The following is a 115,343-nucleotide window of genomic DNA, read 5'->3' as shown; positions in this document are numbered from 1 at the left end:
CACTCAAAACAGGATCGACAGCCTTCGTCTGCAATGTGACGTTCTTCTCTATACCCAAATACAGATATCCTTGTCCATTGGTTGCCTTTTTCTCTTCATCACATGACACAAAGCCAATTAGTAATAAAGCGGATATTATTGATAATATATATTTTGTCATTGTCTTATTTTACTATGATAGTTAATGTTTTCGAACTGGATGTTCCATTCTTATCTTTCAAAGAAATATTAAACTTATGAGTTCCTTTAAAACTTGTCAGCAAGGACATAAAATTACTTACATCAAAACGAACAGACTTTTGGCCTTCTTGAACGGCATTCAAAAGTTGGGACTGCATTGAATTCAAGTTCAACATATCAAAAGGATTACCAATATCGGCTACTGCCGCCATAAAATCATCATGATTAGACGAAATTGTTACTTTCATTTCACTTACTCCGGTCGGCATCGTCATAGTCACAACTACTTTTGTAGAAGAAGCATTCTCTTCCGTCAATGTAATCGGTGAATCTAAATTTGTTCCTCCCCACTGGATTTTAGCAGTAGTGGAACCACCTCCATCACCGCCGGAATTACCACCTCCATTATCATCGCCGGAAATGAAATCAGAAGGGATTTTAATCGTATATTCACGTTCCACCAATTGGATATCCACTTTGATGATTGGACGTTTCAAAGAATCCGGGGTTTCTGTCGGCTCATCCGGGTCTACAGGTTCGTCCGGATCTACAGGCTTATCGGGATCTACCGGTTCATCCGGTTCGGCAACATCCAGCCAGACAACGATATTATTATACTCTTTCACGGTCGGATCGTTATACAGATCACAAAAATATTGTGTTTCCAGACCGGAACGAGTGGTAGCATGAAGAACAAAATCCAATTGGTCGGTAGTTTTGAAGAATGGCTTTTTCTCTTCATCGGATTTTAAAGTCAGGACACCATTGCCGTTCGTCATTACCACTTCATAATCTTCTTTAAAACGCTCTTGGAAGTTTTCGGTATAAGCGACCGTTATTTTCTTATTGCTCAGCACACAAGGGGTAATCAGCGAAGAGACCTCCTGTGAAGTAATCGTACAAGAATCTTTTCCTTCATAATAAGGAGTATCGTAGGCAGCATCTTTCAACTCGCCTTTTGTTGCAACCACCTGATATTTTCCGGTTGCCAGCAAAACCTCATCGATATCGGCATAAGATACATATTCTTCTACGACCTCACCATTCTCGTCAAGGATCTTCACCGAAAAATCGTTTACATCCAGACTTTCATCGGTTGCTTTCGTCGAATTTCCCGTAATCGTTTTTTCCATCTGCGGATCCAACTTCAAATCCAACAAACCGACTTCTTTAGGCAGATCCTCACGAGAAGGCTTTTTACCGAACAGATCATCTTTCATTTCACAAGACGTAAATCCTGCTATCAGAAACACCAATAAATAAAGGATATGTATATTTCTTTTCATAATCATTCTTCTTAAAGTGCTTTAGTTTCAGGGTTTTCACCCGTAAATTCAACTATATAATAATCGTTCGGAGCAGGAGCCAGACCTTTTTTCGTAAGCTCTTTTGTCCGGGTAGGATAAGCAGTAGATAGATCTTTCGCCTTGACTGTATATTCCAGTTTTAAGCCGCCATCCACATCATCAAAATAGATAACCTGACCGTTATTCTCTTTCGTAAACGTACATTCTTTGCCTTTCCCGTTAATCACTTTCATCAGATAGCTATCTTCAAAAAGCAGATTAAAACTGGTAGTCAGTTTAATATCTACTGCTACACTCTGGAATGTACAAGTAATAGCTGGGACCGTTGTGATCTTCTTTTCCAAAATCACAACATTATTGTTCTCACCGTAGAAATACGGACTATCAAAAACACCGCCTTCTACTTTATCACGCGAATAAGCTTTGACTGTATAAGTTCCTACCGGTAATACAATAAAATCTTTTTTTTGCATTTCTGCAAAAGAATCGAATACAATGGTCGTATCTAACGGATAATCATTTGTAGGATTACTTTTCAGTTCCACTTTGAAAGTACCGGCATCCATACTGAATGCTTTCGTTCCTATAACCTGTATCTCATCATCAATTCCAACCGACTGCAAAGAAAGCTGTCCATAGTTTTCAGGAACATCATTATTCCCAATCTCGTCCTTCTGACAAGAGACTGCCAGCATACTGAGTACGCTGAACAGTAAGATTGATATGTTGTTTAATATTTTCATCTTTTATTCGTAGATTAGTTCGACGTCGTCGATATAAAGATTACTACCTTCAAAATACTTATAGGAATTATTATAATGACTAAAATACTTATTCAAGTAATCATTTGCATTTCCTGTCAAACTTCCACCTAAATCATCATATTTAGAAGATGATGAAAATTCCAAATAAAAATGTGTTGCTTTAAGATTTAGATATTCAGAAGCATATTGTATTACAAAACTTTCATCTACATAGTTATCAGTTTCTTTAGAACCGATATACTCACTCTGACCAATACATATAACAGAATTGCCGTCACGATACTCTGCTACTGCCCGGACTTTAAATGAATTATCTTCTCCATACGGAATATATTTATATGAAAATTTCACCTTAGATGGCCTTGAAGTAAATGATATTCCATAATCATATACTTCCGTATCATTATTATGATCATAACTATAGTTACCTAAAAATAATTTACCAGCAGAAAAATGCTTAATCACCGTCACCCCAAAAACTTCAAAAGAATTACCAGATCCATCGTCCCAACCAACACTTCGAAGCAATACTCCACTATCTTTTTTCCCTAACGCTTTAACAGTGGAAGAACGCAAATTCCAAGTCGATTTAACATTAGGATTTCCTCCAAAAGTTTTATCATTTACAGTCGACCAACCTTGAGGATCATTTGCTATAACTGAATACTTTTTATCCCATAGCGCCACTTTAGCACCACTATATAAAGATTTTGTCCAATCTTCATTCCAGTTTTCCATTTCTCCATTAGTCAGCTGTATAGCATCCTCTGTTTTAAATGAAACGGTTTTCTTTCTATTACGACCATTATCATAAATAAGCTGAATAGTATATGACTCTTTAGGCGTTAAATCTTTCAAGGTATCTATGACAATCAAACCTTCTTTTACTCTTCCATTAACCAAAGTTCCCTTTGAATGCACATATTTAATCTTATCAACATTACCCAGAGAAACTCTCGCTCTTAAAATAGCTCGTTTAGCAAACACATCCCCTTCATTATCAGCCATAGCCCAATCAAAAACAGGCATTTTAATTGCCAAAGGCTGTGAAACCTCAACTGAAGTATTACCCTCCAAGCCAATTCCCGTTTCCACTTTTACAGAAATCATATAAGTTTGATCTCCATTAGCTAATGCATCCAACCCTTCCGTAAATGTTTTCGGGAATGTCAATGTTGCCTTTGTGTCATCATCAGCTTTTGATAATGTACACCCTAACAGTTCCCATTCGGAAGCAATAGAATAATGATATCCTTTCTTTTCTGTATCAGTCGAAATCGTTACAACAACATCCTTAATCTTACCTTCAGCTTCAATAGATGCTATAACATCGTGTTTCATTGCTTCGCCCTCTACAACAGAACCAAACTCACCTTCAAACTCAACAATCGGTGCAGCAGGATAGATTTCGGCAAATAATCGGACAGTATCCGTATAGTTAGTATTAGGCAAATTATCTTTTGCAAAAAATATAAACTCATACGGTTTGTCTGTTTCCGAGCATTCCAACTGATTCAACATCTTTTCCAAAAGCAATTGTCCGTTTCCACTATAATTCAACAATGATTTAGTCGGAACATTTATATCATAACCTTTCTTCTTTAATTCAGAAACATTTCCCTCAACAGTCAATTCATATTTAACGGTATCAGTCGAACCTTTCACAGTTTCATAAACACTAAAACCACCGATTCCGGCAGGAACACCAAATGCGATATACGCTTCTTTCACTCCACCTTTCGTTATCTGCATCGTCTGTCCGGAAGTAAATCCGTGCGCTTCTAATGTCGGTTTCTCAAATGGCTTCCACATAAAATCAGGAATAGAATCTACTAATTCTGTTTCAATCATCTCATCATCCAGTACAATGGATAAATCCAACCCGTCTCCCGTCTTCCCATCCGTAGCAAAATTCAATATGACGGATTCTTTCGGATTCAGTGTTATAGCCGGATCCGTTACGGTATAGACTTTGGGCTCTTTCCAGTTTTTACGCATTAAAGAGATAGCGACACTCAACGGAGTCCCTTCTTTTGCCACTTGCAGATAAGCGCCGCGAGACTCGCCTTTAGTGATCGTAAAGGAACCATCCATATAAGAAGTCTTCAATGAGACACTATAATCCGAATAAGCTTTCAGGAAATCTTCCGTATAATTGGCATAAACACGTGCATTTGCCATCTTGCAAGTCACCTCCAAGGGAGTCTTCATGTCTTTCTTGATGACAAAATCCACAGTTCCCTCAAAATAAGGATTATCAAAAGCAGCAGGTAAGTTTTCTCCTTTAGAGGCACGTAAAGTATAAGCCCCTTCTTTCATTTCCAGTTCGTCCGGAAAATCCTTATACAAAGCACTTTTAAGCGTGTCACTTTCCTGGAAGATTTGGACTGTATATTCGTCCGCATCTTCAAAGCCGTCTAAAATATTCCCGGCTTTTGTAGATAAAGTTCCTCCCTTAATGTTTGTCGTATCGGCGGCGAGATTTAAACTCAACATCCCTATACTTCCCCCACCGTTCAAGCGATCCGAATCGCAGGAAAAGAGCCCTGCAACCGAGACCCATGCACAAAAAGAAAATGAGATAGCCTTTCCCAGACTATGACGTAATTGATACTCTTTCATTTGTATACCTTTTTACCTTAGTACATACAATCTGAAACAGCACAATCAATCGTGATATTACCCTATAATAAATTAATACCCTACCCTTAAAATCGTTGCAAAATAACAACAACTCTAAAATCCTCACAAGGTCTATTTATCCGATTACATGTTCTTTCTTTCAGAAATCACATAATCTTTTCCAAACAATCAACACAACCGGACCTTACTTGCGATTACCGAATCCTGATTTTTACAGGTTCTCCCTCTCCCACTTTGACGATATACAGACCGGCAGGCAACGGATGTACAGAACAACCATCCGAAACGAAAGTCCTCTTTATCAACACCCCATCCATATTCCAGATAGATAGGCCGGACGCCTTCGTTTCCACATACAGTTTACCGGAACGGGCATATATACGTGTAACCGACAGAGCAATCTCCTCATTCGCCACCGCCATGTCGCTGCGCATAAACACTGCTTTCAAATTCATGTCGCCATCCACTGAGAGAGGATACGGGTTCAGCGTATTCCCATCGCTCCACTTGACGAACATGTTCCCGGCATCCGGCATAGCCGTGAATACCACCTGCTTGCCACATTCAATCCGTCCTAACGGACTGACAGACACCCGTCCTCCTTCCGACTGCTCCACGCCGACATTATAAGTATCGAGTTTCAAGCCGCCGATCTCGATTTTCACCTCTTTTTCCACATCGGCAAGCGAATAGACCAACGTACGGCTCTTGCCGGCGGCACGCATGGACAGTCCTTCCTCCAACAATTTGCCGTTGGCCGTGACCTTCACCTCGCTTTGGCTGTATCCGGGCAGAAGCACAACTTTGAACGGCATCTTGCCGCCTACCTCGATCGTGTGTATATCCACCTGCACGCCTACACCGGCACCGACAACGTTGGGAAGGTGGATCTTGGCGTATTCTCCCTCTCCGGAACTCGGTTGGAACAAAGGCAACAATCCGGAAGCCTCACGAACCGTCACGATACGCGGGTTGTCGCTATTCCCGTCATTCCATTTGTAAAAATATTGTCCATCCGGAGCCGTTGCCAATAAAGAAATCAGCGATTCCGGATAGAGCTTCGCTTTCATGGCATCCGTTGCAGTCGCAATGTCCACAGCGGAAACATGCTCCGCCAATTTCAATTTCACCCCATCCTGCACGATCCCTTCCACCGAGATGGAATAGTTCTTGACAATCCGATAAAGGCTATACACCCCTTCTTCATTCGCATCCAACACTACACCGTTTGCCTTGACAACCAGATTTTCGGCACGATACCCATCGGCAAAACGCAAATAGAAATGGAATTTTCCACCTTGCAACACTTCGGTCGAATAATTAGACAACGGTTTGACCGTCACTCCTTCCAACACAGGCAGCGTAATCGTAAAATATTTGTCATCCGGCACGAAAGTCGCCTCCAATGTCGTATCACTCGATACAGTAAATGTGTAGGGATTTTCTTGACTTCCGTTACTCCATTTCCCAAACCTATAATTCAAATCAGGTACAGCCGTCACTGAAATCCGTTTGTTACAAGGCAACGTAAGGATCCCATCGCTGCCATCTTCGGTATAATAAATATGACCTCCTTTGCTTTGTTTCAACGTGACTTCATAAGCAATGCTTTCCAATCCCTTTACTGTAACGGTCACATCTTTTGACGGACCGTCCACTCGGTAAATACCGTCGGCATTTGCCGTCAATATGGAATCATTTGCCAATACGGTCATCGAATCCAACGACTGAAAATAGTTTTTGTCCACTTGCAGGGAAAATTCGAAGGCAGTACCGGAGGCAATCGCCGAAACTACATCCCCACCCAATGGGTTGACAGCCGTAATGCCGTCAGGCAAATCAAAAGTAATCGATATTTTCTGCACCCCGAATCCCATATCTCGCACGCTTACTCCGTCTTTATATCCTTCTTTGACTGCATAAGCTTTTAAGGTAAGAAGTTTTGCCGTTTCACTACTCAACTCGAAAGGCTTTTCGTAAAGTCGTTTCGGCCCGTCACTGATCGAATAATAGAGTGTCGTGTTTTCATCCGTCTTTTTGAGGGTGACTCTCACGGTTGTTCCCATAAGCATATTGTCGGTGTTTTCCGGATCCGTGATGATCTCCGGCGCGGAAGCTACCGCACGCGCATCTTCAAAGATGGCGGAGATATACAAGTCGTTGGCTGGCATTTTGATGGTCTGGGGGCTGGTGGTGTATGTCTTTCCACCGATCGACAAAGCCTTCAAACCATACTTTGCATCCGCAGGCGTAGCCGTGATCGTGATCTCCACACCTTCCCCGACCTTGTCGCCCGACACCAACAGGTCTCCTCTCCGCTTTACCTCTATCTTTCCGTTCTCCGGTTGGGTAAAGCGAACCGAATAGCCCGGTTTCCAGGTGGCATAGAATGTCTTGTCGCCCGAACTCCCTTTTTCAATCTTCGTTACAGGCCCCTTTGTCAACATATCGTCTTCGTACCAACCGGCAAACGTAAATCCTGGACGGATAGCATTCGTGGGCAACAGCTTCGATTCTTCTGTCGTATAGGTATCATCGGGCAATTCTTCTCCGTGGAACATATCGTAATGGATCTTGTAGCGCTTCGGTCCCCATTTGGCGTATAGGGTGAGGTCGCCGCCATATTTGTTCTTTTCATCAAAAGGCGTTTTCAAAGTCTCTTCCATATACCAACCGGAAAAATCATAGTTCTTTTTATAAGTACGTTTACTGATTTTAATCGTTTCACCGTATGTATATGGAAAACTACCGGCAATAACCGTTCCGCCATTCGTTTCATAAGTTACGTGATAAACATTCGGTGTCCATCTGGCATAAACGGTCGTATCTCCTGTTGCCAAACTAATCTTATTGGCAATCAGCTTTTCGCCACCTTCTTTGCGAGTGTACCATCCGGCAAATGTGTAGTGTTCTTTCTTGGGAGTCGGCAACACAATGACGTCTTCCACTGTGTATGTGTTTATCGGTTTGTCCAACGTTCCACCATTGTTTTCATACGTAATATTATAATCTATCACTTCCCAATGCGCTACAAGAGTGATCCTTTCTGTTCCTCCTGCAGGAATAGATTCCACCTTATTTTTTCCTTCCGGATCATTCTTTTCATACCATCCTAAAAATTCATAACCCTTTCTTTTTGCGACAGGCATATCAGCTTCCGAAACTCCGTTTGCCAATTTATAAGCATCACAATCAATAGGTTCTCCTCCATTAGGCATAAACAAAATATCATATACTTTTTCTTCCCATTCCGCATAAAGCGTAAATGTCACTTCCAAGCCATCAGAAGAAGTAGTTGCCGGTTCCAAGTGTCTGTTTAAAGGGAACTGGCTAATTACCGTTCCTGTAGCAGAACCCAAATGCCAACCCTTAAACACAAATCCGGACTTCATCACATCTACCCCTGTTTTCCAACGCACATCCTTTGTGGTTTCTGCTGTATATCGGTCCACAGATTGCACTCCCGTACCGAAGGTCCCTCCATCAAGATCGTATTGAACAACAAAATTAACCAAATTCCAAGTAGCATATAGCTCAACAGATTCATGTCCTTTTTCTACATTCGTTAGGATAGAAGTATTTCCTTCTTCAATCCAACCTTTAAATATTCGGTCATCTTCGATAGGCACAGGTAATTCATCTATTCCTTTCTCTTCCGAGCGATTGAACGTACCAAATTTGGTATATTGCACAGCATCTTCACCTGTTCCATTATAAAAAGTCACCGGATATTCAATAGGGATCCATTTAGCATAGAGATAGAAAGGATTTTCATAGAATCGTCCTTCAAACCCTGGAAACCATTGAGTTAATCCCTGATCTTTATACCATCCGCCAAATTTATAATAATGACGTCCAGCTTCTCCTAATTCACCGGTTTTGGTTTCAACATTATATGTCTTTGGATTCTCATTATCTGGTTTCTCAAAACCACCATTTCGTTCATAAACAATTGGGTATTCAATGGGAGTAAAAAGAGCTGTAAACTTTAACGTATCAGTAGTTCCCTGTTCAATATACAAATCTTTCACAATTTTACCTCCACTTCCATATCGCCAACCAGCAAATGTATAATGCTTTTTAGCCAAGGTATCAATACGGAAAGTAGGAGTCTCAACATTATATTTTGAAGGATAATTTCCTCCTTGTATTTTACTGCCTCCGTTCAATTCTTGATATAAAATCGGATAGTCGATTGGTTTGATTTCGACAGTGCCTTCAATTGATTTTTTTAAATTATCCGCGACACTACCATTTATACCATAACCGGGTGCAAAGATTTTTGAGAATTCAACATGTGAATCTATAGCATCTTTATTATGATACTCTTTACCCCATATATGATGTGAAATACTTTTTGCTGTTATTATACAATTATGAATCTTAACCTCTCCTCCTGAAACTTTTAACCCTGTTGCATTATATGCACTTGTAGTTTTTGTCCCCGTATATGCTTCGATTGTACAATCATCAATAGAAACTTTACCACCAGAAATACTTAATGCATTAGCTGTATACTTCCACAAGCCCCCTGTTCTTGTAGATCCATTAATCGTTCCTTTCTTAATAATCACATTTCCACCTGTAACAGAGACAGTCACAACTGTTTTATCTTCACTCCATTTAATATAATGATTATTCAAATCTAATTCAACATCTTTTGATATTGTGACTGTACTTTCTACATTTATATCTTGCAACAACTTAATATACCCACCATTAGCAACAGCATTCTTTAACTCTTTTTCACTACTAACCTCTACCGCATGCCCCATAGCCGGATACATCAGTCCTATCAGCCACACCAAGCAAATAACAAAAAGATTCCGTCTTTCCATATCGTTTGTCCTTTCTACCCGAAGCCCGTTTCCAAATCTTCCACGTTTTCGGGTATATTTAATTTTTAAACTGAATTCAACCTATTTCCATCCTACCTGTCAGACAGTCCTTTATCCTGTCGGCAAGCAGTGCAAAAACTACTTACTAAGTAAACCCTCGTCTACTTAGTAAGCAGACATACCCACTACTTATCGAGTAGATTTGAGCTTACTCGATAAGCAGATTGTTTATTTAAAAATCTTGGATTTAAGAATAGGCAGGTAACTCCTTTTTCATGATTCGGATAGTGTCCAATAAAGGCTCCAGCTCCACATTCATCACATTAAAAATCTCTTCTTCATCAATACGATGATATCCATGAGCCATCAAACATACAACAAATCTTTTGAAATATTTTGACCAAAAGCGGTATCTGTTAATTGTTTACGAAGACGAACGATATCAACCTTACAACCAAACAACGCCTCTAATTCTTGTTTCATGCGGCTACGCAGTAAAATATCAGCATTACCCTCATAAGCAACATCTATATCACTGCCATCCGTTTGCTCACTACGAGCTACAGAACCGAACAACGCCATTCTGACCACTCCGTAATTCTTTGCTTTATCAAGGAAATAACTACGCAACAACTCTATATATCTTTCTTTCGACTGCATAAACTACATTTCAAAAAACATTTGTTTTGTATTCACAACAGGAGACAAATCATGCTACAGTTCCGATGTCATGTATTGCGCCTTTTCCCACAGATCGAGGATTTCAGATTGTCTTATCTTTACCAAAGAGCCACCTTGCCCAGTGAGCCTAAGTCGAGATTTGCCGATTTTACACCCATCGCCCGGAAAGCCCGGACAATCGTTGAGAAATTGACGCTTTTTCCACTTTCTATTTTGGATATTTGCGCTCTCTTGACCCCCATCAATTCACCCAATTGCTCTTGAGTGAGATTCTTGGATTCACGGGTTCGCTTAATGGCTTCACCGATTAGGAAATTGTTAATATCATCTTCATATTTTTCCCGTTCCGGAGTACCACGGACACCAATTACTCGATCCAGCATTTCCTCATGCGTATAAAGTTTCATCTGTTCCATATCATTACCATAGTCTCAAGTTTATGCGACAAAGATAACAAAAGTTCCTATTAAGGAAACATACTAAGCCATTTTTATTTCAGAATCTGCCTATATTCCAAATCCAATCATTTCAAAGAACTCACCTAATCGTCAATTAACCATTGCCAATTGCCAATTACTCAAACACCAACTCCAACTCATCCAACAGCAACACGCTGCTCGTGCTTCCCGTGAAGTAATCGCCATACTTGCTGGCGGAGGCTACGATCAGGATATATGTCGGTTTTGTTGTCAGGTCGCGATATTCCAAGTCGATACGGAACTGGGTATAATCCTTTACCGTTTCGCCCTGTATGAGTTGCCCGAAAGCGACAAGGTTTTCATTGTTCCAGGTCAGGTCGACAAACGTTCCCGTATTGGTATTGACCGGGAAAGGAGCCGTCCAGCCAGAAAACAACGCCATATAGATATGGCAGGAATCACGCCGACCCGCCAAATCCTGATAAGGTGCTTTCGCCTTGTCGATCACACCGGAGTTATACTTATAATATCCTCTCAATGCCGACGGACGGCCCGTATAAGGACGGCCGAAGTTCAAAGATGCACCGCTCAATCCCTCGACCTTGCCGAAAGTCCCCGTATAAAGGCTACCGGCAGCGAAAACGCCTGCTACCGTCTTACTTTCCAGACGTGCCGCCTTGCCACGGACCACATCGCTCGTTTCCGGCGAAGTCGGATTCGCCTCGCCTACTGCATTGGAACCTTTGTTACCGGAATCCCAGAAATAGTTGTCCGGCTCCAGATCCAGATTGGCATACCAGCTTTTCCCGTCTTTATACCAATCATCCAACGAAAGGTTCGGGATCAACTCGACAGGCTCCGTCTCGAATGTCTTCACCTCTTCTTTGACGCCGTCGACGGTCAATTCGTATTCATAGACTTTGCCCGGCTGCAGATGGGTGAACACCAACGTAAAGTTGCCAGCCTCGTCGATATCTATCTCGCTCGACAATACGTTCTGCCACTCACTGTCCACATCAGCTTTCGTCTCCGTTTCCGGCTTGACCCGATAGCGGGCGGAAACCATACCCGTACGGGTCACACCCGATACACAAGCACGTTTGGCAAAAGCGGAAACAGTCGTAAAAGACATTCCCGCAGGCGGATAAGCCACACTGACCGTCCACTCTTCCGTCTCGCCGAAAGCGGTAAAGAGGAAGGTACGGGGACGTGTGAAGTCGGTCACCGATTGCGGGTCGGGCATGACCGTTGCCGTCGAACCGCCCAAACTCAACGTTTCAATCTCAATATTGCGCAAAGAAGGTTGCAGAAGCGAGTCTACATATACAATTACATTGTGCGTATTCTTATCGATCAACGCACTGCCCAACTGGTTTTTCACCATTACCTGTTGTCGGATATCATGCTCTACCGTCACTTTCCACGGATAATCCTGATAAAGACGAAGGGTAAACGAGACAGGCTTCTTAAAGTTCATCCGCGTATCGGCAGTAGGCGGCAAGCTGTCCACATGAACAAAACCGGTATCCGGGAAATGCGCAAAGTCGAGACACGCCTCTTCGTCGGGGATAATCGTCATACCGTCTGTCACAATCATTTTCTCGATTTTAAGATTGGCCAGGTCCAGACTATCCGCTACCTTGACGGCAATCGTAGCCGCCCCTTTATCTATCTTCATCTGAGTCTGCCCCTGCAAGGCAAACTCATTGATTTCCCCCACGATCGTCGGATAAGGCAAATCGTTCTTCACGCATCCTGCCAAAAGAACAAGAACAACCGATAGTAGTATGAAATTCTTTCCTTTCTTCATAAATCAGTTACAGATAAAAGACTATGCCGAGATCTACCGACAGCAGGTTGATCTTGAAATTCGCCGAACTGGAAGTACGTTTGCCTTTATATACTTGGTCACGCGTCTGATCGTACCAGTTAAAATTAAGCCCTGCCACATTGATGGAGGCTTCCACGGCTGCAAAATCATTGACGAATACCGTGATACCGGGTGCGACACCGATATTCAGGTTATGTTTCAGCTGGTATAAGCCGGAGAGGTCGACTCCCGTTCCGGAACTTCCGTTACTTTCGGAATAGCCATACGAAACCCTTGCTTCGTTGAACAACCCGAACCGTTTGCTATCGCCCAAATTCAGATAAGTACGCAAAAAGACCGCAGTCGTAAACGTATTGGAAGTACTTTCGTAGTCGCTGACGTCAAAGCTCAAATCATCGCCCAACTCCAAAGACAGGTTATTCAGGTTCGTCACGGTACGCCCGTAAGCAAAACGTGCCCCCAAACTGATATTGTCGCGTATGAAATAGCTGACCAATGGCGTCACCTTGAATGTATATCCATCGCTCGTTATATCTTTTAGCACGGAAAGAAACTCGAAGTTTTCGTCCACATGCTCGGAGTATGAGAACGTTGTCCCTACCATCCACTGCCCTTTCGGGATAAAGGTCTTCATGACAATCCCACGGTCGTACTTGTTTTCCTTTGCCTGGACGGACAAAGAAAAACAAAGGACGGATAGGAACAGGAAAAAAAGATGTTTTTTCATTTATTCGTTATTAACTGGATTTACGGGAATATCTTTGTATTCCGTTTCTTTCAAACATTCTTGATTATAATCGTAAGACAAACTAAATTCGTCAACATACATGACACTGCTCGTCGAACCGGTAAACACATCGCCATCTTTACTTGAAGAAGCCATGATGATAATGTATATAGGGGTTTCGGGAGAAGGCATCTTCCCTTTATAATATGTCAATGGTATAGAAAATTCCGTATATGTATCTACATTTTCCGTTATCTCCATTTCACCATAGGCAAAAATACCTTCTGAGTTTTTCCTAAACTTATTCTTTTCACTATCAGCCTCTTTAGTCAAAGATTTCACACTTATCTTCTGAGTAGATAAAGCTATGCAAATTATACCTTTATCTAATTCTGAAGATGTTGTTTCTGCATTATTTTTCCAATTAATTGTACCTGGTTTATACTTATACCAACCGTTCAGCGAAACAGGAAAACCCTTGTAAGATTGTCCATACAAAAGCTCTGCACCATCTTGTCCGGCATACTCTACAATTCCTGAAAATATACTACCAGCTGAGAAAGCGCCTATTTTAGTTACTGTTAAATTCACCCCAGCCCAAGTAGAGACTAAGTAAGCTGCTTTTTTCGACGAATTAATGGAAGCTACTTCTTCCGTTTCATTTGTAAGAACTGTTTTCCCTGCTGTTGCTCCTAAATTACCAGATTCCCAATAAATATTTTTAGAATCATCATTCGGTGAAATATAAGTTTTATTTCCTCCATAGGAACCTGGTGCATCAACTTTTCCTACTCTTGTACCCCACTCCTCAAAACCCAAATTCGGAACCACCGAAGCCGCCTCAACCTTGAACTCCACAGCTCCACATACCATTGCCGGATCCTGTTCTGAAGCCAATTTATACGAATAAGAAACATCCGGCTTCAACCCTGTAACCAACGCCGATACATTCCCTTCATCCGTGCGTTCTACATCTTTAATATCAATATTTAAACCATCAGATGATGTCAATTGGAAATAAGCAGTCTTATCAACAGTAATCCCCCGCAACACGGCAAAAGTCGTCCAACAAATAGGATCCTCAACAGCAGCCGCTACATCCGGCATGATTTTAATCGTAAACGATGTTTCTTTTTCCTGATTACGATCATCTACGAAAAGGACCTTAAATAGATGCTCTGTCGGTTTATCGTTTACAGCCTTTAAATAAGATAACAATCCGGATAAATCCCAGGTACAATCTACGAAATCGGCACTTTCTCCTAAGTCCGGTGTCGGAGGATTACCAAGTCCTAATGCCTGTGCAGAAGTTGCACTTTGCGGATCCGTCAAATCAAACTTGCTCAAACCGGCTTCTACAAATACTGGCGAAGTCGTTTCAACCAACACTTTTTGAAACTGGGTTTTCGTACCGACTTTATAAGTAAGCCCTATTTGCGGCATTGTTTCTGCATTTTCCCGAAAAGAGAATACTCCATTTGTAAAATTATCACTCAAAGAAAAAGAGGTAATTCCCACACGAAACAAATCCTCTTTTCGTACAAAAATATCATACGTTATTTCGTCATGTTCCTCATCAATCGTTACATCAAAATCAGCACCGGCTTCCTGATCTCCTCCCCCCGGATTAGCTATAGCAATGTTAAATATATAATGATATTGAGGATTAATATCCGGATATATCTTTCTAATTACAAACTCATTACCATCCCGATTTACTAACTTTAACGACATTGTCAATTCTTCCGGCGTAAAATAGCCGGAACGATATTCATCACGAGTAAATGTCAAAGAACCGGAAGAGTTGCTTACAGTAGTACCGTAATGAGAAAAATAGTTTTTCATATTCTCGGAATACAATACCGACACTTTCGTATTGGTTATCTTACAAACCACTTGCGCACTGGTGATCTCCCCTTGTTTGACTTCAACCTCTTCTTCTCCTCGATACAAAGGAGTTTCCCAGCCCGCCTCACCGGTATGATTCGAACTGACAGCAACTATATATTTTCCCACGGGAAGCGTCATTCGCTGGTCTTTTACATCCGAAAGATAATCTTTATATGTATTGACCGTATCCCGATTCATATCCAACACATCTACCCGAAGCGACTCGAAAGTAACTCCCGTTTGCGCCTTGGTATGCAAGGTTGCATCTTCTTCTACATTCAGATAAAGGATACCGGTCGAGCACAAACTATTCTTATCCTCAGCACAAGATCCTAACAATCCAACCAACAGGCAAATTGCAATATATTTTATAGCATCAACTAATGACTTCATTTCTATCACTATTTTTTGTTCAAGATAATTTTTTCATTACATTCTTTTCCGTTTTTATCTTTTATCGTTATATTAAAAGAATTATTGCTCTCTAACAATTTCTTAAATGAAGAAATATCAAACTTCAATTTTCCTTTTTCTCCTCTATTTGGAACTTCCAGTTTCAAATCAGGATCTATATCAAACAAAAGCTGATTTATAGAAGCTAAAGCTGATGGATCTAACAAATTCATAGATTTCAGTTCTATCAAATCACCAATAACAACATCTACAGTTAAAGCATCCAATCCTGTAGGTAAATACAAATAAACTATAATATTCTTTGTGTTTCCTGTGATCGTCTGAGGCGAACCAACATCAAAGAGTTTTCCATCAATCTCACCTGTTATTTCAGGTTCAGTTTTAGCTGGAGTTTCCCCTTCTCCCGGCTCATTTCCCCCCGGCGTACTCGGTTTATCCGGCTTATCCACTTCCACGAAATCGGAAGGCACTTCTATTATATAGTTCTTTTCAACCAGCGACACATCCACCTTGATGGTCGGAGCGGAAGAAGGATATTCCGGTTTTTCAGGATCTGTCGGTCCTTCCGGTTCGTCCGGTTCCGAAGGTTCGCCCGGTCCCGGGTTGTCAGGATTGCCGGGATCCGACGGTTCGCCCGGTTCATCCGGCCGGGCATCGATGGCATCCAGTTTGATATACAAATTATTATGCTCCTTGATCTGTTCGTCTTTCGACAAGTCGCACGAATAGGTATAGGATTCCCCTTTATAGGTTGTCGTATAGATCGTAAAGCGCAACGTCCCGGTATTCCGGAAATAGGCGGAACGCAACTCGTCCGACGAGATCGTCAGCACCCCCGTCCCGTTGTCCACCACAATCGTATAATCACTTCTGAAACTGTCGAAGAATCGGTCGGAAAGGTCAAACTGAACTTTTTTATTCGACAAACGGCAATTCGTCTCGATCTTCACCACCTCCTTGGCAGAAACCACGCAAGTCGTATCCCCCTCATAGTAAGGAGCATCGAAACCGGCATCCGGATCGTCACCGCTAAAAGCCCGGACCGTATATTTGCCGGCAGGCAACAACAATTCGCCATCCGCCTTCAACGCCGCATACGAATCGTAGCTCTTCACCACCTGCCCCACGCTGTCGAGTATCGAGACACAGAAATCGTCCGTAGCCAGATAAAGATCCTCCTCCGGATCCCCTTTCGTCCCGGGCACGGCTGCTTCCCGTTCCGCCACTACGTGAAGATCCAGCAGGCCGACATTTTCCGGCACACCCTCTTCTTCATTTCCTTGCCCCTGTCCGAACAAATCCTTTTTCATCTCGCATGAGACGAAGAACAGCAGGCAACACAACGCCCAATATGTAATCGGTTTTACCATACTCATTCTCCTATTCCATTAATGCACTTCTTAAAGATACCGTCTCCGGCTGGTCGCCCGCATCCAGGCGGATGATATAATATTCGCCCGTCTTAGGCGCATTCCCTTGGTTCGTGATCCGCCAGACACGTTCCGGATAATCTCTACCGCCCATCTTCATGGTCACTCTCACGACCAATTCATCACAACCTTTCAAAAAATAAGCCGGATTCATTTCGTCTTTCGAGAACTCATACGAGGCTTCACCGTTCGACACGTTCACCTTATAGTCATAGTTTTCAGACTCTTTGTCCAACAACTCCTGAAACTGTTCGGACAAAACCAACTCTACACCCAAACTTTTATAGACACACTTCAAAGTCACCTGCGTAGTCCGCTTCTCCTCTATCACAAACGGATGGCTCCCGCCCTCCACTTCAAAATAGGGATTCGCAGAAGCCTCTACCCCATCAGGCTTGAACGAAGAGGCAAATGCCGTATAATTGCCAGTTGACAAGATGACCGGCAACCCTTCGTCGCGCATGGCTGTCAACGACTCGAACTCTTTGACCACCTCTCCTTTGTCATTCAATATCTTTATATAGAAATCATCCGCCGACAAACCGCTGAAATCGGCCGATCGCGTGATAACCGGTATCACTTGTTCTGTAGACATATTGGCTGCCACATTCAAGCCACCCGCATTATCCGGAAAAACAGGCGGGTTATCATCCTCGTTTTGGCTGCAACTTGCCGTACACAACAAAACAAACGACCATAAAATAGATACTATATTCTTTTTCATCTGCTATTACACTTTACTTAATCTTCTTTAGGCACAAATACCTTTACGTCAAAATTCACAGTATCCGTATATTTCGGTTTTTCATTCGCATTATGCCCATAAATGGAAAAATGATATAAATAAAACGAGACTCCCTCTTCCCGCTCCGGTGCCTTCAAATTATTAAGGGCATCCCATAAGAAGACCTGTCCGCTCTTTATGTTTTTCAGATTGATATTCTGCTTTTCACCGGATTGCCAAGAGAATTTTTGGGCTATTGCTTTGGCAACACCCTCATCTGTAGCAAGGTCTATGATCTCGGCCTCTTCTTCATACAAATCGTCTCTCCAATACTTGATGCACAAAGAACCGACACCGGCCAGCATCTTGAAACCAACCAACATGCCATCGCCGGACGTTCCATCCACGACGGGGACTTCAACCTTATCACCCGATTTAAAGTTAACGGGATGTAAATCAGGCTTAGTAAATTCTTCCCACATAAAATCCGGAATATCGATCGGGATATCCTTATCGGTCAATTTATCGTCCAACACGACATCCAAGCCGATTCCGTTGAAAGCACCGCCATCCGTCTTAAATATCAAATGGACATTTTGCCGACGTCCCAACCTAATCGTATTCGGGACTAAATAAGTTTTGGACCGTTCCTCTCCCATCTTTCGTACTCGGATCCAGACATTCATATCCGTTCCCTCCCTCGCAACCTGAAGATAGGCCGGGCGTGGTTCCTCTTTGGCAATCTCAAACTCGTTGGAGATGAAAGGAGTACTGAGCAGTACGGCATAATCTTCGTAAGCGTCTTGGAATACGGAGGTATATTCGACCGTCACCCGCGCATTGCCCAACGAGCAAACGACGTCCAAAGGGGTGTTCATACCGGATTTGACCGTAAAGTCGGCGCTTCCTTCAAAATAAGGGTTTTCGAAAGCAGCGGATAAGTTATCGCCTTTGGAGGCGACAAGAGTATAATAACCTTCCGGCAATTCGATTTCCGAAGGCATCCGGTCAAAGCGGTCGAAAAAACGGACCGTGTCGGTAGCTTGGAAGATGCAGATGCGGTAGTCATCTGTCATCAAGAAACGGTCGAACTCGTTCGAGCCAACCGATTTGGTGGCATTACTGACACCTTTGTTGACCGAAACCGTATCAGCCGCCAAGGAAAGCTGCAATTTTCCGGGACCTATCGTTCCGACACGTTCGGAATCACAAGAAAAAAATGTTAACAAACAAGTTAACATAAAAGCTGTTAAAGTCGTTATTTTCTTCACCCTATACTTACTTGTACTCTTTTTCATTGAAAAGAGACTGTTATCTGATAAAAATTCCTTGCAAAGGAACAGTTATTCTTCAAATCCAACAAGGTCTATTTATATTATTACCTGTCCTATTTTTTAGATCAAGAACTCCATCTATCCACATATAGAAGTATTTAGCCATGATAATATATCCATTTTATCATATTTACCATAATCTTTTTTTGCTGATCAAACATCATATTCAAGAAAAATCAATATCTTTGTCTCCAACCTTTCCAACCATACCATGCAAATAGAAAACAACATACCCAAAATAGACCTTCCCGAAAACTGGATCATCGGGCAGCTCTCGAAAAACGACATTGGATTGCTCAACTTATATGCGAACAATCCATGTCGGTTGAAAGCCGGAATTTTCGTCCTGTGCCTGCAGGGGGATCTGGAAGCCTCCATCAATCTGGCACGCTACCGAGTGATGCCGGGAAGTTTTATCACGCTTCCGCCGGGCACGATCTTGCAAATACACAAGGCAGAAGGAGACTTGGAAATCTATTTCATGGGGTTCTCGTCTTGTTTCATCGAACAAGCGAAAATCAATTATTCTGCCATGGACATCTATTATGCAGTCAAGGACAGCCCGGTCGTAGAATTGGAAAAACAACCTGCCGGGTTGTTGAAAGACTATTTCTCGTTGCTCCTCAATACATACGAATTTTGCAACGGCATACTGAACAACGCCAATCTCTTGAACCATCTTTTCTCTGGAATCCTCATGGGAGTAAGCGCCCTATATAAAGATAAAATCAAAGACAATTCCAATCTGTCCAAATCCGAACAGACCAGTAAAAACTTCAACCGACTGGTTATGCAGAACTATACCACGCAACGAAACGTTGCGTGGTATGCCAAAAAGCTTGGCATAACGCAGGCACATCTCAGCACAATCGTCAGGCAGACGACCGGCAAAACCTGCATTGACATCATTACCTCGATGGTAATCATGGATGCCAAGGCGCAACTGAAATCAACGAACCTCAGCATCCATGACATCGCCTATTCACTGAATTTCACCAATATGTCGTTCTTCGGGAAATACTTCAAACGCCACGTAGGCATGAGTCCGCTGGAATACCGGAACAGTTAAAAGGAAAAAGGGACAGACATAAGCCAGACCTACTATCGGCATGTTATCAAACATATAAAAAAATAAATAATAACCGCATAAAAGATTGGACAAGTGTTTTTTTATACCTTCCTTTGCCATGTCTTTCGATGGGGACATCAAGGAAAGGCTAACGACGGTTTATGGCTAGAGCAAACACTCTTGGCACGAAGCCTTTGAGCTGTAAACACGAACGCAAACCAAAACTTTAATTATGAATTGGTAGAAATGGGGAGTCTAGCCTGGGGCAGGGAGACTCCCCTTGCCATTTCTATACTATCATGATTCAAATGACGATGACAGCAAAATAGTTGTCGTCATATACTTGGCGATATCCATCAGCTACTTTCCCAACTCTTTTCCCATAGGAAATATAGGTATTATTTTGATATCTAATTAAATTCCTGCGGTTTATTCTTACGTCCCCCATGTTTCCCTGTCCAGGCTCCGGTATTGTATGGCTTCCGCCAGATGGCGTGCTTCGATATTCGGAGAGGCTTCCAGGTCGGCGATCGTACGGGAGACTTTCAGGATGCGGTCGTAGGCGCGGGCGGAAAGATTGAGGCGTTGCATGGCGACCTTCAGCAAAGAGAGGCCGGCGGCATCGGGCACGGCATATTCATGAAGCAGCCTGGAGTTCATCTGGGCATTGCTGTAAATGCCCTCATGCCCGGCAAAGCGTTTTTCCTGGATGGCGCGGGCTTTCATCACGCGCTCGCGTATCATTTCGCTGCATTCGGAAGGGCGACCGTCGGATATCTTCTCGAAAGGGACCGGCACGACTTCCACCTGTATATCGATCCGGTCCAGCAGAGGGCCGGAAACGCGGTTCATATATTTCTGGACGGCGCCCGGAGAACAGAGGCAAGGGCGATCGGGATGATTATAATATCCGCAAGGACAAGGATTCATGGAAGCGACCAGCATAAAGTTGGCCGGATAATCGACAGAGAAGCGGGCACGCGAGACCGTTATCGTCCGGTCTTCCAGAGGTTGGCGCATGACTTCGAGCACGCTCCGGTTAAATTCGGGCAATTCATCCAGAAACAAGATTCCGTTATGCGCCAGGCTGATCTCTCCCGGCTGCGGGAAAGCGCCTCCGCCGACCATCGCCACATTCGAGATCGTGTGATGGGGCGAGCGGAACGGGCGTTGCGTCATCAGGGAAGTGTCCAGCCCGATCTTACCGGCAACCGAATGTATCTTAGTTGTCTCCAATGACTCTTGCAAGGTGAAAGGAGGCAGAATGGAAGGGAGACGTTTGGCAAGCATTGATTTACCGCTTCCCGGAGGACCGATAAGGATCAGATTGTGACTGCCGGCCGCGGCTACTTCCATCGCACGCTTCACATTCTCCTGCCCGCGCACATCCGAGAAGTCCGCTTCAAACTGAAGCTGCCGGGCATAAAACTCTTCACGGGTATTGACAACCGTCGGTTCCAGGTCCCGCTTTCCCGCAATGAACTCGATCACCTCCTTGATGGTCGAAACACCGTACACTTCCAGATTGTTGACAACAGCGGCCTCGCGGGCATTCTGCTTGGGAACGATAAAACCTTTGAATCCCTCTTCACGCGCCTTGACCGCGATCGGCAGGATTCCCTTTACCGGCTTCAAGCTGCCGTCCAAAGAGAGTTCTCCCATCATCATGTAATGACTCAACCGGGAGGCATCCAGCTCTTCGGCCGCCGCCAGGATACCGATCGCAAGCGGCAAGTCATACGACGAACCTTCCTTCCGGATATCGGCAGGCGCCATATTGATCACAATGCGGTTACGGGGGAACTTGTAACCGCTTACCTGAAGAGCGGAAATAATGCGCTCATGGCTTTCACGGACAGCCACGTCGGGCAACCCTACCAAAAAGAACTGGATACCTTTCGTGCAATTCACTTCGATCGTAACGACCGTTGCCGATATACCCTGCACGGCGGCAGCATAAGATTTGACTAACATAGTTAAAGATTTATGATTTATAATTTATGAGTCCGGATAATTATGATGTATGGATAGCGACATTGCATAAATCATACATCTGAAATCATCATTCTATTAAGTTTTCCAACGTCTGCTTTATCTCGACCCCATTATCCGTTTTCAAGATGATCTTTCCTTCTTCATCGATCAGGAAACAACGGGGCAAGGCACTTACATTATACAGATCGACCAACATGGCTGCCTGTCCGGCGGAATCGGTAACCAGATTCCAGTCGATGCTATCCTTTGCAATCACTTTTCGTACTTCGGCTTGGTCGTCATCCAAGCTGATCAGCAACATGTCCACCTTCTCTTTCGGATATTTCATTGCCACTTCATCCAAATACAGGTCTTCCGTCTGGCACATATCGCACCAGGGAGCCGTGAATGCAAGCAGCAAATATTTCTTAGGAAAAGAATCCAAGCTGACAGGAGTCCCGTAAATGTTCTTCACATTGAAACCGGGCGCCTCGGCCCCCAAAGCAGTCCTTTTTGCCCGCGTGCTATATTCCTGTAGCTTTCGTACCAGATAGAAATCATTCAGTTTCGGACTCAGCACCGCCAGCAGTTCGTCCATTCGCCGGGTATCGTCGGGATGGTTAAAGTAGTGTTGTATCAATACGACAGAGGCTTCTTCATCCGGATATTTCTTAATGGCGGCGGCGGCCTCCTCGTTCAACAGATGGTTCACATTCGCCAGGCGCGAGGCCATATCCGTTTCCTCTATCGAGCCGTTGGCGTTTTCCTGGTTCTTCTTGTTCAGTTGGCGGATCAGGTCGGCCTGTTCCTTCAACAAAGGAGCCATTTCTTTTTTTATCGCGGAAAGACGGTCATTGATCCGCCCTCCTTTGACACGCAACAGAGCGGGATAATCAGCATCTCCGGTGATCGTCACCTTCTCTCCCTTTTCCAGATAGGCCGTAACCCAATGCATTTTATCGGCAAAGAAAAGCGTCACTTCCCGAAAATCGCCCTCTTTCTTTTCGATCAAGAATTCGCCCGGCTTCTCGCAAGTCACCGTATCTACGACTTTTATCTCATCATTCTCGAAAACGGCATATAAGGTCTGATCCTCCAGATTGGTAAGTTTGCCTTCTATCCGGTAAGCAATATCTCCGCCACACGATGACAAAGACACAATAATCCCTACGACCAGTAATAAACGTCTAATCATGTTATACCTCACATCCCACATTAACAGATAATTCGGGGTAAAGATAGGAATAGATTTTAAAACATCCTAACAATTATGCTAAAATTAATGTATATATACAAAAAAAGCGCAGAACCGAAGTCTGCGCTTTTTTATAATCGTCTTGTATGTTATTACAATTTCGGACCGGCGGCAACCAGCTTCTTACCGGCTTCGTTGCCTGTGAACTTAGCGAAGTTCTTGATGAAACGGCCAGCCAGATCTTTTGCTTTTTCGTCCCACTGTGCAGGATCAGCATAAGTATCGCGCGGATCCAGGATCTTCGGATCAACACCCGGCAATTCTGTCGGTACGACGAAATCGAAGTACGGGATAACTTTTGTCGGAGCTTTGTCGATAGAGCCGTCCAGGATAGCATCGATGATACCTCTTGTATCTTTGATAGAGATACGTTTGCCGGTACCGTTCCAACCCGTGTTGACCAAATAAGCCTTAGCACCGGTCATTTCCATCTTTTTAACCAATTCTTCACCGTATTTTGTCGGGTGCAGTGACAAGAAAGCAGCACCGAAGCAAGCGGAGAATGTCGGAGTCGGTTCAGTGATACCACGTTCCGTACCGGCCAATTTAGCTGTGAAACCAGACAGGAAGTAATACTGAGTCTGTTCCGGGTTCAGGATAGATACCGGAGGCAATACGCCGAATGCATCGGCAGACAGGAAGATAACCTGTTTTGCGTGCGGGCCTTTGGAAACCGGTTTAACGATGTTTTCGATATGATAGATCGGATAAGAAACACGGGTGTTTTCCGTTACGCTCTTATCAGCGAAGTCGATCGTACCGTCAGCAGCAACTGTAACGTTTTCAAGAAGAGCGTCGCGTTTGATAGCGTTGTAGATATCCGGTTCGCTTTCTTTGTCCAGGTTGATAACCTTAGCATAGCAACCGCCTTCGTAGTTGAATACGCCTTCGTTATCCCATCCGTGTTCGTCATCACCGATCAACAGACGTTTCGGGTCGGTAGACAAAGTAGTCTTACCTGTACCGGACAAACCGAAGAAGATAGCAGAGCTCTTGCCTTCTTTATCCGTGTTAGCGGAGCAGTGCATAGAAGCGATGCCACGCAACGGGTTCAGATAGTTCATGATAGAGAAGATACCTTTCTTCATTTCACCGCCGTACCAAGTGTTCAGGATCACCTGTTCTTTAGTCTTCAGGTTGAAAACAGTAGCAGTTTCAGAGTTCAGGCCTAATTCCTTGAAGTTTTCAACTTTAGCCTTGGCAGCGTTGAAAGAAACGAAATCAGGTTCTCCGTAGTTAGCCAGTTCTTCAGCTGTCGGGCGGATGAACATGTTAGTCACGAAGTGTGCCTGCCATGCTACTTCCATGATGAAACGTACTTTCAGGCGAGTGGCTTCGTTAGCGCCGCAGAAAGTATCGACAACGAACAGACGTTTGCCTGACAATTCTTTTACAGCTTTAGCTTTCAGATCAGCCCAAGCTTCTTCAGAACAAGGCTTGTTATCGTTTTTATATTCTTCAGAAGTCCACCATACTGAATCTTCGCTGGCTTCGTTCTTTACGAAAAATTTATCTTTAGGAGAGCGGCCTGTGTAAACACCGGTCATCACGTTTACAGCACCCAGTTCAGTTACCTGACCTTTTTCAAAGCCTTCCAAACCCGGTTTTGTTTCTTCTGCGAACAGAACATCGTAAGACGGATTGTGAATGATTTCTTTCACATCTTTAATTCCGTACTTGCTTAAATCTAATGTAGCCATCTTGAAATTAATTTAATTGATTGACTTTATATAACTTTTCTCTCTACTCGATGTTAATACACAAGGCAAATCATCTCTATTTTCACTTGCTGTTCCCCCGCCTTGTTAATCGCGGTACAAAAGTAATACAAATTTTCATAGAACATACTGAATTAAGGAAATTTTTCAGTAATAATTATACTTTTCCATGCTGTTAACACCAAACGCTACCATTTTGTAACATAGAGTTTGCAAATCAGGTACTTTTATCCAAAAACAGCATCATGTTTACCGGCATTCAAGTCCTCCATGATACGATGGAGCACGACAAGCAATGGAGGTAAATTATGTTTAATGATATCGGTTATAATCTCCGGGTCCACAGATAAATATTCATGAGATATAATATTCCGCATGGCAAAAACCTTACGCCAAGGAATTTCCGGATAATTGATCAACAATTTCTCCTTTGTTTCAGAGTCGATTTGTTTTAAGGTTTCACCTATAGTCTGTATTCTCATACAAGTGGCATCGTACAAATCGACACCATCCGGGGAACGGAGCAAATCGTCACAATCCGCTATGCCGGCTGTACGATCCAAAGCCAACTCAACCCGTTGTATAACAAAAAGAAACTTGTCTGTAATTTGATCTTTAAAGATAGATTGCATCCTGTTCTATTTTACGCCGAAACAAAGCACGCATTGTTTCATGCAAGGTTATTAAATCTACTTTTTGCCTGAAGAGTTGTTCCAGGTCATCTTTTATATCCATCAATGTGTAATAACTCGTTTTCCTTAATTTAATAAACACATCGATATCACTCTTCTCATTCTGTTCGCCACGAGCCACGCTGCCGAAAAGGCCCAATGTCTCGATTCCGTACTTTTCTGCGGAACGGGCCTTATAATCCTTCAGGATTTCTATAATTTCGGCAGTTGTCTTCATTGCTATACCCTTTTGTTTCACAAAGATAATAAGATTAAATAAGAAAAGCTGTAAACCCTTGCATCTTTTTTCAGGGTTTACAGCTTTCTTATTGCGGACCGGCTTATCGCCTTATTTTACTTCCCAGATTTCTCCGCTCATCAGATAATCCTGCAATTTGCGGATCGGGTTCTTGGCCTGGACTTCTTCGATCTGCTGGTGGACAGCTTCATCGTAGGTCGGAGCGTCCACATCACGGATCACACCGAGTGCGATCGGCATGTCTCCGCTCATCATGGCAAGCATCATGTGCAGGGTGTTATCCTTCTCATGTGCGTCGTGTACCAGGACATCATCCAACGTATAACCATCCTGTCCGATTGTTACAGCTTTCAGTTTCAAGCCTTCCAAGACGATACCCTTTTCGTTGTCCTTGCCGAACAGCATCTTTTCGCCGTGGCGCAGGAAGATTGTACGGTCGGCACGAAATTCCTTGTCGACAATCTTTTTATGGATACCGTCGTTGAAGATCACGCAGTTCACCAGCACCTCGGTCACGGAAGCGCCTTTGTGGCGAGCGGAAGCAGCCAGCACTTCGGTCGTGTTCTTCAGATCCACATCGATCACGCGGGCAAAGAAGTTGCCACGGGCGCCCAGAGCCAGTTCAGCCGGGATAAACGGATCTTCGACCGTCCCGTAAGGAGAACTCTTGGAGACGAAACCACGATCGGAAGTCGGGGAATACTGTCCCTTCGTCAGGCCATAGATCTTGTTGTTGAACAATACGATATTCAGATCCACGTTACGGCGGACAGCATGGATAAAGTGGTTACCGCCGATCGCCAGACAGTCGCCGTCGCCGGTAATCAACCAGACACTCAGGTCCGGACGGGCCGTCTTCACGCCGGTAGCGATAGCAGCACCGCGACCGTGGATCGTATGGAAACCGTATGTGTTCATATAATAAGGTAAACGGGAAGAACACCCGATACCCGAGATAACAGCCATCTTATGAGGAGCCACTCCTACTTCGGCCATTGCTTTGTGCAAGCAGTTCAACACGGCATGGTCTCCACAACCCGGACACCAGCGTACATACTGATCGCTCTTATAATCTTTCGGTTGAAATTTTACTTCTTCAGTTGCCATCTTTTAAGCCTCCAATATTTTCGTGAATTCCTCAACTAATCTCGCTACGACAAAAGGTTGTCCCTTTACACGGTTGAAACGGTACGGATTGAAACCGGCCACTTTACCACGCAGGTAGTTGGCGAACTGTCCGTTGTTCTGTTCGGCAACGACCACCTTCTTGTATTTGCCCAGCACTTCAGCCGTGTTCTTAGGCAACGGGCTGATGAACTTGAAGTGAGCCAGAGCGACCTTCTTCCCCTGCTCCTGCATGGTTTCCATTGCTTCGTAGAGGTGTCCGTAGGTTCCGCCCCATCCGACGATCAGCAGGTCGGCATCGGGATCTCCGATCACTTCCAGTTCGGGGATGTAATCGGCAATCTTGTCGATCTTGGCCTGACGCGTGGTAACCATCTTCTGGTGGTTGACCGGGTCGGTCGAGATAGCACTTGTCTCGTAGTCTTTTTCGAGACCTCCCAAACGATGGGCAAAACCTTCGGTTCCCGGAATAGACCAATAGCGGACCAGGCTTTCCTTGTCACGGCGGTAGGCTTTCCATACCTTTTCGCTCGCATCGTAGTTGGAGACATAATTAGGTTTGATTTCCGGATATTCAGCCAGGTTCGGCAGCTTCCATGCGGAAGAACCGTTGGCGATGAAGGCATCCGTCAACAGGATGACCGGAGTCATGTGTTCGAGCGCCAATTTTCCTGCCCAATAAGCAGCGTCGAAGCAGTCTGTCGGAGTCGAAGCGGCAATCACGACAGCCGGGCTTTCACCGTTACGTCCGTAAAGCGCCTGCATCAGGTCGGTTTGCTCGCTCTTGGTCGGCATACCCGTAGAAGGGCCGCCACGCTGCACGTCGATAACGACCAGCGGCAGTTCGGCAATCACAGCCAGGCCGATCGCTTCGCTCTTCAACGCCAGACCGGGTCCGGAAGTGGAAGTTGCCGCCAGGCAACCGGCGAAGCTGGCGCCGATGGAAGTACAAATACCGGCAATTTCATCTTCCGCCTGAACGGTGATGACGCCAAGTTCCTTGTGTTTCGACAGTTCATGCAAAATATCGGTAGCCGGAGTGATCGGGTAGCTTCCGAGGAACAGCTGCAAGCCGGCCTTTTCGGCAGCGGCGATCAACCCGTAGGAAGTAGCCTTGTTCCCGTTCACGTCGGTATAAAAACCAGGTGCGGCCTTCTTACTCTCGATACGGTAAGTGGAGACCGAAGCATGGATATTGTGCCCGTAGTTGTAACCGTCCGTCAGCGCCTTGATATTGGCCTGCGCGATAGCCGGTTTTTTGGCGAACTTGTTCTGCAACATGTGCATCGCTTCTTCCAGCGGACGTTCGAACAGCCAGCAGACCAACCCCAATGCGAACATATTCTTACAACGGAGAGCCGACTTGTTGTCCAGGCCGAATTCAGCCAGGCCGTCTTTCACCATTGTCGAGATAGGAGCCGCCACGACCTGCACGCCGCCGAGCCCGAGTTCCTGGAACGGATCGTCAGTCGTAAACTGCGCCTTCTCCAGATCGCTCTTCTGGAACGAATCCGTATCGATCAAGACGATTGCATTGGATTTCAGGTTTTTCACATTCACTTTCAAAGCAGCGGGGTTCATTGCGACCAACACGTCCGCCTTATCACCGGGAGTAAAGATTTTACGGGACCCCAGATGAACCTGGAAACCTGATACGCCACTAAGTGTTCCTTGAGGAGCACGCACTTCTGCCGGATAATCGGGGAATGTAGAGATCTCATTCCCAAAAATAGCCGACAGATTGGAAAAGATTGTCCCGGTCAGCTGCATACCGTCACCGGAGTCTCCCGAAAAACGGATGACAACCTTTTCCAGAGTTGTTACTTTTGTCTGTTCTGCCATAATATACTTATATTAGCTTAATCGCTTATTGATATTTAAGATCGTCGCAAAGTAAAGAATAAACTTCGCGAGTTCAAAACTTTTAAGGGTTAAAACGCAGAGAGGTATAGATCGATATTATTCGACGATAGACCGAATCTATTGGAAACGTAGTTGTTAACGGGCTTCCCGCAGTACATGTAGACTCCGTTCTTGAATCCCGGATCGCTCTTGATCATCCCCTGCACGGCACCGGCGTCGCCCAGCTGGAAAAGCATCGGGACGAAAATGTTGCTCAAGGCCATCGAAGTGGTACGCGCCACACGGTTGCTGATGTTCTGCCGGCAATAGTGCAACACGCCGTACTGTTCGAAAACAGCCGGATCGGACGGACAGAGGCAACAGGTCGTCTCGAAGCAACCTCCCTGGTTGATCCTGAGATCGATGACCAGTGCGCCGCGCTTCATGGTACGGATCATATCTTCGGCGATGATATACCGGTGACGCGTATTGATATAACGCATCGCCCCGATCACCACGTCGGCACTGCGAAAAGCGTTTTGCAGTACATTCGGATGGAAAGTGGAAGTGAACAAGCCTTGCCCCAACACCTGCTGGATGGTCCGGAGCTTGTTTATATCGTCGTCGAACACTTTCACGGAAGCGCCCAGCGCCATAGCGGCACGGGTGGCGACGGTTCCGGCATTACCGGCCCCGATGATCACGACCTCGGTCGGTGAAACGCCCGGAATACCTCCCAACAAGATGCCTTTCCCGCCTTGCGTATTGCTCAGCAGCTCGGAAGCGATCGTGATGGAAGCGGTTCCTTCGATCTCGGAGATCACGTTCAGCACCGGACAGCGTTGCCTTTCATCCGCCAGCAACTCGTATGCGACGGCCGTAATCCGTTTAGCCATCATCAACTCGAAGGCTTCATGCGAGAAGGTATTGAACTGGACGGTCGAAAACAGCGCAGTGCGCGGCTTCATCATCATCACCTCGGCGGTAAGCGGCGGTAGGATCTTCAGGATGATGTCCGCCTGATACACTTCGGCCGCCGTCGCCACGATCTCGGCTCCCGCTTCCGAATAATGGTTATCGGAGTAATTGATCCCCAGGCCCGCACCGGCTTCCACCAGGACGCGATGCCCGCGGTCGGTCAGCATGTCGACCGCTTCGGGAGTCAGAGCCAGACGGCGCTCTCCTTCCACCCGTTCACAGGGAATACCTATCAGCAGGCGATTGCTCACCTTGCTGAGTTCTTTCAATAACTCCTGGGGGATATAAGCTCCCTGCCCTTGTCTGTCCATAAACTTAATCGTGTTGCCAGTTCTTGTGATATTTCATGTACATCCTGATCGGTCATCATCTCTTCCGCCTTGAACACAATCGCCGCCTTCGAATAGAAAGGCTCCCTTTTCTCCAGGCTTTCGGCGACGAAGGCTTTCAGTTCGTCGCCTGTACGGCCTTTCAACACCGGGCGGGTGGATTTGCAGAGTTCCAAGCGCTTCGCCAGTTCGTCTACCGAAACCTTGAGGTAAACGGTCTGTCCGGCTTCGTTCATAAACTCCATGTTATCGAAAAAACAGGGAGCGCCGCCTCCGGTCGAGACCAGGACATCTTCAAAAGTAGCGACTTCGCGGAGCATCCTCCGTTCGATATCCCGGAACGCTTCTTCCCCTCTCTCGGCAAAAAGCTGGCCGACGGTCCTATGGTAACGGCCTTCTATATAATGGTCCAGATCGATAAACGAGAGTCCCAACTGCCGGGACAGCACCTTTCCCACAGTGGTTTTTCCGGCTCCCATATATCCAATCAGAAATATACGCTTCATATCTATATGATTGTTTCCTGCAAATGTAAACTTTTTCCGTTAAGAAGTCCTGTTTTGTGCCGGATAAATTTTTATCTTTGACCGCATGCTTCTTCGATTACGTGCCCAACGATTTGCCTGTCGACAATTGTCGGCAGGCCTGCCGATGATTGTCGACAAGTCTGCTGACAACTGTCGACAGGTTTGCTGACAATTGTCGACAAGCGATTAGATGCGGGGAAAAACGAACTTATCCGGCAAGCCGGAAGCATTTTCCCGAAGGAGAAGATCGATTTCCTACGGGGGAAGGAGAAGTCGGACAAAGACTTATTTAAACAGAGAGCAATGGCAAGAAACAAATATTATGTAGTATGGAAAGGCATCACTCCGGGCGTGTATGACAACTGGGGCGAATGCAAGGCGCAGGTGGACAAGCAGGACGGGGCGAAATACAGGTCGTTCGAAACCGAAGAGGAGGCGGCAAAAGCTTTCGAGAAAGGATACGAGCATTATCTGAAAACCGTTTCTTCCGCCAAAGCGGCTGCGAGCCTGGCACCGAAAGCTCCGGTCGGGAAACCGATCTGGGAAAGCCTTTGCGTAGACGCTGCTTGTAGCGGAAATCCGGGAGACATGGAATACCGGGGCGTTTATCCGCCCACCATGCAAGAGATCTTCCGGATCGGGCCGTTAAAGAAAGGGACGAACAACATCGGCGAATTCCTGGCTTTGGTGCACGGACTCGCCCTGCTGAAGCAGAAAGGAAGCAGCCTGCCGATCTACTCGGACAGCCGGAACGCCATCGGCTGGGTAAAAAAGAAGAAATGCAAGACACTCTTGGAGCGCGTGCCGGAGAACGAGCCGGTCTTCGACCTGATCGAACGGGCGGAGAAGTGGCTCAATACCAACACCTACACGACCCCTATCCTGAAATGGGAAACTTCGGAATGGGGAGAGATCCCGGCGGATTTCGGACGGAAATAAATTGGGCAGGAAAGTATTCTATCCCTTATAACCGGTCGTCTACCCAAGCCGGATCAAGGCAACCTTTCACATCATATACCACACTGTGCTCCTTCGCCAGCGCCGGAATGTCCAGTGACAGGAAATCGGCATGGGCGACCGCCAAGACGACAACGTCGAACTTCTTTTCCGGCAGGGCGGACAGGACTTCCAAGCCATATTCGCGCCGTACGTCTTCCGGACGCGCCCAGGGATCATAGATCGTCACGTTGATACCGTAATCACCGAGGTAACGGACGACATCGCCGACCTTGGAGTTGCGCACGTCGGGGCAGTTTTCCTTGAAGGTAAAGCCTAAAACCAACGCTTCGGCATTCCGTACCGGAACATCTTTCTTGATCATGCATTTCACGACGCGACCGGCGATGTATTCGCCCATCGTATCGTTGATACGACGTCCGTACAGGATCAGTCCCGGATGGAAACCGTAATCCTGCGCCTTGCGGATCAGGTAGTAAGGATCGACTCCTATGCAATGTCCTCCGACCAGGCCGGGCTTGAAAGGCAGAAAGTTCCATTTCGTCCCGGCCGCCGCCAGCACTTCGTTCGTATCGATACCGATCAGATGGAAGATCTTCGACAGTTCGTTCATAAAAGCGATGTTGATATCGCGCTGGGAGTTCTCGATCACCTTGGCAGCCTCCGCCACTTTGATACTGGAAACCGGGAAGGTTCCGGCCTGGATGACCGACCGGTACAGGGCATCCACCTTCTCAGCAGCTTCGGGCGTGGAGCCGGATGTCACTTTCATGATCTTCTCTACCGTATGCTCCTTGTCTCCCGGATTAATACGCTCCGGCGAATATCCGGCAAAGAAATCGCGGTTGAAAACCAACCCGGACGTTCTCTCTAAGATAGGAACGCATTCGTCTTCCGTTATGCCGGGGCAGACGGTCGATTCATAGATCACGATATCGCCTCTGCCCAAGACCTTTCCCACCGTCTCACTCGCCGAATACAAGGGCGTCAGGTCAGGACTGTGATGCAAGTCGACCGGCGTAGGAACCGCTACTATATAATAATTGCACCCGCGGAGCTGTTCCGCATCGGACGTACAAAACAACCCCGTCTCGCCTTCTTCCGGCAGCCGTGGCAGCAGCACGGACTTCAACAATTCGTCCGATACCTCCTGCGTCGCATCCCGCCCTTCCATCAAGGCAGCCACCCGCTCCCGCTTCACATCATACCCGACCACCGGATAACGCGTCGCAAACAACCGCGCCAACGGCAAACCGACGTACCCGAGGCCGATAATGGCAAGTTTGATATTTTCCATGATCACATTTTTATTCAATACAACTGAAAATCTCCTGTTATCGTTTAAACAACGTAAAACGGGTCAAAACAATAACATGCTTAATAAAGCGTTCTATCTTTCTCCCTAATTTATGTTTCCTCCAACTACCATACACTTGATGATGAGCGAAAGCCTCAGGAAATCTCATCTTCTTACACGGAGAAACATAATAACCTGGATAAATAACGATATTATCTTCCAAATGTTGTTCAGTATCTTCGGCCTTATATCCTTTCTTCTGAGCAATCTCAACCATTACCACAGGAGAAATTTTCATATCAAAAGAACCATCCGTCAAAAGAAAAGGACGTTGATTATAATAATCAAAAACATCTTTACAATATTGATTACCCTTTTCTCCTATCAGAAAAGCAGCTTGCAAACGAATCTCTTCTCCTGCATACTCATTGAAAGAGGCAAAACCTTTTTCCGGTATAAACGAATCAAAACGTTTCTCAACAAGTATATCGCTATCCATATAGACACCGCCTTCCTTATAAATTGCATAAAAGCGAATGACATCTGCCGCAAAAGCCCATTTTTTTGCAGCCAATGCTTCATCAATAAATCTACAGCCTATAGCTTGTGCGTCAGCATAAGTCCAATGTCTAACCTTATAGTCGGGTAATACGCGCTCCCAACTTTTTAAACATACCTTTATCTCCACCGGAAAAGGATCATCACTAAACCAACACAAATGAATAATTTTAGGTATCATACACGGATCTTTATTAATTAACATTGTTGTGGCTGTAAACTATATATTGTTTCATCAGGCGAAGACAAACCTCCGGATCAAAGCCGCGTGCCTCAGCATAGCTATTCGCAAGTGTCGACAGCATTTCATCCGTAACCGGCAAACGTTCGAAGTTCTTACAGCCTTTTTCCATATCGACTTTACCGAAAGACATGCGGTTCAGATCAATAATTTCCACCTCTATCTTTTTCCCGTCATCCCGGAATAGGATATTACCTGCCGAATAATCTTTATGCAAGCAACCCGCTTCATGTATCCGGGCTGTTATTCGGCCTATAGTTTCGAGAATCTCTGTACAACGGGGAAACTTACGCGTTTTAAAATCACGATACGTATAAGGACATTCAGACTTCAAACTCACATAATAGCTTTTACTGAATAGCAGGCCTTTTCTCTCCGTATAAAACCCGACAGGGATCGGAGTCCCGATTCCTGATTTTAAAAACAAATCCGCATTTTTATAAGAACGTTCAGCTTTGGAAGAACGGAATAAACCATATACAATCTGATTAATAATATGTGGCTTGCAAAAAGATTTCACCACCAATTCGACTTCATCTTTATTAAACTCACGCAATTCGTTACGCCCTTTATATATAACCGTTCCATTTCCATTTAGAAAATGAATCGGTAATACTTTTATAAAGTCCGCCAAATGCTGGTAATTAGGATTAACATACACACGACGGAAATGGAATATACGATATATTTTATTAGTCAGCTTCGACCACGTCCTCCTGTAACGCAAAGGTCCTCCTAACTCACGTTCGAAAAATTCCGGATACGATTTATTCAGATAGTCGATCACTTTCTTTTTCTGCGATCGATCGGTGACACGTTTCGATCCGCCCCGTACCCGATAATACATAGACAAACGGGATAAGGTTACGACTTTCCCTCCATCTTTCAAGACTGCGATCCAAAAAGCCCAGTCCTCACGTGCCGTAATTTCCCTTGCATAACCTCCTGCCTGCTTCCAGTCGCGTTTGTAATAAAGCGAGCAGATCGGTATCATATTCTTACGAGCCAGCAAGTTTAACGAGAAAGGAGCCAGATTCCAGCGTCCTTTACGTTCTCCGAAAAACTCTGCTTTAGGGCAGACCACCTTTACTTCGGCATCCGACACAATTGCTTTCACTGCATCGCTAATAAAATTAGGACACATCTTATCGTCCGCGTCAAAAGGAAGAATCAACTCCCCTTCCGCCAATGCTATTGCATGGTTGCGGGCTACACAAGCTCCGGCGTTCGGTTGAGTGTGGACTTTTACCCGTGGATCTTTCCGAGCATACTCTTTTACAATTTCCAACGAAGCATCTTTTGAGCCGTCGTCCATAACGACCACTTCAAAGGATGGATAGTCCGAAGCTAACACCGAGTCGAGCGTTTCACCCAGATATTGCTCCATGTTATACACGGGCACGATTACCGAAACCAATGGCAAATGTTTCATAAAACCAATCAGATTTTATCAAGTCCTTTTGTAAACTTCAACCAGTAATACTTCAAGGGATTCTTATATTTAAGTTGTTTCCACGGACGGCTGCCATGCGGGCGATGCCACACGGTCAACGTTGTAAACAGGTAGTTTGTGAAACCTTTTTCCAGAGAACGATGCGAGATCGTCACATCGTGCCAGTTCTTTTCAGGATCCAGTTGATGGAAATCAAAAGCTTTCAGGAAAGACACGGTCAACAGGGAACAACAAAAGCTCAAATGCTTTTTCTCGGGAAAGACTTTGCCCTCCTTACCTTTGGCATATAAATACGGATAATTGATATTCTCCTGTTCGTCGACCGTTACGGCGGCGGCAATACCACAATCCGGACGTGTCAAAGCGCCATCGAACAGCGACTGCAACGTATGCTTCTTTACGATCACGTCCGATTCGACGATCAAAAGCCCGGCATCGGCGGCAATCGCTTTTTGCTGTGCAGTCTGAAGGATCAGAAGATAGTTGGGAGAAGGATGATCGGTCAGGTCTGACAGGTTAATCAGTTCGAAGCCCATCTTCTCAGAGGCTTCACGAAGACGCGCCGTATTTTCATCCGTGCTGAAATCATTATATACATAATAATGATAAAGAATAGCAAAGTCGGATGAGAGGATCGACTCGATTGTCTGTAAAGTCAACTCTATCGAATCTTTCACCGGGGTAATGATATGTAATTGTTTCATTTTCCTTCTTTTTTAATTTCACTCTCTGAATCTATATTTACAGCCTGCATTGTTCTTCCAGGACGGCTTGCACACGGGACACGATCTTTTCTGCCGGTAACTGCGTCAAACAGGCCCAGTCTCCCCTGGAGCATTCTTTCTGTCCGAACTGCGAACAGGGACGACAAGGCAACGGCAACTCGATCACATCTTCCGGACGTTGCCGATAGCCATAGAAGCCGGTATAAATATGTGTCGCTCCCCAGACGGACAATACGCGAGTTCCAACTAACGAAGCGAAATGCATATTCGCCGAATCCATGCTAAGCAACAAGTCCAACTGACTAATTAACGCCAATTCATTATCAAGCGTATATTTACCCACCACATTCTTTACACGCGGATAGCGATAAGCCCAATCCTCCAGCACCGCCTCTTCATATCCTTTCGCTCCGAACAAGAATAAAGTCAGATCCTCCCTTTTAGAAAGAGTAGCCACGACCTGCTCCATTTCATCAATCGGATATACTTTGCCCTGATAACGGGCAAAAGGAGCAATGCCCAACCATTTCCCAGTCTTGACTCCGGCAATAGCTTCCATTTTCGACAAATCCGCCAGTCGTGATTCATATAAAGAAGCAAAAGATTCGGTATAGGCCAATCCTGCTGCACGGAACACGTCGGCATACCGTTCGATAACGGTAGGCAGCGGTTCCAGCTTCTTATTTTCCCTGCGCATAAGCGGAGGATATCTTTTCCTGATTTTATCCAGAACGTAGATAGGTTTGCCTTTCAACCGAAAAGCGGCACAGATAATCCAAGTCCGGATCACATCCTGCAAATCCAGGACAATGTCGTAATCGAACTTCACCAAAGCGGAGGTAAACCGCAAGAGGCCGACCAGCGTTTTCTCCGCCCCTTTAGTACTGATACCTATCACTTCCAGATTAGGCGGCCGGTTCATGAATACCGGCATCATAAACGCCTGCGTCAGCACCGTAAACGAATCTTGCGGATTAGCTTTGGCTGCGGAATAGATGACCGGAAGAGTCATCGCCACGTCGGCGATCGCAGCGAGTCGTATCACTAATATCTTTGCCATTTATTTCTTATCGTACATTTTCATTTGCTTATAGACCTTCATATGTTTACGTCCGGCTTTGATATCCACCAACAATTGATCCAAAGCGATGGAAAGGTCTTTTTTTTGTTCTAACAGGATTTCCAGCTTCTTTTCGCATTTTGCTTTATGTTCGGAAGTAACATCCGATGCTTCTGTTTCCTGCCGCATATGATAGATTTTCAAAATCAGGATAGAAAGGCGATCTATTGCCCAGGCAGGGCTTTCCGTGTTAAAGGTGGCATCCGGCTGCACCTTCACGTTTTTGTATTGATCGAGAAAGAAACTGTCGATTAGCTCCACCAGGTCTGTACGATCCAAGTTTGATTTATCGATACGGCGTATGATCGCCAAAGCTTCGGTTGGTTCGACTGAAGTACTTCGAACGAGATCCTCCATATGCCACTGCACCGCATCAATCCAGTTTTTCAGATAGAGATAAAACTCGATACTCTTCACCTCATAAGGGTTATGTACCGTAGCATCTATATGGTTAGTGACATGATATGCATTCGTAGCCTGCTCAAAAACCTGGCAACACTTCTCGCTGAAACTCATACAGTTCAATTTACTTAGTAAATACAGACGTACAAAGATAGCAAGTTTTTTTATCCTTTCAGCATATAGCCTTTTTTTGTCAGGGAAACGATGCCTGTCGAGGGGTCGTTGTGCAAGGCTTTGCGGAGGTAGGTGATCTGCACGTTTAATGCCAAGGAGTTGGCGTAAGAGGCATTTCCCCATACGGCGGAAAGGATGATCTCACGGTCGATCGCGACATTCGGATTACGGGCGAGGATGCGAAGAATTTCAGCCTGACGGGAGGTGATCAGCGTCTTGCTGTTGCCCGTACGGATTTCATTTGTGGAATAGTCGAAGACGGTATTGGCAAAATGATAGATTTCCTCTTCGACAGCCACTTCGGGATCGGCTTCGAAACGTTCCCGGATTCGTGCTAACAGTTCTTCCGGATAGAAGGGTTTGGCAAGATAGTCATTCCCCTTGAGGCTGAAACCTTTCAGGCGGTCGGTTTTGTCCGACCGGTCGGACAGGAAAAAGATCAGGACATGGCGGTCTGTTTCCCGTATCTTTTCAGCCACTTCGAAACCGTTCAACCCCGGCATATTGATATCCAAAAGGACAAGATCGGGCTTAACAGCCGGAAACTGTTCAAGGGCCATCGTCCCGTTTCCGGTATAAGTCACGTCGTAGCCTTCTTTCTCCAGGAAACGTTTCAGAAGAAGGGAATATTTCAGGTCGTCGTCAGCAAAAAGTATTTTCAAAGGTGTCGCCATATCGTTTTATATCGGTAATCCAACTGTCACTTCCGTTCCCTTTCCCACTTCACTGCGAAGCGAGACTTGCCCGTGATGGGCTTCGGCTATTTGTCGCACATAACTCAATCCCAGTCCCAGGCCGGGAATTTGCTTATCCGGCAAATGGGCGGAACGATAGAATTTCTCGAATACTTTCGTCTGTTCGTCGGCAGAAATGCCAACGCCATTATCAGTTACGGTCAGTTCTATCAGCCTGTCATTCCGGATCACGACCACGCGGATATTGACTTCGGGGCCGGAATATTTGATCGCATTCTCTATCAGGTTACTCAGGATATTGGCAATATGCACCGGATCAGCCGTAACCTGTGGAAGATCAGGCGGGAAAGCTGTAGAAAAAGCGACCTGTTTCCCGGATGGGATATGAACCAGACGGATCACCTTCTCAACCAATTCCTGTAAATTGAACGGGACGGGATGCAGCAACGTCGCACTACCGTCGGCGCTCACCATATTTTTCAGTTTTCCCAGATAAGCGGAAAGGTTATCCAGTTCGAACAGGGCGTCCTGAACGACGCCGTCGCAGGCAACCTCATCCGTGCGCATCTGCTTGTCGTCCAAGAAGGAAACACACATTTTCAAGGTTTGCACCGGACGTCTCAATTCGTGGATCATCGTATGGACAAAGCTTTCACGCAGTTCGCCGAGCTTATGCTGTTTAAGTATCGTATCGATTTGCAACCCCAGGCAGGAAAGCAGCAACAAGATCAGGAACAGGCTTAAGGCCAGTTGCCCCACCATCCGCTTCAGGAGAGGGTTTACCGGAAAACCGACTTCTATCATCACCCCTTTCCGATCCAACGGGGCATACCGGTATTTGACTCCCAGGCAAGGCGGAAACAGATGTTCCGGCAAAATCTCCCAGGAATTGAAACGGCTCAACGTATCTCCTTCCGGCAAAAAAGCAACCCGGAAATCGTATTGCGGCAAACGTGCCCGGAGCACACTATCCAGCCGTTCCACCCGGAAAGGGATATAGTAATTAACGACATTTCGTTCTACGCCATGAATAATGCTGTCTTCCGGTAAGGTAGCATCAAATGAGAGGTTTAATTTTGTCATATCTACCTGACCTTTAATTATTGAATCGATCAGGATATCCGTTTTAAAATCAAAACAAAGTTGCGTTTGCACATTCCGGACAATAGAGGATCCGGATTTAGTATGCGAACTGCGATCTATTATATAAGAAGTTTCATTCCCTATCGCCATCTTCCTGCGTTCGGCAAACTCTTCGTCTCCGGCGCGTAACACATCGGCGGCAATTTCACCGGCATACCGCTCTACTTCATAACGATACTGATTATAGAGCCAATAGGCTTGCACGCTTATTGCCATCAAAGCCGAAAATAACGATAATATATAAATCAGTTTGATCCGCTTTTCCATCTGCTTCCGGTATTCTTTCCGGCAAAGGTAAAGAGCAGCCCGATAAGTTCCGTACGAAAACGGATCTTTTTGGGGCTGCGTAATATTTTAGTAATAATCAGGAAAAGAAATCAAGTTTCACGTAATAGATAAACTTGCCTACAACATAGCCTAAACGATAGATCATTGCCAGTGAGACTAAGCATAATAGAATATTTATGCAATTCCGATATCTCTTGTCCGCGCAATAACGCGTAATCAGTCGGTGTAATTTTGATTCCATACTATAATATGTTTAATAAGTTCCTTTGATAATGGTAGCGCTAAAAGATTCATTGCCGTCTATAATCTTATCATTGTCATTAAAAGAGCGGAGCTTCCAGAAATAGTAACAATCGCCACTGCTACACAAAACACAATATATGCCAATAAAGTAGATCATACTATTTCCTGTACAAAAGCCATGTATCATCGGAAATAATCCCAATACAAAGAATGGCAATAGCAAAGCTATACGATAGTATTTCAAAGCCAGAGGCTTTGTCAGAAGAAAACCCCACGATTTCCAATCCATATTCCAACGTAACGCCCGGAAATCTCTTCCGGAAAAACAATATAACGCTATATATTGAAGTAATATATATCCTAAAAGGCAAAGAATCATATTCATTCCCCCCCTTAAAGTGAATGCTTCAAACCTTACGGCATGCCCCAATTCATACTCCGAGCGGTAGCTTGAAACTTCGCCCCAAATATAATTATATAATAAAGCACTCACAATCACGAGAATAAACATTGACAAAAAAATGATTCCCGTTATCCGCCCGGTACTAACTTTCACCTCCACCCCTTCTGGACGTGCATATTCTCCTACATTTCTTTCTTTTGTTTCCATATCGTATTTGTTTTTCGATTTCTACACTGCAAAGATATGGGTAACGAATGAGACGGAAGGTTATCCCAACGTTATCTTTAGGTTAAGATAGGAAATAGAAGATGCAGGATATAATGGAATGCCTATATTTGCCGGCATAATTTAAGAAGCTATGACGAAATCATTCTATATCATTTTGACGGCAGTAGCCGTTTTTATCGTCCTTTTCCTGATGGGGCAATGGATCGGGAGAAGCTATTCCCTGACAAAAGATCTGCTGGCACGGCAGGTATATGAAGCTTTTTGCCATGCAACGGAACGGTATGATGCAGACCAGACAAACGTATTTCCGGCCCTGTTCAGAGAGGAACTCAACAAGAAAGACCTCAATAAACTGATGTTCCGCATAGACACGGTTTCCCTCAGCGACCCGAAAACAGTTCTAAGAAAGGACATCCGGTACTTCTCCGACTACGAACAACTGCTCAACGAGCGTCATACATTTGCATATCCGATCGACGACACGCAAGGCATCCGGGCTCATATCATCAATCCACGCGCAGGCTCCATCGGCAGGCTGCTATATTACTTTTTCGGAACAGCCATCGCATTGGTCATCCTGCTGATCGGAATCCAGAAACAGACCGATATCATCAAGCGGCAGGACGAGATCGCCCGAATGCGGGAAGACTTCTCCTATGCCATGATCCACGATATGAAAAACCCGCTCAGTACCATCCTGACGGGTACTCGCATCCTCCGGAGCGGGAAACTGGATAAAATGCCGGATAAAAAAGATAAATTCTTCGATATATTAGAAGAGGAAGCAGAGCACCTGATGGCATTGGCCAACAAAGTGCTGACCATTTCCAAGTTGGAGCACGGACAACTCCTGTTAGAAAAAGACTGGATTCCCATCCGCCCGATGATAGAAGAACTGACCCGGATGTTTTCCGCCAAAACAAACAAACCTGTGACGTTTAAGTTGAACCTGGAAAAGGAAGAGATATTTGCAGACGAAGAGTATCTGAAAGAAGCTGTCAGCAACCTGATAGACAATGCCATCAAATACTCGAAAGAGACAGTCGAAATACAAATCGCTTCCTGCACGTACAATAAATTCATACAAATCAAGGTAAGGGATAACGGAATCGGCATCTCACTTTCCGAACAAAACCATATCTTTGACAAGTTCGAACGCGCCTCCGCCAGCCGTCGCAGTGCGGCAAACGGTGTTACCGGGTTCGGACTGGGGCTGAACTATGTGATGAACACCGCCCGCTCGCACGGCGGTTATGTCAGCGTCGAGAGCAAGGAAGGAAAATACAGCGAGTTCACAATCTCATTGCCTTTACCAACAGAAAACGAAATAACAGTATGATCAGATTATTATTAGTAGAAGACGATGCAAACCTGAGTTATATGATTCAGGCTGCTTTGGAAGATATGATCGGCGATTACGAAGTGACTATCGCCAACAACGGGCAAGAAGGCTTGGAAGCATACCGGCAGGATAAACCGGATGTGATCGTTGCGGACATCGAAATGCCGGTCATGGACGGTTACGAAATGGTACGCCGCATCCGGGAGACAGACCGTGAGATTCCGATCCTCTTCTCTTCCGCCCGCGTATCTCCCAAAGACGTCGTGAAAGGTTACGAATTAGGAGTCAACAATTATGTCAAGAAACCGTTCCTGCCCGAAGAACTGGATGCGCACGTCCGTGCTTTGCTCCGCATGACACAGGGAATAACAGAAAAAAACACTCAACAGACTTTTACCGTAGGCGGTTACACCTTAGAGCCAGCGCAGGCAAGACTGCGTCATATTTCCGGCAGCGCCCAGCTGCTTACCCCACGTGAAGCGGGGATTCTGGAACTTCTGTTCCGCAAGCCGGGAGAAGTGATCCGCCGGGAAGTGATCCTCGACAAGTTCTGGAACACGGAAGGCGATTACTTTGCTTCCCGTAGCCTGGATGTATTCGTCACCAAGTTGCGTAAGTTGATTTCCATGGATGAAGCCGTCAGTATTAAAACGGTAAAAGGGATCGGTCTTATGATTACTACGGCCTGACAAGGCTCACCCTTTTAACATTTTTTCTATGGCAGGGTCATATCAGAGGGGATATGACGGGTATCATCCCCCCGGATATGACAAGTGCTATCACCTCGGATATGAGGGGGCATATCAGGGAAGATATGACGCCCCATATCAGAAGGGATAGCACTGATCTGTTTGTAATCTGTTATTTTACATTATATCCGGAAATAACCACCTTTCCCTCATTTCCTCTGGTATCTTCGTCTTTCCAGCTCATACGGACTTCCTTCTTCTCGCCCGGAAGCAAAGAGAAGTAGTTGTCGGAATAGAATACCGGCAGAATCTGCTGGCCGTCTTTACCGCCAACGACATTCAGGCGGATCATCAAGGCCGGAGCAGAAGTCTTGTTTTCGATAACGGACACGGCGCTCCAGGTTCCGTCTGCATTCTTATCCACTGTAGTAGTAGATTCCAAAGCGACTTTCGGCAACTGCTGCAAATCCTGGTAGTTGTTCTCTTCCAGGCTGCGGTGGTAGAAGTTGTCGGAGATGACTTTGCCATCTTCGGTCAGCGTCATCTTGATGAAATGGACCTTCGACAAGTTCTCCGGGAATTCCAGCTTGATACACTTGTCGGTCGTATCTTCATTGCTGTCAACAGTCGTTTCCTTTTCCCAGGCTACGGATGCATCCATATTCAGGATCTGTACTTTTGCCGTCAGGCCCTTATGCGTACCGGCGCTGTAGTTGACCACTTCCACCTCGTCCGTTGCCGGATTCCACTGGATATGCAGCGGCTCGGAAGCCTTCTTGATAGCAAAATAGGCGGCAGTCGGTTCGAAATAATAATCATACGTCTGCCATACCATTGAAGGCCAGCAGGAATGGCTCATCCACATCAGCAGACCTTTGCGGTTCTGGCTTCTGGACTCGAACAGGCTGCGGTGGCCGTCGTAGTTCACCCACTGGGCCAGGCAGGCAAACTCTTTCGCACTCTGCGGTTCGCCATATCCTTTCGCGATGATCTCGTTGAAAGAAGTGCAGCCCTGTGCCCCTTCGCGGGTATAGTCGTGCATGCCCCATTCGTTATCCTGCGGCCAGATTCCTTCCGGCGAGAAGGTGCGGAGCATGCTTTCGTAGGTCATGACGTTCGGCATGCCTCGTTCGCTATGAAACTTATCGTTGCCGGTCTTCAGCGTGAAATATTCTTTTGCCGGAAGCATACGGTACGGGCCGTGGCCGCTCACCACATCATCGGCCGAGCTGGAGATATAATGGATATCCGGATGGTCTTCCTTGATGATACGGCGCAACGCCTTGTCGATCTGTTCGGGCGGGAATCCTTCGTTACGTCCGCAATAGATTCCGATAGACGCATGGCTGCGAATCCGTTTCACATAATCTTCCGCATTGGCGATAAACATTTCCGGGTAATACGGATCAGGTCCGTCGGCCGGGTTAGCCAGCCAGAAGTCCTGCCAGATCATGATACCGTGGCGGTCGCAAGCCTCATAAAGCTCCTCGTCGCCGATCATGCCGACCCAGTTACGCATCATCGTAAAGTTCATATCGGCATGGTAAGCCACGGCGATATCATATTCACGGCCGCGATAGTTCAGGTTCGATTCACCGAAGCCCCAGTTACCGCCCCGGCCGATAAAGCGACGGCCATTGATAAAGAGACTCAGGATATGATTATCCTCATTGAATGTCATCTGGCGGATACCGACTTTGAAGTCTTTCGCATCCGAGACCTTACCATCCACTTTAAAAGTGAAGTTGGCATCGTAGAGGTTCGGCTCACCATACCCTTTAGGCCACCACAAGCGCGGGTTTTCCATCTTCAATTGCGGGAAGTCCTTGACATCGAAAACGACCGTCTTCTCTTCTCCCGCCGCCAGGGAAACAGGTTGCTGGAATGTGATATCTCCGACCTTGCCTTCCAACGTACCGTTTACCGTATTGGCATCGTGGTTCTTCACGATCACCTCGGCCGTCAACGTAGCGGAAGTCGTATCGGGCAACGGCAAGACAGACGTAACAAGCGGATCGGCCACCGTCACCTTCCCGGTTGAGGTCAGGAAGACATCGTTCCAGATACCGATATTACGGCCGCGAACCGTCGGAATCCAGTCCCAACCGATCGTTGCGTGGAAGGTCGGGTTATCAGCCCCTAAGATTCCGCCGTTGAAGTCCGTGCTCTGTTTGTTCTTTTCCTTGATCGCCCCGATATGGTTATTCCGGATGATCTCTACAGCCACCACGTTCTTACCCGGAACAACCAGATCCGTCACATCGAACTTGCCTCGCATAAAGGCGCCTTCGATACGGCCTAATTTTTTTCCGTTCAGATAGACATCCGCTTTCCAGTTGATCCCGTCGAAGTTCAGGAACAGTCGGTCTTGCTTGAATCCTTCCGGCACTTCAAACTCGTCGCGATACCAGAAATTGGACCAGAAGAAGGATTCGGACACCTGCAACTGGTTGTCCGCATAGTTCGGATCAGCAATTGCCCCGATGTTCTTGTAACTGCTCAAGACCGTTCCCGGCACTGTCGCCACGATCCAGTTCTCCGGCTTGAACCCCGGAGTCGAGATCTCTTCACCCGAAGCGGTCACTTCAGAAGCACGCTGCAACTCCCAGTTGCCGCCGGACAAGATAATCTCTCCCTTCGAAGCGGCAGGAGCAGCCACAGGCTGAGCCACCAGTCCGCCTTTCCCCATTACTTCCACTTCGCTTAGGATGTAACGGCTGTCGTTGGCCGGCTGTTGCATCAGGATGCGCACATAGCGGGCATTCTGTTTGCCGTTCAAAACGATTTCATCTATCAGGCCGTCACCACCCGGCAGCTCGGCCGCATCTTTCCACTGCACGGCATCATCCGACACCTGCACTTTTCCTTTGACGGCTTTGTTGATCCAGTGCAACACGACCTTATCGAACTCCGACATGCTGCCGAGGTCCACATACAACCATTCTTCACCCGCAGTCGCACTCATCCAGGCACTGTTGAAGAACTGGGAGGGTTTCATTTCCACTAACCCCCCGTCCTTATCCATGAAATTAGCTTCCGTAAACACCCAATCGTGTGCGCCTGCCATCTTCAGCAGCACGCGGTAATCAGAGTAGGCGTTTTCGGAATTGAAAGTGATCGTTTCATTCAGTTTGCGGACCGGCATGGTTGTTTCTCCCGTCTGTTTGTTCGGGTCGGTCACCACCACCCGTCCGGAGAGCGCCTGACCGGGCAGGCCGCTACCGCTCAGTTTGCCGATTTCCGTCCAGTTCTTTCCGTCATTGGAACCCTGGCAGATGATCTCGTAACCGCCTTTCGACACGTTATCGTCATACACGACCGTCCCTACCAGCGACAGTTTACCGGCCGCTTTGCTATAGTTTGCCAGCGTAAACCGGAAATAGGTATCTTCGCCGGGAAAAGTATTCCGTGAATACGGCCCTTCGTCGATCATCCATTCGCGTTCGCGTCTCGGAACGTCTCCATCGGGAGTCGAGAGGTTCAGGTACTGCGGCTGCTTGTCCGTCACGATGCCGTCCGTCGCCAACTGTGCCACTAAGTTATAGTCATGGCTGGAGGAGGCAAAAGCCGATCGCAACCGGGCAATATTCCGGTAAGTGGAAGGATCCGGAGCCAGAGAAGGTGAAAAATCCTCCTTCGGGTCGCCCGGATACTGTCCGATACCACGCGTATAATAATCAGACCGTTCGAATGATTCGGCCGTAGGGTTTGTTCCGCCGCATCCCCAAAGAAGCAACGATGCCATCGCCGCCCCGCAAAGGGTAAGGACGTTCTTTTTCTGTTTATCCAAAGTCTTCATTTATGAAAGTTTGCTTTATTATTTTGTGCTTTTTGACTACTTAACCCCTTACTTGAAAGAAGTTTGCACAAACTTACGGAAAAAACTACTATTTACATAGGAATCACCGTTTTTTATGTATCTTTGATCCCATATACAGGATTCTTCATGAAAGATTACAGATATTATATTACTTTGCTAAAACAATTCAAATCCAAATAACCAGCCTATTTCAGTAACTTCCTGTTTCCATCATCTTCCAACACTCGCATTTGCTGAATGGCAATCTGATTGAGCTTGACGAGCCGCTCTCCCTGTGGAATGCCTTGGTGGATAAAAACTGCATTGAGGTTTTCCATATTCGAGAGGCAAATGAGTTCGTTTACGGAAGCATAGTCGCGGATATTTCCTTTCAGTTCAGGATTCTGTTCCTGCCACATCTTTGCTGTTATTCCGAACATAGCCACATTCAAGACATCGGCTTCATTGGCATAGATAACGCTTGCCTGTTTAGCGGTTACTTCCGCAGGTATCAGGTGTTGCCGGATTGCGTCGGTATGGATGCGGTAGTTGATTTTAGACAGTTCACGCTTGGCAGTCCAACTAAGTTGTGCCTGCTCCTTTTCTTTCAGATGTTGAAATTCTTCAATTAAATAGAGTTTGAACGGAACACTGATTGCCGTACCAAACTCAAACGCAATATCTTTATAAGCATACGTTCCTCCATAACGTCCTTTCCTAACAACAAGGCCGATGGCATTAGTCCTTTCAATCCATTCCGACGCACTCAATACAAAGCTCGGCAACCCTGCCTGCATTTTAAAGTGGTCGAATTCGACCACTTTAAAATTAGGATTATGAATCATTTCCCACGTACCGAGAAACTCAATCGTATATCGGTTACGCATCCAATTCTTGATAATATCGGCAGCGCGGCTTTCACTATTCTTCGCATTTGCCATGTCTGTAAGCGAGATGTAGTCATTATCATTATATGCAACAACAGTAATCTCCGTATCCTGTACCGTAATTTTTGCCATGTCTTATTTGGTTTAATAGCTACAAAGCTATCTTAAAAACAGGAGAATACAACACTTCCACCCATCTTTTTCGATTATTCTTCCCCAAAGGATAGTAAAGGAATAATCCCTCCGTAATATTTCAGTAATAACTTTAGTCGCTCCGGAGGTTTGCCGTCCGCTACATTTGCGATCAGACAAACACTCTAAAACGATTAAGGTTATGAAACGAATCCTATTATCCGCAGTTCTTTTATTGGCATGCGGAGCTGCACAGGCCCAATTCAATATCCGTGTGTACAACATGAACGAAGTGCTCAAGGCGAAACCCATCGACAAGGTATTGTTCACCGCCCAGTACGAACTCTCCTTCGTCGGCGACACGACCCATGAGGACAGGCATATCGACGAAACGATGATGTTGAAGGTAGGCGCTAAAAGTTCCCTGTTCTACAGCTATGCCCGTTTCCATATGGACTCGCTTATCGAAATAGACAAAGCGACCGGAGCCTCGCAGGAGATCATCAATGAACACATGAAACAAGGCAACAGCCAGGTGAATTACCAGATATACAAAAACTACCCCGAAGGCAAACTGACACAACTCGACCCCATCGCCGCCAGTAATTTCCGTTCGGAAGAAAAGACAGAACTTCCCGTCTGGGAACTGCACCCCGACACGGCAACCCTCCTCGCCTACACCTGCTACAAAGCGACCTGCCGGTTTCGGGGGCGTAACTACGAAGCCTGGTACACCCCGGAAATCCCCCGCAGCGAAGGCCCCTGGAAACTGCAAGGACTGCCCGGCCTGATCCTGAAAGCCTCCGACAGCCGGAAACACTACACCTTCGTCTGCACCGGCATCGAGAAAGCCCACAAAGAGGAAACCATCCTGTTCGCCGGAAGCGAGTACGAACCGATCTCCCGCAAAGACCTGCTCCGGGTGCACGAACGCTTCGCCGCCGACCCGATCGGTTACCTGAAGGAAACCTCCCCCGGTATGCAGATCATCGTCAAAGGGGAAGACGGACAGCCGATACACCCGAAGAACACGCCTTACAACCCGATAGAAAAAGAGTAACAGAAACAAGTACAAAACAATGAAGAGCCTCCTGTATATATCCATTCTCCTGCTCACCGCCTGTAGCCTGTCTGCCCAACAAGTCATAAAGGGGATTGTAACCGATGCCGGAAACGGCCGGCCGGTGGATGCCGCAGCCGTGCAGATACGCAAAGCCGGGCGGCAGTTCCCGCTAACTTACACCCTGACAAAGGCCGACGGAACCTTCACCCTCTCGCTCCACCAGACCGACGACTCGCTATCCGTCCACGTCTCGCTATTAGGATATAAAGCGGTCCGGCAAAAGATCACCAACGGGGCAACGCTCCACATCCGCCTCGAACCGGAAGTTTTCACGCTGAAAGAGGTAGAGATACGTCCGGGGCGCGTCTACGGGCGGCAGGACACGATCAACTACGACGTGTCGCAATTCATCAGCCCGAAAGACGAAGCGATCAAAGACGTACTGAAGAAACTGCCGGGCGTGGACGTGGACGACGACGGGAAAATCTCGTACAACGGGAAAAACATCAGCCAGTTCTACGTGGAAGGAATGGACCTGACGGACGGGCGGTACAACCAACTGACCAACAACCTGCAGGCGGATGCCGTCAAGAGCGTACAAGTACTGGAGAACCATCAACCCATCCGCGCCTTGCAAAAGAAACTGACGACCGAAGATATCGCGATCAACCTCAAACTGAAAGACAACTTCCGCGACCGCTGGATGGGCACGTTGGAAGGAGGCCTGGGCGCTTCTCCCCTTTTGTGGGAAGGCACGGGCAATGCCATACAGATCAGCCGGAATAGCCAGTCCGCCTATATCTATAAAGGGAATAACCGGGGGAACGATGTAACAGACGAACAGAACGTACTTACACAAACAGGAGCCGAAAAGGGAACAGGCCCTTCGATCCCGTCATTCCTTTCGCAGCCCTCCTTTTCCGCACCGCTGAAAAAGGAACGGCTGCTCTTTAACAACGTACATTCCCTTTCCGGCAACCGGGTGTACAAGCTGGACGAAACGACCCAGTTACGCCTCAACACCAACTACCTGCATGATCTTACGCAACAGGAAAGGGGAAGTGTCATCCATTATTACCAGGCCGGAGATACGGCTACCTTGGCGGAACAAAGCAGCACGCACATCCGCACCGACCGGGCGGAGGTGGCGATGAGCCTGGAAAACAACGCCGAAAGCCATTACCTGACAAACGACTTCAACCTTTCCGGAAACTGGGAAAGAGGTACGTCCCGTATCTCCGGCGCCTCGTCGGTCAACCAACGCATCCGGACACCGGACATGGGCATACGCAACTACCTGCAAAACATCCGGACACGGGACAGATACACGCTCGAACTCCGCTCCCTGCTCCGCTATCACAATCTGCCGGCCCGCATTCTGATAGACGGGGACAAGCAGACGTTAAACTTGCAACAGCTTTATTTGGACCATTCACTCGCTTTCCTGCGCAAGAAAAGAAGCCTGACACGGCAATATACAGTCGGCATAACGGGCGATCTCAATTCGATCAGGAACGGGACAAGCCTGTATTTCAAACCGAACTACCAATGGAACCTGCACAAATGGAATCTGACGTTCCATCTTCCGCTCGTATGGACCACCTTCCCGGCAGCCGGCTTTTCCCGGTTGGCTGCCAATCCGTTCCTGTACATCAACTATAAGTTCAACTACGCCTGGCGTTTCTCCATCCATGCCAACTATCACGAAAACTACGGAAACATCACCGACCTGTACCCGGATGCCTACCGCACGGACCACCGCCATTACCGAATGAACAACGGGATCCTGCCGGTGAACCGCACGCAGAGCTATTCGCTGTACGGAGAATACAAAAATACGGTGCGCGAATTCTTCGCCACCCTATCGCTCAACCATAACCGGGGATGGTCCGACCGTATCTTCGAACAGCAGATACAGGACGGGCAAGTCGCCCTTGTCTCCCACCGCCTCTCCAACCATTCTTCCGGATGGACCGTGAAAGGGACGCTCTCCAAAGGCTTCTACGATTACGGGCTGAAGACTTCGCTCACTTATCTTCTTGGCCGTAGCGAGGCGGAACAGTTGAGTGCCGGCGAACGGTTGCCCTACCGATACGATTTCATGCAATACGAACCGAAGATCATCTGGACACCTGTCCGCTGCTTCTCCGCCAGCTACCAGGCCACCATCCACCTCGGCAGATCCTCGATCGGTACGGACACACGCCTCGATCCGCTTCTGAACATCGTCCGAAAGCTCCAGCTCTCCTACGAACTTTTTCCCATAGAGATCAATCTCTCGGCAGACCATTACCATAATGACGTCAGCCGTGGCAAGGCGGTCAACGCTTTCTTCGCCGACCTTTCCTTCCGGTGGAAGACAGGGAACTGGCAATTTGTAGCCGAAGCCACCAATCTGTTCAATAAGAGGCAATACAGCTACACGCAGTATTCCGCCACCGAAAGCTATACCTCCTGGATCGATATTCGCCCGCGGGAATTCAGGGCGTCGGTGCGGTACAAGTTCTGAATGTTAAGACGCAATATATTGCACATTACGCTTGTTTATTCCAAATCCTATACCTATCTTTGTTCAAATATGTAATATATTGCACAATGAGCATCGGTGAACAAATAAAAAAGAGACGCGCTGTGCTGAAGATCACCCAGCAAGATCTGGCAGATTTCTCCGGAATAAGTCTGCGTACTATCATTGCAATAGAAGATAATTCCGGCAATCCTTCCTTATCTACACTATCCAGAATAGCGGATGTATTAGGACTGGAAGTTCAACTGGTACTAAAAGCGGATAGTGAAGGATGAGAAAAGCAGAAGTTTTCGTAAACGACCGGCTTGCCGGTATACTGGTAGAGAAAAGTAAAGGCAGCTATCAGTTCAGTTACACAAAAGAGTATTTGGAAGAGGCCTCTGCACCGGCTGTTTCGCTGACGTTGCCCAAAAGGCAGGAGGCTTATCAATCGGATTACCTATTTCCGTTCTTTACCAATATGCTGGCGAGACGGGCGGATGCATCAGAAAACAAATGAAGAATTCAAGAAAGAATGGACGGGCGTACTGGTTCTCATGGAACCGGAAGAAACATTTCAAAAGGGTAATCAGAAAATAAGTATAACACGGAAGTTCCTGTCGTTATTGATGCCACACAAGAATGTAATGTTCCAGGCTCTATTCGGCGCATTCATATATAGTATTTTGGGATTATCCACTTCTGTATATGTCGGGAAGATAACCGATTATGTCTTGGTGGATAAGAACCTGCGCAGCCGGGTCGGAACCGTACCGCAACAGATCGAGTTGTTTGCCGGAACAATCGTGGAAAACATCGCTGTCGGCGACCTGCATCCGGATATGAAACGGATCGTCGACCTGACCAACCGGTTGGGGTTACAATCTTTCATCGAACGCCTGCCAAAAGGATACATGACGTATATAGGGGAACACGGTGCCTCCCTTTCAGGCGGAGAACGCCAACGTATCGCCATTGCCCGCGCCCTGTACAAAAAGCCGGATATCCTGATTTTCGACGAGGCAACCTCTTCACTCGACTCCATTTCCGAAAAGTTTGTCAAGCAAGTATTGGACGAACTGGCACATGAAGGCAAAACAGTCATCGTCATTGCCCATCGCCTCAGTACGATAAAGGCCGCAGACCGGATTGTCGTCCTCGACCACGGACAGGTAACGGAAACCGACACACACCGCGAACTATGCAGCTCCGGCGGCATCTACAACCAACTCTGGAACGAACAATTCGACATGTTGACGTAAAAGGAGCAGGCACGTTCGCTTTCTGGCAAATTTGAACTAATTTTAGGCACGGATTACACGGATTTCACGGTTTAAATATATTTTGAAAAAACTTCTTGCCGTGTAATCCGTGAAATCCGTGCCTAAAATATAGGTTCAGTTTTTCTTAAACACGAACTTATTGCCATCTATTACTTATTGTACGATTCATTAAAATACCCGTTGGTCCAAATCGAAACACATTACCATGAAAATCGATTTTCATACCCGTGAAAATCGATTTTCCCGCAAGGGTAATATTTTTTAACAAACATACATTTCTACAAAGACCTAATATAGAACAGAATACAAAAACATGCCATTTTAATGAGGTTATTGTACGATTTAATATATTTTCAAAAGCATCAAATCCGCATTTTGCCACTTTCGGATGATGGAGCCGTTAACCTAATGATAACGTAACGATAACATACCGGCGGATATCGTCTGCCTACTTTTGCCATAGATAAAAGAAACAAAGTATTAATCTCAAAAAATAAACGACAATGGATGCAATTACAATCACAGCTGCAATGGTTCTTTCTTTATTCGATACTAATATCGGAGGTAACCAATTTATTTATAACACCGAGTTCAACGACCGGCAAGAAGTATGTGCAAAAACTGTTTTCAAGAAAAACGATGACGGCAATTTCCAAAAGAGACTTCGTTACCGATATGACTACGACTCGCAAAAGCGCCTGACAGCCAAAGAAGTCCAGGCGTGGGATCCGGCATCCGACGAATGGGGAAATGCATATCGCCTGGAATACAAGTACGATTTGACGGAAACAAGCGTCACCTGCATGAAATGGGACAGCCGCACGAACAGCTACTCCGATCAGGAAGACAAAATCATTTATTCGCAATTGGACGAACATGTACTTAGCGTATGCAACTATACCTGGAACGAAAAAGACGAGAACTGGAACCTCGTCAGCCGGATGGCAGCATACGATCCGACTCATGAACTTTTATATACGGATAACCGGATAAAATGAAAAGAGGCGTGTCGATATTGTCAAAATTTTTCATTATCTTCGTTCACAGCTCATGATGTTAATCCGGGTACATGATAAACAGATTATGTACCCGGATTTTAAAACCGAAAATAAGGAGATGACAATATGGCGAACCCCAGATTACCCAATATAACAGAGGCGGAGCAGGAGCTCCTCTATGAGAAGTTGAATGTTTATAACCAGGGAAAAGCCTCTTATAAGGAAGCGGGATGCTACCTTGTGGTTTTACCGAGGGAAGGGCATCCGGACTACAGCCTGTGGTTCTACACGCCTCTGCTCAACAAGCGGTGCATCCTGTTTGTCGAAGATCTGAAACCGGACATTATCCAGTCGCTGCGCATCGTCACTTCCGAATTGTGGTATGCCAACCGACAGATCCTGGTCACGGACTACAATGAGAAGAGGATGTCGACACACGGGGACGACCTGATCGCTTTCGGCAAATACCGCGGACATTTCCTGTATGAGATCCTGCGGATAGATCCGGGCTACGTGAACTGGATCGCCCATAAATACACACCTACCATCCCCAAACAGGAACGTTTCGTCAAGATGGCACAAGCCTACAACTGCGTATATCTGGACAAGATGCTGAAAAAGAAATACCAGCCGCGTCCCACCAGCCGTTTCTTAGGAAAGAAAGGGGACAAGCTGCCCATCTTACCCTGAAAATAACCAAAGTGCGGGTGGAAGACGACCCGTACAGGACCCATGTCGTCGGGACAACCCCGGTCTTCTTCGTCCGCCAGCGCCTGACGGCCATCGATGCGAGCGGCAACCTGGTCAACCTGACCTTCGCCTCCGGCAATCCCAGCCAGGCCTCCGGGCAGTTGCCCTCCCTGGAACATGCTTACCGGCCGGGCGAGGTGCTGCATATCTCTTCGGCACGTATCGCTGCGACATTCGAGAGTTATGGCATACAGTACACGCGGCTGAATTATGTCAAGATTGGAAAATAATCCCTACCTTTGCCTCCTCGAAAAAGGACAGCAAGATGAAAATAGTCGCCGACAATACCGTTCCCTACCTGAAAGGAATCGCAGAACCGATTGCAGAGGTAAAATATCTCACTTCTAAAGAGTTTACACCGGAAAACGTAAAGGATGCAGACGCGCTGATCGTGCGGAGCATAGACAAATGCACCCGCGAACTGCTCGAAGGAAGCCGGGTGAAGTTGATTACCAGCGCCACGATAGGCTTCGACCATATCGACACCCGGTATTGCGACGAGGCGGGTATCACGTGGAAGAACTCGCCGGGATGCAATGCCGTTTCGGTCGCCCAATATGTACTTGCCGGATTGCTCACGATCGCGCTCCGAAAGGGTGAACCCCTACAAGGGAAGACGATCGGGATCGTCGGAGTCGGCCATGTCGGGAAAGAGGTGGAGAAGTTATGCTCGGCCTACGGGATGAACGTGCTCCGCAACGACCCGCCGCGGGCGGAGGCGGAAGGGGAAGACGGCTTCGTCCCGCTGGACACGATCGCCGAGCAAGCCGACATCGTCACCTTCCACACGCCGCTGACAAAGGATGGTCGTTTTGCCACCCGCCACCTGGCAGGAGAAGGCTTCTTCGGCAAGCTCCAACGGAAACCCTGGTTCGTCAACGCATCCAGGGGAGCCGTCCATGACACGGATGCCCTCTTGCATGCCCGGAAAGAAGGCAAGATCGGCGAACTGATCCTGGACTGCTGGGAAAACGAACCCGACATCAACCGGGAATTACTGGGACTGGCCGCGATAGCGACTCCGCATATCGCCGGTTTCTCGGCGGACGGGAAAGCCAACGGCACGCGTATGTGTCTGGAAAACATCGAAAAATACTTTCAGGTGAAGATCGGAAAGATCGCCGAAGTGGTTCCGCCTGCACCCGGAAATCCGGTTATCGACCTGGACCGGTTTACAGGAGACCGGATCGGACAGGCGATCCTGACCTGTTTCAACCCGCTTGCCGTTGACCGGGCGTTGCGGGAAAATCCCGACCGGTTCGAATGGTTCCGGGCAAACTATCATCACCCGAGGGAATACCAGGCATACACAATCGTCCATGCGACTCCGGAAGAAGCCGGACTGCTCCGAAGATTGGGGTTCGAGGTCCAACAATAACACAAACCAAACGGAACAATGGGAAAAGACAAACTTATTTCACCCAGTTTCTGCTATATCTTAGCAGCCAACTTTTTGCTGTTCTTCGCATTTTATCTGATATTGCCGGTCCTGCCGTTTTACTTGCAGGACCAGTTCGATGCGGATAAATCGATGATCGGCTTTATCCTGTCGTGCTATACCATTGCCGCCCTTTGCATCCGTCCGTTCTCCGGATACCTGCTGGACACATTCGCCAGACGGCCGTTGTACCTCTTAGCCTACTCCGTCTTCATGGTCATCTTCGCCGGATATATGATCGCTAGCCTGCTGAGCATCTTTATCGCGCTCCGCATCTTGCACGGTTTCGCCTTCGGCATGGTGACGGTGTCGGGCAATACGATCGTGATCGACATCCTGCCCTCCTCCCGCCGTGGCGAGGGGATCGGCTATTACGGGCTGGCAAACAATACGGCCATGAGTTTCGGGCCGATGACAGGGCTGTTCATGCACACCAGCTTCTCCTACGAAACGATTTTCGCCTGCTCGCTCCTCTCCTGCCTCCTCGGATTCATCATGGCCTATCTGGTAAAGACACCGCAGAAGCAACCGGTAAAGAAGGAACCGATCTCGCTGGACCGTTTCTTTTTAGTGAAAGGCACTTGGGCGGGTATCTCTTTGCTGCTGCTCTCCATTCCCTACGGCATGACGACCACATACGTGGCCATGTATGCCGATGAAATCGGGATTTCCGTCAATTCGGGATTATATTTCACCTTTATGGCGATCGGTCTGGCCGTCTCGCGCATGTTCTCCGGACGGCAGGTCGACAAAGGGAGGATCACGCTGGTCATCTCGTTGGGAATGTATCTTGCCGCCGCCAGCTTCTTCGGGCTGGCAGCTCTGGAAAGGCTGATGCGGTGGGATCCGGCTTTCACCTCTTATCTGTATATCGGGATCGCCCTTTCGCAAGGAGTGGCGTTCGGCACGATGTTCCCGGCTTTCAACACCCTGTTCGTGAACCTCGCTCCCAACAGCCAACGGGGAACAGCGACTTCCACCTACCTGACCAGTTGGGATGTGGGGATCGGGATCGGACTGATGATAGGCGGAAGCATTGCGCAGGCATTCGGGGGATTCAACTATGCTTACCTGTTCGGGGCATGCCTGACAATTCTTTCGACACTGTTCTTTTTATTAAAAGCAGGGCCGCATTTCAATCGGAACAAATTGAGATAGGAAACGCGGCTCAACTGTTACGGTACTCCAGCGGCGACATTCCCACGTAGCGGCGGAAATATTTGTCGAAGAAAGCCACATTGCTGTACCCTAACCCGATAGAGATTTCCTTTATCGGGAGATTCGTTGATTTCAGTTGGGCTTTGGCGTCCATTATCACGACGTTGGCAATAATATCGAGGGCCGTCATCCCGGTCGTCTTTTTGATCACGTAGCAGAAATGGGGCAAGGTGATCCGCAGCTTTCCGGCATAGAAGGAGGCGCTCCGCTCTTTCGTATAATATTGCCAGACAAGCTGCACGAACTCGCGGGCGATCTCCTTGTCACGGCTCAGAACCGGTTCTTTCCAGGTATTGAACTTCTTGTACATATTGACCACTCCCTGGATCAGCAGGTCGAGGACCGGTTTCAGACTGTCGGTAAAGAGGATGGAGTCAGGATCGTTGTCCGCCCGTACCAGCAGGGAGAAAAAATCCTTATAGATAGCGGCGGCATTAGCGGACAAAGGGACTACCGGATTCTCGATGATCGTAACGATCAGGTTGGAGATCGTCCGGATAAAATTGATGCTTTCCAGGAAACGGGAAGAGAAAGCGACGAAACAGACCTCGGCATCTTCCGACACTTCATGGATCTGGATAAAGGTATTGGGCAGCAAGGTGATGAAATCGTTCGCCTGCGCCGTATATTCATCCAGGTTTATCGTCACACGGATCGTCCCCCGCGTACAAAAGGCAAACACGCCCGCTTTTATCTTGCAGGGAAAAAGCCCGTACATGTTCAGGATATCGCCCGTAATACCATCGCCCACGATAAAATCCTTCGGGATATCGAATTTAGGCAAGTCAACGTCTATCTTCATACAACACCGTTTTGTTGTTTCAAAAGTAGTAAAATATGCTTAGTCTGCCTAATAATCTTAAAAATAGAATATTTATTCCCAAACATAGAGATTGTTTAACTCAAACTTAAGTCTGTTCTTTGTATTATCCAATAGTAGGACTAAAAACGAAATATATGAATAGAAAATCGATATGCCGTTTCCTTTCCGCCATGATGCTGACTATCCTCCTGATATCCTGCAATGACGATAATGGGCATGACAGCCTTTCCCCGGCGGAACTGAGCGGGATCTACTCTAACAAACTAAGCGTCCCGGCAAACGGGGACTCCCTTATCCTGAGCTACAACGGGAATACATTTATCGGAAAAGACGTGGCATTTAAGACGGATGACGGGAAAACCGCACATATCATTCTTAAATATGTACTACCGCACGATACAGAAACGGCCCTTGCCGACATTCCCCTGACGACGGCAAACGGCGGCTATTCCTTTAGTGGGAACGCAACGGCAACAACCGGCACTACGTTTCGTTACCAGGGAAGCATACAGGCTAAAAGACTGTTTTTGGAACTGTCGGACATCACGATTCCGGAGAACCGGTTGACGGCGAACGGGACCTGGCATGTCGCCCACGAAAATGCCTCTTATTATAATGTGGACAACGGCAGCATGCAGACGATGACCGGAATGCTGTATAACCTGGTAGGCGGCAAGCTGGTCAGCAACCTGATCAGTTCCGTGCTGAACGATCTGGCCTTCCGGGCGGACGGAAACATCATCGCCCGCTATGCTCCCCTGCCCGATTCGGTCCGGATAGGAAACCTGATAGGCAATTATGTCAAACACCCGGCAAACGACTGGGCCGCTTCGCCTTCCAACTTAGCGACTTATCACGTGGAGAGCAATGCATCCTTATATGTAATCCCGCAAGTCGACATGATCATCCGCCAAGTGATGGTAAACAAACAGACGAAGGCCGGCTCCGGGGATAGCTCCATGGAGAACGCGCTACTGGCGGCCTACCGGAAGATCAACGCCTGGTCTACCACCGGTATCAAAATGACGATCCGCGAAAGCGAAGACCCGGCAAAAGGCGATCTCATCCTGCTCCTCGACAAACCGGAAATACAGGAGCTGTTCGCCCTGCTGGACATCGTGAAGGTCTTTCTTCCCGAAGAGACGCTTAACACACCTGTCACGGACCTGATCGGCGACCTGATCCCGCCCCAGTTCGCAAGTATCGCAGGCATACTCCTGCAAGGAAAGACGCTCGGCGCGATCCTGGACCAGTTGAGCCGGGAGTTGAACGCAATTCCCATCGAGATCGGCATCTATTTATACAAGGACAAACCTGTCAACTAAAAGCAATCCGCATGAAAAAGCTATATATCCTGATTTTCGCCCTGTCGCTCTTCACCGGAGCCGCATTCGGACAAACAGTGAAAGGGCACGTCTATGACGCGGAAACCCATGAACCGCTGCCGGGCGTCAACATCACCTACAAGAAAATAAACGGGGATACGAACGGAACCATATCGGATACCGACGGAGCCTACGAAATCGCGCTGCCGGAAGGGGGGACCGACCTCCTGTTCAGCTACATCGGATACGAAAACGAACAGCTCCCGCTGGTACTCCGCAAAGGGGAGATCAAGACAAAAGATGTCTATATGAACATCAAGGCGAACCTGCTGGGAGACGTGGTGGTCAGCGCCGGACGCTTCGAACAGAAACTAAGCGACGTCACCGTCTCGATGGACCTGCTGAAAGCGGGCGATATCGCCCGGCAGGCGCCGACCGACCTGAGTTCGACACTGAACACGATGCCGGGCGTGGATATCAACGACAAGCAGCCCTCCATCCGCGGCGGAAACGGATGGACATACGGGGTCGGTTCGCGCAGCCTTGTGCTGGTGGACGGCATGAGCGCACTGAGTTCGGGCAACGGAGTGATCAACTGGAACATCGTCCCGCTCGAAAACATCGAACAGGTAGAGGTGATGAAGGGCGCCTCCTCCGTGCTCTACGGTTCATCCGCCCTGAACGGGGTGATCAATATCCGCACGAAACGGCCGGGACTCACGCCGGTCACAAGCGCCCGCACCTATGTCGGGATCTACGACCATCCGGCTCATGACGAATACGAAGGGGCGGACGTCTCGCACGCACGGCGGATCGGGAACTTCGACGTGTCGGGAGGACTCAACCTGTTTTCCGACGACGGATACCGCGAGCAGGGATACAACCGGCGACTGCGGTTCGGAGGCAATATGACGTACCACCATCCGATGAAAGAAGGGAAGCTCCTGAACTACGGGTTCAACTTCAACTACCTGGCCGACAAATATGCCGACTTCTTCATCTGGCGTTCGCCGGTGGAAGTCTACCAACCGTCGTCTATCGCCAACATGGGGCGCAAGGGGAACACCTTCTATATCGACCCCTTTTTCAACTTCACCAATCCGGCCGGCAACACCTCGCATAAGATCAAGGCCCGTTTCTATTACCGGGGGGACAACATCATCGACGGAAGTTCCGCCCGCAAGTCGCTCGACGACATCTTAAGCAATATGGGGAGCGATGCCGCCACGGTCAACGCCTATATCGACAACATCAAGAACGGAGACTACAGCCCGTTCTTCCCGTTGATCCAGCCGATATTGCAAGGCGACCTGAACGGGATCGTGGACGGGGCCGTCAACATCCTGAACGGAGTATTCCCGACTGCCACGACAGCCGACTACTGCGACCTGATCTCCTGGGTGATGAACAACAACAAGGAGAGTGCGCCCAAAGGGACGGACAAGAACTATACCTACTATGTAGACTACCAGTTCAACAAGAAATGGGACGGCGGGAGCCAGATCACCGCCGGAGCGACCTACGAACACATGAAAAGCGTTTCGAAAACGACCGGGACGCACGACAGCGACAACGCCGCCCTGTTCGTCCAGTACGACCAGCGTTTCTTCGACCGCCTGAGCGTATCGGCCGGTATGCGTGCCGAATATTACCGGGTGGACGGATACCTGCGGGAAGCGGATACCCAACTGTTCGGGACCCGGATTCCGGTCAAACCGATCTTCCGTGCCGGACTGAACTACCAGCTTGCCGACTACAGCTTTATCCGCGCCAGCTTCGGGCAAGGCTACCGCTATCCTTCGCTGACCGAGAAATATGCCCGCAAGGACATCGGCGGCGTCGGCGTGTACCCGAACAGGGAAGTGAATGCCGAAAAGGGCGTGAACGCCGAACTGGGCTTCAAACAGGGATACAAGTTCGGCAACTTGGCGGGATTCTTCGACCTGGCGGGGTTCTATACCCAGTACACCGACATGATCGAATTTCGCTTCGGGATTTTCAACAATACGACTTTGCAGTATATCAACGGGACGCGCGACCTCCTGGGCATGATCACCCAGGGACAGATGCCGGGAGTCGGCGCACAGTTCTATAACGTGTCGAAAGCGCGAATCTACGGGACGGAAATCAGTACGAACGGCGTCTGCACGTTCACCCCCAACACCACATTGAGCTACAACTTAGGGTATGTATTCATCGAACCGGAAGACGCCGGCTACAAGAAAAAGAACGAGGAAGAAGCCACCTACGACGATCCGATACGCATGAAAGAGAAGTCCAACACATCCAAATACCTGAAGTACCGCCAGAAACACACCGTGAAAGCCGTCCTCGACTTCCAGTGGAAACGGCTGACGCTGGGAACCAATATCGTATGGAAAAGCAAGACATTGGCCGTCGACTACCTGATGGTGGACGAGCGGGCGAAGGAGCAGCCGGAGATCATGGACTACGTGCGCGACATCCTCTTCGGCAACGTGGACGGGCAAACGCTTCACTCCTATTGGGCGAAGAACAACACGCCCTACTGCGTGGTCGACCTGCGTGCAGGCGTGAAGATCACGAAGGAGCTATCCTTCCAGTTCATGGTGAACAACCTGTTCAACAAAGAATACTGTACGCGTCCGATGCTGGTCGCCGCGCCCCGCACCTATGTCATGCAGTTGAGCGCGAGCTTCTGATGCCGGTTTTTCTCCGGGAGTTTCAAAAAGTTTCCTGCGCATGAAACAAAAGTTTCTCCGGCATGAAACAAAAGTTTCATCAAAGGGAAACTTTTACTACCCACCGATCAGTTCTTCTATAATATGAGGATAATGGGCGTATTCCAGCGCATGCACTTTCGCGGCGACCTCTTCCGGCGTATCGGAGGGCAGGACGGGACATTTTGCCTGGAAGATAACCGTCCCCTCATCATAATGCTCGTCTATGTAATGGATGGTAATGCCGGTCTCGCGTTCGCCGGCGGCAACGACCGCCTCGTGCACATGCATCCCGTACATGCCTTTGCCACCGAATTTAGGCAGAAGGGCGGGATGGATATTGATGATTTTACCCGGATAGGCATTCAGCAGAGGCGCGGAAATCTTATTCATGAAGCCGGCAAGGACCACCAGGTCCGTGTCGTACTCGGCAAGTTTTGCCAAGACAGGTCCCCCGTCTGCAAAATCCTCCCTCGAAAAGACAAACGAAGGAACCCCCAACCTGTTCACACGGGCATGCACGCCTACGTTCCGGTTGTTAGACAAAACAACCGCGACTTTAATACTTTCACTTTTAGAGAAATATCGGGCGATATTCTCCGCGTTCGTACCCGACCCGGAGGCAAAAATTGCTACGTTTTTCATGTTTTCTCCTGTTTTTGTGCACAAGAAAAGATAAAATGTGCAGTTTTCCACATTTTTAGCTCATTAAATTTGTTTTGTAACATAAAAAATTCTTTTCTTTGCACTGCAAATTTAAAAAGTATATTCGTATTTATTAATCTAAATTGAAAAAGTTATGTCTGAAGTTGCTGAAAGAGTAAAAGCTATCATCGTTGACAAGTTAAGTGTTGAAGAAACAGAAGTTACAAACGAAGCAAGCTTTACTAACGATTTAGGAGCAGACTCTCTTGACACTGTAGAACTGATTATGGAATTCGAAAAGGAATTCGGTATTTCTATTCCTGATGATCAAGCAGAAAAGATTACAACTGTAGGCGACGCCATTGCTTACATCGAAGCTAACGCGAAGTAATCAATCCTTTTAATTAAAGGTATGGAATTAAAAAGAGTTGTGGTAACAGGTCTTGGAGCTATTACTCCTCTTGGTAATACTCTTCCGGAAACATGGGAAGGTATTATCAATGGGAAGAGTGGAGCCGGGCCTATTACTCAGTTTGATGCATCCAAATTCAAGACACAATTTGCATGCGAAGTAAAAGGCTTCGACCCGTTGACAGTAATGGATCGGAAGGAAGCCCGCAAGTGTGACCGTTATAGTTTATTCGCAATAAATGCCGCAAAACAAGCGATTGAAGACGCAGCTATGGACTTGGACAAGGAAGACAAGGACCGTATCGGCGTTATCTTCGCCTCCGGTATCGGCGGTATCAAGACATTCGACGAAGAGGTATTAGGATATGCAAAGATCAAAGACACGATCGGTCCTAAGTTCAATCCGTTCTTCATCCCGAAGATGATCTCCGATATTGCAGCCGGGCATATCTCCATGCTTTACGGATTCCACGGCCCCAACTTTGCGACAGTATCCGCTTGTGCATCTTCTACCAACGCGATCGCTGACGCGTTCAACTATATCCGTCTGGGAAAAGCAAACGTGATCATAACCGGTGGCGCCGAAGCCGCCATTTCGGAATCAGGCGTCGGCGGGTTCAACTCGATGAACGCGCTGTCGACCCGCAACGATTCGCCCGAAACCGCTTCCCGCCCGTTCAGCGCAAGCCGTGACGGATTCGTGATGGGAGAAGGCGGTGCCTGTCTGGTCCTGGAAGAGATGGAACACGCTTTGGCTCGCGGAGCTAAAATATATTGCGAAATTGCCGGAACCGGCATGTCTGCCGATGCTTACCACCTGACCGCTTCCCATCCGGACGGATTAGGAGCCAAGTTGGTGATGCGAAACGCATTGGAAGATGCGGAAATGGCTCCGGAAGACATCGATTATATCAATGTCCACGGGACCTCTACCCCGGTAGGAGATATTTCGGAAGTAAAGGCGATCAAAGAAATCTTCGGAGATCACGCCTACAACCTGAATATCAGCTCGACGAAATCAATGACAGGTCACCTCTTAGGTGCCACCGGAGCATTGGAGGCAATCCTTTGCATTATGGCAATTAAAGACGGTATCGTACCTCCCACGATCAATCATGCAGAAGGTGACGATGATCCGGAAATCGATCATAAACTGAATTTCACATTCAATAAAGCTCAAAAAAGAGAAGTGCGGGCAGCACTGTCCAACACCTTCGGGTTCGGCGGGCACAATGCTTGTGCTATTGTAAAAAAATTTGTGAAGTAACGTGTTTACAAAGTTATACAAAAGAATAAGGCTCCTCAAGAACATGGGTAAGGAGCCTTATTCTTCTTTATACAAGATACTCGGTTTTTATCCCGATAACATCCACCTTTATGAACAAGCCTTCCTCCATAAATCCTCATCCGTAGAAAGCGGTGACGGCAGATGGCTGAACAACGAACGGTTGGAGTTTTTGGGCGATGCCATATTGGATGCAGTCGTAGGCGATATCGTTTACAAACACTTTCAGAACAAGCGGGAAGGTTTCCTGACCAACACCCGCTCCAAAATCGTACAGCGCGAAACGATGAACCGCGTTGCCGTCGAACTGGGACTCGACAAGATGGTCGTGTACTCTGCCAAACTAAGCTCTCACAACAACCACATGTATGGAAATGCCCTCGAAGCACTGATCGGCGCGATCTACCTGGACCAGGGCTATGAGGTCTGCTACAACTTCATCCAGAATGTGCTCATCAAGAAATATGTCAACCTGGAAACGATCGCCCGCAAAGAGGTCAATTTCAAATCGAGCCTGATCGAATGGAGCCAGAAGAACAAGCTCGAAATATCGTTCGACCTGATCGAATCGTTTACCGACAACGACGGGAACCCGGTGTTCCAGACAGGCGTGACGCTTTCCGACACACAGATAGGCGTAGGCATCGGCTATTCGAAAAAAGAATCCCAGCAAAGCGCCGCCAAGATGGCGATCAAGAAACTACGAACCGACAAAACATTCCAGCAATTCATCTCGGAACTCAAGAAGAAGAAAACCGGCGAGAACACAGCCGAGAACGAGTTCGAGGAACTCCCAGAAGAAGCCGTAGAGAACAACGCACAGGAAACAACTGAAATGGAAATGAACGGCACGGAAAAAAGAAAAGCGGAAACAAGCATGGAAACCGTTCCCGCCGAAAGCTAATTTTCAATTTCCGAAGGAGATTCCCATCCGTTTTCCCTGAACGATCAGATCATGTCCGGGAGTCACCAATTTCAACTTACCGGCCACCTCCGAAAGAGGGATCGACTCGACTTCACTGCCTCTCATGCAAACCATCCGTCCGAATTGCCTGTTCGCGATCAGTTCCGTAGCATGTCCGCCCAGGCGGGTAGCCAAATTGCGGTCGAAAGGAGAAGGATTGCCTCCGCGCTGGATATATCCCAAGACCGTATCGCGGCTTTCGATCCCGGTCGCCTCCTCTATGACACGCGTCACATAGACGGAAGGACGCTCCTTGTCGGGCGTTTCGATCCCTTCAGCCACAACCACGATGGAATAGGGCTTACCACGGCGGGCACGGTCCAGGATCACTTCGTTTATCTTGTCCATATCGAAGCCCAGTTCAGGCAACAGGATCACATCGGCGCCTCCGGCCATCCCGGCATACAGCGCGATCCAGCCGGCATGATGTCCCATCACCTCCACCACCATCACCCGCTTGTGCGAACTGGCAGTCGAATGCAGGCGGTCGATCGCTTCGGTCGCGATATTGACAGCCGTATCGAACCCGAAGGTTATGTCCGTTCCCCAGATATCGTTGTCGATAGTCTTCGGCACGCCGATCACGTTCAGACCCATCGCCGAGAGCATGCCGGCGGTTTTCTGCGTCCCGTTGCCGCCGATGCAGACAAGGCAGTCCAGGCCGAGTTCTTCATAATTCTGCCTGATGAGCTGCGGCTTCTCGCTTTCGCCCGAAGCCAAGAGTTTACGGAAAGGTTTCTCGCGGGAAGTCCCCAGGATCGTACCGCCCAGGTTCAGGATACCGGAAAGGCTGCGTTCGTCGAAAGTCTGGACATCTTTATTCAGCAGGCCAACAAAGCCGCTGTGTATGCCGATGACTTCCATGCCATAGTGCATAATGGCCGTTTTACCGACACCGCGTATCGTGGCGTTTATTCCGGGACAATCGCCGCCGGAGGAAAGGATACCTATTTTCATCGTTTTTTCGGATTAAGTACTTGTCCAACAAAGATACGGAAATTATCGTATCTTTGCATGCAATTCAAACAACAGGAGCATGGATATTCTGACAAATACAATATCACTACTCTTCCGCCCACGGCAAAAAGAGATCGCAAAGTTTGCGCAGGATGCAGACGCCATCCAGCACAGACAGTTGAAATCCCTTCTGTCTGCCGCCCGAAGCACCGAGTGGGGCCTGAAATACGACTACGAAAACATTCAGGGATATGCAGACTTTTGTGAGCGGATTCCCTTGCAGACCTACGACGACCTAAAGCCATACATCACCCGTATGATAAACGGAGAAAGGAATATCCTCTGGCCTTCGGTCGTGCGGTGGTACGCAAAAAGCAGCGGCACCACGAACGACAAAAGCAAGTTCCTTCCCGTCACGCCCGAAATCCTGAAAGGGTGTCATTACAAAGGCGGCTTCGACACCGTCTCCATCTATCTCCGGAATAATCCCGACAGCCGTTTCTTTTCCAGCAAAGGGCTAATCTTAGGCGGAAGCCACAGCCCTTCCCCTTTGAACCGGAATGCGCATTGCGGGGACCTTTCGGCCGTCCTGTTGCAGAACCTGAACCCGCTTGTCAACCTGATCCGCGTCCCCGACAAGAAGATCATCCTGATGGATGAATGGGAAAGCAAGATCAAAGCGATCGTCGAAAGCACCTGGAAAGCCGACGTGAACAGCCTGTCCGGCGTCCCCTCGTGGATGCTGGTACTGATCAAGGCTGTGTTGCAAAAGGCGGGATGCGAATACCTAACGGACGTCTGGCCCAATATGGAGGTATTCTTCCACGGCGGGATCAGTTTCGAGCCGTACCGGGACCAGTACAAGGCGTTGATCCCCTCGGACCGGATGCAATACATGGAAACCTACAACGCATCGGAAGGTTTTTTCGGCCTCCAGGACGATCCGGCGGAACACAGCCTGCTGCTGATGATCGACTACGGCATCTTCTATGAATTCATCCCAGTGGGCGAGGTGGGCAGCGAACACCCGACCGTCCTTCCGTTAGAAGCCGTAGAGGTGGGGAAAAACTATGCGATGGTGATCACGACCTCCGGCGGATTGTGGCGTTACCAGATCGGCGACACGGTCCGTTTCACCTCCCTCTATCCGCACAAGTTCGTGATATCGGGACGTACCAAGAACTTTATCAATGCCTTCGGCGAAGAGTTGATGGTAGACAATGCAGACAAGGCGATCAGCAGCGCCTGCCGCTTGACGGGAGCCAAAGTGAAAGAATACACCGCCGCTCCCCTCTTCATGCTGGACAAGGCGAAAGGCCGCCATCAATGGATGATCGAATTCGAAAAAATGCCGCCTTCGCTGGATGAATTCGCTTCCTTGCTGGACAAGACCTTACAACAGCTTAACTCCGACTACGAGGCAAAACGTTATAAAGAAATTTCCCTCCAACCGCTGGAGATATTGATTGCCCGCGAAGGGACCTTCTACGAATGGCTCCGCCGGAAAGGGAAATTAGGCGGCCAGCACAAAATCCCCCGCCTCAGCAATGACCGGACGTTTATTGAGGAGCTGATGGAGATTTCGGGAATTAAGAATTAAAAATTAAGAATTAAAAAATAGAGGGAATGATGATATTTCTCAAAACTTCCATGACAGATAGAGGGCACCTCCATCTGGGCGGAGCGTCGGAGCGACGACGAGGCGGTCGCTTCCCTTCATATTGATTTTGCGGGCGATCGCGTTGCGGATAGGGAAATAAGTCAAGTAGGCGAGTTCGACGGAAAGGATACCGAAACCGGCCCCCGCCACCACATCGGCCACCCAATGCCGGTTGTTGTACAAGCGCGAACAGGCGACGAAGGTTGCCAGCGCATAGCCGGAATAGGCCAACACCGGGCTGCTGTCCTTCAACTCCTTCCAAGCGATATGCGCACCCAAGAAAGCATTGGCGGTATGTCCGGAAGGGAACGAGTGAGGACCGCCGTCGGGGCGTATTTCATCCACCGTGTACTTGACCGTCCGTGTCATGGCGGCATTGAAGCCTTCGGCAATAACGACTAAGCAGAGTTGATCCACCCAGTTATGCTTCTCCTTCCCCATCAGGTCGCATACGAATACCCAACCCAGCATCCCCCATTCCATATAATCGTCGATCCGTATCTTCCTAACGGAATCTTTGCGGGAAAAGAGGTGGAAATCATTCATCCCGTCTATGGCAGTGCCGATCGCCCCGACTGTTATCAGGGAAGCGGGAAGGATCAGGCTTTTCGGCTTGAATTTATATTCGACGACGGACATCCGGGATGTGCTGTCGTCCCGTGCCTCCGCATCGGACACGGAAAGGCGTAGAGGCGATTCAGGCAAGGAAGGCTCGCGAACCGCCCCAACCGCCGTAAATATTGTAAACTGAAATAATGCCAGCAGGATGCAAATAAAAGATTTCACTAAATACCTTGTTGAATTTCGCCCCCAAAGGAACAAAATTCTTCTTACATCACAACTATCGGTTTGCTATTTCTTAACGGCAAAATAGCGAGGCAGCCGTATATAGTGATCCTTTTTATCCCCCGAACCGGGGGAATATGTTGCATAAACGGTATTGTTTTGTTCTGTAACCCACATATTTCGGAAAATTAAAGGCGTTTTTTCTTGTTGATTCGGAAAACCTATTTACCTTTGCAACGATTCCGTAGTGGGCAGCGGCTCACAGTGCGCGGGATCGTTTACATATTGTAAGCATTTTACGAAGATTATTCCAATCTTAAAATCTGGTAAATTTTAAACACGCCGGAATAATGGACAGTAAATGCTTGCGCTGATTACGTTATGGTTTATCCACTTTAGATAGGGGGAGTATATTATATCGTATAGGCGCGGGCTATTGTTCTATTATTGGCGTGTGGGCTTACCAGAGCCTTAAGATTAATAATAGACAATTGGCCCGCGTTTTTTTTATGCCCGTTCATAATCATTCGCGGGAAGTTGTTTCCCTTCGTAAGATTAGTTGTTGGATTTTTATACACTATTTTATTAACAATTAATTTTATAATGATTATGAACAAGAGATTTTCTACTCTTATGACAACGGGCCTGCTGATGTTGGGCGCGTTGTTCAGTAATGCGAATGCGCAAGCTCCCGGTGCCGGAGTTGAAGCAGTCACAGGCAATGTAAAAGAATTTTCCGGTTACTACCTGTTGGGTGACGGAACAAACGGGTTCTTGAAAGGCAAGGAGGCCACTATCGAGAATACCAAGTTTACGGTTTTGGAAGGAACTGTGAAGGACAAATTCACAGCAACAGATGAGATTGACGACGAATACTTCTGGACGATCGAGCCGCAATTGACTGCCGGAACTGCTACCGGTGTGACCGTATCCGGTTTCAAATTCAAAAACAAAAAGACGAATGCCTATCTGACAATGACGGATGGTACGGATTTGAAGCCTGCTACAAAGCCGACAATTACGGTTTTCAACTGGTATGACACGTATGATGCTACCAATGGCTTTGATATGACAAGTGGTAAGAAGATTACGATGACAACCAATGGTGTAACATTGGCTGCTTCAACCACAGTGACCCTTGGTCCCGTAGGCTCTGCAACTGACATCAAAGCTTACCGTGCCAAGGCCAAGGAAATCAAAGCCGACGACTTGAACGGCATCCGCGGTTCCTTCTCCTTCAATGCCGACGGATTGAAAACCAGCATCTTTGCCAAGAACATCAAGGCTTTCAACGTTTCCCAAATCACGACCGGATTCAGCGAAACCGATGATAACAAAGACATCCCGGCCGGTGTTTACTTCGCCACTTCATGGGGCGACCTGACAGGTAACGCTATCACGACTTACGAAGACTTTGCAAAATGTACGTTCATCGCCATCGACCCGACTACGAGCCTGAGCAAGGACGACAAGGAAGTGAAGGACGGCAAGAACCTCGGCTTCGTGGAAGTACAGGGCAATGACTTCAACTTCTTTACAAGTTCCGCAACAGGCGAACAGCAGTCCAAAAACAAAGAAGTGTATGTAGGCAACGCCGCTTTCAAAGTCGAAACAAGCGAAGCCTATCTGGCAAACGGCAAATATTCTTATGCCATCACGACTGTAGGTACTATCCGCCACTTGAAAGAAAAAGGAAAGACGGAACAAGTGACAAGCGCAAATGCTGCCGGTATCGACGTTGCAACAGTCGACACTAATGTAAAGAAACTGACCGCAACCGTAAAAGCGGCTGCCGGTAATGTTTTCACATTCGGCTCGAACCCGATCTCCAAAGTGAATCGCCTGCTGAACAGCACAGGCGCTTCGATCTACAACATCCGTTTCGAAAGCGGTAAATCTGAAGTTGAAGACGAAGCAACCGAAAAGGGCAAATACCTGAGCGCTAATTTTATTACCGGTACAGATTACTCCCTTGTCGCACAAGGTTCAGCCGTTGCCAACCTGAACACTCCGTTGTATCAGTTCGTTATTTCGGCTGTCGATACGACCCAGAACATCGTGACTTTCAGAAACCGCGAAGCCGGTTATGAGTTCAACTGCGAACTGGATACGACTACGACCGCTGGCGTATATTATATTGCAAGCGCCCAAAAAAATAGTGCTCCTGCGCAGTTCCAGGTAATCACGGTAAACAAAGATGGTAAATATACGGAAGAAACGGCCGTCAACTTGACAGGCAAGACCATCACCCTGATTCCTGCAACGGTAGACAAGTTTGCCGGTTTTGCCTTAAGAGGTGAGAACCACGATTATATCCGCTTGGCATTTGCAAAAGATGCAAACGCAGAGAAATTGTATGTGACGGTTGATGAAACGACAACTCCGGGTACTCCTGTATTGGCAGAAGTTTCCGACGAAGAAGCTGCCATGTTCGAACTGGTAAGAAACGATGCTCCTTCTTATTTGAAGAACGACTATGTGATGTTGGACGATAAAGGTAAAGTAAAGACTATGTCCGGTAAAGACACGGTTGCTTACTATACTTATAATGTCAGATATCAGGTGAACAACTTGGATTGGTATTATCTGGACAATTCTTCTTTAGCTCTTACCAAGGAACAGGCATCTACAGTTCCGGGTGCTGCTCATGCTTTCATCATCAAGGAAAACAAGAACGGTTCCGTTTCCATCATGGATAAGATCGCTTACAATGCAAAAGCCATCGCGTTTAAGACTTCTACTGATAAAGCTGAAATGTCAGCAGCCGGTGTACCTTACCAGAACGCCGATGCCGCCTCTGTCAAACTGTATATCGCACAGGATATCTACGGCGCAAGCCTGGAAGCTGTTCCGGGTCACGTAGCGATCAGCGCCGAAAACGGCGGTTATGTATCAATGGATGAAAACCGGGATGCCCGCATTGCCATCAAGACGGCAGCCGACGTGGATCTGACTTTCTGGTTGGATACTGCTGATGTAGACAACACGCTGCCTTCTTTCTATATCTCCAAGGGCGTAAAAGACGCTGCCGAAAGACTGTATCTGTATTATGCTGCCGACTCTGCCGCTTATGTAGGCGGTCCGGACGCCAAGAACCCGTACAAATGGTCGAACGGCGACAACAAACTGATCTTCAAGGCCGCCACATTGGCCAACTCCGACACGTTGGTAACGACCGCCAAGGGACAGACGGTCAAAGTAGCCATGAAGCAGGATGCCGATGGCACGCAGGCAGGTCTGGCTAACTTCCGCTATCAGATCTTCAAGGCTTCGGATGCAGAAGAGGCTTATGTGGTACGTTGCGGCGTTCAGTTCCTGAAGAACAACAACGGCGAGTTGACTTTGACAAGCGATGTGAAAGACGCTCTCCGCGTATATGTCGACACTCAGGAAGCTCCGACAGCCAACGAAGGCGTTGAAGTGGCAACAGTCAAAGTCATCGCAGGCGAAGGCAACGTGACGATCGCAGGCGCTCAAGGCAAGAAGGTGGTCATCAGCAACATCCTCGGCCAGGTAGTGGCCAATACGGTCATCGCATCCGACAACGCTGTAATCGCCGCTCCCCAGGGTGTGGTCGTCGTAGCTGTCGAAGGCGAAGCCGCTGTAAAGGCAATCGTGAAATAATAAATAGACATTTTATAATCAAATAATTCTAAAGTGCCGGTTGCGCGGGGGTTGCGCCCCAATTACCCTGCGAGAGGCGAACAAGCGGCCGGATTAATATTAATAATACTAAAGTATATTGAATTTGAAAAGTTCAAGTAGCCTTTCCCCTGTGAAGGACGAAGGCATACACAAGACAAGCCCCGGAGGTGATCGACATCTCCGGGGCTTCGTCGTTTCACGGGAGCGGGCAGACAAGATGCCTCGCCGCCAGCCTTCACCTGACCGCCTCATGCCAATATGCACCGGCAAAGAAAAAACAGGGTGAAGGCAAAACCGTCGGATGGTACTATTCTTTCTGGAACTTCCGGCTCACCTTCAGCAAATTCGCCGTAAAGGCCACCACATTCTGCGCCTCCTGCACCATATTGAGGTAGACCATGCTGACCTTCGTGCTGCCGCTCTGTCCCTGGATACGTTTCAGTTCCTCCTTCTTCAGCAGCGTCAGTTTCGCCAGCAGGTCGGCCGATTCGGCGATCAGGTCGTCCATACGGTGGTAATCGTTGCTCTCGACCATGGCAGCACTGCGGTTCAGGAAAGAAACGATCTCATCGGTCATCTTTCCGAAGTCCTCCTTCTGCACCCCGCTCAGCGGTCTGAAATGGTTGTCGACATGCTCCTTGCCCGGTTCCGTCAGACGGCGGATACTGAACACGATCTCGCTGGCAAAGTCATTTCCCTGATAATAGTACAAACCTTTATCGATCGCGATATCGTGCTCCAACTGGGTAACGCCCAACGTGCCGACACGTTTGACCTGTTTCAGGTAACTCTTCTTCTCTTCGATCGCGCTCATCACCTTGCGAAGTTCGCGCAAGTTCTCGTCCATAAAGCCGTGGACGGAGCGGTTGAAAGCGTCGGAAGCGAAATTCAGCACGTTGCAAAGCTCGTCGCGGCTATGTTCGCGGAACAGGGAGAGAGCTTCGCGTTTGTCCTTCGTCTCGCGCAGCTTGGAGATCGTGGAATCGACTTCTTCCTGCATGGCCTCCTTCTTCATCTTCTTCTTATACAGAATCTGGTTGCGGACCAGCATATAGACCGCCAGCCCCACCATCGCCGCCATCGCCGCAATACCGCCGACATGGATCAAGAGGGCGACCAGGAAACAGATCGTAAAGGCGGCACCTGCCGTAATGAACCAGCCTCCGATCACGGAGAGCACGCCGGTGATGCGGTAAACCGCACTCTCACGTCCCCAGGCACGGTCGGCAAGAGAACTGCCCATCGCCACCATGAAAGCGACATAAGTCGTAGACAACGGCAACTTCAACGAAGTGCCCAACGCAATCAACAGGCCGGAAAGCACGACATTCACCGAAGCACGCACCAGGTCGAAACTGGCCTTATCGGCCAGTATTATCTCGCTATTGTTGAAGCGGCTGTCGATCCAGTCCTTCACACGCAAAGGGACCACGCTCAATATCGTGCTGGAGGCGTTATTGCACGTACGCACCAGGACACGGGCAACGGGCGACGTTCCGAAATTCTCATTACCATCCGACTGCCGGGCCAGGTCCACCGACGTTTTGATCACCGCCTGCGCCTTCTTCGATGTAGCCAAAGCGATCACCATGATCAGGCCCGAACCGACCAGGAAGTACCACGGCGTCCGTGCCGGCTGAAGCAACGACTCCATCAGGAAAGTGTCGGTCGTAGTCGTGCCGCCCTGCGCCATCAGGTCCATATAAGAAGAATAGCCTGCCAACGGGACGCCGATAAAGTTCACCAGGTCGTTACCTGCAAAGGCCAATGCCAAGGCAAACGTACCCAACAAGATCACCACCTTAAAGACGTTCACCTTCAGCCAGTGAAGGACCTGCATCAACAGGGTGAAGAAGACAAGCGCTCCCCACACGATCGTGTCCGTATTACTATAGACCGCCGTTTTGAGGTCGCCTTCCATAAAGGAGCTTTCCTTCAGACCTTTGATCAGCATAAAGTAAAGGATGGAAGTAGCGGCCAATCCGCCGAACAGCCCGATGAAACAGGTCGCATGCTTCTTATAATTGAAGGTGAAGATCAGACGGGAGATATATTGGACAATGGCCCCGAAGAAGAAAGCGATCGCCACCGAAAGGAAAATAGCGAGTATCACCGTAAACGCCTTATCCGTGTTCAGCAGGTCGCCCAACTGGAGCGCACCGTCGGAATTGGCGATCTTGATCAATGAAATCGCAACCGTACCGCCCAGCAACTCGAAGACCAGCGAAACGGTAGTCGAAGTGGGCATACCCAGAGAATTGAAGATGTCCAGCAACACCACATCGGTGAGCATGACCGCCAGCAAAATGCACATGATCTCCGAAAAGAAGAAATGCTGCGGCTGGTAAATCCCGTGCCTGGCGATGTCCATCATCCCGTTGGAAAGCGAGGCGCCGACAAAGATGCCGACCGCGGCAATCACCATTATGACTTTAAAAGATGCAGCTTTCGACCCTATCGCCGAATTCAAGAAGTTTACCGCATCGTTGCTGACCCCTACTGACAGGTCGAATACCGCCAGCACAAAGAGGAAAATGATCAGGAAGAGGTAGAATGTCTCCATAATTGCTTGTTATATATTTGGTTGCAAAGGTCTGAAACAAATATTACGCTAAAATGACATAGATGTTACAAACGCGTTACAAGCCGAACTATTTCCTTATAGGAACAATTGAATAAAAAATAAGGTTACCGGACTAAGGGTTTTTCCTTATATTCGCGACTTTTATTGTAAGAACATTGTTAATCTTGCTCGCACTTGAGAGAGAATCGGGACAATATCATACAGTGGATTTGTGAAATGGCCTTATCGGACTCACAAGCCGCCCTTAAATCGCTTTACATGGCCTATTTCGGGCCGCTGATGCGATTTACAGGCATGTATGTCTCATCGCCGGCAGAAGCCGAGGAGATCGTTTCCGATACCTTCTTGGCCGTCTGGAACAACCGCAAGCAACTTCCCGGCATCTCCAATTTCGACTCTTACCTATATACGGTAGCCCGCCACAAGGCGATCAGCTATTACCGCAAGCAGCACATGGAGCAGGTATCGCTGGACGAAATCTCCATCGACCTTTTCACCTCGACCGAAACGACTCCCGAAGAAGAGCTTATCAGCCGCGAAGGAATCCGCCGCCTGGACCTCGCGATCGACTCGCTACCCGCCAAATGCAAGATGGCTTTCAAACTCGTCCGCGAAGACAAGCTCAAATACAAAGAAGTGGCCGCCATCCTCGACATCTCCGTCAAGACGCTGGAGGCACATCTGGCCAATGCTGTCCGCAAGCTACGGGAAACGCTTGCCGACGACTGCATCTGAAAAGCAACACCCCAGCAGGAAATAAAAGTTCCATGCCTACGAAACTTTTGTTCCATGCTTACGAAAATTTATTTCCATGCCCATGAAAATTTATTTTCCCGCCAGTGAAAATAAATTTTCACCTAATGGGAACAGGTGAAAACTTTCTATCTTTTTCTCATTTCGACTAAGGGTATTCTCATTTCCCTGCGACTATATATACAGAAACACATAGAATGGAAAACAGAATAAACCATATAATCGCACGTGTCCTGAGCGGGGAAAGTTCTTCGGACGACATCCTTTCGCTAAGCGAATGGCTGAACGAAGACGAAAAGAACCGGGATGAATTCCGACGGCTCAAGAATTACTGGGATGCGGATGTCGCTTTCAAGCATTCCGTCGCCCCAGCTTTCTCGGCCGACAAGCTGCAACAAAAGATCAATGTACAAAGAAGGCAGACGGACCGGCGGCAAATGTGGAGAAACGCCATCCCGCTCATTGCCGCAGCCTGTTTGCTTTTCATTTTCTCAACAGCCTTTTTCCTTTACAACACGAATGACCGTACATCCGAATACTACACCTTGCTGGCAGGCGAACATACCTCCCACTTCACGCTGGAAGACGGGACCGTCATCACCTTGAACAAGAACAGCCGCCTCAGCTATTCCGACAGATACGGAAAAGGCAGCCGTGACGTCAAGTTAGAAGGCGAAGCCTATTTCGAAGTGGCAAAAGATCCGGGCAAACCCTTCCAAGTAGAGATGAACGGCGCCTCTATCATCGTACTGGGCACGCACTTCAACGTGAAAGCAGATGCCCAATCCGACGATATCACAGCAACCCTCGTGGAAGGTTCCATCCGTTTCGAAGGCGCAAAGCAAAATATCGTGATGACTCCGAACCAGCAGCTTACTTTCAGCCGGTCGACAAATAAGGTGGATGTCAAAGAAATAGACACCGACACTTTCACTGCCTGGAAAGACGGGCTGTTGAAATATAAGTCCATCTCATTCACCCGATTGGTCGAGAACCTAAAAGATATCTATCAAGTAGAAATCCAAATTGACGATGAAAGACTGGCCGATCCGTCCGTCACCGTATCCGGGACATTCGACCAGAAACAAAGTTTTGACCAGATCTTGAAAGTGATCTCATACAGTTTACCTGTACGATGGACGAATGATAACGGTATTTATCACATTCAGTATGCAACACTAAAAAAGACAATGCCTATGGGAAAACACTGATATTCTAAAACAGTACTGAAGCCTGCACAAAGCAGGCTATACAATGAAACAACCCAATTATTAATCTCTTAAATCAATACATAAGCATGAAAAATGTTTCGTATTACAGGCCTCTTCATCCTGAAAGCCTGAAAAAATTAGTGGCAATTACAAAAATCACGGCGGTTTCGCTATTGACAGTTTTACCTTCCACAATGCAAGCGGAACCAACCTATTCGCAATCAGTAGTGATATCCATCAAAACTGAGCGGATACTTCTCACCGACCTGTTTTCACAGATAGAAAAACAAAGCGAATTTCTATTTTTCTATGTAGATAAAGATGTTGCAGACATCAAAGTCAACGTAAAGGCCAACAGCACTCAAATCGATGAGATCCTGGCACAAGCATTAACAGGTACAGGGCTGGCATACACCATCAATGACCGGAATATCAACATTATGCGAAAAGCATACGCCCGGCAACAACAGGCCAAGCAGATCACGGGGAAAGTCCTTGACAGCAACGGTGACCCGATCATCGGAGCCAATGTTGTAGAAAAAGGAACGACTAACGGGTCCATCACTGATGTTGAAGGCCTCTTCAACATCAGTATAGCACCTGGTGCTATACTTTCGATTTCCTACATCGGATACAAGCCGGCCGAAATAAAAGTCGGTTCACAGAACTCCTACAATATCACCCTCGAAGAAGATTCGGAGACATTGGATGAAGTCGTCGTGATCGGTTACGGTACGGCACGCAAGATCGACCTGACAGGATCGACCTCTTCTTTGGGAGGCGACAAACTTCGGATGAAGAGCACACCGCAACTTTCCAGCCAGTTACAAGGGCAGATGGCCGGCGTACAGATCACACGTTCCAGCGGCGACCCGTCAGCCGGAGCAACCATCCGCGTACGTGGTGTCACGACCATGTCGACCAATGACCCATTGGTGATCGTCGATGGAGTGCCTGGCACTCTTACGGATATTGCCCCTGAAGACGTAAAAGACATTCAAGTACTGAAAGACGCGGCTTCGGCTGCCATTTACGGTTCACGCGCAGCAGCAGGTGTCATATTGGTCACAACCAAACGTGCCAAAAACAAGGAGTTCCATCTTTCATATAATGGAGAATACGGGATCAACACACCGACCGCAAAACCAAAATTCGCTAATGCCGTACAATGGATGAGTGGCCTCAACGAATTGGCTTTCAATGATGGCGCATCATCTCTCCATTCGCTTTATTCGGAAGATGTAATCAACAATTACGCTCAACTGCGAGCCGAAGATCCGGACCGCTATGCAGATACCGACTTTATGGACTTGGGATTGAAAAGCAGCACACATCACCAAAGACATTCTCTCTCGCTCACCGGAGGTACGGAAAAACTGAAAACAAACTTCAGCCTCAATTATTACAATTCGGAAGCGCTTATCAAAACAAAAGACTACGAACGTTTCAATATCCGCACGAACAATGACTATCAGATCAATAATTGGATACATGCCAATGTCGATTTGAATTTGCTCTATTCCAATGCAAATGAACCCCACGGATCGATCTTTACCTTGATGGAACGCGCACCGATCTACAATGCTTACTGGTCCGACGGACGTTTTGCCGATGGCAAAGATGGTGACAACCCCATTGCCGAGCACCAATTAGGCGGCTCCATGAAAAAGCAAAACTACAGTGTGGGCGGTAAACTACAATTAGATCTCACACCCGTAAAAGGATTAACGTTAACTGCCATCGTAGCACCGAAATATTCTTTTTACAAAGGGAAAGACCACCGCAAAAGATACGAAGTCTACAGGATCACCGGTGACCCGATTCCCGGAGTCGGCTATGCCTCGACCAGCCTCAGCGAAAGCCGCAACGACAACCATAGCCTGACAAAACAGTTCTATGCCAACTACAAGCTGCAACTGAAACGTCATTCTATCGGATTAATGGCCGGTTATGAAGATTATTCTTACAAATGGGAAGAAGAAGGCGCTTCACGAACCAATTTCAACTTGGTTAATTATCCTTACTTGAATTTAGGGCCTGAAGATTATCAATATAATAGTGGAAAAGCCGGACATAATGCTTACCGTTCATTCTTCGGCCGTATCATGTATTCATGGGCAGACCGCTATATACTGCAAGCCAATATCCGCTCGGATGGTTCTTCACGCTTTGCCGACGGTCACCGATGGGGTACATTCCCATCCGTCAGTGCAGGTTGGGTCATTTCCGAAGAACCTTGGTTCAACAAGGATGTTGTAGATTATTTAAAGCTACGCGGTTCGATCGGACAATTAGGTAACGAACGCTTAGGTAAGGAATTTCCCTATCAGGCAATTCTCAGTTTTGGTACAGGCTTCATACCTAATGCGACTACAGGAGTGGCAGACGTCGTGCAAACGGCCTACCAGACAGACTATGCTTTCAACGACCTGACATGGGAGACGACAACCACCTATGGTTTAGGAGCTGACATCACCTTGCTAAACAACAGACTTCGTGCATCAGCCGATTATTACTACAAAAAGACGACAGATATGTTAATGGAAGTCGGATTCCCTTCCTACTTCGGTTATAACGCACCGCAAAACAACGCAGCCGATATGAACACGAAAGGTTGGGATCTTGAACTTTCCTGGAGCGATCAAATCAACGATTTCCGCTACGGTGTAAGTTTCAACTTGTCCGATTATCGTTCCAAAATGGGATACATGGCAAACCGACAGAAAATCGATGACAACAAGATCACCGAAGAAGGATCCTATTTTAATGAATGGTACGGATACAAAAGTATGGGCATTATCTTGAATGACGCTGCCATGTCAGATGAAAACGGCAATAAAATTCCGGTTCTGACTAACAATGATAAAGCCGGTAACATACGCTACCAAGATATAGACGGAGACGGCAAGATCACCGCTTCCACCGATCGTGTACGCTTGGGCAATTCCCTACCGGAAATGCAATATGGCGGATCTCTATGGGCTGAATGGAAAGGCATAGATTTTAACTTATCATTTCAAGGGATCGGACATCAATTAGCCTATTGGAATTGGCCCGGTACGCCCTTCAATTATCAAGCATATGCTTGTCCGGTAAATCTGATCGAAAGCCATTGGAGCCCGACAGCGACGGATGCGGAAAATGCCAAGGCAAAATATCCGAAGCTGACGACCAATAGTGCCAATATTTATGCAAAAAGCGACTTCTACATTTTCAACGGAGCTTATATGCGTATCAAAAACATCACATTAGGTTATACGCTCCCATCTGAACTCACGAAGAAGTTTTTTGTCAACAAGCTGAGGGTCTATTTCAGTGCAAATGACCTGCCCGCCTTCTCGAAATATCCCGAAGGATTCGATCCGGAATGGGGGGATCGCACAAAAGACCTGATTATGTCTTCTTACATCTTTGGCTTGAATGTTTCATTTTAATTAAAGAATCCTGTTATGAACAAAATAAACAAATATCTATTAACCGGAATAGTCGCACTAAGCATGACAGCCTGTGCCGACCTCGACCTAAATCCGCTTTCCGAAGGATCGAGCGAAAATTGGTATCACGATGAAACCGAAATAGAAATGGCACTTAACGATTTGTGGAGACCGGACTTCTTCCCGATCGATGCTATCTATTGGGATGATGATTTGTTGAACCGCAATGGTTCCAACGAAGTTACGCTCGGGACAGTCACTTCTCAATGGGGAACCTCCTCCACACGTTGGAGCTCCTTATACAAGTCCATCGCCCGTGCAACAAAAGTAATCCAAGCATTGGACAATGGCTCTGCGACCGGAATCAGCGAAAGCAAAGTAAACCAATACAAAGGAGAGGCTTACTTCATGTTGGGGTTTGCTTATTGTGAACTGACTGCCTATTATGGAGATTGCGTGTTGAATAAAGGTATGACTTTAGATGAAGCATACGCAGCGACCCGCTCACCCAAAAGCGAAGTACTTGCATATGCTTTCGAGTGTTTGGACAAAGCAGCCGAATACCTGCCCGACTCCTACAAAGGCCAGCAACGACCGACCAAAGGAGCCGCCCTCGGTTTCAAAGCCCGTTTTGCCCTTTTCCACGAAGACTGGCAAACCGCTGTCGATGCTGCACAAAAATGCATGGAGCTCGGAGTCTACAAATTGCACGACAATTATAGGGAAATGTTCCAAGCATCCAGTTCTCCCGAATTCATGTTTTATTTCAAAGGCGACTTGACATTAAAGAAAGGATACGGTTTCATGGAAAATGTACGTGACTTTGTCATACGCAAAATCGGCGGTCACTGTAACCAAAGTCCATCATTGGAACTGTTCTGTTCCTACACCTGCACGGACGGTTTGCCTATTGACAAGTCACCGCTCTATAATCCGAAAGATCCGTTTGCCAACCGAGACCCGCGCCTGGCGATGACGATCCAACCTTTCAAAACTAAATACTCTGCCGATTATGCAGAATATGAACAGTCCAAAAAAGACGGGACATTCCCTGAAAAATATCCGGACTATATCACATTAGGTTACGAATTCAATCCCAGTCCTTATGCAAATACAGTCTACGAAGTCTCTACCGGTAAGATGGTAGTCAACACCGACTCCAAAGCATCGAATCAACATTCTGCTTATAACGGACTGATTCTCCGCAAATTCGTAAAGGATGACTGGAAAGATTTCAACAATTATAATCTGAAAGCAGACAACTGCTATCCATACCTGCGTTATGCCGAGATATTGATGACTTATGTGGAAGCGAAGAACGAAATGGGACAATGTACACAAGATGATTTGGACAAAACGATCAATCAGATCCGGGAACGTGCCTATCGCGAAACGGGTATCGCTTACCCTCGCGTAGAAATGCAATCACAAGAAGCTCTGCGTAAAATTATCCGTATGGACCGCCGTTCGGAATTTGCGTTCGAGGGGATACGTTATCGCGACCTGCTGCGTTGGCGCATTGCTGAAAAATCGCACAACAAGTCCATGTATTACTTGAATCGCGCTTGGTCTAATTCTGCCAATTGGAATGGTTTGACCGGCAATGAATCAAACATCGAATTGTCTCAAGACTTCATAACTTTGTTAAAGAACTGGGACGAAGGCAACTATCCCATCGGTGGCATACCGGCAATCGATGAAAACGGGCTGCCCAATCTTGCTCCTATGGAAAGTGCCGGATATATCACCACGTTTTACAAAATGTCTTTTGACCCAACTAAAAACTATCTGTGGCCTATTCCAGCCAATGATATCTTGGTCAACGGCAATCTGACGCAAAACAACGGATATTGATTCGTAACAATCGAAGCCTCGATTTTGGCATTTCAACAATGAGAACCTATAATCGAGGCTTCGTTTAACAAATATCACCATTATGAAGTACAAACTATTTCCTCTTATTCTTTGTATAGCATTATTTTCCTGCCATCTAAAAAACAAGGAAAATATATCCGCTTCTGCCAAAGAAGTTGACATTTGCATTTACGGGGGAACATCCGCAGGCGTTGTAGCTGCCTACTCTGCAAAAAAAATGGGTAAATCCGTCCTTCTGATTGAACCGGGGAAATATTTAGGAGGTATGACAACCGGCGGTCTCGGGATGACGGATATCGGGAACAAATATGCGGTTACCGGATTGGCACGCCTTTTCTATCGTCGCATTGGAGAGCATTATAATAAATTCGAGCAATGGACCTTCCCGCCGAGTGTCGCGACTGCAACCATGAACCGCTTTGTGAAAGATGCAGATTTAGATGTCCTGTATTATCGCCGCATAACAGATGCTCAAGTCCGGAATAAAAGAATAAAAAGTATCACGTTGGAAGACTCCCGGCAACCGGATGAAAAGACCTTGATACGGGTCAAGGCCAAACAATTCATCGATTGTTCGTATGAAGGCGATTTGATGGCAAAAGCCGGCGTCTCTTATTTTGTCGGACGTGAAGGGAACGAAGAACAGGACGAGACCCTCAACGGAGTCCAGATGTCTATCTGGCACCAATTCCCGGACGGAGTCGACCCGTATCTGAAAGAGGGAGATCCGAACAGTGGCTTATGTTGGGGAATCCAACCGAACACACTGCAAGAAAGAGGTAGCGGAGATAAACTCGTACAAGCATATAATTTCCGTCTATGCCTCACCGACAAGAAAGAGAATCAACGCCCGTTCGAGAAACCGGCGAATTATGATCCGGCCAAATACGAACTATTGGCACGTGCTATCCGTAAAATGGATTTACACATAGACAATTATCTCTTATTCAACTGGGGCATGATGCCGGATAATAAATATGATGTGAATAACCGAGGGCCGCTATCGACCGATATGATCGGTATGAACTATGAATATCCGGATGGCGACTACGCAACCCGTGAACGGATCTGGCAGGAACATGTAGACTACACAAAAGGGCTACTCTATTTCCTTACACACGATGAAAAAGTTCCCGCCGAACTTCGCGACCAGGTTTCCAGATTCGGATGGGCGAAAGATGAATTTGTAGACAATGATAACTTCCCGACCCAGCTATACGTGCGTGAAGCCCGCCGTCTGGACGGGGAATATATCATGACGCAAAAGAATTGTCAGGGAGAAGAGACCGTTGGAGATGCGATCGGAATGGCTGCCTACGGGATGGACTCCCATAATTGCCAACGCATCATCACAAACGGGATGGTAAAAAATGAAGGGGATGTCCAATATCATGGCTTCCCACCCTATCCGATCTCGTATAAGAGCATTACGCCTAAACGCGAAGAATGTACTAATCTACTGGTCCCCGTATGTATTTCTTCCACCCATATCGCTTTCGGATCGATCCGGATGGAACCGGTCTTTATGGTGCTGGGACAGTCGGCAGCCGTAGCATCGGCATTAGCGATCGACGATAATACCGACGTCCAGACAATAGACGTAACCAAACTGAGGAGAATCTTGAGAGACAATCCTTATCTGGATGGTTCTACTCCGGAAATATTAGTCGATGACAGCGATATAGATAAAATAGGAAGATCCGGACATTGGCAAAAAAGTTTCGGAGCACATTACAAGAACAGCTTCTTAAAGTCGGCGAATCAGAAGAACGACTGCTCTTTCACCTTTATGCCTGTTATCAAAAAAGCGGACACATATGAAGTTTTCTTTTACTGCACAGCCCTTCCCGACCAGGAGATGCCCGAAGTTATGGCTTTTGACATTACCGGAAAAGGAGGCACCAAGCAAGTAGAAATATCGCCCAGATCTTATAAAGGTTCATGGGTAAGTTTAGGCACATACGAGTTTGAGAAAGGTAGCTGGACATCTTCTATCAGGATTGACGGCAGCCGTTCGAAAGGAGCCTTATTTGCCGATGCGATTATATTAGTTCCTAAAAAATAAAATTCTTATCTTTATGGCTCCCATAAAGACCAGTATAAAAAGAGAATACCATGATTACACGACGTGATTTTTTAAAAGTAACGGCGGCAGGAGGCGCATTAGCCTCTTTAGGTAGCGTGACGGAAGCAAAGGCCGCGATGCAGTCAGCCGTTCCCGATGAAAGGTTCTGCCATGAAGGGGCGCGTAAGATTCCGGTGATTGCAGAAGCAGACCTTGTGGTCGCGGGAGGAAGTGCACGTGCCATTGCCGCCGCTGTGGCCGCAGCGAAAGCGGGCAGCCGGGTTTATCTGATCGGCTATATGCCTTATTTAGGTGAAGACATATGCGGCTCGCATCTCTACGAACGGGAGGAAGGGGAAAAACCGCAGACGGCACTTGCACGCAAGCTCTTTCCGGGGAAAAATTTCCCGACTCCGCTTCATATAAAGAAAACGCTGGAAGACGAGCTGATCGACAACAACGTCCGGTTCCTTTACAGCAGCTACGTGACGAATGTGCTGACAGATCCGTCCGGTAAACCTGCGGGCGTCGTGATGGCAAACCGTTCGGGCAGACAGGCTATCCGCTGCAAAGCGATTATCGACGCGACGCACAATGCTTCCGTTGCCGCGCTATCAGGAGCGGAACGTAAACCTTTTACCGCCGGTATGCAGGAATTCTGCTATACCGTAGTAGGAAATACCCCGAAAGAAGCGCCTGAAATTATCCGGGCCGAAGCGTTGTCCCAGCCCGTCAAGGTTGGCGAAAAAAACTATCCGGTCACCCGCTACACATTCCGTTTACCGCTCAAAGACGACTCGTATGCTTCACTGGCGGAGGCCGAACAGATCATCCGTAACCGGACCTGGGACATAGAACAGGTCGATAGCTCGGATCTGCTCTGGTATATTCCGAAACAGACGATTATCAGCGAGAAGGCATATAACGGGAAGCCGGCATCCCTCCGCAAACTGCCGATGCAAGCGTTCAAATCAAAGAATATCGCGAACCTGTGGGTACTCGGTCCCTGTGCAGAGATACCGAGAGAGCTGGCAGGCCAAGTGATGCGCCCCGTACCGGCCCTGTTCATTGGAGAAATGATGGGCGAGATGGTCGCCGGACAGATAAAGGATATGCCCGTACCGGCCCAGGCCACCGTCCGCCAACCGAAAGTAAACGCTTCGAACTACGGAGAAACAGGCGAACTGCTTTCCCCGCTCCGTCCGTCCCTGCAAAAAGGCTTCGTAGATTCCCCCGCAGGTGCACTTCCGGTTTTAGGAAGTTATGACGTCGTGGTAATGGGAGGCGGCACGGCAGGCGCTTCAGCCGGCATATCGGCAGCCAAACAGGGAGCCGATACATTAGTGCTGGAATACCTGCACGGGCTTGGCGGATTGAGCACGTTAGGGATGATCGGGGTCTACTGGGACGGCTTCCGAGGCGGATATACGGCCCATATAGACAAGAGTGTCCTGGCAATGGCCCCCGAAGACCATCCGAGACAGCCCAAAGGGGAAGGACGTTTCCCCGCCGACTGGAAAATGGAATGGCATCGCAAAGAACTGTTACAGGCAGGAGGCAAACTCTGGTTCGGCGTGATGGGATGCGGGGCTTTGACTGAAGGGAACCAGGTAAAAGGAGTCGTAGTCGCCACCCCCTTCGGACGAGGCGTCATCCTGTCCAAAGTTCTGATCGACAGTACCGGAAGCGCAGATATAGCCATTGCAGCCGGTGCAGCGTTCGATTATACTGGCAAAAAAACAATCGCCGTACAAGGTGCGGGAACCGGCAAATGGGCGCCGGGCGACTATTACAACAATAACGACTGGCTGTTCGTTGACGACACGGATATCCTGGATGTCTCACGCGCTTTCGTCCAAGCCAAGACAAAATTGCAAGGGCAATACGACCTGGTCAAAATCCCCCAGACACGCGAACGCCGCCGGATCATAGGCGACTACATCATCTCGGTCTACGACGTGATCAACCACCGTCGTTACCCCGACACGATCTCTTATCACAAAAGTTCGTTCGACACACACGGCATGATCATCGACCCGTTCTTCATCCTGAACCCGCCGGAAAAGCGGCACAAGATCTATGATGCGGATGTCCCGTTGCGCTGTCTGTTACCGAAAGGATTGGAAGGTATCCTGACAACCGGCCTGGGAGCAAGTGCGCACCGGGATGCCATGCCGGTGATCCGTATGCAGCCCTGCCTGCAAAACCAGGGATATGCAGTCGGTTACCTTTCCGCCTTGTGTGTCAAGGAAAACAAATCTCCCCGAAAGATAGACATCAAGAAGGTACAACGCCATTTAGTCAAGATCGGCAACCTTCCGGAACGGGTGTTGACGGATAAGGAGTTTAAAGGATTCAGCAATTCCGAGATGAAAAAGGCGCTCGCCGGCGTGACAGACAACTACAAAGGACTCGAAATATTGCTGACCGATCCCGAACGTTGCATCCGGCTCACCGGCAAACAAATCGCCGGAGCAACCATGCCGGAAGAGAGAGTAATCCTTGCCAGCATCCTTTGTATCTTAGGTGAAGGGAAGCATGCTCCGATACTGGCAGAAGCCATCCGGCAATATAAGGATTGGGACGAAGGCTGGCACTATACCGGCATGGGACAGTTCGGCATGTGCCTCAGCCGCCTGGATGCTCTGATCACCTCATTAGGGAATGCCCGCGACACTTCTGCCCTTCCCGCCGTACTCGAAAAGGCAAAGAAGTTGGAGCCGGAAGACTATCTCTCCCACTTCCGTGCCATCGCCATGGCCACCGAGGCAATCGGCAGCCGCGAAGCCGTTCCCGTACTGGCGACCCTGCTGACGACACCGGGCGTACGGGGCCATTCGATCCTTTCGTATGCCGAAGCACGCAGCAGTGCCGTTCCCGACCTCAACGACACGTCCACCCGTAACCTCGCATTGAAGGAATTGCATCTGGCAAGAGCCCTTTACCTATGCGGCGACCAGGACGGCATCGGGGAAGAGGTGCTCCGTCGGTACGCCGACGGTCTGCAAGGCCATTACGCCCGTTATGCAAATGAAATATTAAACAGTAAATAATGCCTTATGAGAAAGAAAACACTTATACTCTCTCTCCTTTTGGCCTGTGCGGCCGCATTCGGCCAGTCGTCCTACGACCTGGTGATCGTCGGCGGCAACCCCGGAGGCATCATGGCTGCCATCTCGGCCGCCCGGATGGGGAAGAAATCGGTGATACTCGAACGTACCCGCTATGTCGGCGGACTTCCCGCCAACGGACTCGGAGCAACCGACATCGCCACCCGTGCCGCCACGACCGGCCTGTTCCGTGAGTTTGTGGACGGAGTGAAACAATACTATATCGACACCTACGGCCCTGACTCCGAGCAGGTGAAGGTATGCAGCGACGGCTACCATTTCGAACCCTCCGTCGGGGCACGCATCTTCCAGAAGATGCTCGACGGGCAGAAGGACAAGATCACCGTCCTCACCATGCGCCAGTTCGATGCCGAAGACGAAAACATCGTCATGCGCGACAACCGCATCGAGAAGATCCGCATCCTGAACCGGGAAACCGGGGAGATGGAGGAATACACCGGTTCGGTATTCCTGGATGCCACCTACGAAGGTGACCTCGGAGCCGCCGCCGGCGTTCCTTTCCGCGTAGGGCGCGAAGGGAAAGACGAGTTCGGCGAGCCCGGAGCCGGACGCGTCTACAAGTATTGGGGCGGTCCGGAAGGCGACGGCAGCACGTTCAAGAAAGACAATGCCGTGCAGTCCTACAATTACCGCCTCTGCCTGACCAACAATCCGGCGAACCGCGTGGCTTTCACCAAGCCGGCCCGTTACAACCGCGAAGACTATGCCTCCATCGTGGAGGACGTCTGGACCGGACGCAACACGGATGCCGCCATGCAACGCGTGACTTCCGAAATGATGGAAGAGAACCGGAAACACATCAAAGCCGGCAACCCCTCCAAACTTCCGGGCGACAAATGGGGGATCGCCAAGATCACCAACATCGTCCACGTCCCGAACATGAAGACGGACGCCAATAACCAGCACGGCGTGTTCGTATCGACCGACCTGCCGGAAGAGAACTGGCCCTGGCCCACCTCTTCGTGGGAATGGCGCGACAAGTTCGCCCAACGCTTGCGCGAATACACCGAAGGGCTTTTCTGGTTCGCCCAGAACGACCCTGAACTGCCCGCCCACTTCCGCAAAGCGGCAAAAGAATGGGGACTTTCAAAAGATGAATACACGGATAACGAGCATTTCCCGCGCCAGGTCTACGTCCGCGAAGGCCGCCGTTTCGAAGGCGCCTACTTCTTTACCGCCAACGATGCCATCCCGGTAACGATCGGCAGCCGCCCGCCCATCCACGAAAGCAGCATAACGGCGAGCCATTATGCGCTGGACTCGCATGCGGTACGGAAAAGAGAAGAAGGGAGGGTGCATCTGGACGGTTTCCTGAGCTATCCTTCGGCAGTTTACACAGTCCCTTATGGCGTGATGGTCCCGAAAGAAGTGGACAACCTGCTGTTGCCCGTTCCGGTGTCGGGTTCGCACATCGGATTTTCCACCCTGCGCATGGAGCCCTGCTGGATGGCGATGGGACAGGCCGCCGGTATTGCTTCGGCCCTTTCGATCGACGGGAAGGTGAAGGTGCAGAACATCGACCTCCCCCGCCTGCAGGACAAGCTGGTCGACCAGAAGGCGACGCTCATGTATTTCAAGGATGTGGATTACACGAGTCCCCACTTCCGCATGGTGCAGTATTTGGGACTGCGAGGCTATCTCCCCGAATGGAATGCCCGCCTGCAAGACCCGGTGGATGCGGCGACATTAGTCGCCTGGGAAAAACTGGGCGGAACGGACCTGCCGGGCATCGAAGCCGGGAAAGCGACAAGGCTGGCGGCTTTGCAAATGATTTATCAGAAAATAAAGAAATAGGTTTCACCTAAAGTAAAAATGCCCCTGTACCCTAACATGGAGGATACAGGGGCATTCCAACCCGTATTCGGCGGTTATTCGAAGGACTTGCAATAGTTCAAGACTTCCACATTACGGATCGAGCTCTTGAAATCTCCCGCTTTTTCCAACGGGAACACCAATGTGCGGACATAATTCATCGAATCTTTTCCTCCGTTGAAATACTGTTTTCGGATAGTCAGATCCTCTTTCAACTTTCCGTCGATGTAAAGCCGCGTAGATTTCTCGTCCCCGGTAATGGTTACCGATGCGGTCTCTTCGGGATAGAACTGGTAGTTGAAGGTATTCAGATAGCCATCGCGGATAAATCCCAACTTTCCGGAAGCCGGATCAGACAGGTAAAAGACGGCGTCAGGCGAACGGAACAACTCGGTTCCCTTTTCCTCCGTCTCCGCTTTGATATCGAAAGAGACGGTGTAATGGTAGCCGATCTCTTTCAATCCCGTTTCCATTCCCGGCTTCAATGTTTCGAGGTTGTAGACGGCACGCGGCTTCGTACCGATACGTCCGGCCACGTTCACGCCAGGAGCTTCGCTGATCGCCATACGCGCACTGTTAAAGTCGGCATACGGAACCGTACAATCCTTCCCTGTCCACATTTTGACGGCCAACGTCTGCATGGCGGGAAACACGCGGTAGTGAATATCCTTCGTACTGATGCCGTTGCCTGCATGGTCGTTCCAGACGGCAAACATACCGCCTTTGATCTGCTTATGCTTTTCGGGGAACACCTCTTTCCCGACATGGGCGGGCGTCCATTCCTTATAAAGCATTTCCGTATTCAGGTAATCGTAATAATAGCCGGCTGCGGGAACGATATACAGGTATCCGTCGGGAATGCTGATCAGGTCATACCCTTGCTTGATCATCTCTTTCGGATCGGCATAGCCGTTATACCAGGCACTCATCAACACATTCTTCGACTTGACAGGCGTCTCGCCCTTCGCATGCGTCAAGGCTCCCCAGACACAAGCCTGCTTGCCGAAACCTTCCACGAAACGGATATAATGATCGGTGAAAGCACGGAATTTCTCCACCACATCCTGCTTCTTGTTGGAATATTCGTCCGTTCCGATATGGACGCGTTTGCCGGCAAAGACCGGATTGCGCCCCTCCAGGTACTCGCGGAAAAGAGCGTCTACGAACTCGTATGTCTCAGGCTTGAACAGGTCGAGATGGTCCATGCCGTATTCCGCACTTCCGATCTCCGGCTTGTATTGTGTAAGCGCAAGCGAATGGGCCGGCACGTCTATCTCCGGGATAATCTCCACACCCAGGCTGTCGGCGAGTTGTTGCAGGGCGATAAACTCCTTTTTCGTATAATAGCCGTCACGGGCGGTCAGGCCCGGGAAAGTTTCGCATTCGAGGCGGAAAGCCGAATAGGTCTTGTTCCAGTCGTGGTTGTAATACTGCTTGAAGGCATTATCGTTCAGATGGATCTGGAAGGTGTTCATCTTATAGTAAGCCATCATCTTCACATAGTCGCGCAACATGCTCATCGGGATAAACTTACGTCCGCAATCCATCATAAAACCACGGATCGCATAGTCGGGATAATCGCGGGCCGTTCCTTTGGGCAGAGCCTGGTCAGCCTGCTGTTCGGTCAGTTGCAGCAACGTGCGGGTAGCCCAATACAGTCCCTTGCTCTTGGGAGCGGTAACGGTGACGCGGTCGGTGATCTTCATCGTATAGCCTTCCTCTCCCAAACGGTTGTCGGACGAAAGGGACAAAACGAAATCGCCGGCAGCCGCACGGCCTTGCACAACCTTCATGCGGCGGCCGAACATCAGTTCATAATCTTCGGCAAACTGGTTGGCGACACGGGCCACGGCCGGATCTTTTCCGGTATAGACGATCCGGGATGTCGCCGTAGGGGTGAACATTCCCTGACTTCCTCTCCACTCCTGCAATTCAGGGATGACGAACGGTTTCTTGTTATTTGCGGCGTCTGCCTTCTGAGGTAATAACAATAATAATGCTGCCGAAAGCAGCCAATAGAGTTGTATCTTCATAGGTATTTGAATTTATTGCGGACAAAGATACAAATTATTCCTTATCCGCCACAACCGGAAGCACCGGCCCGTTTTCGTTAAAAGATGACTAAATAGCAGGGCCTTTCTGAATGATTTATTACTTTTGCATTCAAAATCATTTTAATGAGTTACAATTGGAACACACGGACGGAGCTTTTGTTAGGGGCCGACCGGATGGAACAGCTTGCACATAGCCATGTGCTGATAGTAGGATTAGGAGGTGTGGGCGCTTATGCCGCCGAACAGATATGCCGGGCCGGAATCGGCCACATGACGATTGTCGATGCCGACACGGTGAACGAGAGCAATATCAACCGCCAACTGCCGGCGTTACATTCGACGTTAGGAATGCCGAAAGCCGAAGTTGTAGCCCGTCGCCTGTCGGATATCAATCCGAGGCTGAAACTAAACGTCCTGAACGAGTTCCTGCGCGACGAGCGGACGGAAGAGGTGCTCTCGGCGACCCGATATGATTTCGTCATCGACGCGATCGACTCCCTCAGCCCGAAGGTATTCCTCTTGTATCACGCTTATAAGAAAGATATCCCCGTCGTTTCCTCGATGGGCGCCGGAGCCAAACGGGACCCGTCGCAGGTCAGGATCGCGGATATCTCGAAGACCTGCAACTGCGGCCTGGCAAAAGCCGTACGCAAGCGGCTGCGCGGATTGGGTGTAAACAGAGGGATCCCGGTTGTCTTCTCCACCGAGATCGCCAATCCGGATGCCATCATAGAAGTGGAAGGCGAGCAATGCAAACGCACCACGACCGGCACGGTATCTTATATGCCTGCCATATTCGGATGCTACTTAGCCTCCTATGTCATTAACCAAATGAAAGTAGAAGACTGACATGATACAAACAGAAGGAATAACCAAGAGCTTCGGCTCCCTGCAAGTCTTGAAAGGAATCGACCTGACGATAGGCGAGGGCGAGGTCGTGGCGATTGTCGGCCCGAGCGGGGCAGGCAAGACGACCCTGCTCCAGATCATCGGGACACTCGATGCGCCGGACAACGGCAAACTGTATATAAACGGGACCGAAACCGTACGTCTTTCCGAAGAAAAACTGGCCGCTTTCCGCAACCGGAACATCGGCTTCGTCTTCCAGTTCCACCAGCTTTTGCCGGAGTTCACGGCTTTGGAGAACGTGATGATCCCGGCACTGATCGCCCGTGAAAAACCGGCTGCGGCAGAGAAAAGGGCGAAGGAGATCCTCGACTTCATGAACCTGACGGACCGGATGTCCCACAAGCCCAACGAACTGTCGGGCGGAGAGAAACAGCGCGTAGCCGTTGCCCGCGCCCTCATCAACAACCCGTCCGTGATCCTTGCCGACGAACCTTCGGGCAGTCTGGACACCAAGAATAAGGAAGAATTGCACAAGCTCTTCTTCGACCTGCGTGACCAGATGCACCAGACATTCGTGATCGTCACGCACGACGAGCAACTGGCAACCGATACGGACCGCGTGATCCACATCAAGGACGGAACGGTTCAACAGTCGGAAGAGGAAAGTTGAAAAGGGAGAGTGACAAGAGGGCTATTATTTCTTAATTTTTAATTCTTAATTATTCATTCAAACATGGCGGACAACAGAGTCACATTCGGTAGCAAACTCGGAGTTATCCTGGCTACCGTCGGATGCGCCGTAGGACTGGGAAGCATCTGGCGTTTTCCCTATATGTTAGGAACGAACGGCGGCGCCGCGTTCCTGCTCATCTATATTCTTTTCATGGTATTCTTAGGCATTCCGGTGATGATAACCGAATTCTTCATCGGCCGGTACTCCCGCAGCAATACGGTCGGCTCGTTTAAGAAGATGGCTCCCGGAACCAAATGGTGCTGGATCGGATACAACGGCATCTTAGCGGCTTTCCTGATCTTAGGCTTCTATGCGGTCGTCTCCGGCTGGACACTCGAATATGTCTGGCAGACGGTGAACGGCAGCCTTTACAGTACGCCAGGCGTGGACTTTACCGCCGACTTCGACAACTTCTCTTCCAATGTCTGGCGACCGATCTTCTGGACGGCGATCTTTATCGGGCTGACGCATTTCGTGATCGCTTCGGGTGTGGAGAAAGGGATCGAGCGGGCTTCCAAGATCATGATGCCGCTCCTGTTCCTCATCCTGGTCGTAATGTGCATACGCTCCGTCACGTTGCCGAATGCGGAAGCGGGGCTGGTGTACCTGTTCAAACCGGATTTCAGCAAGCTGACTTCATCCGTCGTGCTGAGTGCCGTCGGGCAGGCGTTCTTCTCGCTGAGCCTCGGCATGGGTTGCCTGATTACCTATTCTTCTTATTTCGGAAAAGACACCAATATGCTGGCGACGGCCTGGCAGGTGACGATCATCAATACCTTCGTGGCGGTCCTGGCGGGGATCATGATCTTCCCGGCCGTCTTCAGCTTCGGGATCGCCCCGTCGGCAGGCGCCCAACTGGTATTCATCACCCTGCCCTACGTATTCGAGCAGTTGCCGTTCAGCAGCTTGTGGTCGCTTATCTTCTATATCCTGCTGGCGATGGCGGCGCTGACTTCCACCATTTCCCTGCATGAGGTGGTTACCGCCTATATCCATGAAGAGTTCCATATGACACGGAAGAAAGCGGCCTGGTTCGTCTCTGCCGGCGTTTTATTCTTAGGCATACTCAGTTCACTCTCGTTCGGGTTATTGAAAGAGTTCACGATAGGCGGACTGATCTTTTTCGATGCGCTGGATTACCTGACGGCCAAAATCATGTTGCCGTTAGGGGGAATGCTGACCTGCATCTTCGTCGGGACGCGTGTCGACAAGAAGATCCTGAAAGCTGAGCTGACCAACGAAGGAACGATCAAGTTCCGCCTCTTCTCCATCTATGTCTTCTTCATGAAATACGTCTCCCCGATCGTCATCGGCATCGTATTCCTGAACGAACTGGGCCTGCTCGACCAGTTGAAGAAACTATTTTAAAATAAACCGGGAAGTCCCTTGCTTATCCGCAGGGAACTTCTACCTTTGTGAAAGAGTATTCACTTAATAACAATTGCCTTATGGAGATCAAAACCATTCGAAAGAAAAGAGCGGTATCTTTCCGGAAAACGACAGAAGATCCATTTCCTACTTGGAAAGAAATGCAGCAGATAAGAGAAGAAAGAACTTCCCGCTACGGATTCGATCCTGCTACCGAAAGCGGAACGCTTTCCACCGAACAGCTCGCGAACATGATTCGCGAAGCCGAACAAGGACCTTTCTATACACTTGAAGACGGTAAAAAAATGATGCAACAATGGAGGGAACAAAGGCAAAACCGGTAATCGCCTCTTTGCTTTTTTATTCATCAGTCGACCAAATCTTTACATATGGAAAAGAGAACTTCGGTGAACAAATAGCAATCCAATACGAGAACCTTATATTTGAAAAAGTACGGCAATTAGCCACAGACTACTTGCTACATGGGGAATATCCTTATCTTCCGACAAAAGATAAACGATATAGAAGAATTGTCCTTCCCACCCATCTGATCGTCTACCGTATAACGGCTAAACAAATCGAAGTATTAGACATTATACATCAGGCGCAAAGTATCTCTCATATAAAACGACTACGGAACATCAAACCATAAACAGATTCGACTATGAACTGGCGCGACCTTCTCTATTTCTCCAAAGGCGAACGGAGGGCACTGACTTTGCTCCTTTGCCTTATCACCATTTCCTGGATTTTATTGCTTTGGACAGACGGGAAACGGATGCCTATCGCTTCGCAGACGGATGCCCATCGAACGGAAAACCGACAGGCATCGGGCGAAAAACGGATAATCACCGGAAAAAACACATCCGAAAGGGAAACCGATTCTATCCGGCAGGAATCCGTATCCCATCCGAACGGAAATAAAAATACCCTTAAAGGTAAAAATTCCGCCCTTGCAGGTAACAGATCCTACCCTGCAGGGAAGAAACGGAAAGAATATTCCCCTTACCCCCGGACGGAAAAGTACACGCCAGGGACCCTTGTCGAGCTCAACACCGCCGACACCACGATCCTGAAAAAAGTCCCCGGCATCGGCAGCACCTTCGCCCGGCGGATCGTGAAGTACAGGGAGCTCTTGGGCGGCTTCTACGATGTCAGCCAATTAGCGGAAGTGTACGGGATCGACGAAGAACGCTACCAGGCCCTCGCCCCCTGGTTCACCCTCGACACGCTCCACATACGCCGGTTAGAGGTCAACACATTGCCTGCCGCCGCCCTCCGCAAGCATCCTTACCTCGACTACCGGCAGGCAAAAGCGATCGAACAGCTCCGAAAACAAAAAAGCAGGCTCTCCGGGTGGGAGAACCTGCAACTGATTGAAGAATTTACTGATACGGACAAGAAACGGCTCGCACCGTACCTGTCATTTAAGTGAACTTCAAAAACGTATGTCTCCCTGCGTGCTCCGCCCAGAAGATATCGCGTACCGTAGATGTACGGAAAATAAGGGATTACAGGATAGGCGGAACATGCAGAGATCAAGTTTTGCAGAATTTAAAGTTGAAAGTTACTTTTCTTTCGTATCTTAGTATCGGGAAAGCCCGGCTTTCTCTAATTTTCAATTGTCAACTATATCATGGTTTATCTGAAGCAAATCAAACTAATCAATCCGGACGAGGTGTCGGGGCCGGTAGAAGACCTGAAATATCCGTACAAGGCAGCAGCCGTGCGGTATATGGACGAACTGGTATTCACGAAGTCCGTCACGTTCTTAGTGGGAGAAAACGGGATCGGCAAATCGACCTTGTTAGAGGCCGTCATGTATAAATACGAGCGACGCAACGAAGATTTACAAGGCATGTTGAACGATGGAGACGAGAGCCACAAGGTCCTCGCCAATGTCTTGCCCGACCAGATTCGCTTAGTGGAAGTGCGCAAGCCAGACGACCATTTCTTTTTCCGTGCCGAATCCTTTTTTGACCATGCCCGCGAGATCGATGCCCAATCGATGCGCGACATCCTCAAATACGGGCGCGACTACTCCATGGCACGCTATGGGGGACGACGCCTGTTGGAACAGTCGCACGGTGAAAGTTTCCTCAGCACGTTCCTCAATTACGGAGAACGGAACATGCTCTATATCCTCGACGAGCCGGAAGCCGCCCTTTCCCCCCAGCGCCAACTGTCGCTGCTCGTACGGATAAAAGAGTTGGTGGACCAGGGATGCCAGCTCATCATCTCCACCCATTCTCCGATACTGATGGCTTATCCGGGAGCCGACATCTACAACATAGACGAAGACGGCGCCCGCCTGACTTCTTTCGAAGAAACGGAACATTACCAACTGACGAAATATTTCCTGACGCACACGGAACAGATGCTCCGCGAACTGGGCATCGTCTAAGCCGGACCTCAAAGATATACAGGGCGGTTATTCCGGCACAAACTTCTCCAGATACTCGCTGGGCTGCATGCCGAATTCCTTCTTGAAACAGACACTAAAATACTTCGGGTCGTTAAAGCCGACGGCATAAGCCAATTCGGAAACGCGGATATGCTTCTTCTCTTCCATGATCCGGCAGGCTGCCTTCAGGCGGATGTTCCGAATAAAGGCGGAAGAGTTGAGTCCGGTAAGCGATTTCAGCTTGCGGTAGAGGGTGGATTTGCTCGTACCCATTTCATCGAGGAATACTTGCTGGTCGAAGTCGGGGTCCGACAGGTGGCGGTTGACACAATCGATCGCCTGCTGTAGGAAATTCTCGTCGAGGCTCGTATAGTTGAGTTCGTTTGTCTCGAACACCAACTGTTTCTTAAAGTCGCCCGACACACGTTCCTTCTGCTTCAACAAATTATTGATACGGGCGTGGAGCACGCTCAGGTTGAACGGCTTCGTAATGAAGCCGTCCGCACCGGCGTCATACGCCTCCGCCCGGTCTTCCTCCCGATTCTTCGCCGTCAGCAGGACGATAGGGATATGGCTGGTTTCAAGGCAGCCTTTCATCCGTTTGCAGAACTCGATCCCATCCATTTCGGGCATCATGATGTCGGAGACGATCAGGTCGATATCTTCCCGGCCGATAATCGCCATCCCCTCTTTTCCGGTGGTAGCGGTAAAGACCTTGTAGGTCGGACTCAACAAGCGGACCATCAGATGCAACAGGTCCTCATTATCCTCGATCAACAGCAGAGTCCGGAGGTGATCGGCCGGCTTCGCGGGTTCGGTTTCCGGTTCCTTCAAGACGGGAACGGCAGTCGCCGGAGTTGTCTGAACCCGTATGCTTTCATCGACCTCTTCGGGGAGATAATAATCACGACGGATAGGGATGATCACGGTAAAGGCGGTACCTTCGTCCTGTTTGCTCGACACCGTTATGTTTCCTTTGTGCAACTGTACTAGGTCTTTGGTCAGCGAAAGCCCGATACCCGTTCCGATCGTCTTGAACTTGCGATAGTCACCTTCGTAAAACCGCTTAAACAGGTTCTTCACGGCCTCCGGCGAGAGCCCTTTTCCATTATCTTTTATGACGATCCCGGCTTTCCCCGGTTCAACGACCGACAGCTCCACACGGACCACACCGCCGGGCTCGTTGTATTTGGCGGCATTGGACAGGAGATTATACAAGATCTTGTCTACCTTGTCCGTGTCGAACCAGGCAGGCAACTGTTCGGGCCGGCAGACCAGTGAGAAGTTGATCTCCTTCTTCTTGATCAGCGGACGGAAACTATCCACACTGTTGCGGACAAACGCAGCCAGGTCGCCCTGCGAGACCTTCAACTTCAGGTTGCCGGTCTCCGCCTTCCTGAATTCCAGTATCTGTTGGAGCAGGCGAATCAGGCGGTTGATATTGTTCGTCATGACCTGATAGTGCTCCTCGTTCTGCGGACTGATCCTCTTCAACTCGTCCACCGCAGCCGACAGGATGGTGAGCGGGGTCAACAATTCATGCGTGATATTCGTAAAGAACTGCAATTTGGAATGGTTCACCTCCTCCGCCTTCGCCTGTTCGAGGCTGCTTAGATGCAAGGCGTTCTGCATCTCGATCCGGTAATGCACGATCCGGTAAGCGGCATACGCCAAGAGGCACAACAAAAGGACATAGCCGGCATACGCCCACCCCGATTTCCAGGGCGGCGGCAAAATCACGACCGACAGATGCCTGGCTGTCTGGTTCCAAGTCCCGTTAGAATTGGTCGATTTGAGCAGGAAGCTGTAAGTCCCCGGCTTCAGGTTATTGTAATAGGCCAAAGGATGCGAGGCATCGGCATACTGCCAGCCTGAATCGAAACCTTCCAGTTTATAAGCATATTTAATCTGCCGGGGATTGGAGAAACTCAAGGCGGCAAACTCGATGCTGAAGTTATTCTTACGGTAGTCCAACCGGATACGGTCCGTAAAATCGGGTGCCAGCCGGGATATCTCCTCCTTCTCCTCCGCATCGAGCAGAGACCAGGAACGATTGTATATTTTGATATCCGTAATCCGGACCGGCGGGAACGTCTCTTCGTCCGTCATCCGGTCGGGAAAAAAACTGTTGTAGCCGCGGTATCCTCCAAAGAACATCTCGCCGTTGGTATCGGTAAAAGCCGTGTTCCGGTAAAAGATGTTATCCTGCAAGCCGTCGGAAACGGTGTACAGGCGGTAGGCCACATCCGAAAGATTGTCCGGGATACGGACTTTCATCAGGCCTACGTTCGTACCCATCCAAAGGTTCCCCTGCCGGTCCTCCTGGATGCTGAAGATGGCGTCGCCGGGCAAATTGGCAAGTTTGTGCACCGGGATGAACCGGTCCTGCTCCGGATCATAGAGGTTAAGCCCCCCTCCTTCCGTCCCCGCCCAAAGACGTTTGCGGCTGTCGATAAAGAGAGAGAGGACGGAAATGCTGATCAACTTATCTTCGTCGAGAGAATAGCGTTCAAACGACATTTCACCCGGCCGCGACAAATCGCCGGTGATCCTGATCACCCCGCCGTTATTCGTTCCGGTCCAGATTTGCCCCTGCGAATCCTGCACGATAGCCTGATAAGCATAAGCATTGACAGAAGTGCCATCCAGTTTCACGGAATCGAACCGGACACCCTCGCCGTTTGCCATAAGGACACATATGCCGTTACGGGTACCGAACCAGGTATTCCGTTCCCGGTCTTCACAAATCGAAAAGATGCACTGGTTAGGCAACCAGGGGGCGGAGCCGTAGTCAAGCAACTGCGCCTGCTCGCCGGCAGGCAGCGACCGGTCGTAAGAAACAGCTCCCCAGTCATACGTCCCCAGCCAAATCCGCTCCGAAGTAGGAGACTGGACGATCGTATTGACCGTAGGCAGACGGCCTAACTTCCTGAACTCCGGCAAATCCAGATTGTGGGTATAACTCCCGGCCGCACGGTCATGGACGAAGAATCCCCAACTCCCCAGACCTATCCAAAGCAGCCCTTCCCTGTCCACCATCAGACTGCGGACAGAAGAGTTCGTAAGCAGCGGGTTATCGATCGCCTCCAACCGGTCCAGCCTAAACTCCGGTTTGCGGGTAATAACCGTATTCACCCCTCCTCCCAACAATCCGAGCCACATCATCCCTTCGTCGTCCCGGAATACGGAATTGACATCATTATAATGTACGGACTTATCCGAATTGTCCGGACAGTAGTTCCGGAACAGGCCGTTCTCTTCGTCGTAAAGCACGCTTAACCCGCCACGGGTCCCTACCCAGAGTGTCCCCGTATTCAGGTCTTCCTCCATGTCGTAGACGATATCATAGCAAAGGCTGTTCGGATCGTTGTCGTCATGCCGGAACTGCTTCCAGCCCAAATGCTCCGGCTCATAGGGGTTCTCAAGCAGGAACAAGCCGTAGCCCCACGAGGCGACCCAGATACGTTGCTTGCTGTCCTCGAATATACCGAAAGCGGAATTCAACTCGTTCAACGCCGGATAGGCATACACCTCATCCTTCTGCCCGTCGTACCGGAAGATACCGTCAGACCAGGTTCCGATCCACAGGTTCCGCCTGGAGTCTTCGACCAAAGCCTTGACAGACCCCTTCACGATACCGGGTTTGAAGGCGATGCAGGAATCCTGCCCGGGAAGATATTCGAATACACCCGTCTCCGTCCCGATAAACACACGGTCGGAAGAGGTGACCAGCAGGCGGTCCACTATGCTGCGCTGCAATCCCGGACAGGTGATTTTCCGTATCTGCCCGTTCGTCTTATCCAGCACGTTCACCCCGTCGTAGGTCGCAATCCACAAGTTATGCCGGTTGTCATCCGTGATGCAGTTGATGGTATTGTTGCTCAACAGTCCGGGCGTATGCAGGTTCGATTTGAAAGTCCTAATCTGATAGCCGTCATAGAGGCACAGCCCGCTATTGGTGGCGATCCAGATATACCCGTCCTTGTCCTGATACACCTGGCGCACCTCGTCCGTCGGGAGTCCGTTTTCTACCGATATATGTCCGAAACGCAAAGCAGGGAAAGGATGATCCGATCCATACAAACGGGGAAGGACGAAGAATAACAACGTCATAACCCATAGACGTATTGACATAGTATCAGACATAGTGTTTTTGTTGTGTTTCCGGCAAAAATAAAGAAAGTTTCCGATTTATCTCTCCCAGGCATTCAGTATTTCCGCCACATAGACGTTGTGCGGGTTCCCCGCCATGGCGCTGTACCACTTTTCGTATAAGGCGGGATCGACAAAATGATCCTTATCCATCTTAGTCACGTAAAGGGTTTTGCATTCAAGCGTCAGGCGCGATTCCTCGAAACAAGGGTTACCCAGATCGGTAAAGCGGGGCGTCAAACCCGTAGCAGCCACCTTGTCGATGTCCCGTCCCGACTTCGAACCGCAAATCTTGTGGGCGTCCTTATGCTCTTCCCCCAAGAAGGAAAGCGTGAAAGCGCCCTTCGCATCGACAAACTCGCGGGTATAACGTTCCGGACGGATAAAGACAAACACAACCGGCTTGTTCCACAGGAAACCTGCGCCTCCCCAGCTTGCCGTCATCATGTTGAACTTGTCCTTGTCGCCGGCGCTTACCAGCATCCACTCTTTTCCTATGATCTCGATAAAATTGTCTTTGATCAGACTCAGTTCTATTGCCTTCATAATTTCATACCTTATTTAAACCTCCCAAAGATACAGAAATATTTATTTGCGTGAGTGCTGAATTTAAATATTACAGAATAATAGCCGGGAGAGCGATAAAGATATGGCATATTAAGATATATTTCAGTACGGTTATCCGGATATTCTTGTCCATACAAAATATTTTCTTTAGGTTTGTAGCTTAATATTCACGTAATTATCAAGACGATAAACTGCCAAAATGGAAATACTGAACAACTGGATCAGCGAGATTAACGACCTCCTATGGTCGTATGTTTTAATTATCATGCTGTTGGGATGCGCCTTCCGGTTCACCTTCAAAACCCGTTTTGTCCAATTCCGTATGTTCCGGGAGATGATACGCGTACTCGGCGACTCCGCCAACAAAGCCCACGAGGGAGACAAACACATCTCATCCTTTCAGGCATTCGCCGTATCGCTCGCCAGCCGTGTCGGGACAGGCAACCTGGCCGGGGTGGCCACAGCCATCGCCGTAGGAGGTCCGGGAGCGGTGTTCTGGATGTGGATCATCGCCCTTTTAGGCTCGGCCAGCGCATTTGTCGAGTCTACGCTCGCACAGCTTTACAAACGGAAAGGGAAGGATTCCTTCATCGGAGGGCCGGCCTACTATATGCGGTACGGGTTGGGATTGAACTGGATGGGCGTACTGTTCGCCATCCTGATCTCCATCACCTTCGGCTTCGCGTTCAACTCTGTACAGAGCAACACGATCTGCGCCGCCATGCAGGGCTCGTTCGGGTTCGATCCGGCGGTGATCGGTACGATACTGACGGTACTGACGCTTGCCATCATCTTCGGGGGGATCCAGCGAATAGCCAAAGTGAGCAGCGTGATCGTCCCTGCGATGGCACTGGGATACGTGGCGCTCGCATTGGGGATCGTGCTATTCAACATCACGGAACTGCCGGACGTCATCAAGCTGATCGTAGGCAGCGCTTTCGGATGGGAACAGGCGTTAGGCGGTACAGTCGGCGCCGCCCTGATGCAAGGGATCAAACGCGGCCTGTTCAGCAACGAGGCCGGTATGGGATCGGCTCCGAACGTAGCGGCTACGGCATCCGTCACGCATCCGGTCAAACAGGGATTGATCCAGACCTTGGGTGTTTTCACCGACACCCTGCTGATCTGTACCTGCACGGCTTTTATCATCCTGTTCAGCGGGGCGCCGCTGGACGGTTCGGTAAACGGGGTGCAACTGACACAGCATGCCCTGACGCTCGAAGTAGGAAAAGCCGGAGGGATATTCGTTGCCGTAGCGATCTTTCTGTTCGCTTTCAGCAGCATCATCGGGAACTACTATTACGGGGAGGCGAACATCCGTTTCATCACGCCGAAGAAAAGCGTGCTCTACATCTACCGCCTGGCGGTCGGCGGCATGGTGATGTTCGGAGCGTTGGCAAGCCTGGAGCTCGCCTGGAGCCTGGCAGACATCATGATGGCTTTCATGACGATCTGTAACCTGGTCGCCATCTCGTTGCTGAGCAAGCAGGCCTTCCTGCTGCTGAACGATTACAGGGCACAGAAACGTAGCGGGATCAAGAGCCCGGTGTTCGATAAAAACAAGCTGCCGGAGCTGAAGGACAAGGCGGAATGCTGGTAAACGCTTCTTATTGATAGATCAGGCTGAACAACCGTTCAGGCGCAAAGACCTCGTTGGCGACCTCCCGTATCTCTTCGGCGGTCAGTCTTTCCACCTTGGCGAAGACTTCCGGCAGGGTGTCGTAGCGGTTATAATGGAGGAAGCTCTTGCCCAACCCCAAGAAAAGGCCTTCCCGGTTATCGCCGGAGACGCCCAACTGCCCGATCACCTGCTTCTTGGCCGCCGCCAACTGGGTTGCGGTCAGTTTCACCTCGCGTAGCTTCACCAGTTCCTTATGAACGAGCCTGATCGCCTTCTCCTTGTTTTTCGGATCGGTCCCGAAATAGATGCTTGCCAGTCCCGTATCGGTATAAGAGGTCACGTTCGATTCGACGTTATAAACAAGCCCGTTCTTTTCACGGAGAGAGACATTCAAACGGTTGTTCATGCCCGGACCTCCCAAGAGGTTGTTCAGCAGGAACAGCGGCAGGCGCTTCTCGTCGTGCATGCTGTATGCCCGTCCTCCGATCAGCACATGCGCCTGATGGGTATCTTTGTGTATCTGGCGGCTGGCGGGAAGAATCTCACCGGGTGCCGTCCGGTTACTTGCCGCCATCGGGAAAGCGATATCCGACAAGGTGCTTTCCGCCATCTGCACGATCTTCCTGAACGGAATCCGGCCCATCGAGAAGAACACCATGTTTTCAGGGGCATAGAACCGCCTCATAAACGACTTGCCGGACTCGCTGCCGAAACCGAGCAGCGACTGTTCGTCCCCCAAGATGTTATGTCCCAGCGCATGGCCGTCGAACAGCAAATTCTCGAACTCATCGAAGATCAGTTCCGAAGGGCTGTCCTCATACGAATTGATTTCGTCCAGGATCACATCCACCTCCTTCTCGATCTCCTGCTCCGGGAACTGCGAATGAAACACCAGGTCAGCCAGCAGCTCGAAAGCCCGCCGGAAATGTTCCTCCATAAAGATGGAATAGACGAAAGTCTCCTCCTTTGTGGTGTAGGCGTTCAGCTCCCCTCCCACATTCTCCATCCGGTTCAGGATATGCCAGGACTTGCGTTTTTCCGTCCCTTTGAAGATCATGTGTTCGACAAAGTGAGCCAAGCCGAACTCGTCCGCTTCCTCATCCCGTGTCCCGGCATTCACGGCAAAACCGCAGTACGACACCGGGGAAGCAGCAGGGAGATGTACGAGACGCAAACCGTTCGGTAAAATATGTGAGAAGTAATCTTTTTCCATTATCCATTCATTAGAGGGCACAAAAGTACAATAAATATTTGTTTACAGACTTTTTTTAACTACCTTGGCCCTCAAATTAAAACTCCTTTACTATGGAATTACGAACGATACAGAGTAAGATTTACGAGATCAGAGGGCAGAAGGTCATTTTAGATTTCGACCTGGCTGAATTATACCAATCAGATACCCGTTCCCTCAACCAAGCTGTCAAAAGGAATATAAAGCGTTTTTCCTCCCGATTTTATGTTCCAACTAACCACTGACGAATGGTCTGTCTTGATATCACAATTTGTGACATCAAGTTGGGGTGGAACCCGGAAACGTCCCTTTGCATTTACAGAACAAGGTGTCGCCATGTTATCAGGACTGTTGAAGAGCGATATCGCAATAGAGGTGAATATTTCAATCATGCGTGCTTTCGTCGCCATGCGCCAATACCTGCTCAACTCCACTCCCTCGCCCCTGCTCAAAGAACTAAAAGACCGGATCGAGGCGTTAGAAGACATCACTGAAGAAAATGAAGAAAAATTTGACGAGATCTACCTCGCCCTGGCGCAACTGGCACAGAAAAACAAACAGAACAACAAACCCCGTAATCCAATAGGGTTCGTCAAACCCCAATAAAGCAGCAAAAATATAGGTCATTCCATGTGCAGGTATCATTAAAATAGATACTTTTGTACTTTGTTAAGTTCATAACACTATATAGAATCATTTTAAAAGCTATGATAAACGAAGCAATCTCGTCTATTCTGCAACAAGAAGCTGAAGCAGTACGCAATATTCCGATAACCGGCGGCTATGAAGAGGCTGTGACACTCATTGTGAAGCATGTGCACGAACTCGGCGGAAACCTGATCACCAGCGGTATGGGCAAAGCCGGGCAGATCGCCATGAACATCGCGACCACCTTCTGCTCGACCGGCACGCCCGCCTACTTCCTGCATCCCAGCGAAGCGCAGCACGGCGACCTCGGTATTGTCCGCAAGAACGATGTCATGTTGCTCATCTCCAACTCCGGCAAGACACGCGAACTGCTCGAACTGGTGGAGTTGACGCGCGGCCTCGTACCGGAGATGCAGTTTATCGTTATCACCGGCAACCCCGACAGCCCGCTGGCAGCCGAAGCGACGATCTGCCTGCCGACCGGTGCGCCGAAAGAAGTCTGTCCCTTAGGCCTCACCCCCACCACATCGACCACGGTCATGACGGTGATAGGCGACCTGTTGGTAGTCGGAACCATGAAACGCATCAACTTCGGCTATCCCGACTATGCCAAACGGCATCACGGCGGTTACCTGGGTTCGAAAAGCCGCGAACAGTGTAAAACCGGAAACCAATAAACAGCATGAGGAAGGTAATCGGCATCGGAGAAACCATTCTCGACATCCTATTCAGGAACAACCAACCCCATACGGCAGTTCCCGGCGGGTCGACCTTCAACGGCCTCGTCTCGTTAGGACGCCTCGGAGTGCCCGTCTCCTTCATCAGCGAAGTGGGCAACGACCGCGTCGGCGACATCATCCGCAACTTCATGAAGGAAAACAACCTTTCCACCCGCTATGTCGACCGTTTCCCGGACGGCAAAAGCCCGATCTCGCTCGCGTTCCTGGACGACGACAGCAATGCCGACTACACCTTCTACAAGGATTATCCGAAGCAACGCCTCGACGTGCCCCTGCCGGAGATCAACGAAGACGACATCTTCATCTACGGCTCCTACTATTCGCTGAACCCCGCGCTCAGGGAGCGGATGTCGGAGTTCCTCGACCATGCACGCCAGCGCAAGGCGATCCTCTACTACGATCCGAATTTCCGAAAGGCGCACGCCCACGAAGCGATACGCCTCGCCCCGACACTGCTCGAGAACTTCGAATATGCCGATATCGTACGCGGCTCGGACGAGGACTTCCTCAATATCTTCGGGGAGGCCGACAGTGAAAAGGTCTACACCGACCATATCCGTTTCTACTGCGACCGTTTCATCACCACCCACGGAGCCGGAGGCGTGAACCTCTACCACGGCGACCTGCGCCGTCATTTCGATTCGCCCGCCATCCGCCCGGTCAGCACGATCGGAGCCGGCGACAACTTCAATGCAGGCCTCCTCTACGGTCTGTTAAAATATAATGTCCGCCACCGCGACCTCGCCACCCTGCCACAGCAGACGTGGGCGAACATCATCCGGTGCGGGATCGATCTGGCCACCGAGGTCTGCCGCAGCTACGACAATTACATTTCTAAAGAATTTGCATCCTCCTACCTCTCCCAGTCTTAAATATCATTAACCGGGAAGATAAAGGGGTATAAAGACACATGTTTTTCACTATCTTTGCTTTACATGAGTAGTAGAAATATGATATTGAAACGGATTCTTTTCTTGTTCACCAGTGTGACCTTATTGTCAGGATGCAGCTCCGGCAGAGCACCTGAGATTCGCGCCATCTGCCTGCGTGACGACATCGGCAACTATATTATCAAATGGGAAACGGACCCCCATACCGACGGAGTGATGAAACTTTACGTATCCGACACCCCCAACTCCTTCGACATGTCGCGACCGTGCAGCTACGCCGACATCAACGACGGACGGGTGACCTACATCACGAACGACAACATCACCCGCAAATACTTCCTCCTGTCGTTCAACGACAAATACTACCACACCGTCGGCGCCCGCTCGGTACAGATGGACAGCGTCCAGAACCTGCGCGACATAGGAGGCTATTTCAGCGAACACGGGGGCCGTATGACCGGCTGGGGCAAAATATTCCGTTCGGGCGAGCTCAAGGCGCTTAGCCGCAACGACACCATCCGGCTGGACAACCTGAAGATCAAAACGGTCATCGACCTCCGGGGAGAAGACGAAATAGCCCTCGCCCCGGAAAAATATACAGGAGCGAACATCATCTCCATCCCGATCCCGGTAAAAGGCAAAGACCGGATCGCCCGACGCCTGGAAGAAGGGCGCATACGCAAAGGCGACGGGCTCGTGTACATGCAGGATACATACATCAGCTACGTGACGGACAACAGCGAACAGTTCGGCAAGGCCCTGAGAGTCTTCCTCAACAAAGACAACTACCCGATCCTCGTGAATTGCTCAATGGGGAAAGACCGCGCAGGTTTCCTGACGGCCATGCTGCTGACGGCTCTCGACGTACCAGAAGAAACGATCATGAAGGACTATATGGCTTCGAACAACCATATAGACCTGAGCCACCTTGCCTATATGGCACGCAATCTCAATACGGACGCCCAGGAAACCATCACCGTGCTGCTCGGTGCAAACGAGACATGGCTGGACCTGGCCTTCCATAAGATAAAGAAAGAGTACGGTTCGACCGACAAATATCTGTCAAACGGGTTGCATCTCACGGAAAAAGAGCGCGATACATTAAAAGATATCATACTAAACTAACCGGTATCCGAATTATTTGCGTATCTTTGTCCCCACTCTGAATTTATTATATATACATATATCACATTTTGAAAACATTTGAAGAATTAGGAGTTGCCGCACCAATACTGAAGGCAATTCAAGAAATGGGCTACGAATCGCCCATGCCGGTACAGGAGGAAGTGATTCCTTTCCTACTGGGAGACGACAACGACGTAATCGCATTAGCGCAGACAGGTACGGGAAAGACAGCCGCTTTCGGCCTTCCTATCCTGCAAAAAATCGATGTGACTACATATCAGCCCCAAGCACTCGTACTCTGTCCCACTCGCGAGCTCTGCCTGCAGATCGCCGACGACCTGAACGACTACTCCAAGTATATCGACAACCTGAAGGTCCTCCCGGTCTACGGAGGTTCCAGCATCGAGAGCCAGATCAAGACGCTGAAACGCGGTGTGCACGTGGTCGTGGCCACGCCGGGACGCCTGCTGGACCTGATGAACCGCAAGACGGTAGACCTCAGCCTGGTGAAGAACGTCATCATGGACGAGGCGGACGAGATGCTCAACATGGGCTTCACCGACAGCATCAATGCCATCCTTGCCGAAGTGCCGGAAAACCGCAACATGCTGCTCTTTTCGGCCACCATGCCGAAGGAGATCGCTGCCATCACGAAGAAGTACATGAAGAATCCGAAGGAGATCGTGATCGGCAACAAGAACGAAGGCAACAAGAATATCCGCGATATCTACTACATGGTGCGTGCACAGGACAAGTACCTGGCCCTGAAACGTATCGCCGACTTCTACCCGAACATCTACGGCATCGTCTTCTGCCGCACCCGCAAGGAGACGCAGGAGATCGCCGACAAACTGATACAGGACGGTTACAACGCCGACTCGCTGCACGGCGAACTGAGCCAGGCGCAGCGCGACTACGTGATGCAGAAGTTCCGCGTCAAGAACATACAGATCCTGGTCGCCACCGACGTGGCTGCCCGCGGCCTGGACGTGGACGACCTGACACACGTGATCAACTACGGCCTGCCCGACGAAGTGGAATCCTACACACACCGCCGCGGACGTACGGGCCGTGCCGGAAAGACGGGTATCTCCATCTCCATCTGCCACGTGAAGGAAAAAGGCAAGATACGCGAGATCGAACGGATCATCAACAAGAAGTTCGAGAAAGGCGAAATGCCTACCGGACATGCGATCTGCGAAAAGCAGCTTTTCAACCTCGTAGACCAGATCGAAAAGGTGAAGGTGAACGAAGAAGAGATCGCCTCCCTGATGCCCCAGATATACCGCAAGCTGGAATGGTTGGACAAGGAGGACATCATCAAGCGTGTCGTTTCCTTGGAGTTCAACCGTATGATCGACTACTATAAGGATGCCGACGAGATCCAGCAGGTGGATGAACGCGCCGCCCGCAGTGAACGGGGCGAACGCCGTGCGTATGCGGCCGAAGAGGGCTATTCGCGCTTCTTCCTCAACTTCGGCAAGGCCGACGGGCTCTATCCGAACCAACTGATCGAACTGGTCAACAAATGCGTGCCGGGCAAGGTGCGCATCGGCAAGATCGACCTGCGCGACAACTTCTCTTTCTTCGAAGTGGAAGAGGGTGAAGCACAGCGCGTGATGGACAGCATGAACGGGTTTGAAGTGGACGGACGCCGCATCTCCGTCGAACCCGCACAGGGCAAGAAGGGCGAAGGTGACGGCAAAGGACGTGGCGGCAAACGAAGCTATGGCCGGAACGAAGGCGGCTACAAGGGCAAACGAGACGGAGGCAAAGAGGGCGGACGCCGGGGTGGCGACCGTTCGGACCGCACCTTCCGCAAAGACGAACGCGACAACGACCGCCCGTGGAAACGGACAGCCGCCGCACGCGACGCCCGCAAGAAAAGACGTTTCTGATCCCTTCCCACGCTAACAAAAGCAGGAGACAGCAGCATACATCAGCAACCCCCAGCCGGCAACGACGGGGGGTTGCTGTTTTTGGACGCGGGCGAAACCGGCTCGTTTTCCTCATCCTTTCATCCGGACGCTTCTTTTTAAAGTTCAACAAAAGACCAACCATTCGGCGCCGTATATAATGAAGACCTCACCATTACGCAACACGGTAAAGATTAGCTTTTATTTATTTCGCAGCTTTCGCTTCTGCCGAATCGCTTTTTGCCAACAACAACCCTATCGCCGCCTCTATGATCGTATCCCGCCCTTTCATAATATCTTCTCCCGTAATGGCTACCGCAATATCCGGATCGATTCCGAACTCCGTGTGCTGTTTGTTCACGTCCAGGACCGGGCAGGCCGAGAAACGGACACTCCATCCGTTCGGCAATTCCGAACTGAAAGGCAAACCGCTACCGCCTCCCGTACGGTCGCCCATGACCGTGACTTGCGGAAGGAGACGCATCACATTGACAAAATCGTTCGTGGCGCTGTAGGAATGCCGATTAGTCAACACGACGACCGGATAAGGCCAACAGGTACGGTCAGACGGGGAAAGATAGACCGGACTGGGCTGGGTAAAATCGTTATGTCCGTTTCCTTTCTTATACTGCGTATAACCCGTCAGAATCCTTTCCTTAAGGAAACGCGAGGCGATGCGGTCGGAATAAAGCATGGAGCCGCCCCCATTGTCGCGCACATCAAATATCAACCCTTTGCATTCCTTGAAATACGCAAACATATAATCGAGGTTGTTTTCACCTACGCCACTCGAAAAACTGCCGTAATAGACATATCCGATCTTATCGTCCGCCAAACGCTTGTACTTCATTCCCCCGGCAATCTTATAGTCCGTACCGAGATAATTGTCCTGTATTTCTTTATAAAAGTTGGCCGGATAATCTTCATACCAAGCCCAATAACGGGACATGTCGAAAGAAGAGACCAGGTTGGTATGCCCGTCTTTTACCTCGGCAAGCATCTTGCCGAGGACATCGAACAGTTCGTACTGATTCATCGTGTCTCCCACAAGCAGGTTGTAGCGGTCGTACACGTCGTCCCAATCCACATCCTTGAAGGCAAAGAAACAGTAGTTCTCGTCCATGATACGCCAAAGCGCCTCGAAGTTCTCACGGGGAGACGAGTTATATTTCGTCGCTTTCTCGCAACCGGAGAACAGGAAGCAAAAGAGAAGAAGGCAATGTATAATGCTTGTTTTCATGATTTTAATTTTATATCTTTTGCCGGAAGATAATCCCCCGGCATTCAAAAATACACCGCGCTTTTGTACCGATGCCGCTCGCTCTTCAAACGCTTGCCTCCGAAAGAGACGAACTCTTTCACAAGCCCGATCATAAACGAGTTGGAGAGAACATGCGTCTTGATGCCGTTCACATCCGTCCGGTACATGCTGTTCAAATAGCCGACACGGACTGTAAAGCCGGACACCGGCACATCGAGCGTGAAATAGTTCCTCATCGCAAACTTGTTATGGAACGAACTGAACCGTACGACCCCGTCCTTGCTGCCTTGTGTCAAGAAATAATAGGGCTCGCCCTTATGCACCGAGAAGAGCACGCCGGCAAACGGCATCTCCGCCTGGTAACGGAATGTGAACGGGAAGTCCTTGATCTTGAAATTATAGATTGCCATGGCCGAGAGGTTCACGTCGAAGTCCGCCTTGCCGGAAACCGGATTATTGCTGTTACGCGTATTATAGATAAACCCACCCGCGAGGCGTGCGGATGCTCCGGCCAAGGCCTTCAATCCGGGCAGCACTTGCGGAAAACGGTAATGATAACCCAGGCTGTAATCCACGAATCCGGCATATTCGTTTGCCGTCTCCGCGCCGTTACGTGTCGAACCGAACTCCACGTTGATCAGTTGCTGGCGGGACACGTGATAGTCTGCCAGCCGCACGACCTTCATCCGTTCATTGAGGACACGTGCCACCCAACCCGTATAATTGATGTCCGTACTGGGCGAGAGATAGGTATCCCGCAAGTTATAACCGCCAATCCCGACCATCGTGCTCTCGTTGACCGAGCGCGGCGCTTCGTCCTCAACGGACTGAGCCATCAGAGGCAAAGCCAGAAAAAGGAAATTGAAAATTGAAAATTGGAAACCGAAAGCCGACATGTATTTTTTTTAATTTTTAATTTCTAACTTTCAATTCAGAAAAGTTTCATTTGCCCGGTAATCTCGTCGATAATATCCGAGTTGCTCCCTTGCGAGGAGGGCAATTCCCCGGCAAGGGAATCCGTATCCTCTTCATCGCCGTCATTTTGCTCCTGCGGTTGTAACGTAGGGGCAAAACGGACGGGATCGAGTTCGTTGATCGTTTCTATATCAAAAGTCGAAATACGTTTTCCTTTCGCCTTGAATCCTTTCACGGCGATAAATTCTTCCGCATCCAACACCAACGGTTCACGGAAAGAGTCATGCCCTCCAAACACCGCCTCGATCCGCGGATAGGCCTCATCAGTCAACAACATCAGGCGGCTCTTCGGATTCTCGCCGAGGAAGTTCTGCTTACGGCTTCCGACCTCCAGCTGGAAACGCTTCAGGTAGTAATACTTCTGATCGGCATCATAAAGGGCGGCCGTCCAGACTTTATTCGCATCAAACTTCTCGATATTCAATATATTAGGCTCGTAATGATTGCTCAGATCGAAGTTGGTCGTATAGAAATCGCCATTCTGAAGGATCACCAGGATCAGATCCTCACTCTGGAACTCGCCCAACTCTTCCCCGCGCCCATCGTAATTCAGGCGCAATACATCGCGGTCGAACCAGACCATACGGCCTCCCAATGTCGAACTTCCTTTCTGCTTCAGGCTGATCTTATGTATTTCCGCCTTTGTCAGGATGTTCCCCATAGAACCGCGCCCCTTAATCGCAATCTCGCTGAAATCCTTTTCAAAGACAAGCAACTTCTGACGGGGTTTCGGTTTCAGGATCACCTTCACCGTCTCGGCTTCGCCATTGGCATTGGCGCTGAAATAAAGGATGCGCGAACCTTCCGTTCCTTTGGTAATGTCATATTCCTTGTCACGCGTCACACCTGTCACGGCAAAACGCTTGATATAATTATAGCCGGCCTTCCCATCCCGGTAAATCACATTATAGATCGTACGACTGTCGTTCCGCTTGAAGACATTGAGGTAAAGGATATCCCTTCCGACGAACATCTTTTCACTGACTTTCACGATTTTGTAGCTACCGCTACGATAAAAGATGATCACGTCGTCGATGTCGGAACAATTGCAGACATATTCGTCTTTCTTCAAGCCAGTCCCGATAAATCCATCGATACGGTTGATATACAGTTTCTCGTTCGCCTCGACCACTTTGGTCGCCTCGATCGTGTCGAAGCTGCGCACTTCGGTCATGCGCGGATAGCTCTTGCCGTATTTTTCTTTCAGCATCATGAACCAGTCGACCGTATAATCGACGATATGCGCCAGATGGTCGTCGATCTTGGCAATGTCTTCCCGATACTGGGCAATGGTCGCATTACACTTGTCCGTATTGAACTTAAGGATGCGCCCCATCTTGATCTCCATCAGTTTCAGGATATCCTCGCGGGTCACTTCGCGGATGAAGTGCGGTTTGAACGGGTCAAGGCGCTTGTCAATGTGGGCAACCGCCTCGTCCATATCCTTCGCCTCTTCAAATTCCTTGTCCTTGTAGATACGTTCTTCAATGAATATCTTTTCCAGGGAGGCGAAGAAGAGCGATTCTTCCAGTTCCCCTTTTTGTATTTGCAGTTCGGTACGGAGCAAGTGCAGCGTGTCGTCGGTCGAATGTTTCAGCACATCGCTCACCGTCAGGAAATGCGGCTTGTTGTCCATGATGACGCAACAGTTCGGCGAAATGCTGATCTCGCAATCCGTAAAAGCATACAGCGCATCGATCGTCTTGTCGGAAGAGACGCCCGGAGCCAAGTGCACGAGTATCTCCACGTTGCGGGCCGTATTATCATCCACTTTCTTGATCTTGATCTTTCCCTTATCGTTTGCTTTCAGGATCGATTCGATCAAGGTGGAGGTCGTCTTTCCATATGGGATCTCGCTGATGACAAGCGTCTTGTTGTCCAGTTTCGTGATCTTGGCACGCACCTTCACGGAACCGCCGCGTTCACCGTCATTATATTTCGAGACATCAATATATCCGCCGGTCTGGAAATCGGGATACAGGGTAAACTCTTCCCCCCGCAGATAAGCGACGGACGCATCCAAAAGTTCGTTGAAGTTATGCGGCAGTATTTTGGAAGAAAGCCCCACAGCGATCCCTTCCACACCTTGCGCCAGCAGCAAAGGGAACTTGACGGGAAGCGTCACCGGCTCCTTGTTTCGTCCGTCGTAGGAAAGTTGCCAAAGAGTCGTTTTCGGATTGAAAACCGTTTCCAGCGCGAATTTGGAGAGGCGGGCCTCGATATAACGCGGAGCCGCCGCACCGTCGCCGGTGAGGATATTACCCCAGTTCCCCTGGCAGTCGATCAACAAGTCTTTCTGTCCGAGCTGTACCAGTGCATCACCGATGGAAGCGTCGCCGTGCGGGTGGAACTGCATGGTATGTCCGACAATGTTCGCCACCTTATTGTAGCGCCCGTCATCCAACCGCTTCATAGAATGCAGGATTCGACGCTGTACGGGTTTCAATCCGTCATTGATATGCGGAACGGCACGCTCCAAAATCACATAGGAGGCATAATCGAGGAACCAATCCTGATACATCCCCGACAAATGATAAGACACCCGACTTTCCGATTTGCCCGGTATCTTATATTCCGAATGTGTCTCCTGACTTGCTTCCGTCCCGACAGTTTCATCCCTGTCCCCATCAGCAACCGATTGTTCTTCCGTATCCTTTATTTCTTCGTTATCGTCCTGTTCAGTAATATCTTCCGGTCTCATATATCTATCCAAATCTTTTGCATCATCCCAGGCTCTGCGGCAATTGCTCATAAGCCATAATAGGCTGTAAATATACGAAATATTGCCGAAATAATAAAAAAGAACGGGGCAAGGGCCGGAAAAATTCAACAATAATAAACAGGAAGCTTTATTACTGACTCTCGAAACGGCTATGCGGACTACAAGGTTTTCTACCTCTCGACATCAAAAAAGAATACACATGTTCAAACCCAATCCATCCGTAGAATAATACGGTAAACCGACTACAACCGTACGTCAAATAAACGTTTTGGCAATTGAGTCCGCCCTTTAGCCCGTACTCCTAAATGAAAAAACCATAAATCCTTTTGACGGCAATAACGCCGGATTCATGTTCAACCGTTCAGGTACATCCATAAAATAAGAAAAATAACGAATGCCAAAATCGGATATGTCCACAATAATTATTACATTTGCCCGACATTAAATAAATATTATTCAATTTTTTACGATATGACAGCTGACTTAAAGAAATTGGTAGGGCAACGTCTTCATTTATTGCGAATGGAAAGAAATCTTACGCAAGAGCAAATGAGCGAAAAACTCAATTTATCGACAAGTGCATATTGCAAAATTGAATATGGAGAAACAGACCTTACACTTACCCGCTTGAATAAAATAGCAGAAGTCCTCAATATGTCTGCTACGGAACTTTTCACAAAAATAAGCGGAGATACTTATAACAACTCGCAAAGAGATTACGGTCGGGTATGGATTACCCGCGACAGCAGTATCGTTAATGTGGATAACAGTGAAGATCTGCGAGAGTTGGTTAAATCAAACTCCCGCCTGATCGATGTTTTGGTGAAAAGAATCGAAGATCTCGAAAAAAAGTAAGTAACGTGAGTTCGATATAACGAAATAAATGATTGAACACTCCGGACACTGCTCATTCAACAACTTCGTGGCAACCGCACCAAAATTCGGAAATCGTATGAAATATACCAAAAAAGGAATCTTACAATATAAGTTTTTGGTTCTTCGTCATTTTCGGGGCAGCAAAATATGCTAACCGCCTTTATCTATGGACTATGCCAGCTTAT

General features: G+C 48.7%; 83 protein-coding genes and 3 pseudogenes (1 of these 86 running past the window's edge). 41 read left to right on the top strand and 45 right to left on the bottom strand.

Annotated features, from left to right (window positions below):
- The 13 genes from RDN79_RS03800 to RDN79_RS03740 form a co-directional block, all read right to left on the bottom strand.
- Nucleotides 1-160, bottom strand: the 5' portion of a protein-coding gene (locus tag RDN79_RS03800; RefSeq protein WP_298554070.1) for a PCMD domain-containing protein. It extends 2,060 nt beyond the left edge of the window; only the first 160 of its 2,220 coding nucleotides appear in the window; the start codon lies at nt 158-160; the stop codon falls past the left edge of the window.
- Nucleotides 161-164: 4 nt separating this feature from the next.
- Nucleotides 165-1,466, bottom strand: coding sequence for a DUF4493 domain-containing protein (locus tag RDN79_RS03795; protein ID WP_298554067.1), 1,302 nt, complete (start codon nt 1,464-1,466; stop codon nt 165-167).
- A gap of 11 nt (nt 1,467-1,477) precedes the next feature.
- A complete protein-coding gene (locus tag RDN79_RS03790; RefSeq protein ID WP_298554064.1) occupies nt 1,478-2,230 on the bottom strand; it encodes a DUF4493 domain-containing protein in 753 nt (250 codons plus the stop codon).
- A 3-nt stretch (nt 2,231-2,233) separates the two neighbouring features.
- Nucleotides 2,234-4,873, bottom strand: coding sequence for a DUF4493 domain-containing protein (locus RDN79_RS03785; protein ID WP_298554062.1), 2,640 nt, complete (start codon nt 4,871-4,873; stop codon nt 2,234-2,236).
- Between the two features lie 215 nt (nt 4,874-5,088).
- Nucleotides 5,089-9,669 carry an InlB B-repeat-containing protein gene (locus tag RDN79_RS03780; protein ID WP_298554150.1) on the bottom strand — a complete coding sequence of 1,527 codons (4,581 nt, stop codon included), beginning with the start codon at nt 9,667-9,669 and terminating at the stop codon, nt 5,089-5,091.
- Nucleotides 9,670-10,098: 429 nt separating this feature from the next.
- Nucleotides 10,099-10,392, bottom strand: a complete 294-nt coding sequence (locus RDN79_RS03775; protein ID WP_298554057.1) for a nucleotidyltransferase family protein — start codon at nt 10,390-10,392, stop codon at nt 10,099-10,101.
- Nucleotides 10,393-10,511: 119 nt separating this feature from the next.
- The gene (locus tag RDN79_RS03770; RefSeq protein ID WP_298554054.1) at nt 10,512-10,829 is read right to left on the bottom strand and encodes a helix-turn-helix transcriptional regulator; all 318 of its coding nucleotides are present in this window, start codon (nt 10,827-10,829) and stop codon (nt 10,512-10,514) included.
- Between the two features lie 157 nt (nt 10,830-10,986).
- Nucleotides 10,987-12,642 carry a PCMD domain-containing protein gene (locus RDN79_RS03765; RefSeq protein WP_298554051.1) on the bottom strand — a complete coding sequence of 552 codons (1,656 nt, stop codon included), beginning with the start codon at nt 12,640-12,642 and terminating at the stop codon, nt 10,987-10,989.
- 7 nt (nt 12,643-12,649) lie between these two features.
- The gene (locus tag RDN79_RS03760) at nt 12,650-13,390 is read right to left on the bottom strand and encodes a hypothetical protein (protein ID WP_298554048.1); all 741 of its coding nucleotides are present in this window, start codon (nt 13,388-13,390) and stop codon (nt 12,650-12,652) included.
- Nucleotides 13,391-15,673, bottom strand: a complete 2,283-nt coding sequence (locus tag RDN79_RS03755) for a DUF4493 domain-containing protein (RefSeq protein ID WP_298554045.1) — start codon at nt 15,671-15,673, stop codon at nt 13,391-13,393.
- 8 nt (nt 15,674-15,681) lie between these two features.
- A complete protein-coding gene (locus tag RDN79_RS03750; protein ID WP_298554043.1) occupies nt 15,682-17,070 on the bottom strand; it encodes a DUF4493 domain-containing protein in 1,389 nt (462 codons plus the stop codon).
- Between the two features lie 4 nt (nt 17,071-17,074).
- The gene (locus tag RDN79_RS03745; protein ID WP_298554040.1) at nt 17,075-17,848 is read right to left on the bottom strand and encodes a DUF4493 domain-containing protein; all 774 of its coding nucleotides are present in this window, start codon (nt 17,846-17,848) and stop codon (nt 17,075-17,077) included.
- A 17-nt stretch (nt 17,849-17,865) separates the two neighbouring features.
- Entirely contained in the window at nt 17,866-19,077 is a 1,212-nt protein-coding gene (locus RDN79_RS03740) for a DUF4493 domain-containing protein (protein ID WP_298554038.1), read from the bottom strand.
- Between the two features lie 322 nt (nt 19,078-19,399).
- Between RDN79_RS03740 and RDN79_RS03735 the strand changes: the two genes are divergently transcribed.
- Nucleotides 19,400-20,251 (top strand): AraC family transcriptional regulator, encoded by an 852-nt coding sequence (locus RDN79_RS03735; RefSeq protein WP_298554148.1) that lies wholly within the window; start codon nt 19,400-19,402, stop codon nt 20,249-20,251.
- A gap of 435 nt (nt 20,252-20,686) precedes the next feature.
- On the opposite strand, the gene RDN79_RS03730 is transcribed toward RDN79_RS03735, so the two are convergent.
- From RDN79_RS03730 to RDN79_RS03690, 9 genes are all read right to left on the bottom strand, one after another.
- Nucleotides 20,687-22,225, bottom strand: a complete 1,539-nt coding sequence (locus tag RDN79_RS03730; RefSeq protein WP_298554035.1) for a YifB family Mg chelatase-like AAA ATPase — start codon at nt 22,223-22,225, stop codon at nt 20,687-20,689.
- Between the two features lie 88 nt (nt 22,226-22,313).
- Nucleotides 22,314-23,420, bottom strand: a complete 1,107-nt coding sequence (locus RDN79_RS03725; RefSeq protein ID WP_298554033.1) for a TlpA disulfide reductase family protein — start codon at nt 23,418-23,420, stop codon at nt 22,314-22,316.
- Nucleotides 23,421-23,572: 152 nt separating this feature from the next.
- Entirely contained in the window at nt 23,573-25,180 is a 1,608-nt protein-coding gene (pckA, locus tag RDN79_RS03720; RefSeq protein ID WP_298554030.1) for a phosphoenolpyruvate carboxykinase (ATP), read from the bottom strand.
- Between the two features lie 245 nt (nt 25,181-25,425).
- Nucleotides 25,426-25,830, bottom strand: a complete 405-nt coding sequence (locus tag RDN79_RS03715) for a DUF86 domain-containing protein (RefSeq protein ID WP_298554027.1) — start codon at nt 25,828-25,830, stop codon at nt 25,426-25,428.
- On the bottom strand, nt 25,814-26,107 hold the full coding sequence (locus RDN79_RS03710) for a nucleotidyltransferase family protein (RefSeq protein ID WP_298554024.1): 294 nt from the start codon (nt 26,105-26,107) through the stop codon (nt 25,814-25,816). Before RDN79_RS03710 ends, RDN79_RS03715 begins: the two co-directional genes overlap by 17 nt.
- 111 nt (nt 26,108-26,218) lie before the next feature.
- A complete protein-coding gene (locus tag RDN79_RS03705; protein WP_298554022.1) occupies nt 26,219-27,235 on the bottom strand; it encodes a 2-oxoacid:ferredoxin oxidoreductase subunit beta in 1,017 nt (338 codons plus the stop codon).
- Between the two features lie 3 nt (nt 27,236-27,238).
- Nucleotides 27,239-29,095 (bottom strand): 2-oxoacid:acceptor oxidoreductase subunit alpha, encoded by a 1,857-nt coding sequence (locus tag RDN79_RS03700; RefSeq protein ID WP_298554019.1) that lies wholly within the window; start codon nt 29,093-29,095, stop codon nt 27,239-27,241.
- Nucleotides 29,096-29,184: 89 nt separating this feature from the next.
- Nucleotides 29,185-30,384: an alanine dehydrogenase gene (locus tag RDN79_RS03695; protein WP_298554016.1), complete on the bottom strand. Its 1,200-nt coding sequence runs from the start codon at nt 30,382-30,384 to the stop codon at nt 29,185-29,187.
- A complete protein-coding gene (locus RDN79_RS03690; protein ID WP_186929191.1) occupies nt 30,339-30,908 on the bottom strand; it encodes a shikimate kinase in 570 nt (189 codons plus the stop codon). Before RDN79_RS03690 ends, RDN79_RS03695 begins: the two co-directional genes overlap by 46 nt.
- A gap of 324 nt (nt 30,909-31,232) precedes the next feature.
- Here RDN79_RS03690 and RDN79_RS03685 point away from each other — a divergent pair, with 324 nt between their 5' ends.
- Nucleotides 31,233-31,868 carry a viroplasmin family protein gene (locus tag RDN79_RS03685; protein WP_298554143.1) on the top strand — a complete coding sequence of 212 codons (636 nt, stop codon included), beginning with the start codon at nt 31,233-31,235 and terminating at the stop codon, nt 31,866-31,868.
- 25 nt (nt 31,869-31,893) lie between these two features.
- On the opposite strand, the gene RDN79_RS03680 is transcribed toward RDN79_RS03685, so the two are convergent.
- The 9 genes from RDN79_RS03680 to RDN79_RS03640 all read right to left on the bottom strand — a co-directional run bounded on the left by RDN79_RS03680 (nt 31,894) and on the right by RDN79_RS03640 (nt 40,835).
- Entirely contained in the window at nt 31,894-33,183 is a 1,290-nt protein-coding gene (locus RDN79_RS03680) for a nucleotide sugar dehydrogenase (RefSeq protein WP_298554012.1), read from the bottom strand.
- A gap of 37 nt (nt 33,184-33,220) precedes the next feature.
- On the bottom strand, nt 33,221-33,922 hold the full coding sequence (locus RDN79_RS03675) for a glycosyltransferase family 32 protein (RefSeq protein WP_298554009.1): 702 nt from the start codon (nt 33,920-33,922) through the stop codon (nt 33,221-33,223).
- Nucleotides 33,923-33,935: 13 nt separating this feature from the next.
- A complete protein-coding gene (locus tag RDN79_RS03670) occupies nt 33,936-35,414 on the bottom strand; it encodes a glycosyltransferase (RefSeq protein WP_298554006.1) in 1,479 nt (492 codons plus the stop codon).
- Nucleotides 35,415-35,422: 8 nt separating this feature from the next.
- Nucleotides 35,423-36,139 carry a glycosyltransferase family A protein gene (locus RDN79_RS03665; RefSeq protein WP_298554003.1) on the bottom strand — a complete coding sequence of 239 codons (717 nt, stop codon included), beginning with the start codon at nt 36,137-36,139 and terminating at the stop codon, nt 35,423-35,425.
- 37 nt (nt 36,140-36,176) lie between these two features.
- On the bottom strand, nt 36,177-37,220 hold the full coding sequence (locus RDN79_RS03660; RefSeq protein WP_298554000.1) for a glycosyltransferase family 9 protein: 1,044 nt from the start codon (nt 37,218-37,220) through the stop codon (nt 36,177-36,179).
- Nucleotides 37,221-37,796: a DUF4254 domain-containing protein gene (locus RDN79_RS03655; RefSeq protein WP_298553997.1), complete on the bottom strand. Its 576-nt coding sequence runs from the start codon at nt 37,794-37,796 to the stop codon at nt 37,221-37,223.
- 50 nt (nt 37,797-37,846) lie between these two features.
- Complete coding sequence (locus RDN79_RS03650; protein WP_298553994.1) at nt 37,847-38,530, bottom strand: response regulator transcription factor; 684 nt, start codon at nt 38,528-38,530, stop codon at nt 37,847-37,849.
- Between the two features lie 6 nt (nt 38,531-38,536).
- The gene (locus RDN79_RS03645) at nt 38,537-39,961 is read right to left on the bottom strand and encodes a sensor histidine kinase KdpD (protein ID WP_298553991.1); all 1,425 of its coding nucleotides are present in this window, start codon (nt 39,959-39,961) and stop codon (nt 38,537-38,539) included.
- A gap of 274 nt (nt 39,962-40,235) precedes the next feature.
- Nucleotides 40,236-40,835: a DUF3267 domain-containing protein gene (locus tag RDN79_RS03640; RefSeq protein ID WP_298553988.1), complete on the bottom strand. Its 600-nt coding sequence runs from the start codon at nt 40,833-40,835 to the stop codon at nt 40,236-40,238.
- A 151-nt stretch (nt 40,836-40,986) separates the two neighbouring features.
- Here RDN79_RS03640 and RDN79_RS03635 point away from each other — a divergent pair, with 151 nt between their 5' ends.
- Both RDN79_RS03635 and RDN79_RS03630 read left to right on the top strand, forming a co-directional pair.
- Complete coding sequence (locus RDN79_RS03635) at nt 40,987-42,195, top strand: sensor histidine kinase KdpD (protein WP_298553985.1); 1,209 nt, start codon at nt 40,987-40,989, stop codon at nt 42,193-42,195.
- A complete protein-coding gene (locus tag RDN79_RS03630) occupies nt 42,192-42,887 on the top strand; it encodes a response regulator transcription factor (RefSeq protein ID WP_298553983.1) in 696 nt (231 codons plus the stop codon). The genes RDN79_RS03635 and RDN79_RS03630 overlap by 4 nt, the downstream gene beginning before the upstream one ends.
- A gap of 172 nt (nt 42,888-43,059) precedes the next feature.
- Here the strand turns inward: RDN79_RS03630 and RDN79_RS03625 are convergent, their stop codons facing one another.
- Both RDN79_RS03625 and RDN79_RS03620 read right to left on the bottom strand, forming a co-directional pair.
- On the bottom strand, nt 43,060-46,686 hold the full coding sequence (locus RDN79_RS03625; RefSeq protein WP_298553981.1) for a discoidin domain-containing protein: 3,627 nt from the start codon (nt 46,684-46,686) through the stop codon (nt 43,060-43,062).
- 206 nt (nt 46,687-46,892) lie between these two features.
- Nucleotides 46,893-47,705, bottom strand: a complete 813-nt coding sequence (locus RDN79_RS03620) for a KilA-N domain-containing protein (RefSeq protein WP_298553979.1) — start codon at nt 47,703-47,705, stop codon at nt 46,893-46,895.
- Nucleotides 47,706-47,907: 202 nt separating this feature from the next.
- Between RDN79_RS03620 and RDN79_RS03615 the strand changes: the two genes are divergently transcribed.
- From RDN79_RS03615 to RDN79_RS03575, 9 genes and pseudogenes are all read left to right on the top strand, one after another.
- Nucleotides 47,908-48,765, top strand: coding sequence for a GLPGLI family protein (locus tag RDN79_RS03615; protein WP_298553978.1), 858 nt, complete (start codon nt 47,908-47,910; stop codon nt 48,763-48,765).
- Nucleotides 48,766-48,784: 19 nt separating this feature from the next.
- Nucleotides 48,785-51,277, top strand: a complete 2,493-nt coding sequence (locus RDN79_RS03610) for a carboxypeptidase regulatory-like domain-containing protein (RefSeq protein WP_298553976.1) — start codon at nt 48,785-48,787, stop codon at nt 51,275-51,277.
- Between the two features lie 86 nt (nt 51,278-51,363).
- On the top strand, nt 51,364-51,570 hold the full coding sequence (locus tag RDN79_RS03605; protein WP_298553974.1) for a helix-turn-helix transcriptional regulator: 207 nt from the start codon (nt 51,364-51,366) through the stop codon (nt 51,568-51,570).
- Nucleotides 51,567-51,794, top strand: coding sequence for a HipA N-terminal domain-containing protein (locus tag RDN79_RS03600; RefSeq protein WP_298553971.1), 228 nt, complete (start codon nt 51,567-51,569; stop codon nt 51,792-51,794). The genes RDN79_RS03605 and RDN79_RS03600 overlap by 4 nt, the downstream gene beginning before the upstream one ends.
- 229 nt (nt 51,795-52,023) lie before the next feature.
- Nucleotides 52,024-52,536 (top strand): annotated as a pseudogene (locus RDN79_RS03595) (ATP-binding cassette domain-containing protein); the annotation flags it as partial.
- 524 nt (nt 52,537-53,060) lie between these two features.
- Complete coding sequence (locus RDN79_RS03590; RefSeq protein ID WP_298553965.1) at nt 53,061-53,555, top strand: DUF3836 domain-containing protein; 495 nt, start codon at nt 53,061-53,063, stop codon at nt 53,553-53,555.
- A gap of 126 nt (nt 53,556-53,681) precedes the next feature.
- A pseudogene (locus RDN79_RS03585) lies at nt 53,682-54,535 on the top strand (hypothetical protein).
- A 35-nt stretch (nt 54,536-54,570) separates the two neighbouring features.
- Nucleotides 54,571-55,683 (top strand): 4-phosphoerythronate dehydrogenase PdxB, encoded by a 1,113-nt coding sequence (gene pdxB / locus RDN79_RS03580; RefSeq protein WP_298553962.1) that lies wholly within the window; start codon nt 54,571-54,573, stop codon nt 55,681-55,683.
- An 18-nt stretch (nt 55,684-55,701) separates the two neighbouring features.
- A complete protein-coding gene (locus tag RDN79_RS03575; protein WP_298553959.1) occupies nt 55,702-56,901 on the top strand; it encodes an MFS transporter in 1,200 nt (399 codons plus the stop codon).
- Between the two features lie 10 nt (nt 56,902-56,911).
- Here the strand turns inward: RDN79_RS03575 and RDN79_RS03570 are convergent, their stop codons facing one another.
- Nucleotides 56,912-57,763: an AraC family transcriptional regulator gene (locus RDN79_RS03570; protein ID WP_298553956.1), complete on the bottom strand. Its 852-nt coding sequence runs from the start codon at nt 57,761-57,763 to the stop codon at nt 56,912-56,914.
- 155 nt (nt 57,764-57,918) lie between these two features.
- Here RDN79_RS03570 and RDN79_RS03565 point away from each other — a divergent pair, with 155 nt between their 5' ends.
- Nucleotides 57,919-59,109: a DUF4925 domain-containing protein gene (locus RDN79_RS03565; RefSeq protein WP_298553953.1), complete on the top strand. Its 1,191-nt coding sequence runs from the start codon at nt 57,919-57,921 to the stop codon at nt 59,107-59,109.
- 11 nt (nt 59,110-59,120) lie between these two features.
- Nucleotides 59,121-61,790 carry a TonB-dependent receptor gene (locus RDN79_RS03560; RefSeq protein WP_298553950.1) on the top strand — a complete coding sequence of 890 codons (2,670 nt, stop codon included), beginning with the start codon at nt 59,121-59,123 and terminating at the stop codon, nt 61,788-61,790.
- A gap of 96 nt (nt 61,791-61,886) precedes the next feature.
- On the opposite strand, the gene RDN79_RS03555 is transcribed toward RDN79_RS03560, so the two are convergent.
- The gene (locus RDN79_RS03555; protein WP_298553947.1) at nt 61,887-62,453 is read right to left on the bottom strand and encodes a phosphoribosylglycinamide formyltransferase; all 567 of its coding nucleotides are present in this window, start codon (nt 62,451-62,453) and stop codon (nt 61,887-61,889) included.
- A gap of 154 nt (nt 62,454-62,607) precedes the next feature.
- On the opposite strand from RDN79_RS03555, the gene RDN79_RS03550 reads away from it, so the two are divergent.
- From RDN79_RS03550 to rnc, 3 genes are read left to right on the top strand one after another with little or no spacing between them, the layout of a single operon-like run.
- A complete protein-coding gene (locus RDN79_RS03550; RefSeq protein WP_005639879.1) occupies nt 62,608-62,844 on the top strand; it encodes an acyl carrier protein in 237 nt (78 codons plus the stop codon).
- 21 nt (nt 62,845-62,865) lie between these two features.
- Nucleotides 62,866-64,131, top strand: coding sequence for a beta-ketoacyl-ACP synthase II (gene fabF, locus RDN79_RS03545; RefSeq protein ID WP_298553944.1), 1,266 nt, complete (start codon nt 62,866-62,868; stop codon nt 64,129-64,131).
- A gap of 43 nt (nt 64,132-64,174) precedes the next feature.
- Complete coding sequence (rnc, locus tag RDN79_RS03540) at nt 64,175-65,053, top strand: ribonuclease III (RefSeq protein ID WP_298553942.1); 879 nt, start codon at nt 64,175-64,177, stop codon at nt 65,051-65,053.
- Between the two features lie 3 nt (nt 65,054-65,056).
- On the opposite strand, the gene RDN79_RS03535 is transcribed toward rnc, so the two are convergent.
- Complete coding sequence (locus RDN79_RS03535; protein WP_298553939.1) at nt 65,057-66,070, bottom strand: ATP-dependent 6-phosphofructokinase; 1,014 nt, start codon at nt 66,068-66,070, stop codon at nt 65,057-65,059.
- A 79-nt stretch (nt 66,071-66,149) separates the two neighbouring features.
- Between RDN79_RS03535 and RDN79_RS03530 the strand changes: the two genes are divergently transcribed.
- The gene (locus RDN79_RS03530) at nt 66,150-67,670 is read left to right on the top strand and encodes a GH3 auxin-responsive promoter family protein (RefSeq protein WP_298553937.1); all 1,521 of its coding nucleotides are present in this window, start codon (nt 66,150-66,152) and stop codon (nt 67,668-67,670) included.
- 39 nt (nt 67,671-67,709) lie between these two features.
- On the opposite strand, the gene RDN79_RS03525 is transcribed toward RDN79_RS03530, so the two are convergent.
- Complete coding sequence (locus tag RDN79_RS03525) at nt 67,710-68,516, bottom strand: phosphatase PAP2 family protein (protein WP_298553935.1); 807 nt, start codon at nt 68,514-68,516, stop codon at nt 67,710-67,712.
- A gap of 609 nt (nt 68,517-69,125) precedes the next feature.
- On the opposite strand from RDN79_RS03525, the gene RDN79_RS03520 reads away from it, so the two are divergent.
- Nucleotides 69,126-72,140: a DUF6383 domain-containing protein gene (locus RDN79_RS03520; protein ID WP_298553932.1), complete on the top strand. Its 3,015-nt coding sequence runs from the start codon at nt 69,126-69,128 to the stop codon at nt 72,138-72,140.
- 328 nt (nt 72,141-72,468) lie between these two features.
- Here the strand turns inward: RDN79_RS03520 and RDN79_RS03515 are convergent, their stop codons facing one another.
- Complete coding sequence (locus tag RDN79_RS03515; RefSeq protein WP_298553929.1) at nt 72,469-74,724, bottom strand: inorganic phosphate transporter; 2,256 nt, start codon at nt 74,722-74,724, stop codon at nt 72,469-72,471.
- A gap of 195 nt (nt 74,725-74,919) precedes the next feature.
- Between RDN79_RS03515 and RDN79_RS03510 the strand changes: the two genes are divergently transcribed.
- From RDN79_RS03510 to RDN79_RS03480, 7 genes are all read left to right on the top strand, one after another.
- Nucleotides 74,920-75,480 (top strand): RNA polymerase sigma-70 factor, encoded by a 561-nt coding sequence (locus tag RDN79_RS03510; protein ID WP_298553927.1) that lies wholly within the window; start codon nt 74,920-74,922, stop codon nt 75,478-75,480.
- Between the two features lie 215 nt (nt 75,481-75,695).
- Nucleotides 75,696-76,709, top strand: coding sequence for a FecR family protein (locus tag RDN79_RS03505; protein ID WP_298553924.1), 1,014 nt, complete (start codon nt 75,696-75,698; stop codon nt 76,707-76,709).
- An 86-nt stretch (nt 76,710-76,795) separates the two neighbouring features.
- Complete coding sequence (locus RDN79_RS03500) at nt 76,796-80,143, top strand: SusC/RagA family TonB-linked outer membrane protein (RefSeq protein ID WP_298553921.1); 3,348 nt, start codon at nt 76,796-76,798, stop codon at nt 80,141-80,143.
- A gap of 15 nt (nt 80,144-80,158) precedes the next feature.
- Nucleotides 80,159-81,997: a RagB/SusD family nutrient uptake outer membrane protein gene (locus tag RDN79_RS03495; protein WP_298553918.1), complete on the top strand. Its 1,839-nt coding sequence runs from the start codon at nt 80,159-80,161 to the stop codon at nt 81,995-81,997.
- An 82-nt stretch (nt 81,998-82,079) separates the two neighbouring features.
- Nucleotides 82,080-84,083 carry an FAD-dependent oxidoreductase gene (locus tag RDN79_RS03490; protein WP_298553915.1) on the top strand — a complete coding sequence of 668 codons (2,004 nt, stop codon included), beginning with the start codon at nt 82,080-82,082 and terminating at the stop codon, nt 84,081-84,083.
- Between the two features lie 50 nt (nt 84,084-84,133).
- Complete coding sequence (locus tag RDN79_RS03485) at nt 84,134-87,136, top strand: FAD-dependent oxidoreductase (protein ID WP_298553912.1); 3,003 nt, start codon at nt 84,134-84,136, stop codon at nt 87,134-87,136.
- 6 nt (nt 87,137-87,142) lie between these two features.
- Nucleotides 87,143-89,008 (top strand): FAD-dependent oxidoreductase, encoded by a 1,866-nt coding sequence (locus RDN79_RS03480; protein WP_298553909.1) that lies wholly within the window; start codon nt 87,143-87,145, stop codon nt 89,006-89,008.
- A gap of 74 nt (nt 89,009-89,082) precedes the next feature.
- Here RDN79_RS03480 and RDN79_RS03475 read toward each other — a convergent pair whose 3' ends face one another.
- Complete coding sequence (locus RDN79_RS03475; RefSeq protein WP_298553906.1) at nt 89,083-91,059, bottom strand: family 20 glycosylhydrolase; 1,977 nt, start codon at nt 91,057-91,059, stop codon at nt 89,083-89,085.
- A gap of 144 nt (nt 91,060-91,203) precedes the next feature.
- On the opposite strand from RDN79_RS03475, the gene RDN79_RS03470 reads away from it, so the two are divergent.
- The 7 genes from RDN79_RS03470 to RDN79_RS03440 all read left to right on the top strand — a co-directional run bounded on the left by RDN79_RS03470 (nt 91,204) and on the right by RDN79_RS03440 (nt 96,434).
- Nucleotides 91,204-91,929 (top strand): tRNA threonylcarbamoyladenosine dehydratase, encoded by a 726-nt coding sequence (locus tag RDN79_RS03470; RefSeq protein WP_298553904.1) that lies wholly within the window; start codon nt 91,204-91,206, stop codon nt 91,927-91,929.
- Nucleotide 91,930: 1 nt separating this feature from the next.
- Nucleotides 91,931-92,599 (top strand): ABC transporter ATP-binding protein, encoded by a 669-nt coding sequence (locus RDN79_RS03465; RefSeq protein WP_298553902.1) that lies wholly within the window; start codon nt 91,931-91,933, stop codon nt 92,597-92,599.
- 63 nt (nt 92,600-92,662) lie between these two features.
- Nucleotides 92,663-94,030: a sodium-dependent transporter gene (locus RDN79_RS03460; RefSeq protein WP_298553900.1), complete on the top strand. Its 1,368-nt coding sequence runs from the start codon at nt 92,663-92,665 to the stop codon at nt 94,028-94,030.
- Nucleotides 94,031-94,110: 80 nt separating this feature from the next.
- The gene (locus RDN79_RS03455; protein ID WP_298553897.1) at nt 94,111-94,374 is read left to right on the top strand and encodes a hypothetical protein; all 264 of its coding nucleotides are present in this window, start codon (nt 94,111-94,113) and stop codon (nt 94,372-94,374) included.
- The gene (locus RDN79_RS03450) at nt 94,347-94,682 is read left to right on the top strand and encodes a type II toxin-antitoxin system RelE/ParE family toxin (protein WP_298553895.1); all 336 of its coding nucleotides are present in this window, start codon (nt 94,347-94,349) and stop codon (nt 94,680-94,682) included. Before RDN79_RS03455 ends, RDN79_RS03450 begins: the two co-directional genes overlap by 28 nt.
- A 12-nt stretch (nt 94,683-94,694) precedes the next feature.
- On the top strand, nt 94,695-95,465 hold the full coding sequence (locus RDN79_RS03445) for a helix-hairpin-helix domain-containing protein (protein ID WP_298553891.1): 771 nt from the start codon (nt 94,695-94,697) through the stop codon (nt 95,463-95,465).
- A 201-nt stretch (nt 95,466-95,666) separates the two neighbouring features.
- Nucleotides 95,667-96,434, top strand: a complete 768-nt coding sequence (locus RDN79_RS03440) for an AAA family ATPase (RefSeq protein ID WP_298553888.1) — start codon at nt 95,667-95,669, stop codon at nt 96,432-96,434.
- 27 nt (nt 96,435-96,461) lie between these two features.
- On the opposite strand, the gene RDN79_RS03435 is transcribed toward RDN79_RS03440, so the two are convergent.
- On the bottom strand, nt 96,462-100,547 hold the full coding sequence (locus tag RDN79_RS03435; protein ID WP_298553885.1) for a hybrid sensor histidine kinase/response regulator transcription factor: 4,086 nt from the start codon (nt 100,545-100,547) through the stop codon (nt 96,462-96,464).
- 78 nt (nt 100,548-100,625) lie between these two features.
- Entirely contained in the window at nt 100,626-101,132 is a 507-nt protein-coding gene (locus RDN79_RS03430; protein WP_298553882.1) for a flavin reductase family protein, read from the bottom strand.
- Nucleotides 101,133-101,352: 220 nt separating this feature from the next.
- Here RDN79_RS03430 and RDN79_RS03425 point away from each other — a divergent pair, with 220 nt between their 5' ends.
- Nucleotides 101,353-102,753: a sodium:alanine symporter family protein gene (locus tag RDN79_RS03425; RefSeq protein ID WP_298553879.1), complete on the top strand. Its 1,401-nt coding sequence runs from the start codon at nt 101,353-101,355 to the stop codon at nt 102,751-102,753.
- A gap of 7 nt (nt 102,754-102,760) precedes the next feature.
- Here the strand turns inward: RDN79_RS03425 and RDN79_RS03420 are convergent, their stop codons facing one another.
- Nucleotides 102,761-103,987 carry a pitrilysin family protein gene (locus RDN79_RS03420; protein ID WP_298553877.1) on the bottom strand — a complete coding sequence of 409 codons (1,227 nt, stop codon included), beginning with the start codon at nt 103,985-103,987 and terminating at the stop codon, nt 102,761-102,763.
- Nucleotides 103,988-104,079: 92 nt separating this feature from the next.
- On the opposite strand from RDN79_RS03420, the pseudogene RDN79_RS03415 reads away from it, so the two are divergent.
- The 5 genes and pseudogenes from RDN79_RS03415 (at nt 104,080) to RDN79_RS03395 (ending at nt 109,306) form a co-directional block, all read left to right on the top strand.
- Nucleotides 104,080-104,611, top strand: a pseudogene (locus RDN79_RS03415) (ORF6N domain-containing protein).
- Between the two features lie 101 nt (nt 104,612-104,712).
- Nucleotides 104,713-105,330, top strand: coding sequence for an SIS domain-containing protein (locus tag RDN79_RS03410; protein WP_298554140.1), 618 nt, complete (start codon nt 104,713-104,715; stop codon nt 105,328-105,330).
- A gap of 5 nt (nt 105,331-105,335) precedes the next feature.
- Nucleotides 105,336-106,265: a carbohydrate kinase gene (locus RDN79_RS03405; RefSeq protein WP_298553875.1), complete on the top strand. Its 930-nt coding sequence runs from the start codon at nt 105,336-105,338 to the stop codon at nt 106,263-106,265.
- A gap of 78 nt (nt 106,266-106,343) precedes the next feature.
- Nucleotides 106,344-107,408 (top strand): tyrosine-protein phosphatase, encoded by a 1,065-nt coding sequence (locus tag RDN79_RS03400; RefSeq protein ID WP_308572905.1) that lies wholly within the window; start codon nt 106,344-106,346, stop codon nt 107,406-107,408.
- Nucleotides 107,409-107,533: 125 nt separating this feature from the next.
- Nucleotides 107,534-109,306, top strand: a complete 1,773-nt coding sequence (locus tag RDN79_RS03395; RefSeq protein ID WP_298554137.1) for a DEAD/DEAH box helicase — start codon at nt 107,534-107,536, stop codon at nt 109,304-109,306.
- 223 nt (nt 109,307-109,529) lie between these two features.
- Here the strand turns inward: RDN79_RS03395 and RDN79_RS03390 are convergent, their stop codons facing one another.
- The 3 genes from RDN79_RS03390 to RDN79_RS03380 are packed head-to-tail and all read right to left on the bottom strand — an operon-like array spanning nt 109,530 to nt 114,261.
- Entirely contained in the window at nt 109,530-110,564 is a 1,035-nt protein-coding gene (locus tag RDN79_RS03390) for a S41 family peptidase (RefSeq protein ID WP_298553871.1), read from the bottom strand.
- Nucleotides 110,565-110,608: 44 nt separating this feature from the next.
- Nucleotides 110,609-111,481, bottom strand: a complete 873-nt coding sequence (locus RDN79_RS03385) for a DUF3316 domain-containing protein (RefSeq protein WP_298553870.1) — start codon at nt 111,479-111,481, stop codon at nt 110,609-110,611.
- 35 nt (nt 111,482-111,516) lie between these two features.
- Nucleotides 111,517-114,261 carry a DNA gyrase/topoisomerase IV subunit A gene (locus RDN79_RS03380; protein WP_298553868.1) on the bottom strand — a complete coding sequence of 915 codons (2,745 nt, stop codon included), beginning with the start codon at nt 114,259-114,261 and terminating at the stop codon, nt 111,517-111,519.
- A 492-nt stretch (nt 114,262-114,753) separates the two neighbouring features.
- Between RDN79_RS03380 and RDN79_RS03375 the strand changes: the two genes are divergently transcribed.
- Complete coding sequence (locus RDN79_RS03375) at nt 114,754-115,137, top strand: helix-turn-helix domain-containing protein (RefSeq protein WP_298553866.1); 384 nt, start codon at nt 114,754-114,756, stop codon at nt 115,135-115,137.
- Nucleotides 115,138-115,343: the final 206 nt, after the last annotated feature.

Origin of the sequence: uncultured Parabacteroides sp. (genome assembly GCF_902493135.1) — a bacterium.
Taxonomy (GTDB): domain Bacteria; phylum Bacteroidota; class Bacteroidia; order Bacteroidales; family Tannerellaceae; genus Parabacteroides.
This window is presented reverse-complemented; position numbering and strand designations above follow the sequence as displayed.

Bases quoted from the DNA above. Each gene is read 5' to 3' on its own strand.
- RDN79_RS03760 (WP_298554048.1), bottom strand. From the start codon at position 13,390: ATGAAAAAACATCTTTTTTTCCTGTTCCTATCCGTCCTTTGTTTTTCT.
- RDN79_RS03430 (WP_298553882.1), bottom strand. From the start codon at position 101,132: ATGAAGGCAATAGAACTGAGTCTGATCAAAGACAATTTTATCGAGATC.
- RDN79_RS03500 (WP_298553921.1), top strand. From the start codon at position 76,796: ATGAAAAATGTTTCGTATTACAGGCCTCTTCATCCTGAAAGCCTGAAA.
- RDN79_RS03425 (WP_298553879.1), top strand. From the start codon at position 101,353: ATGGAAATACTGAACAACTGGATCAGCGAGATTAACGACCTCCTATGG.
- RDN79_RS03480 (WP_298553909.1), top strand. From the start codon at position 87,143: ATGAGAAAGAAAACACTTATACTCTCTCTCCTTTTGGCCTGTGCGGCC.
- RDN79_RS03445 (WP_298553891.1), top strand. From the start codon at position 94,695: ATGAACTGGCGCGACCTTCTCTATTTCTCCAAAGGCGAACGGAGGGCA.
- RDN79_RS03420 (WP_298553877.1), bottom strand. From the start codon at position 103,987: ATGGAAAAAGATTACTTCTCACATATTTTACCGAACGGTTTGCGTCTC.
- RDN79_RS03730 (WP_298554035.1), bottom strand. From the start codon at position 22,225: ATGTTAGTCAAATCTTATGCTGCCGCCGTGCAGGGTATATCGGCAACG.
- RDN79_RS03685 (WP_298554143.1), top strand. From the start codon at position 31,233: ATGGCAAGAAACAAATATTATGTAGTATGGAAAGGCATCACTCCGGGC.
- RDN79_RS03665 (WP_298554003.1), bottom strand. From the start codon at position 36,139: ATGAAACAATTACATATCATTACCCCGGTGAAAGATTCGATAGAGTTG.
- RDN79_RS03395 (WP_298554137.1), top strand. From the start codon at position 107,534: ATGGGCTACGAATCGCCCATGCCGGTACAGGAGGAAGTGATTCCTTTC.
- RDN79_RS03455 (WP_298553897.1), top strand. From the start codon at position 94,111: ATGGAGATCAAAACCATTCGAAAGAAAAGAGCGGTATCTTTCCGGAAA.
- RDN79_RS03405 (WP_298553875.1), top strand. From the start codon at position 105,336: ATGAGGAAGGTAATCGGCATCGGAGAAACCATTCTCGACATCCTATTC.
- RDN79_RS03410 (WP_298554140.1), top strand. From the start codon at position 104,713: ATGATAAACGAAGCAATCTCGTCTATTCTGCAACAAGAAGCTGAAGCA.
- RDN79_RS03680 (WP_298554012.1), bottom strand. From the start codon at position 33,183: ATGGAAAATATCAAACTTGCCATTATCGGCCTCGGGTACGTCGGTTTG.
- RDN79_RS03555 (WP_298553947.1), bottom strand. From the start codon at position 62,453: ATGAAAAACGTAGCAATTTTTGCCTCCGGGTCGGGTACGAACGCGGAG.
- RDN79_RS03535 (WP_298553939.1), bottom strand. From the start codon at position 66,070: ATGAAAATAGGTATCCTTTCCTCCGGCGGCGATTGTCCCGGAATAAAC.
- RDN79_RS03650 (WP_298553994.1), bottom strand. From the start codon at position 38,530: ATGGCGACACCTTTGAAAATACTTTTTGCTGACGACGACCTGAAATAT.
- RDN79_RS03470 (WP_298553904.1), top strand. From the start codon at position 91,204: ATGAGTTACAATTGGAACACACGGACGGAGCTTTTGTTAGGGGCCGAC.
- RDN79_RS03485 (WP_298553912.1), top strand. From the start codon at position 84,134: ATGATTACACGACGTGATTTTTTAAAAGTAACGGCGGCAGGAGGCGCA.
- RDN79_RS03690 (WP_186929191.1), bottom strand. From the start codon at position 30,908: ATGAAGCGTATATTTCTGATTGGATATATGGGAGCCGGAAAAACCACT.
- RDN79_RS03725 (WP_298554033.1), bottom strand. From the start codon at position 23,420: ATGATTAGACGTTTATTACTGGTCGTAGGGATTATTGTGTCTTTGTCA.
- RDN79_RS03780 (WP_298554150.1), bottom strand. From the start codon at position 9,669: ATGGGGCATGCGGTAGAGGTTAGTAGTGAAAAAGAGTTAAAGAATGCT.
- RDN79_RS03715 (WP_298554027.1), bottom strand. From the start codon at position 25,830: ATGCAATCTATCTTTAAAGATCAAATTACAGACAAGTTTCTTTTTGTT.
- RDN79_RS03520 (WP_298553932.1), top strand. From the start codon at position 69,126: ATGAACAAGAGATTTTCTACTCTTATGACAACGGGCCTGCTGATGTTG.
- RDN79_RS03745 (WP_298554040.1), bottom strand. From the start codon at position 17,848: ATGAAAAAGAATATAGTATCTATTTTATGGTCGTTTGTTTTGTTGTGT.
- RDN79_RS03490 (WP_298553915.1), top strand. From the start codon at position 82,080: ATGAAGTACAAACTATTTCCTCTTATTCTTTGTATAGCATTATTTTCC.
- pckA (WP_298554030.1), bottom strand. From the start codon at position 25,180: ATGGCTACATTAGATTTAAGCAAGTACGGAATTAAAGATGTGAAAGAA.
- RDN79_RS03795 (WP_298554067.1), bottom strand. From the start codon at position 1,466: ATGAAAAGAAATATACATATCCTTTATTTATTGGTGTTTCTGATAGCA.
- RDN79_RS03705 (WP_298554022.1), bottom strand. From the start codon at position 27,235: ATGGCAACTGAAGAAGTAAAATTTCAACCGAAAGATTATAAGAGCGAT.
- RDN79_RS03380 (WP_298553868.1), bottom strand. From the start codon at position 114,261: ATGAGACCGGAAGATATTACTGAACAGGACGATAACGAAGAAATAAAG.
- RDN79_RS03600 (WP_298553971.1), top strand. From the start codon at position 51,567: ATGAGAAAAGCAGAAGTTTTCGTAAACGACCGGCTTGCCGGTATACTG.
- RDN79_RS03645 (WP_298553991.1), bottom strand. From the start codon at position 39,961: ATGGAAAAGCGGATCAAACTGATTTATATATTATCGTTATTTTCGGCT.
- RDN79_RS03750 (WP_298554043.1), bottom strand. From the start codon at position 17,070: ATGAGTATGGTAAAACCGATTACATATTGGGCGTTGTGTTGCCTGCTG.
- RDN79_RS03700 (WP_298554019.1), bottom strand. From the start codon at position 29,095: ATGGCAGAACAGACAAAAGTAACAACTCTGGAAAAGGTTGTCATCCGT.
- RDN79_RS03440 (WP_298553888.1), top strand. From the start codon at position 95,667: ATGGTTTATCTGAAGCAAATCAAACTAATCAATCCGGACGAGGTGTCG.
- RDN79_RS03670 (WP_298554006.1), bottom strand. From the start codon at position 35,414: ATGAAACATTTGCCATTGGTTTCGGTAATCGTGCCCGTGTATAACATG.
- RDN79_RS03560 (WP_298553950.1), top strand. From the start codon at position 59,121: ATGAAAAAGCTATATATCCTGATTTTCGCCCTGTCGCTCTTCACCGGA.
- rnc (WP_298553942.1), top strand. From the start codon at position 64,175: ATGGGTAAGGAGCCTTATTCTTCTTTATACAAGATACTCGGTTTTTAT.
- RDN79_RS03655 (WP_298553997.1), bottom strand. From the start codon at position 37,796: ATGAGTTTCAGCGAGAAGTGTTGCCAGGTTTTTGAGCAGGCTACGAAT.
- RDN79_RS03710 (WP_298554024.1), bottom strand. From the start codon at position 26,107: ATGAAGACAACTGCCGAAATTATAGAAATCCTGAAGGATTATAAGGCC.
- RDN79_RS03570 (WP_298553956.1), bottom strand. From the start codon at position 57,763: ATGAAGATAGACGTTGACTTGCCTAAATTCGATATCCCGAAGGATTTT.
- RDN79_RS03530 (WP_298553937.1), top strand. From the start codon at position 66,150: ATGGATATTCTGACAAATACAATATCACTACTCTTCCGCCCACGGCAA.
- RDN79_RS03475 (WP_298553906.1), bottom strand. From the start codon at position 91,059: ATGAAGATACAACTCTATTGGCTGCTTTCGGCAGCATTATTATTGTTA.
- RDN79_RS03610 (WP_298553976.1), top strand. From the start codon at position 48,785: ATGAAGAGCCTCCTGTATATATCCATTCTCCTGCTCACCGCCTGTAGC.
- RDN79_RS03575 (WP_298553959.1), top strand. From the start codon at position 55,702: ATGGGAAAAGACAAACTTATTTCACCCAGTTTCTGCTATATCTTAGCA.
- RDN79_RS03755 (WP_298554045.1), bottom strand. From the start codon at position 15,673: ATGAAGTCATTAGTTGATGCTATAAAATATATTGCAATTTGCCTGTTG.
- RDN79_RS03390 (WP_298553871.1), bottom strand. From the start codon at position 110,564: ATGAAAACAAGCATTATACATTGCCTTCTTCTCTTTTGCTTCCTGTTC.
- RDN79_RS03660 (WP_298554000.1), bottom strand. From the start codon at position 37,220: ATGGCAAAGATATTAGTGATACGACTCGCTGCGATCGCCGACGTGGCG.
- RDN79_RS03385 (WP_298553870.1), bottom strand. From the start codon at position 111,481: ATGTCGGCTTTCGGTTTCCAATTTTCAATTTTCAATTTCCTTTTTCTG.
- RDN79_RS03635 (WP_298553985.1), top strand. From the start codon at position 40,987: ATGACGAAATCATTCTATATCATTTTGACGGCAGTAGCCGTTTTTATC.
- RDN79_RS03435 (WP_298553885.1), bottom strand. From the start codon at position 100,547: ATGACGTTGTTATTCTTCGTCCTTCCCCGTTTGTATGGATCGGATCAT.
- RDN79_RS03775 (WP_298554057.1), bottom strand. From the start codon at position 10,392: ATGCAGTCGAAAGAAAGATATATAGAGTTGTTGCGTAGTTATTTCCTT.
- RDN79_RS03375 (WP_298553866.1), top strand. From the start codon at position 114,754: ATGACAGCTGACTTAAAGAAATTGGTAGGGCAACGTCTTCATTTATTG.
- RDN79_RS03450 (WP_298553895.1), top strand. From the start codon at position 94,347: ATGGAGGGAACAAAGGCAAAACCGGTAATCGCCTCTTTGCTTTTTTAT.
- RDN79_RS03770 (WP_298554054.1), bottom strand. From the start codon at position 10,829: ATGGAACAGATGAAACTTTATACGCATGAGGAAATGCTGGATCGAGTA.
- RDN79_RS03400 (WP_308572905.1), top strand. From the start codon at position 106,344: ATGATATTGAAACGGATTCTTTTCTTGTTCACCAGTGTGACCTTATTG.
- RDN79_RS03605 (WP_298553974.1), top strand. From the start codon at position 51,364: ATGAGCATCGGTGAACAAATAAAAAAGAGACGCGCTGTGCTGAAGATC.
- RDN79_RS03515 (WP_298553929.1), bottom strand. From the start codon at position 74,724: ATGGAGACATTCTACCTCTTCCTGATCATTTTCCTCTTTGTGCTGGCG.
- RDN79_RS03590 (WP_298553965.1), top strand. From the start codon at position 53,061: ATGGATGCAATTACAATCACAGCTGCAATGGTTCTTTCTTTATTCGAT.
- RDN79_RS03565 (WP_298553953.1), top strand. From the start codon at position 57,919: ATGAATAGAAAATCGATATGCCGTTTCCTTTCCGCCATGATGCTGACT.
- RDN79_RS03460 (WP_298553900.1), top strand. From the start codon at position 92,663: ATGGCGGACAACAGAGTCACATTCGGTAGCAAACTCGGAGTTATCCTG.
- RDN79_RS03790 (WP_298554064.1), bottom strand. From the start codon at position 2,230: ATGAAAATATTAAACAACATATCAATCTTACTGTTCAGCGTACTCAGT.
- pdxB (WP_298553962.1), top strand. From the start codon at position 54,571: ATGAAAATAGTCGCCGACAATACCGTTCCCTACCTGAAAGGAATCGCA.
- RDN79_RS03620 (WP_298553979.1), bottom strand. From the start codon at position 47,705: ATGGCAAAAATTACGGTACAGGATACGGAGATTACTGTTGTTGCATAT.
- RDN79_RS03495 (WP_298553918.1), top strand. From the start codon at position 80,159: ATGAACAAAATAAACAAATATCTATTAACCGGAATAGTCGCACTAAGC.
- RDN79_RS03465 (WP_298553902.1), top strand. From the start codon at position 91,931: ATGATACAAACAGAAGGAATAACCAAGAGCTTCGGCTCCCTGCAAGTC.
- RDN79_RS03630 (WP_298553983.1), top strand. From the start codon at position 42,192: ATGATCAGATTATTATTAGTAGAAGACGATGCAAACCTGAGTTATATG.
- RDN79_RS03675 (WP_298554009.1), bottom strand. From the start codon at position 33,922: ATGATACCTAAAATTATTCATTTGTGTTGGTTTAGTGATGATCCTTTT.
- RDN79_RS03625 (WP_298553981.1), bottom strand. From the start codon at position 46,686: ATGAAGACTTTGGATAAACAGAAAAAGAACGTCCTTACCCTTTGCGGG.
- RDN79_RS03615 (WP_298553978.1), top strand. From the start codon at position 47,908: ATGAAACGAATCCTATTATCCGCAGTTCTTTTATTGGCATGCGGAGCT.
- RDN79_RS03505 (WP_298553924.1), top strand. From the start codon at position 75,696: ATGGAAAACAGAATAAACCATATAATCGCACGTGTCCTGAGCGGGGAA.
- RDN79_RS03640 (WP_298553988.1), bottom strand. From the start codon at position 40,835: ATGGAAACAAAAGAAAGAAATGTAGGAGAATATGCACGTCCAGAAGGG.
- RDN79_RS03695 (WP_298554016.1), bottom strand. From the start codon at position 30,384: ATGGACAGACAAGGGCAGGGAGCTTATATCCCCCAGGAGTTATTGAAA.
- RDN79_RS03765 (WP_298554051.1), bottom strand. From the start codon at position 12,642: ATGAAGAAAGGAAAGAATTTCATACTACTATCGGTTGTTCTTGTTCTT.
- RDN79_RS03785 (WP_298554062.1), bottom strand. From the start codon at position 4,873: ATGAAAGAGTATCAATTACGTCATAGTCTGGGAAAGGCTATCTCATTT.
- fabF (WP_298553944.1), top strand. From the start codon at position 62,866: ATGGAATTAAAAAGAGTTGTGGTAACAGGTCTTGGAGCTATTACTCCT.
- RDN79_RS03550 (WP_005639879.1), top strand. From the start codon at position 62,608: ATGTCTGAAGTTGCTGAAAGAGTAAAAGCTATCATCGTTGACAAGTTA.